Origin of the sequence: Acidovorax sacchari (assembly GCF_042847045.1) — a bacterium.
GTDB classification, from domain to species: Bacteria; Pseudomonadota; Gammaproteobacteria; order Burkholderiales; family Burkholderiaceae_C; genus Paracidovorax; species Paracidovorax sacchari.
On the sequence record NZ_AP035783.1, the window covers coordinates 1,117,701 to 1,229,426 of the forward strand.

Here is a 111,726-nt window from a genome sequence, read left to right on the forward strand (position 1 = left end):
TCTTCTACTGGCTGGGCATGTTCGCCCGCGGCGAGCGCGGCACGCTCTCCCTGCTGGGCTCGCGCATCGCCTGGGTGGCCATCGCCATGGCGCTGATCGGCACGCTGGTGCGCTGGTACGAGAGCTACCTCATCGGGCCGGACATCGGCCACATCCCCGTGAGCAACCTCTACGAGGTCTTCGTGCTCTTCTGCTGGATGACGGCCGCGTTCTACCTCTACTACGAGGAGCAGTACGCCACGCGCGCGCTCGGCGGCTTCGTCATGCTGGTGGTGAGTGCCGCCGTGGGCTTCCTGCTCTGGTACACCGTCGTGCGGGAGGCCCACGAGATCCAGCCCCTGGTGCCGGCCTTGAAGAGCTGGTGGATGAAGCTGCACGTGCCCGCCAACTTCATCGGCTACGGTACCTTCGCGCTGGCCGCCATGGTGGCCTTCGCCTACCTCATCAAGCAGCAGGCTGGCGAAACGCGCTGGTGGAAGCTCGCGCCGCTGTGGATGCTCGGCGTGGTGCTGTGCTTCGAGCCCATCGTGTTCCGCCAGGGCGCGGCCGAGAACGGCGGCAGCTACTGGATGGTGTATTTCGGCATTTCCGCGCTCATCGTCGCCGGCATCCTCCTGGGCCGCCGGCGCATCGCCGAGAGGCTGCCGTCCTTCGAGGTGCTCGACGACGTGATGTACAAGGCCATCGCCGTCGGCTTCGCCTTCTTCACCATCGCGACCGTGCTGGGCGCCCTCTGGGCGGCCGAGGCCTGGGGCGGCTACTGGAGCTGGGACCCGAAGGAGACCTGGGCGCTCATCGTGTGGCTGAACTACGCGGCCTGGCTGCACATGCGGCTGATGAAAGGGCTGCGCGGCACGGTGTCGGCCTGGTGGGCGCTGGTGGGCCTCGGGGTCACCACCTTCGCATTTCTGGGCGTCAACATGTGGCTTTCCGGGCTGCACAGTTATGGAACGTTGTAACGCGGGATGAATCTCTCGGAGGGTTCGGCGCGTATAACCAGGGTCTTTCCCCCAGGGCGCCCCACCGAGGACCATCCATGCTCATCCGCACCCACGACGACGGCTTTCTCCACCCCGCCGGCAGCGAGATCACACCCCGCGCGGTCTACGAGGGTCGCCGCGACCTCATGAAGCTGATGGCCGCGGGCGCCGCCGGCGCGGCCCTGGCCACCTGGGCCGGCCGCGAAGCCCTGGCCCAGACGGCCCGCCCGGGAAAGCTGGCGCCCCTGCCGTCGGTCCCCAGCAAGGTGGCGGGTGCCACCACCATCGAGAAGCTGACCGACTACAAGGACGCCAGTACCTACAACAACTTCTACGAATTCGGCGTGGACAAGAGCGATCCCGCGCGCAACGCCCACACCTTGAAGACCACGCCGTGGACGGTGGAGGTCGAGGGCCTCGTCAACAAGCCCGGCAAGTTCGCCATCGAGGACCTGCTCAAGCTCAGCCCGCAGGAAGAGCGCATCTACCGGCTGCGCTGTGTCGAGGGCTGGTCGATGGTCATTCCCTGGGTGGGGTATTCGCTTGCCGAACTCATCAAGCGCGTCGAGCCCCAGGGCAGCGCCAAGTACGTCGAGTTCGTGACCCTGGCCGACAAGAAGACCATGCCCTACGTGGACCGGCCCGTGCTCGACTGGCCCTACACGGAGGGCCTGCGCATGGACGAGGCCATGCATCCCCTGACGCTGCTCGCCTTCGGCATGTACGGCGAAGTCCTGCCCAACCAGAACGGCGCGCCCGTGCGCCTCGTGGTGCCCTGGAAGTACGGTTTCAAGAGCGCCAAGAGCCTGGTCAAGATCCGCTTCGTCGAAAAGGAGCCCGGCACGGCCTGGAACAAGGCCGCGAAGCAGGAGTACGGCTTCTATTCCAACGTGAACCCCAATGTGGACCACCCACGCTGGAGCCAGGCGACGGAACGCCGCATCGGCGAGGACGGCCTGTTCGCCAAGAAACGCAAGACGCTGATGTTCAACGGCTACGAAGCGCAGGTCGGCCAGCTCTACGCAGGCATGGATCTCAAGAAGTTCTACTGAGCCGCTGCGGCAGCCGCTGTCGCCGGCTCGCTGCTTCCTGCCACCTTTCATGAAGAAACTGTTGCTGCATCCCGCCGCCAAGTCGGTGGTCTTCGCGATCTGCCTGCTGCCTTTCGCCTGGCTGGTATATGGCGTGGTCGCCGATCGCCTGGGGCCCAACCCCGCCGAGGCGCTCATCCGTGCGTCGGGCGACTGGGCCCTGCGCGGACTGTGGATCGCGCTGGCGGTGACGCCGCTGCGCCTGCTCACCGGCGTGCCGGCACTGGCGCGGTTCCGCCGCATGCTCGGGCTGTTCGCGTTCTTCTACGCGCTCCTGCACCTGCTGTGCTACGCCTGGCTGGACATGGGATTCGACATTCCGGAGATCGTGCGCGACATCGCCAAGCGGCCCTTCATCCTCGTGGGCATGCTCGCCTTCGCGCTGCTGCTGGTGCTCGCGGCCACCTCGTTCAACCGGGCCATCCGCTGGCTCGGCGGCAAGCGCTGGCAGGCCCTGCACCGCGCCGTGTACGTGGCCTCCGTTCTTGCGCTGCTGCATTTCTTCTGGATGCGGGCGGGAAAGAACTTCTTCGGCGAAGTCGCCATTTACGCGGCCATCCTGGCCGTGCTGCTGGGATGGCGCATTGCGAAGGCGCTGCGCGGTGCGCGTGCTGCCAGGGCGGTGGCTTCGTGATCCCGGGCCGGCCGGGGAAGGCCGTCGCCAGCCCCCAGGCCCTCAGGCCCGTACCGCCTGCAGCGCCGGCCGCACCTGCCGCGTGGCCGGGTCGATGAGCGCTGTCGGCAACTGGTAGGCGCGGTCGTCGAACAGGTCGATGCCGCACTGCAGGTTCTCGATCCAGTCGAAGAAGTCCGCGATGGCCTGGCGGCCCATGATGGGGGCGCCGTGCTGAGGCACCAGCATGGCGATGTCGAGCTGGCGCGCCATGCGCGTCCACAGGCGCAGGATCTTGTTGGAGACCATGTAGCGCCGATGGAAGCCCTCCATGCGCGGGATGTGCGGGCGCAGGTCGGTGACCGGCTCGCGCGCTTCGGCGCCGGAAGTCATCGATACGCCCAGGTCCCCGGTGAAGAGGATCCTGCTCACCGGGTCGTAGAAATGGAAGTTGCCCTCCGAGTGCATGAAGTGCGCGGGCAGCAGCACCAGTTCATGCCGGCCCAGGGGCAGGTGGCCGCCGGCGTCGGGCACGCCGATCACGCGGTTCTCGGTCTTGCCCACCTTCGTGAAATGCGGTGCGAACCGTTCCCAGATGCGCGAGATCACCAGCGTGGCTTTGGTGCTGGTCATCCACCGGTCGAGCGAGGCGATGATGTCCGGGTCGGCGTGCGAGGCGATGAGATAGGAGAGCTTGTGCGGGGCAAAGTGCTTGCTCATGCCCATGAACAGCTCGTTGAAGGCCAGGTTGCCGCCCGGATCGATGATCGCCCCGGTGTCCCCGTCCACGATGAGGAACTGGTTGGCCTGCACCGCCTGCCCGTCCTCCTCGATGAGGTCGGAGAACATCAGGCACGCATGGTGCTTGTCTCGATACAGTTCCAGAGGTTCCGATGCCATGGCGTCCCGTCCGTCGTGAAACGGCCAATGTACGGACATCGGCCCGGCGGGAGCTTGATGCGCATCAAGCGAACGTTCAGCCGGGCAGTTTCTCGTGGCGGAACGTGTCTTCCAGCGGCTCGCGCGCGCGGATCAGGTGGGCCCGGGCGCCGTCCACCAGTACTTCGGCGGGCCGTGCGCGGGTGTTGTAGTTGCTGCCCATGGAGCTGCAATAGGCCCCCGCGGACAGCACGGCCAGCCGGTCGCCGGCACGCACGGCCAGCGCGCGGTCACGGCCGATCCAGTCGCCGCTCTCGCACACCGGGCCGACCACGTCGTACACCGCGGTGGCCGTGTCCGTGGCAGGCGCGGCCACCGGCACGATGCCGTGGAACGCCTGGTACATGGCGGGGCGGGGCAGGTCGTTCATCGCGGCATCGACGATGCAGAAGTTCTTCTGCTCGCCCGGCTTCACGTAGAGCACCTCGGTCAGGCAGACGCCCGCATTGCCCACGAGGGAGCGTCCGGGCTCGATCATGAACTGCCGGTCGCCGTAGCCGCGCGCGTCGAGGCGCGCGAGCAGCTGTTTCCACAGCGCATCCGCCGCGGGCGGCGTGTCGCCGTTGTAGTCGATGCCCAGGCCGCCGCCGAAGTCGATGTGGTGGATGGGAATGCCGGCCGACTCGATCTGCGCGATCAGGTCGAGCATGCGGTCCACGGCGTCGAGGTAGGGCGTGGCCTCGGTGATCTGCGAGCCGATGTGGCAGTCGATGCCCACCACCTGCAGGCCCGGCAGGGACGCGGCGCGCTGGTAGGTGGCCACCGTGCGCTCGTGGGCCACGCCGAACTTGTTGCCCTTCAGGCCGGTCGAGATGTAGGGATGGGTCTTGGGATCGACGTTGGGATTCACGCGGATGCTCACGGGCGCGCGCCGGCCGCACGCCACCGCGACCTCGCTCAGCACCTCGAGTTCAGGCTCGCTCTCGACATTGAAGCAGCCGATGCCGGCTTCGAGGGCCTCGCGCATCTCCTGGCGCGTCTTGCCCACGCCCGAGAAGATCACCTTGCCTGCCTCGCCCCCCGCCGCCAGCACGCGCCGGAGTTCGCCCGCGGAAACGATGTCGAAGCCGCAGCCTGCCCGCGCGAACAGCTGCAGCACGGCCAGGGAGGAGTTGGCCTTCATGGCATAGCAGATCTGCACCTTGCGGCCCGCGAAGCCCCGCTGGTAGGCCTCCAGGGCCGAGAGCATGGACGCCCTGGAATAGACGTAGAGCGGCGTGCCGTGCTCCTGCGCCAGGTCGGCGGCACGCACGGATTCGATGAAAAGGTCGTCGCCCCGGTAGGCGATGTGGGGGTGCCCGGGCAGTGCGGTCAGCGTCATGGAGCGGTGGGGGCGGAGGCAGGAGAGGACGTCGGGGAGGGCGCGGGCGATGCGGCAGATGCTGCGGAAGACGAAGGAGCGGACGGTGCCGAGGCCGGCATGGCCGGCCCTGCGGGCGCCAGGGACGGCGCCGGGATCGGCGAGGGCGTCGGCGCGTCGCGCATGGGATCGAGCGTCTGCGGCAGCGTGGCACGCTGGCTGGCCGCGGGGTCGCCCGGCAGGTAGAGCGGGCCGCGCTGCCCGCAGCCGGTCAGCGCGGCAACCGTACCGGCAGCAAGGACGGACACGCTGACTAGAATTTGGGAAGCTCTCAACATCCGCAAATTGTAGAAGTAATGACCGACCAAGAATTCCTGGACCACGCCGAGAAACTGCTGCTGGCGGTCGAGCAGGGCTGCGACCGCATCAACGACGCGACCGACGCCGACCTGGACGCCCAGCGCTCGGGCGGCATGGTGACCATCACCTTCCCCAACCGCAGCCAGATCGTCATCAACCTGCAAAAGCCGTTGCACGAGATCTGGATGGCGGCCCAGTCGGGCGGCTACCACTACCGTTTCGAGGACGGCGCCTGGCAGGACACCAAGGGCGCCGGCGAGTTCTTTGCCGCCCTGAGCCGGGACGCGTCCCGCCAGGCGGGCATGCCGCTGTCGTTCTCCGCGGCCTGAGCGCCGGGCCGTTTCCTGGCAGGTTTCTCCAGGAAAAAAGGCACCGCGGCCGAAGCCGGGGTGCCTCCGTCGCCGCCTCGCGCTGCGCGCGAGGGGATCAGTTCCTGAACAGGTCCAGGATGCGGTTGCGCTCTTCCGCCGGGGGCGGTGCCTGCGGCGGCGCGCCCGGCACCGCGGCGGCGGGATGGTCTTCCATGCCCACGCTCGCCACGCCGGCATTGCGGGCGAATTCCTCGTAGAACCATTCGCCCCCGACGTTCACCACGCCCGGCGGCACCGTCGGTTCGGCCACGGGCACCCCCTTCAGGGCGCGTTCCATGAAGCTGATCCAGACCGGCAGGCTCAGGCCGCCGCCGGTTTCGCGGCTGCCCAGGTTGCGCGGGGTGTCGTAGCCGATCCAGGTGACCGCCGCGATGGTGGGCTGGAAGCCCGCGAACCATGCATCCATGGCATCGTTGGTGGTGCCGGTTTTGCCGTAGATGTCCGGGCGCTTGAGCGTCGCCTGCGCGCGGGCGGCCGTGCCCGACCGCGTCACTTCCTGCAGCAGGCTGTCCATCACGAACGCGTTGCGTGCCTCGATGGCGCGTGGGTTGTCGGTGGTCGCCGGCGGCTCGAAGTTGGACAGGATGCGGCCCTTGTGGTCCGTCACCCGGGTGATGAGGTAGGGGTTCACGCGGTAGCCGCCATTGGCGAAGACCGAGTACGCGGACACCATCTGCATCGGCGTCACGGAGCCGGCACCCAGCGCCATCGTGAGGTAGGCGGGATGCTTGTCCGCGTCAAAGCCGAAGCGCGTGATCCAGTCCTGCGCGGTTTTCGGGCCGACGGCCTGGAGGATGCGGATGGACACGACGTTCTTGGACTTGGCCAGCGCGGTGCGCAGGGTCATGGGGCCGTCGTACTTGCCGTCGTAGTTCTTGGGCTCCCAGGGCTGGCCGCCCGTGGTGCCGGCACTGAAGAACAGCGGCGCATCGTTCACCACCGTCGCGGGCGTGAAACCCTTCTCGAGCGCGGCCGAGTAGATGAAGGGCTTGAAGCTGGAGCCCGGCTGGCGCCATGCCTGGGTGACGTGGTTGAACTTGTTCTTGTCGAAGTCGAAGCCGCCCACGAGCGCCTTGATCGCGCCGTTGCGGGGATCGACGGCGACGAAGGCGCCCTCGACCTCGGGCAGCTGCGTGATGTCCCAGGTCTTCTTCGGCGTCTGGATGATGCGGATCACCGCGCCGCGGCGGATGCGGATATTGGGCGGCGCCTTGTCGCTGAGCCCGGACTGCGCGGGCTTGAGCCCGTCGCCGGTGATCTCGATGGGCTCGCCGTTGGCGCGCGCCGCCACGATCTTCTTCGGGGAAGCCTCCAGCACCACGGCCGACAGCACGTCGCCATTGTCCGGATGGCTCGCGAGCGTGTCGTCGATGACGTCCTCGGCCTCCTGGGCATCGGTGGGCAGGGCGACGAATTTCTCCGGCCCGCGGTAATGCTGGCGGCGCTCGTAGTCCATGATGCCCTTGCGCAGGGCCTGGTACGCGGATTCCTGGTCGCCTGCCGTGAGGGTGGTATAGACATTCAGGCCGCGCGTATAGGCTTCGGCGCCATACTGCGCGAAGATGAGCTGGCGTGCCATCTCGGCCACGTATTCGGCATGGATGCGGGTATTGTCCGGGCCGCCGGGGCGGATCTTCAGGTCTTCCTGCTTGGCGGCCGCGCCCTCTTCGGCCGTGATGAAGCCGTTCTCCACCATGCGATCGATGATGTAGAGCTGGCGCACGCGGGCGCGCTTGGGATTGCTGATGGGGTTGTAGGCGGACGGTGCCTTGGGCAGGCCCGCCAGCATCGCCGCCTCGGCAATGCTGATGGACTTCAGCGGTTTTCCGAAATACGCTTCGGACGCCGCGGCGAAACCGTATGCCCTGTTGCCCAGATAAATCTGGTTCATGTAAATCTCGAGAATCTGATTTTTGGTCAGCAGGTGCTCGAGTTTGAATGTTAGTAATATTTCGTAAATTTTGCGTGTGATTGTTTTCTCTGATGAGAGATAAACATTGCGCGCCACCTGCATGGTGATGGTGGAGGCGCCCTGGCTCTTCACCCGGCCGAGGTTGGCCAGGCCTGCGCGGACCATGCCCTTGTAGTCCACGCCGCCATGCTGGAAGAAGCGGGCGTCCTCGATGGCCAGCACCGCGTTGGTCATGACCTTCGGGATGTCCTGGATGGGCGTGAGGTTGCGGCGCTCTTCGCCGAACTCGCCGAGCAGCGCCCCTTCGGCGGAATAGACGCGCAAGGGCAGCTTGGGCCGGTAGTCGGCGAGGTCGGAGATGTCCGGCAGGTTGGGGTAGGCCACCGCCAGCGCCACGGCAATCAGCAGGGCCAGGCCCAGTGCGCCCGCGGCCGCGATCCCGAAGAGCCAGGCCAGGCTCCTGAGCAGCCAGCGGAGCCAGGTGGGACGGGCGGAAGCGCTCTCGCGAGCGGTCTTGTCGGTCGGGGGAGGCGGCATATCTGTCCAGTGCAAATCAACCGGGCATTATAAAAAATCGGGCGTTGCATCAACGTTTTTTCCGTGCCGGCCGCCGCCGCCCCTCCCGACGCGGCAGCGCTTGCGGCCGCGTGCATTTAACGCCCGGCAACGGTCGGAAAACCGTCTGCTTTTGACAACGTAACGGCGGCTTCGGCGGCGGGAAACGCTTTGCCGCCCCGCAACCTTACTGCTAGCATTCATGTGAAGTGTTAAGTTTTGTTGCGTCAATAAGGCGAGTTACAGGGGGCCAATCTTGATCTCTTTGGGATCTTTGTTCAGTCGCCAGGCTGCGCCGCTGCTGGGCATCGACATCAGCTCTTCCAGCGTCAAGCTGGTCGAGCTCGGGCGCGACAAGGCAGGGGGGCTGGTACTGGAACGTTGTGCGATCGAGCCCCTGGAGCGGGGCTGGATCAGCGACGGCAATATCGAGAAATTCGACGAAGTCGCCGAGGCCCTGCGCCGCCTGGTGAAGAAGAGCGGCACGCGCACCCGCAACGTGGCGCTCGCGCTGCCGCCTTCGGCCGTCATCACCAAGCGCATCACCCTGCCGGGCGGCATGACGGAGCAGGAACTCGAGGTCCAGGTAGAGTCCGAGGCCAACCAGTACATTCCGTTCTCCCTCGACGAGGTGAGCCTCGATTTCTGCGTCATCGGTCCCAACAAGAGCGCGCCGGGGGATGTGGACGTGCTGATCGCAGCCTCGCGGCGCGAGAAGGTGCAGGACCGGCAGGGGCTGGCCGAGGCGGCCGGGCTGAAGCCGGTCATCGTCGATATCGAATCCCACGCATCCCGGCTCGCCGCGGGCCGGCTCATCGAGGCCCTGCCGCAGCAGGGCAAGGACGCGCTGGTGGCGCTGTTCGAGGTGGGCGCACTCACGACGAGCATGCAGGTCATTCGCAATGAAGAGGTCCTCTACGACAGGGACCAGGCCTTTGGCGGCGCGCAGCTGACCCAGCTCATCGTGCGGCAGTACGGTTTTTCCGCCGAGGAAGCGGAGAGCAAGAAGCGCAGCGGCGACCTGCCGGAAGACTATGCTTCCGCGGTCCTTCGCCCGTTCGTGGAAAGCATGGCTCAGGAAATCGGCCGTGCATTGCAGTTCTTCTTCACCAGTACGCCCTACAACCGGGTGGATCACATCATGCTGGCCGGCGGTTCCGCGCCGCTGCCCGGCCTGACGGAAGCCGTCACGCAGCACTCGGGCTGCGCCTGCACGGCCATCAATCCCTTTGAGGGCATGGAGATCGGAAGTTCCGTCCGTCTCAAGAAGATGGTGCGCGAGGCGCCTTCCTACCTGACTTCGTGCGGGCTCGCCATGCGGAGGTTCCTCCAGTGATTCTCATCAACCTGCTGCCCCACCGCGAGGCAGCCCGGAAGCGCCGCAAGGAAGCCTTCCAGGTGGCGATGTTCGCGTCGTTCCTGGCGGGCCTCGCGATCGCCGCCATCGTCTATTGGTGGTTCCAGATGATGATCGGGGAGCAGCAGGGGCGCAATGCCTTCCTGCAGTCCGAGATCCAGGTCCTCGAGGGCCAGATCAAGGAGATCGCCACCATCGAGGAAGAAATCGCCGCATTGCGCGCGCGCCAGAAGGCGGTGGAGGATCTCCAGTCCGACCGCAACCTGCCCGTCCACCTGCTCTCGGAGCTGGTGCGGCAGTTGCCTGACGGTGTCTACATCACGAGCCTGAAGCAGGCGGACCAGGTCATCACCATGCAGGGCATGGCGCAATCGAACGAGCGGGTCTCGGAAATGCTGCGCAACCTGGCGGACAACACGCCGTGGTTCTCCAAGCCCGAACTGGTGGAGATCGTGGCCACGACCGTGGCCCTGACTCCCCGGGACCAGCGCCGGGTGGCTTCGTTCAACGTGCGTTTCCGGCTCATGCGGACCAGCGAGGCGCAGAAGGCCATGGATGGCGCGAGCGCGCCGCGCGCGGCGGGGGGATGAGGATGGCGACAAGAAAAAAAGCATCGGTGGATTTCAGCGCGCTGCAGGACAGCCTGCAGCGGCAGTTCCGGAACCTGGATCCGAAGGACCCTTCCCTCTGGCCGCCCCTGCCCCGGCTGCTGCTGTGCGTCTTCATCGCCGTGGCCGTGGCTGCGTTCCTGTGGTTCTTCAAGATCAACGAATACCAGGACGAGCTCGAAGCCGAGCGTGCGAAGGAAGTCAGCCTGCGGGAGGACTACCAGCGCAAGCTCGTCAAGGCGGTGAGCCTGGACGCCCTGAAGAAGCAGCGCGAGCAGGTGCAGCAGTACGTGATCCAGCTGGAGAAGCAGCTGCCCAGCAAGGCCGAGATGGCCGCGCTGCTGTCGGACATCAACCAGGCCGGCCTGGGGCGCAGCCTGCAGTTCGAACTGTTCCGTCCGGGGCAGGTGGTGGTGCGCGACTATTACGCGGAGCTGCCCATCGCCATCAGGGTCACGGGCAAGTACCACGACATCGGTGCCTTCGCGGCGGACATCGCCAATCTTTCCCGCATCGTCACGCTGAACAACATCACCCTGTCGCCCGCGAACACGAAGGACGCGCCGGCCGGCACGCTGTCGATGGAGGCCACGGCGCGCACGTTCCGCTACCTGGACCCTGACGAGATCCAGGCCCAGCGCAAGGCTGCCGGAGGAAAGAAATGAAGCGGCATCTTCCGTACGCGCTGGCCGCGTTCGCGGTGGCAGCGTTGCAGGGCTGCGGCTCCTCCAACGAGGACGAACTGCGCGAGTGGATGGCGCAGTTGCGCGCCACGACCCGCCCGCACGTCACGCCCCTGAGCGAGCCCAAGCGGTTCCAGCCCGAGAACTATGTCGTCGATGGAGCCGCCGACCCGTTCAACCAGGCCAAGCTGACGCAGGCACTGCGCCGGGATTCCGCGCAGGTGGCCTCCAACGCGACGCTGATCGCGCCCGAGATGGCCCGCCGCAAGGAGCCCCTGGAGGCCTATCCGCTGGACGCCATGTCCATGGTCGGCAGCCTGAACAAGAACGGGGTTCCCACGGCCCTCCTGAAGGTGGACAACCTGATCTACCAGGTGCGCGTGGGCAACTACCTGGGGCAGAACTACGGAAAAATCACCCGGATCACCGAGACGGCCATTCAGCTGCGTGAAATAGTCCAGGACGCCACGGGCGACTGGATAGAGCGTCCTGCGACGCTGGATCTCCAAGAGGGGAAGAAATGATTCGAACGAAATGGTTTGGTTTTCGCTGCCGGGCGGCCTTGCTGGCTGCCGCGGCCACGTTGTGCAGCACCTGGGTCCATGCGCAGGCTGCGATCGAGTCGGTCAAGGGCGTGATGCAGGGTGGCACGGAAATGGTCCGCATCGAGCTGTCGCAGCCGCTCGGCGCCGTGCCGTCGGGCTTCGCGATCCAGGCTCCCGCTCGCATCGCGCTGGACTTTCCCAACACCACCAACGGGACGGGCAAGTCGCTGGTCGAGGTGAACCAGGGCAACCTGAAGTCGGTGAACATCGTCCAGGCGGGCGACCGTTCGCGGGTGGTCCTCAATCTGAAGCAACCCACGTCCTACAAGGCGGAAGTGCAGGGTTCCGCCCTCATGGTGTCGCTGGAGCCCGTGTCCGGCGGGGCCGTGGCCAATGCGGCTGCCCCCGCCGTGTTCGCTGAAAACCGCAATACCGACGTGCTTCCGCTGCGCGACGTGGATTTCCGCCGCGGCACCGATGGCGCCGGCCGGGTCATCGTCGGCCTGGCCAACAACCAGGTGGGCGTGGATCTGCGCAAGCAGGGCAACAACCTCGTGGTGGAATTCCTCAAGTCCTCGCTGCCCGAGGGGCTGCGCAGGCGCCTCGACGTCACGGACTTCGGCACGCCCGTGCGCACCGTGACCACCACCACCCAGGGCGAGCGCGTGCGCATGACGATCGAGCCCATCGGTGAATGGGAGCACAGCGCCTACCAGAGCGACAACCAGTTCGTGGTCGAGGTCCGGCAGAAGAAGGTCGATCTGAACAAGCTGAGCCAGGGACCGGGCTTCAGCGGCGAGAAGCTGTCGCTCAACTTCCAGAACATCGAAGTGCGCTCCCTGCTGCAGGTGATCGCGGACTTCACCAATTTCAACATCGTCACGTCCGACACGGTGACCGGCGCCCTCACGCTCCGGCTCAAGGATGTCCCCTGGGACCAGGCGCTGCAGATCATCATGGATGCCAAGGGCCTGGGCATGCGCAAGTCCGGCACCGTCCTGTGGATCGCCCCGAAGGACGAGATCGATGCGCGCACGAAGAAGGACTATGAAGCGGCGCTGGCCATCCAGAAGCTCGAACCGCTGCGCACGCAGGCCTTCCAGTTGAACTACGCCAAGGCGGCCGACATGGTGGCCCAGCTGGCCAACAACAGCACCGGCACCACCGGCACGTCCACCCGCTTCCTGTCCGAGCGTGGCAGCGCGATCGCCGAGCCCCGCACCAACCAGCTCTTCGTCACCGACACCCCCGCCAAGCTGGAAGAGGTGCGCCAGTTGCTCAGCACGCTGGACGTGGCCGTGCGCCAGGTGATGATCGAGGCGCGCATCGTCGAGGCGCGCGACACCTTCGGCCGTTCCCTGGGCGTGCGCCTGGGCGGCGCCGACCTGCGGGCCAACCGCGGGGGCGACGGCGGCTACAGCGTGGGCGGCAACAACCGCCTCGCGATCGGCACCAGCTACAACAATGCCGTCGCATCGAGCGGCGCGGGCGGAACGGTGGCGACGGGTTCGGATGCCGCCGGCTCCACCTTCGTGAACCTGCCGGCCGCGCTCTCGTCGGGCGCGAGTTTCGGCAACTTCGCGCTGACGCTCTTCAATTCCGCCGCGAACCGCTTCCTGACCCTGGAGCTGTCCGCCATGGAGGCCGACGGCCAGGGCAAGGTGGTGTCGAGCCCGCGCCTCATCACGGCAGACCAGACCAAGGCCCTCATCGAGCAGGGTACCGAATACCCGTATTCGGTGACGGCCCCGAACGGCGCGACCACCATCGCCTTCAAGAAGGCGGTGCTGAAGCTGGAGGTCACGCCCCAGATCACGCCCGAAGGCAACATCATCCTCGACCTGGATGTGAACAAGGACAGCAAGGGAGAGACGACCACGCAGGGCGTCGCCATCGACACGAACCACGTCAAGACGCAGGTTCTGGTGGAGAACGGCGGTACCGTGGTGATCGGCGGGATCTTCCGGTTGGAGGAAACCAACCAGGAAAACAAGATCCCCCTGCTGGGAGACGTGCCGGTCGTCGGCAACCTCTTCAAGAACAGGACCCGTGAGTCCACCAAGCGCGAGATGCTGGTGTTCATCACGCCGAAGGTGATTTCGGACAAAGGTCCGGTCCGTTAAAAGCAAACGAAGGTGAACGAATGAAAGCATTGATGAGAGCCATCGCGGTGACGCTGGCTGCCACGCTTGCAGCGTGTGGAGGAGGTGGTGGGAGCGGTGGAAGCAGCGGCGGCGGAAGCGGCGGCGGCACCACGACGCCGAACGTGGCATCCATCGAGGTCCTGACCTCGGCGACGACGCTGGCATCCGCCGACACCACGGGCGTGACGGTCACGGCCGTGCTGAAGGACGCCTCCAACAACGCCATCGCGTCCAAGCCGGTGACCTTCAGCGCGAGCAGCGGCACGCTGGCCAGCGTGGCGGCCTCCACCGGCACGGACGGCCGCGCCACGGCCATCCTCACCGCCGGCACGGACCGTTCCAACCGCGACATCGTGGTGACGGTGGCATCGGGCTCCATCACGCAGAAGGCCACCATCCCGGTCTCGGGCACTACGCTGACGGCATCGGGTGCCACGTCCATGCTGACGGGTGCCTCCGCCAACTTCGCCGTGTCGCTGCGCGACAGCGGCGGAGCCGCCATTGCAGGCGCCGCGGTGACCGCGTCGTCGTCGCTGGGCAACGCCGTCACCGCCAGCAGCGCCACCACGGACGCGAACGGCTCGGTGACGCTGGCCTATGCGGCTACCCGCAGCGGCACGGACACGCTGACCATCCAGGGGGCAGGCGCGTCGCAGGCGCTCACCATCAGCGTCAGCAGCGTGAATTTCGCCTTCACGGCCCCCGCCGCCAACACGGAGGTGGAGATCAACAGCACGAGCACGGTCACGGTGCGCTACCTGTCGGGCAATGCCGGCGTGGCGGGCAAGACCGTTTCGTTCGGCACGACGCGTGGCACCGTGACGCCCACGCAGGCGGTCACCGACGCGACGGGCTCGGCCACGGTGCAGGTGACGTCTCCGTCGGTGGGCGTCGCCACGGTGAGCGCCCGCGTGGACGACAACGCCATCACGACCCTGCCGCTGAACTTCGTGGCTTCCACGCCGGCGACGCTGGTGCTGCAGACCTCTTCGGCAGCCCTGGCTCCCAACCCGGCCGGCAGCAGCGCCAGCCAGGTGCAGCTGCGCGCCACCGTGCGCGATGCCGCCGGCAATGCCGTCAAGGGCAAGACCGTGTTCTTCACCGTGGTGCAGGACCTGAGCGGCGGCGCCATCAAGACGGGCACGGCAGTGACCGATGCCAACGGCCTGGCGACCGACGTGTTCGTGGCCGGCGCCACCTCGACCGCTGCCAATGGCGTGCAGATCCGCGCCAACGTGGCCAACACCAACATCAGTGCTGTGTCGTCCCTGACGGTGAGCAGCCAGGCGCTCTTCATCTCCATCGCGGCCAACAACCAGATCGAGAAGCTGACGACCACGTACCGCAATACGTTCTCCGTGCAGGTCACGGATGCCACCGGTGCACCGGTGGCCAACCAGAATGTGGCACTGTCGTACTGGGCACCGCTGTACGGCAAGGGCATCCTGCTCTTCGACAAGACCAACAGTGTCTGGACCTACAGGGACAATCCCCCGGCCTTCTGCCTCAATGAAGATGCCAATCGCAACGGTATCCTCGATCCGGGCGAGGACCGGGACGGCAACGGCCGCCTGAGCCCGGGGCTGCCGGCCGCCATCGCACCGGCTTCCGTGACCACGGACGCCACCGGCAGCGCCACCTTCACGCTGACCTTCGGGCAGCAATATGCCAACTGGCTCCAGATCGAGCTGGCTGCCAGGGCCATCGTCGCGGGCACGGAATCCAGCACGTTCTTCAGCTTCTTCACGGGGGCCCCGTCTTCGGACATGACGAACGCGCAGGTGCCTCCAGCCTCTCAGGTCAGTCCTTTCGGCTCCATCAACAATTGCACCGACCCCAACTGAGCATCCACCTCATCGGCCTTCCGGGCTCGGGTAAATCCACCGTCGGGCGGCATCTCGCCCGGCGGCTGGGCCTGCCCTTCATCGATTCGGACCACGTGATCGAGCAGCGCATCGGCGGCTCGATCCGTGGTTTTTTCGATCGTGAAGGCGAAGCCGCCTTCCGGGACCTGGAGGAGGAGGTCATCCACGAACTGACCCGCCCGGAGGTCCGGCCACAGGTGCTGGCCACGGGCGGCGGGGTCGTGATACGTCCCGGCAACCGCGCGCGCCTGCGCGAGCGGGGCACGGTCGTGTATCTGAACGCTTCGCCGGAGGAAATCTTCCGGCACATCCGCCACGACCAGACGCGGCCCCTGCTGCAGGTGGATTCGCCGCTGGACCGGCTTCGCGAACTTCAGCGCGAGAGGGACCCGCTCTACCGGGACGCAGCCCATTTCGTCATCTCGCCGGAGCGCGGCAAGAACGTGGCGGCCCTGGTCCAGCACATCGCCATGCAACTGGAGCTGGCAGGCATCCATCCGCCCTCCCCGTGAAGGCCTGGCGGAAGCCGATAGACTCCACGGCATGACTGCCGAAGCATTTTCCGCTCGAGACACCGACCGGTCCCTCCCGTCCTCCCATGCCGTCACCGCCGTGGCGGACCGCGTGGTCCCGCCCGTGGCACCCGCTGCCATGCAGGCGCATGCCGGCCGCGTGGAGATCGCGCTGGGCGACCGGAGCTACGGGATCGAGATCGGCGCGGGCCTGCTGGGCGATGCCCGGACCTATGGCGCACTGCCCAGGGCCGCCTGCGCGCTGGTCGTGACCAACGAGACTGTCGCGCCGCTCTACGCCGAAACCCTGCGCGCAGCGCTGTCCGCGCACTATGCCGAGGTCGTCCTGGCCGTGCTGCCCGACGGTGAAGAGCACAAGGACTGGCCGACGCTGAACCGCATTTTCGATACGCTGCTGTCGCACGGCTGCGACCGCAAGACCGTGCTGTTCGCGCTGGGCGGCGGTGTGGTGGGCGACATGACCGGCTTCGCGGCCGCGAGCTACATGCGTGGCGTGCCCTTCGTGCAGGTGCCGACGACCCTGCTTGCGCAGGTGGATTCTTCGGTGGGCGGCAAGACGGCCATCAACCACCCGCTGGGCAAGAACATGATCGGGGCGTTCTACCAGCCGCAGCTGGTGGTGTGCGACCTCGCCACCCTGGCGACGCTGCCCGCGCGCGAGCTGAGCGCGGGCCTGGCCGAGGTCATCAAGTACGGCCCGATCGCGGACATGGAGTTCCTGGCCTGGCTCGAGGACCACGTCGAGGCCCTGCGCGCGGGCGACCACGCGGCCCTGGCCCACGCCGTGCGCCGCAGCTGCGAAATCAAGGCCTGGGTGGTGGGGCAGGACGAGCGTGAGGCCGGCCTGCGTGCCATCCTGAACTTCGGCCATACCTTCGGGCACGCGATCGAGGCGGGCATGGGCTATGGCGTGTGGCTGCACGGCGAGGGCGTGGGGGCGGGCATGGTGATGGCCGCCGAGCTGTCGCGCCGGCTGGGCATGGTGGACGCGGCGTTCACCGCCCGACTGCGCCGCCTCGTCGAACGTGCCGGCCTTCCCGTGCGGGGGGCCGTGCTCGACCCCGCCGACAATGCCGGCCGCTACCTGGAACTCATGCGCCTGGACAAGAAGTCGGAAGGGGGCGAGATCCGTTTCGTCGTCATCGACGGACCGGGCCGCGCCGCCGTGCGTCCCGCGCCCGACGCGCTGGTGCGCGAGGTCATCGACGCCTGTTGCGCGTGAGCTGACCATGCGGGAACGCCCGATGGCGGACATGCATTCCCCCGGCGCAGTCGGGCAGTCCGGCGCGAGCGCGGTGGAGGAGGCCGCGGGCCGGTTCACCGGCCCGCTCGCGCCCTATGCCAGCGACCCCGCCCGGACGCGCGGCCGCCGCCATCCGCAGGCGCCCGCGCCCACGCGCACCGAATACCAGCGCGACCGCGACCGTATCGTGCATTCGACCGCGTTCCGCCGGCTGGTGTACAAGACCCAGGTGTTCCTCAACCACGAGGGCGACCTGTTCCGCACCCGGCTCACGCATTCGCTCGAAGTCGCGCAACTGGGGCGCTCCATCGCGCGCTCGCTGCGCATCAACGAGGACCTGGTCGAGGCGATCTCGCTGGCGCACGACCTGGGGCACACGCCCTTCGGGCACGCGGGCCAGGATGCGCTGAATGCCTGCATGGCCCCGTACGGCGGTTTCGAGCACAACCTGCAGAGCCTGCGCGTGGTGGATGCGCTGGAAGAGCGCTACCCGGACTATGACGGCCTGAACCTCACTTTCGAGACACGCGAGGGCATCCTCAAGCACTGCTCGCGCGCCCACGCCGAGTGGCTGGAGGCCTCGGAGCCCGGCGGCGTGGGCGCTCGGTTCCTGCGCCGGGAACAGCCCGGCCTGGAGGCGCAGCTCTGCAACCTGGCCGACGAGATCGCCTACAACGCCCATGACATCGACGATGGCGTGCGTTCCGGCCTGATCACGCTGGCCCAGCTGCGCGATGTGCCGCTGTTCGACCGGTTCCGGGCCGATGCCGAGCGGGAACACCCGCACCTCGCCGCGCCGCAGGCACGGCGCCGGCTGCTGCACGAGGCCATCCGCCGCATGCTGAGTGCCCAGGTGTACGACGTGATCGGCGCCACCGAGGCTGCGCTGGCGCAGGCCGCGCCGCGCACGGCGGACGATGTGCGCGGCATGCCGCCGCTGGTGGCTTTCAGTGCCGCCATGCGTGCGCAGTCCATCGAACTCAAGCGCTTCCTGTTCCAGAACCTCTACCGCCATCCGCAGGTGATGGAAACCACCGGCCATGCCCAGCAGGTGGTGCGCGACCTGTTCGGCATCTATGCGGAGAGGCCTTCGGAAATGAAGCACCGGTTCGCCGACCGCGCCGTGGCAGCGCGGGAGGAGGCTCCCGGTGCCGGCGGCATGCCCCACGCCCGCATCGTCGCCGACTTCATCGCCGGCATGACGGACCGCTTCGCGGTGCGCGAGCACGAGCGGCTCACGGGCCACCGCCTGCTGTCCTGAGCGTGGCTGCGGCGCCTGGGGGCGGCGGGCAGGGCCCCGTAAAATCGATCTCCTGCCGATACACGCGCCAGCCTTGCCGAAAGACCCCATGACCGAATCCTCCGCCGACGCGGTGCCGCCATCCGACGCCGCGAGCGCATCCGCCATGCACCAGACCGTGATCGACGACATGGTCCGCTGGCTGGAGCGCGCGGTGATCGGACTGAACCTCTGCCCCTTCGCCAAGTCCGTGCACGTCAAGGGCCAGATCCACTACGTGGTGAGCGAGGCCGAGGACGCCCGTGCCCTCATCGAAGACCTGCAGCGCGAGCTGGAGGCCCTGGCCGAGGCCTCCCCCGAGCAGCGCGACACCACGCTGCTGGTGGCGCCGCGCTGCATGGAGGATTTCCTCGATTTCAACGATTTCCTCGGCCTGGCCGACGAACTCGTCGAAGCCATGGACCTGGGCGGCATCCTGCAGGTGGCGTCGTTCCATCCGCGCTTCCAGTTCGCAGGCACGGACGTGGACGACGTGGGCAACGCCACCAACCGGGCGCCGTATCCCACGCTGCACCTGCTGCGCGAAGAGAGCATCGACCGGGCCGTGGAGGCTTTCCCCGAGGCAGAAGCGATCTTCGAACGCAACATCGAGGTGCTCGAGGAACTGGGCGCGGACGGCTGGGCGGCGCTCGACGTCGGGCCGCGCTGCCCGGTGGCGCACGGTGGCGCCCGGAGCGGGGCATGAAGAAGACCGCACGGATGGCCGCGCAGGCACCGAAGGCCCCGGCGGCACGCGGCGGTGCAGGCGTGGGTGCGGACGCCCAGGTGCTGCAGGAGCTGCGCCCCGGCCAGTCCGTGGAACTGCTCAAGGAACTGCACATCCTCACGCGCGAAGGCCGGCTCAACCAGGATTCGCGCCGCAAGCTCAAGCAGGTGTACCACCTGTTCCAGTTCATCGAACCCCTGCTGCGCGAGTTCGCGCAGGACGGGCAGGCCCCCACGCTGGCGGACCACGGCGCGGGCAAGTCGTACCTGGGCTTCATCCTCTACGACCTGTTCTTTCGCGAACTGGGCCGGGGCCACATCTACGGCATCGAGACGCGTGCCGAGCTGGTGGAGCGCTCGCAGGCGCTGGCGCAGCGCCTGGGCTTCGACCGCATGTCGTTCCTGGCCCTGAGCGTGGCCGACTCCATGCAGGCCGATGCACTGCCTGCGCGCTTCGACGTGGTGACGGCGCTGCACGCCTGCGATACCGCCACGGATGACGCGATCGCCTTCGGGCTGGCCAAGCAGGCGCGCGCCATGGTGCTGGTGCCGTGCTGCCAGGCCGAGGTTGCGGCGTGCCTGCGGCAGAACAAGGCCCTGGCCCTGGCGCGTACACCCCTGGCCGAGCTGTGGCGCCATCCGCTGCACACGCGCGAGCTGGGCAGCCAGTTGACCAATGTGCTGCGCTGCCTGTACCTGGAAGCCAGTGGCTACCAGGTCACGGTGACGGAGCTGGTGGGCTGGGAGCACAGCATGAAGAACGAGCTGATCGTGGCGCGGCATACCGGCCAGCGCAAGCGCAGCGCGGCCGAGCGGCTGCGTGCGATCCTCGCCGAGTTCGGGCTGGAGCGGGACCTTGGGCCGCGGTTCGGCCTGGCGGCCGACGAAGGCGCCAACGTGGACGAGGGCAGGGCGGCTGCCCAGGACGTCTCGTCCTGAGCCGGGGCAACAGTCCGGAACGTTTTCCGGACGCGTTGTCCCGGATTCCTGTGCCCTGCGTGGGCCTGGTGCGGTCTCGACGCGGTACTGTGCCGCCCGTGGGCACTCCTCCCACGCTGCCGCGACAGGGCGGCCGTCCGCGGCGGGTCTAATATCGCGGCCCGACTGCTCCATCCGCGCCCGACCATGGCCCGCCTTCCCCGCCTGACCCTTCCAGGCTACCCGCACCACGTCATTCACCGGGGCAACAACCGGCAGACGGTCTTCGTGGACCGGCAGGACCGCGAGATGCTGCTCGAATCGCTCGCCGACCAGGCGCGTGCCTTCGACGTGGCGGTCCACGCCTACGTGCTCATGGACAACCACTTCCATCTGCTGGCCACGCCACGCACGGCCGAGGGCCTGCCGCTGCTGATGCAGGCCGTGGGCCGCCGCTACGTGCGCGCCTTCAACCAGCGCCACGGGCGCACGGGAACGCTGTGGGAAGGGCGCTACCGCTCCACCGTGCTCGATCCTGCGCGCTACCTGCTGGCCTGCATGGCCTATATCGACCTGAACCCGGTGCGCGCCGGCCTGGTGGCCGATCCCGCGGAGTACCCCTGGTCCAGCCATGCGCATGCTCTGGGCCTGCGGCCCGACCGGCTGGTGACGCCGCACGCGCTCTACTGGGCCTTGGGGAACACCCCTTTCGCGCGCGAGGCTGCCTATGGCGCGCTGGTGCACGCCGGACTCTCCGCGCAGGACTGCAAGCGCATTACCGATGCGACGCTGTCGGGATGGGCGCTCGGCGATGCGGAATTCGCCGCAGCGCTGCAGTCCCAGACGGCGCGCCGGGTGACAAAGGCGCAGGCAGGGCGCCCGCGCAAGCGCCTTCTGCCTCCCGAGGGCTGACCGCAGGCATGTGTATACCCCGTTTGCGAACTCTGATGTGTCCCTTATTAAATGTTGATGAATCGCATGGAAAGAATATTGCGTATCTGACCCTAATTTAAAATGCTTGCTCCGCATAACGTCATGCAATACGCTCGGGCTCCCCGCGATTTTTCTTGAGGAGTGCGCCATGACGACGGCCGCCGAAATCCAGCACCTGCAACAGCACGGTTTGTATGCATCCGCCAACGAGCACGATGCGTGCGGCCTCGGCTTCGTGGCCCACATCAAGGGCGAGAAGCGCCACGACATCGTCACCCAGGCGCTGAAGATCCTCGAGAACATCGACCACCGCGGCGCCGTGGGTGCCGACAAGCTGATGGGCGACGGTGCCGGCATCCTGATCCAGATCCCGGACGCGCTCTACCGCGAAGAGATGGCCCGCCAGGGCGTCACCCTGCCGCCCGCCGGCGAATACGGCGTGGGCATGATCTTCCTGCCCAAGGAGCACGCATCGCGCCTGGCCTGCGAGCAGGAGATGGAGCGCGCCATCAAGGCCGAGGGCCAGGTGCTGCTGGGCTGGCGCGACGTGCCGGTGAACGTCGAGATGCCGATGTCGCCCACCGTGCGCACCAAGGAGCCCATCCTGCGCCAGGTGTTCATCGGCCGCGGCAACGACGTGATCGTGCAGGATGCCCTGGAACGCAAGCTCTACGTGATCCGCAAGACGGCCAGCGCCGCCATCCAGAGCCTGAAGCTCAAGCACAGCAAGGAATACTACGTTCCCAGCATGTCCAGCCGCACCGTGGTCTACAAGGGCCTGCTGCTGGCCGACCAGGTGGGCACCTACTACCTCGACCTGCAGGACCCGCGCTGCGTCTCGGCCATCGGCCTCGTGCACCAGCGCTTCTCCACCAACACCTTCCCCGAGTGGCCGCTCGCCCACCCGTACCGCTACGTGGCGCACAACGGCGAGATCAACACCGTCAAGGGCAACTACAACTGGATGCGCGCCCGCGAAGGCGTGATGGCCTCGCCCGTGCTGGGCCCGGACCTGAAGAAGCTCTACCCGATCAGCTTCGCGGACCAGTCCGACACCGCCACGTTCGACAACTGCCTCGAACTGCTGACCATGGCCGGCTACCCGATCAGCCAGGCCGTGATGATGATGATCCCCGAGCCGTGGGAGCAGCACGCCACCATGGATGGCCGGCGCCGCGCCTTCTATGAATACCACGCCGCGATGATGGAGCCCTGGGACGGCCCGGCCTCCATCGTGTTCACCGACGGCCGCCAGATCGGCGCCACGCTGGACCGCAACGGCCTGCGCCCCTCGCGCTACTGCGTGACCGACGACGACATCGTGATCCTGGCCTCCGAGTCCGGCGTGCTGCCCGTGCCCGAGAACAAGATCGTGCGCAAGTGGCGCCTGCAGCCCGGCAAGATGCTCCTGATCGACCTGGAGCAGGGTCGCATGATCGACGACGACGAGCTCAAGGCCAACATCGTCAACACCAAGCCCTACAAGCAGTGGATCGAGAACCTGCGCATCAAGCTCGACAGCGTCGGCAGCGACGTGCCGGTCGCGCCGCTGCCGGCCGAGCTGCCGCTGCTGGACCGCCAGCAGGCCTTCGGCTACACGCAGGAGGACATCAAGTTCCTGATGGCCCCGATGGCGAAGAACGGGGAGGAGGGCATCGGCTCCATGGGCAACGACAGCCCGCTGGCCGTGCTCTCGGGCAAGAACAAGCCGCTCTACAACTACTTCAAGCAGCTCTTCGCGCAGGTGACCAACCCGCCGATCGACCCGATCCGCGAGGCGATCGTGATGTCGCTCGTGAGCTTCATCGGGCCGAAGCCCAACCTGCTGGACATCAACCAGGTCAACCCGCCGATGCGCCTCGAAGTGGGCCAGCCGGTGCTGGACTTCGCCGGCATGGCCAAGCTGCGCGACATCGAGCAGCACACGCAGGGCAAGTTCAAGAGCGCGGTGATCGACATCACCTACCCGCTGGCCTGGGGCCGCGAGGGCGTGGAGGCCAAGCTGGCCTCGCTGTGCGCGCAGGCCGTGGACGCGATCAAGGGCGGCGCCAACATCCTCATCATCAGCGACCGCGCCGTGAGCGCGACGCAGGTGGCGATCCCCGCGCTGCTGGCGCTGTCGGCCATCCACCAGCACCTGGTGCGCGAGGGCCTGCGCACCACGGCGGGCCTGGTGGTGGAAACCGGCACGGCGCGCGAGGTGCACCACTTCGCCGTGCTCGCGGGCTACGGCGCCGAGGCCGTGCACCCCTACCTGGCCATGGAGACGCTGGCCGACATGCACAAGGACATGTCCGGCGACCTGTCGCCGGAGAAGGCCATCTACAACTACGTGAAGGCGATCGGCAAGGGCCTGTCGAAGATCATGTCCAAGATGGGCGTGTCCACGTACATGAGCTACTGCGGCGCGCAGCTGTTCGAGGCCATCGGCCTGAACACCGACACCATCGCCAAGTACTTCACCGGCACGGCCAGCCGCGTGGAGGGCATCGGCGTGTTCGAGATCGCCGAAGAGGCCATCCGCATGCACAAGGCCGCGTTCGGCGACGACCCGGTGCTGGAAACCATGCTGGACGCGGGCGGCGAGTACGCCTGGCGTGCGCGCGGCGAGGAGCACATGTGGAGCCCTGACGCCATTGCCAAGCTGCAGCATTCCACGCGTGCCAACAACTGGAACACGTACAAGGAATACGCGCAGATCATCAACGACCAGAGCCGCCGCCACATGACGCTGCGCGGCCTGTTCGAGTTCAAGTTCGACCCGGCCAAGGCCATCCCCGTGGAGCAGGTCGAGCCGGCCAAGGAGATCGTCAAGCGCTTCGCCACCGGCGCGATGTCGCTGGGCTCCATCTCCACCGAGGCGCACGCCACGCTGGCCGTGGCGATGAACCGCATCGGCGGCAAGAGCAACACGGGCGAGGGCGGCGAGGATGCCGCGCGCTACCGGCAGGAGCTCAAGGGCATCCCGATCAGGCAGGGCGACACGCTCAAGACCGTGATCGGCGCCGCCAACGTCGAGGTGGACCTGCCGCTGCAGGACGGCGATTCGCTGCGCTCGCGCATCAAGCAGGTGGCTTCGGGCCGCTTCGGCGTCACGGCCGAATACCTGTCGTCGGCCGACCAGATCCAGATCAAGATGGCCCAGGGCGCCAAGCCCGGCGAGGGCGGCCAGCTGCCCGGCGGCAAGGTATCCGACTACATCGGCAAGCTGCGCCACAGCGTGCCGGGCGTGGGCCTGATCTCTCCGCCGCCGCACCATGACATCTACTCGATCGAAGACTTGGCGCAGCTGATCCACGACCTGAAGAACGTGGCGCCGCATGCCGACATCTCGGTCAAGCTGGTCTCCGAAGTGGGCGTGGGCACGATCGCGGCCGGCGTGGCCAAGTGCAAGAGCGACCACGTGGTGATCGCCGGCCATGACGGCGGCACGGGCGCCTCGCCGTGGTCGTCCATCAAGCACGCGGGCTCGCCCTGGGAGATCGGCCTGGCCGAGACCCAGCAGACCCTGGTGCTCAACCGGCTGCGCGGCCGCATCCGCGTGCAGGCCGACGGCCAGATGAAGACGGGCCGCGACGTCGCCATCGGCGCGCTGCTGGGCGCCGACGAGTTCGGCTTCGCCACCGCCCCGCTGGTGGTCGAGGGCTGCATCATGATGCGCAAGTGCCACCTGAACACCTGCCCGGTGGGCGTGGCCACGCAGGACCCGGTGCTGCGCCAGAAATTCTCGGGCAAGCCCGAGCACGTGGTCAACTACTTCTTCTTCGTCGCCGAGGAAGTGCGCCAGATCATGGCGCAGCTGGGCATCGCCAGGTTCGACGACCTGATCGGCCGCACCGACCTGCTCGACATGCGCGCCGGCATCGCGCACTGGAAGGCGCGCGGCCTCGATTTCGGCCGCCTGTTCGCCCAGCCGCAGGTGCCCGCCGACGTGCCGCGCTTCCACGTGGACACGCAGGACCACAACATCGGCAACACGCTGGACCGCAAGCTCATCGAGCGCAGCCGGCCCGCGATCGAGAAGGGCGAGCGCGTGCAGTTCATCGAGGTGGCGCGCAACGTGAACCGTTCCGTGGGCGCGATGCTCTCGGGCGCGGTGACGCGCGAGCACCCGGAAGGCCTGCCCGACGACACCATCCGCATCCAGCTCGAAGGCACGGGCGGCCAGTCGTTCGGCGCCTTCCTCACGCGCGGCATCACGCTCTACCTGATCGGCGACGCCAACGACTACACCGGCAAGGGCCTCTCGGGCGGCCGCGTGATCGTGCGCCCGAGCATCGACTTCCGCGGCGACACCACGCGCAACACCATCGTGGGCAACACGGTGATGTACGGTGCCACGACCGGCGAAGCCTTCTTCGGCGGCGTGGCGGGCGAGCGCTTCGCGGTGCGCCTTTCGGGCGCCTCCGCGGTGGTGGAGGGCACGGGCGACCACGGCTGCGAATACATGACGGGCGGCACGGTGGTGGTGCTCGGCAAGACGGGCCGCAACTTCGCGGCCGGCATGAGCGGCGGCGTGGCGTACGTCTATGACGAGGACGGCCTGTTCCACACGCGCTGCAACCTGTCGATGGTCACGCTGGACCGCATCCTGCCCTCCGACGAGCAGATGGCGACCACCCACGCCGGCATCTGGCACCGCGGCCAGACCGACGAGGCGCAGCTCAAGAAGATGCTGGAGGACCACAACCGCTGGACCGGCAGCAAGCGTGCGCGCGAGCTGCTCGACAACTGGGCGGCCTCGCGGGCGAAGTTCGTGAAGGTGTTCCCCACGGAGTACAAGCGCGCGCTGTCCGAGATCCACGAACGCAAGGCGCTGCAGGAGCCGCCCACCCCGCCGGTGGCCGCCCCCGAGCAGGAGAAGGCGCGCGCCGCGGTGCCGGCCAAGTAAGGCCGCACGCACCGACGACGCACTGCTTCGCACCCCACAACGACAGGACACGCAATCATGGGAAAGACCACCGGCTTCATGGAATACGAGCGCATCGAGGAGGGCTACAAGCCCGTCGCCGAGCGCCTGAAGCACTACAAGGAATTCGTCATCGGCCTCGACGAAGCGCAGGCCAAGCTGCAGGGCGCGCGCTGCATGGACTGCGGCACGCCGTTCTGCAACAACGGCTGCCCGGTCAACAACATCATTCCGGACTTCAACGATCTGGTCTACCAGCAGGACTGGAAGAGCGCCTGGGCCGTGCTGGACTCGACCAACAACTTCCCCGAGTTCACCGGCCGCATCTGCCCCGCGCCCTGCGAGGCCGCCTGCGTGCTGAACGTGAATGACGACCCGGTGGGCATCAAGTCCATCGAGCACGCCATCATCGACCGCGCCTGGGCCGAAGGCTGGGTGCAGCCGCGCCCGGCCAGGCACAAGACCGGCAAGAAGGTGGCCGTGGTGGGCTCCGGCCCCGCGGGCATGGCGGCCGCCCAGCAGCTCGCGCGTGCCGGCCACGACGTGACGCTCTTCGAGAAGAACGACCGCATCGGCGGCCTGCTGCGCTACGGCATTCCCGACTTCAAGATGGAGAAGTCGCACATCGACCGCCGCGCCGAGCAGATGAAGGCCGAAGGCGTGCAGATCCGTACCGGTGTCCTCGTCGGCGCGGCCAAGGACGGCCTGGGCAAGGGCTCCAAGGTCACCAACTGGGCCAAGGAAACGGTGACGCCCGAGCAACTGCAGCAGGAGTTCGATGCCGTGCTGCTGGCTGGCGGCGCAGAGCAGAGCCGCGACCTGCCCGTGCCGGGCCGCGAACTGGATGGCGTGCATTTCGCGATGGAATTCCTGCCCCAGCAGAACAAGGTGAACGCGGGCGACAAGCTCAAGGGCCAGCTGCGCGCCGACGGCAAGCACGTCATCGTGATCGGCGGCGGCGACACGGGCAGCGACTGCGTGGGCACGAGCAACCGCCACGGCGCCGCGAGCGTGACGCAGTTCGAGCTGATGCCCCAGCCGCCCGAGGTCGAGAACAGGCCCCTCACCTGGCCCTACTGGCCCTACAAGCTGCGCACCAGCTCCAGCCACGAAGAGGGCTGCGAGCGCGAGTTCGCCATCGCCACGAAGGAATTCATCGGCGAGAAGGGCAAGGTCACGGGCCTGAAGACCGTGCGCGTGGAGTGGAAGGACGGCAAGATGGTCGAGGTGGCCGGGTCCGAGCAGACGCTCAAGGCCGACCTCGTGCTGCTGGCCATGGGCTTCGTGAGCCCCGTGTCGCCGGTGCTGGAGGCCTTCGGCGTCGAGAAGGACGCGCGCGGCAACGCCCGCGCCACGACAGAGTTCACCGGTGGCTATGCGACCAACGTGCCCAAGGTGTTCGCGGCCGGCGACATGCGCCGCGGCCAGTCCCTGGTGGTGTGGGCCATCCGCGAAGGCCGCCAGGCCGCGCGGGCGGTGGACGAGTTCCTGATGGGTTACTCCGACCTGCCGCGCTGACGCGCAGCACCCGTGCCGGGCACCCGCCAATGGGCCGCCCGGCATGCCGACGGCGCCCCCGGGCGCCGTTTTTCATGGGGGAATGCGCGGGGTTTTGCTATCTTCTTGATGGCAATTCAAGCAGGTCCATCCGGGGCGTGTGCGCTTTTGTCCGCGCACACGGCAGCACAGGTTGCGCGCCGTGCAGGAGCCGATGCGAGCGATCGGGGACAATACGGGCTGGTTCCGTGCCGCCACGCGTGCCCGCCTGCCGTTCCGGTGCAGGCCCCGTGCGCTGTTGCCGGCCTGCCTTTCCCTTCACCCTTTTTCGCTCCATGCCGGCCTGCGGGCCGGCTTTTCGTTGCCATTGCCATGAAGAAGATCGCCGCCATCGCCCTGGTGTCCCTCGGTGCCCTGCTTGCCGCCTGCGGCAAGAACGACAGCGCCCAGCCGGTCGCCTCCACCCCCGCCACGCCCCCCGCCGCCGTCACGAAGATCGTGATCGGCCTGGACGACAACTTCCCGCCGATGGGCTTCCGCGACGACAAGAACCAGCTCGTGGGCTTCGACATCGACATGGCCCGCGAGGCCGCCAAGCGCATGGGCGTGGAGGTGGAGTTCAAGCCGATCGACTGGAGCGCCAAGGAGGCCGAACTGTCGGGCAAGCGCGTGGACGCGCTCTGGAACGGCCTCACGATCACCGAAGAGCGCAAGCAGAACATCGCCTTCACCGCGCCCTACATGGAGAACCACCAGATCGTCGTCGTGGCCGCCAGCTCCCCGATCAAGACCAAGGCCGACCTCGCCGGCAAGGTCGTCGGCGCGCAGGAGGGCAGCAGTGCCGTGGATGCGGTCAAGAAGGACGAAGCCGTCTTCAAGTCGTTCAAGGAATTCAAGACCTTCGGCGACAACGTGACCGCGCTCATGGACCTCTCCACCGGCCGCCTGGAAGCCGTGGTGGTGGACGAGGTGGTGGGCCGCTACTACGTCGCCAAGAAGCCGCAGGACTACGCCGTGCTGGACGAGCATTTCGGTACCGAGGAATACGGCGTGGGCGTGCGCAAGGACGACACCGCGCTGCAGGGCCGCCTCGACAAGGCGCTGGCCGACATGAAGCAGGACGGTGCCGCGGCCACGATCGCCACGCAGTGGTTTGGCAAGAACATCATTAAATAACGGCGTTCATCCCCCTGAGGCGCTGCGCGCCTTCCCCCTTCTCTCGCATCGCTGCGCGATGCGGGAAGGGGGACGCAGCCGGCGCGGCGGGGCGGCCCTTGCGCGGCTGCTGCTGGTATCGGGCCGCGCCGGTTGCATGCGCCTTGGGCGGTGCCGGACGCTGCACTGCCGACAACAGATTCCGTAGCAGATAGATGGATTACGTTCTTTCACTTCTGGGGCCGCTGGCGCAGGGCGCGACGGTCACGCTGAAGCTTTTCGCGATCACGCTGGTGCTGGCGGTGCCGCTGGGGCTGGCGCTGGCGCTGGCGCGGGTGTCGCGCTGGGGGCTGCTGTCGGGGCTGGTCAACGGCTACATCTGGCTGATGCGCGGCACGCCGCTGATGCTGCAGATGCTGTTCATCTATTTCGCGCTGCCGTTCGTGCCGGTGATCGGCGTGCGGCTGCCGGATTTCCCCGCGGCGGTGGTGGCGTTCGCGCTGAACTACGCGGCGTATTTCGCGGAGATCTTCCGCGCCGGCATCCAGTCGATCGACCGCGGCCAGTACGAGGCCGCCAAGGTGCTGGGCATGACGTACGGGCAGACCATGCGGCGCATCGTGCTGCCGCAGATGGTGCGCCGCATCCTGCCACCCATGAGCAACGAGACCATCACGCTGGTCAAGGACACCTCGCTCATCTACGTGCTGGCCCTGAACGACCTGCTGCGCGCCGCGCGCGGCATCGTGCAGCGCGATTTCACGACCACGCCCTTCCTCGTGGCCGCCGCCTTCTATCTCGTGATGACCCTGGTGCTGACCTGGGGCTTCCAGCGCCTGGAGCGACGCTATGCCCGCCATGACGCCTGATCTCTCTGCCGCCGTGCCCATGATCGAGGCGCGGGGCCTGCACAAGGCCTTCGGCGGCCTGCCGGTGCTGCGGGACGTGTCGCTCACGCTCGGCCGCGGCGAGACCGTGGCCGTGATCGGCCCCTCGGGCTCGGGCAAGAGCACCTTCCTGCGCTGCCTGAACCACCTGGAGACCATCGACCGCGGCCACATCGCCATCGAAGGCGACACGCTCGCGACCACCGATGCCGCCGGCCACTGCCGCTACGTGCCCGATGCCGAGGTGCGCCGCATCGGCCGCCGCATGGGCATGGTGTTCCAGTCGTTCAACCTGTTCCCGCACCTCACCGTGCTGGAGAACGTCATCGAGGCGCCCATGGTGGTCAAGGGCGTGGCCCGGCAGGCCGCCGTGCCGCCCGCGCAGGCGCTGCTGGCCAAGGTCGGGCTGCTGGAGAAGCAGGACAGCTATCCCGGCCGGCTCTCGGGCGGGCAGAAGCAGCGCGTGGCCATCGCCCGCGCGCTGGCCATGGAGCCGGACATCCTGCTGTTCGACGAGCCCACCTCGGCGCTCGATCCGGAACTGACCGGCGAGGTGCTGCGCACCATGCGCGCGCTGGCCCAGGAGCGCATGACCATGCTGGTGGTCACGCACGAGATGGGGTTCGCGCGCGAGGTGGCCCACCGCGTGGTCTTCATGGACCAGGGAGAGATCATCGAAGCCGCGCCGTCGGCGGAGTTCTTTGCGAATCCGCGACATGCGCGAACCCAGGCATTCCTTCGCAGCATGCTGTGAAAGGGCTTGCCGGCGGCGGGAGAATATGGCTTCGTGGCGCTTTTTTTGCTCGTCACATATGAAAAGTATGCTTCGAAAAAAGTAGCAGAGAACTGACGGACGTTTCAGCAAACATGCATGCATGTATGTTTGCGTTACCATCGCTCGCATCGCCCACGTCCGCAGCCGCGACAATTACGTCCCCAACCGATACTTCCAACGCCCTCCGCATGTCCGAAACCCCCCTGGTCGAACTGCGCAACGTCACGTTCTCGTATGGCGAGCGCCCGATCCTGCGCGATGTCTCGCTGCGCATTCCGCGCGGCAAGGTGACCGCGCTCATGGGCGCCTCCGGCGGGGGCAAGACCACGGTGCTGCGCCTCATCGGCGGCCAGCATCTCGCGCAGCAGGGCGAGGTCCTGGTGAACGGCCAGGACGTGGCGCGCATGGATGCCCAGCAGCTCTACGCCGCGCGCCGCCGCATGGGCATGCTGTTCCAGTTCGGGGCGCTCTTCACCGACATGAGCGTGTTCGAGAACGTGGCCTTCCCGCTGCGCGAGCACACCGACCTGTCCGAGGCGCTGGTGCGCGACATCGTGCTCATGAAACTGCAGGCCGTGGGCCTGCGGGGCGCACGCGATCTCATGCCCAGCCAGATCTCGGGCGGCATGGCACGGCGCGTGGCGCTGGCGCGGGCCGTCGCGCTCGACCCGGAACTGATCCTCTACGACGAACCCTTCGCCGGGCTCGATCCCATCTCGCTCGGCACGGCCGCCCAACTGATCCGGCAGCTCAACGACGCCATGGGCCTGACCACGCTGGTCGTGTCCCACGACGTGGAGGAGACCTTCCGCGTGGCCGACCACGTGGTCATCCTCGGGCCGGGCGTGGTCGCCGCGCAGGGCTCGCCCGACGAGGTGCGCGCCAGCACCGATCCGCTGGTGCACCAGTTCGTGCATGCACTGCCCACCGGGCCGGTGCCGTTCCATTACCCCGGTCCTTCCGTGGCCGACGATTTCGGGCCGCTGGCCGGCCCGGGCGGAGGCGAGCGATGAGCTGGTGGAAACCTTCCGACGTCGGCTTCGCCACGCGCAGCCTGCTGGCGGACATGGGCCGCGCGGCGCGGCTGTTCGTGCGCTTGGCCGGCCTGATCGGCCCGACGCTGCAGCGCTTCGGGCTGGTGCGCGACCAGTTGCACTTCCTGGGCAACTATTCGCTGTCCATCATTTCCGTATCGGGCCTGTTCGTGGGCTTCGTGCTGGGCCTGCAGGGCTACTACACGCTGCAGCGCTACGGCTCCGCGCAGGCGCTGGGGCTGCTCGTGGCGCTGTCGCTGGTGCGCGAGCTCGGCCCCGTCGTCTCCGCGCTGCTGTTCGCGGGCCGCGCGGGTACCTCGCTCACGGCGGAGATCGGCCTGATGCGCGCGGGCGAGCAGCTCTCGGCCATGGAAATGATGGCCGTGGACCCGGTGCGCCGTATCCTGGCCCCGCGCTTCTGGGCCGGGGTGATCGCCATGCCGCTGCTGGCCGCGGTGTTCAGCGCGGTGGGCGTGATCGGCGGCTGGATCGTCGGCGTGGTCATGCTCGGCGTGGACAGCGGCGCCTTCTGGGGCCAGATGCAGAGCGGGGTGGACGTGTGGGCGGACGTGGGCAACGGCGTGCTCAAGAGCTTCGTCTTCGGCGTCACGGTCACCTTCATCGCGTTGCTGCAGGGCTACATCGCCAAGCCCACGCCCGAGGGCGTGTCCCGTGCCACCACCCGCACCGTGGTGATGGCCTCGCTCACGGTGCTGGGGCTGGATTTCCTGCTCACGGCCTGGATGTTCAGCATCTGACGCGGCCGGCGTCCAAGAACCCTTCAGAGAGAAAAACACCATGCAGCATTCCAAGAACGACGTCTGGGTCGGCCTCTTCGTCCTCCTCGGCGGTGCGGCCCTGCTCTTCCTCGCCCTGCAGTCGGCCAACCTGCTGCGCGTGCAGTGGCAGTCCGGCTACCACGTCACCGCGCTCTTCGACAACATCGGCGGGCTCAAGCCCCAGTCCGCGGTGCGCAGCGCCGGCGTGGTGGTGGGCCGGGTGAACTCCATCACCTTCGACGACAAGACGTTCCAGGCCCAGGTGACGCTGGAGATGGACAAGCGCTACGCCTTCCCCAAGGACAGCTCGCTCAAGATCCTCACCAGCGGCCTGCTGGGAGACCAGTACATCGGCATCCAGGCGGGTGCCGACGAAAAGAACCTCGCCGAGGGCGACCGCATCACGTCCACGCAGTCCGCCGTGGTGCTGGAAAACCTCATCGGCCAGTTCCTCTACGGCAAGGCCGAAGAGGGCGGCGGCGGGGCCTCCGCGGGCGGCTCCAAGAAATGACGACAACAATGATGACCACCAAATCCCAAGCTCTCCGGGTCCGGTCCCTGCGCGGCAGTGCCTGCGCGCTGGCCGTGGCCTGCCTGCTGGCCGGCTGCGCGACCGGACCCGACGCCAACCCGCGCGATCCGTTCGAGCCCTACAACCGCGGCATGACCCGGTTCAACGACAAGGTGGACGACGTGCTGCTGCGGCCCGTCGCCACCGCCTATACCGAGGTCACCCCGCGCCTGGTGCGCACCGGCGTGAGCAACTTCTTCGCCAACCTCGGCGACCTGTGGTCCTTCGTGAACAATGCGCTGCAGCTGCGCGGCGAAGGCGCGCTCAACAGCATCGCGCGCTTCAGCGCGAACACCGTGTTCGGCATCGGTGGCCTGTTCGACGTCGCCACCGAGATGCGCATCGAGCGCTCGAAGCAGGATTTCGGCCTCACGCTCGGCCGCTGGGGCGTGCCCACGGGGCCGTACCTCGTGCTGCCGTTCCTGGGCCCGTCCACCGTGCGCGACACGGTGGCCCTGCCGGTGGATGCCAAGGGCAACCTGATCACCTACGTCGATCCCGTGTCCGACCGCAACGCCCTCTATGCCCTGAGCGCGGTGAACACGCGGGCCAACCTGCTGCGTGCGAGCTCGGTGCTGGACAGCGCTGCGCTCGACAAGTACAGCTTCACCCGCGACGCCTACCTGCAGGTGCGCAACCAGGCAGTGCAGACGGACCGGCGCAGCGAGGAACGCTACGACCAGGATGCCGGCAAGCTGCCCGAAGAGCCGAAGCCCTGAGGGCCGAGGCGGAGCCCCCAGCGGCGTTGCAGTTGCTTGCATCCGTGCACCGGGCAGACGCATGGGGGGCCGCACCCCCGCCCACAATCGAACATGACATGGAGCGCCCCGCCGGGGACGCCCCTTCAGAAAGGAAACCGATATGACGATGAGCCGACGTACCCTGGGCCAGGCTGCCCTTTGCACTGCCGCCGTTCTGTGGATGGGCATGCCGGTGGCGGCCCTGGCTGCAGACGAAGCGCCCGACGAACTGGTCAAGCGCCTGTCCACCGACGTGCTGAACACGGTGCGCAGCGACAAGAGCATCAAGTCGGGCGACATCAACAAGATCACCGCGCTGGTGGACAAGGTCATCCTGCCGCACGTGAACTTCCGCCGCATGACGGCCGCCGCGGTGGGCCCGGCCTGGCGCCAGGCGACGCCGCAGCAGCAGGCGCGCCTGCAGGACGAATTCAAGTCGCTGCTCGTGCGCACCTACTCGGGTGCCCTCAGTCAGGTCAATGACCTGTCGATCCAGGTCAAGCCCCTGCGTGCCGGCCCCGACGACAAGGACGTGCTCGTGCGCTCCGAGATCCTGGGCCGTGGCGACCCGATCCAGCTCGACTACCGCCTGGAAAAGACCCCCGGGGATGGTGCCGGCTGGAAGATCTACAACCTGAACGTGATGGGCGTGTGGCTGGTCGAGACCTACCGCACGCAGTTCGCCCAGGAGATCAACGCCAAGGGCATCGATGGCCTCATCGAATCCCTGGCGGCACGCAACAAGGCCAACGCCGCCGGCTCCGGCAAGGCGGGCTGACGCATCCACGGGGCGTCCGCCATGCTGGTCCTACCCACCGAGCTGACGCACCGGCAGGCCGAGGCCTGCCTGCGCATGCTGCTGCAGGGGCTCAAGGCGCACCGCGACGAGATCCTCGTCGTGGACGCCGCGCCGCTCGCCACCTTCGACTCGTCGGCCCTGGCGGTCCTGCTCGAATGCCGCCGCGCCGCGCTGCTGGAGAACCGGCGCTTCGAAGTGAAAGACCTGCCCTCGGGCCTGGCCAAGCTGGCCGGGCTGTACGGGGTGGCGGAACTGCTGGCCAGCCCGGCGGTGGCCGCGGCGGCCGATTGAACTGAACGCGCGCCTCAGCGCGCGGCGTTCGAGCGCTCCTGCCACTGGCGCCAGAAGCTCTTCAGCCAGCCCGACAGGCTGAAGATGTCCTCCATCACGCTCGCCACGTCATCCTTTTTCCCGTGCTTGCGGAGCGCGGCCAGCCATTTCCGGGCGGCGGCGCGATCGACGTCGGTTCCGTGCCCGAACCACAGGGCCCTGATCAGGTAGCTGATCGCCAGCACATCGTCCTCGCATGCCGCGTTGTACAGATGCTCGAGCGCGGCGTTGAAATCCACGGGCCCTCCCTGGCCGCGGTACAGCAGGACGCCATAGACCGAGGTGGAGTCCACGCATTCCATGGCGGCGCCCTGGGCCGCATAGCGGCGAGCCTTGGCGAAGTCCCTGGGAATGCTGCCCTTTCCCTGCCAGTACGCCAGCACGGCATTCCAGATGGCAGCGCGGGAGCCCCATGCCAGCGCGCTTTCCCAGTAGGGCACGGCTGCCTCGGCATCCTTGGGCGTTCCCAGGCCGAGCGAGAAGTGGCAGCCGCGCTCGAACATCGCGTGTCCGCTGAATTGCTCCGCCCCCAGTTCGCACCAGCGCACCGCCTCGGCGGCCACGGCCGGGTCGCCCATGCGCGGCCGCATGCGGTTGGCTGCGGTGGCGGCGGCATCGCCGTCTCCCAGGAGCGCCGCCTGCGCATAGGCGGCATCCGCTTCCCCGTCACGGCCGAGCGCGGCCAGGCTCGTGGCCAGGCGTTCATAAAGGTCCGGAGCGGGCTTGTGCGCGATGACGGCTTGAAGCTGCCCGGCGGCTTCCGCATGCCGGCCCTGCTGCTGGAGGTATCGGCTGAGGCTTTGCAGAACCCGGGGAGACCGGGCATGCCGGCTCCCGGCCAGCAAGGCTTGCGCCTTGTCGGTCTCGCCCTCGCAGCAGAGGATGTCGGCCTGGTGGCCGTCGTAGGCCGCTTCGAGCACCGCGGCGGATTCTGCAGGCCAGTCCAGCGCATGGATGCGCTGGAAGAAGGCCTCCAGCGCTCCGTCCGCTCCGCCCCACTTGGGCTGCAGCGCCCACATGTGCGCGAGGCACACCTCCACGGATTGCTCGATATGCCTTTCCGACAACGCGAGGAAGCTGTGGGGCAGGTCCAGGCCACCCGCGGTTTCCAGGTGAATGCCGATGGCCAGTGCGCAATAGGGCCTGGGGCTCAGTTCGATGGCCCGGTAGAGGTGGGGCAGCGCTTTCTGGAAATAGGCATTCATCAGCGAAAACTGGTGTTCCGTGGTGAACTGCCGTGTCTGGATGCCGCGGGCCCGCCAGCCGATGCGGAGAAAGTAATTGCCCGCCGCGAACTGGGCGAAGTAGTCCTCCGGAAACTCGCTGGCCCAGGCCAGCATCGCGGGCTCTGCGCTGCGCCGCTCGACGGAGGCCGCTGCGGCCTGTCTCAGGTACTCCGGCTCGCCGATGCGGCCGTTCTCGAAGTCCTGCTGCAGGGCCTGGAAATGCCGTGCGGGTGTGCGGTAGTCGCCTTGCAGCAAGAGGGACTGGATGTCGTGCAGTTGCATGGAAGAGGGCAGGGACCGGGGGCGATGGGCGAGGCCGCCGAGGTGGCATCGACGAGGTCGGCAAGCATATCCGCGCCAGACCCGTAAAATGGCCGGCTCCCATGCCCGCAGTCTCCTTCCAGTCTGTCTCCAAGACCTACGACACGCCCAAAGGGCCCTTCCAGGCGCTCGACGGCGTGAGCCTCGACATCGAGGAGGGCGAGTTCTTCGGCCTGCTCGGGCCCAACGGCGCGGGCAAGACCACGCTCATCAGCATCCTGGCGGGACTGTCCCGGGCCTCCGGCGGGCGCGTGCTGGTGCAGGGCAGCGACGTGCTGTCCGACTATGCCGATGCACGCCGCAAGCTCGGCATCGTGCCGCAGGAGCTCGTCTTCGATCCGTTCTTCAACGTGCGCGAGGCGCTGCGCATCCAGTCCGGCTATTTCGGCGTGAAGAACAACGACGCCTGGATCGACGAACTGCTCGAGAACCTGGGCCTGGCCGACAAGGCGTCCGCCAACATGCGCCAGCTCTCGGGTGGCATGAAGCGCCGCGTGCTCGTCGCCCAGGCGCTGGTGCACAAGCCGCCCATCATCGTGCTGGACGAACCCACGGCCGGGGTCGATGTGGAACTGCGCCAGACCCTCTGGCACTTCGTCGCGCGGCTCAACAAGGCGGGCCACACGGTGCTGCTCACCACCCACTACCTGGAAGAGGCGGAGGCGCTCTGCCATCGGATCGCCATGCTCAAGCGCGGCCGGATGGTGGCGCTCTCGACCACGTCCGAACTGCTGCAGGCCGCCTCCACGAACGTGCTGCGCTTCAAGACCGACGACGCGCTGCCCCCGGCGCTCGCCGCCGCCGCGCGTGTCACCGGCCGCGTGGTGCAGCTGCCCGCGCAGGACGCGGCGGACATCGAGCGCATCCTCTCCGGCCTGCGTGCCGCGGGCGTCGGCGTGCACGATGTCGAGATCCGCAAGGCGGACCTGGAGGACGTGTTCCTCAGCCTCATGGCCGAAGGGCGCTACCCCGATCCCGCCCGCGAGCCCGCTCCGGCGGACGAGCCCGCGGAAACGCCCGAAGGCGGGGTGCGGCTATGACCGGCTGGCAGACCCTGTTCTACAAGGAGGTGCTGCGTTTCTGGAAGGTGAGCTTCCAGACCATCGCGGCGCCCGTGCTCACCGCCGTGCTCTACCTGCTGATCTTCGGCCATGTGCTGGAAGACCACGTGAAGGTCTATGACCGCCTGAGCTATACCGCCTTCCTGGTGCCCGGCCTCGTGATGATGAGCGTGCTGCAGAACGCGTTCGCGAACAGCTCGTCGAGCCTCATCCAGAGCAAGATCATGGGCAACCTGGTGTTCGTGCTGCTCACGCCGCTGTCGCACTGGTCCTGGTTCTTCGCCTACGTGGGCTCTTCGGTGGTGCGCGGCCTGGCCGTGGGGCTGGGCGTGTTCATCGCCACGCTCGGCTTCGCGCGGCCGGAATTCGCCGCGCCGCTGTGGATCGCCGCGTTCGCGCTCCTGGGGGCCGCGCTGCTGGCCACGCTGGGCCTGATCGCCGGGCTCTGGGCCGACAAGTTCGACCAGATGGCGGCGTTCCAGAACTTCATCATCGTGCCGATGACCTTCCTCTCGGGCGTGTTCTATTCCATCCAGTCGCTGCCGCCTTTCTGGCAGACGGTGAGCCACCTGAATCCGTTCTTCTACATGATCGACGGGTTCCGGTACGGCTTCTTCGGGCAGAGCGATGCGTCGCCCTGGCTGAGCCTGGCCATCGTGGGCAGCGCCTGGCTGGCCGTGAGCGCGCTGGCCGTCCACCTGCTGCGCACGGGCTACAAGATCAGGAACTGATGACCACCCTCACGGGCGCGCGCACGCCAGGCGCCGCATGTGCGGCCGGGTGCCCGTCCTCCCACATGAACCACTGACATGACCGCCGACCAACTCAAAGACCTGATCCGGGCGGGGCTGCCCTGCGAGCACCTCACGCTGGAAGGTGATGGCCGCCACTGGTACGCGACCATCGTCTCCGCGGAGTTCGAGGGCAAGCGTGCGATCCAGCGCCACCAGCGGGTGTACGCGACGCTGGGCAGCCGCATGCACACCGACGAGGTGCATGCGCTGTCCATGAAGACCTTCACGCCTGCCGAATGGGCCGCGCAGCCGCGCGGCGAGTGAGCGCAGGTTCCTTCCCGCTGCGCCATCCGCCGCAACGGCCCCTCCCGTCCTCCAGACCCCAGAACAACAAGCCATGGACCAACTCCAGATTCGCGGCGGCCGTGCCCTGAGCGGCGACGTGCCGATCTCCGGCGCCAAGAACGCCGCCTTGCCCGAGCTGTGCGCCGCGCTGCTCACGGCCGAGCCCGTCACCCTCCTGAACGTGCCACGCCTGCAGGACGTGGCGACCATGCTGCAGCTCATCCGCAACATGGGGGTGGCGGCCGAGCATTCCCAGGGCGATGACCGGGCCAGCAGCGGCACGGTGCGCATCGATGCCGGCGCGCTGTCCACGCCCGAGGCGCCCTACGAACTGGTCAAGACCATGCGCGCGTCGGTGCTGGCGCTGGGGCCGCTGCTGGCGCGCTTCGGCGAGGCCACGGTGTCGCTGCCCGGTGGCTGCGCCATCGGCTCGCGCCCCGTGGACCAGCACATCAAGGGCCTGTCGGCCATGGGCGCGGAGATCGTGGTGGAGCACGGCTACATGATCGCGCGGCTGCCCGAGGGCCGTTCGCGGCTGCAGGGCGCCCGCATCACCACCGACATGGTGACGGTGACCGGCACCGAGAACCTGCTCATGGCGGCCACGCTGGCCGATGGCGAGACGGTGCTGGAGAACGCGGCCCAGGAGCCCGAGGTGGTGGACCTGGCCGAGATGCTCATCGCCATGGGCGCGCAGATCGAGGGCCACGGCACGAGCCGCATCCGGGTGCAGGGCGTGGAGCGCCTGCACGGCTGCACGCACCGCGTGGTGGCCGACCGCATCGAGGCCGGCACCTTCCTGTGCGCGGTGGCCGCCACGGGCGGCGAGGCGCTGCTGCGCCACGGCCGCGCGGACCACCTGGACGCCGTCATCGACAAGCTGCGCGACGCGGGCGTGACCGTGGAGTCCGTCGAGGGCGGCATCCGCGTGCGCAGCCCGGGGGCGGGCCAGTTGCGGGCACAGAGCTTCCGCACCACCGAATATCCGGGGTTTCCCACCGACATGCAGGCGCAGTTCATGGCGCTCAACGTGGTGGCCCAGGGCGCCTCGCGCGTGACCGAGACCATTTTCGAGAACCGCTTCATGCACGTCGATGAGCTGCTGCGCCTGGGCGCGCGCATCCAGGCCGACGGCAAGGTGGCGGTGATCGAGGGGCTGGGCGACACGGGCGCGTTGCTGTCGGGCGCCACCGTGATGGCCACCGACCTGCGCGCTTCCGCCAGCCTGGTGATCGCCGGCCTGGTGGCCACGGGCCAGACCACGGTGGACCGCATCTACCACCTCGATCGGGGCTACGACTGCATGGAAGGCAAGCTGCGCGCCCTGGGCGCCGATATCGAAAGAGTGAAGGCATGACGAACGCGGGCGACGTGATCACCCTGGCCCTGTCCAAGGGCCGCATCTTCGACGAGACCCTCCCGCTGCTGGCCGCCGCCGGCATCGAGGTGCTGGAAGACCCCGAGAAATCCCGCAAGCTCATCCTGCCCACCAACCGGCCGGACGTGCGCGTGGTGCTGGTGCGCGCCACCGATGTGCCCACCTACGTGCAGTACGGTGGCGCGGACCTGGGGGTCACGGGCAAGGACACGCTCATCGAGCACGGCGGCCAGGGGCTGTACCAGCCGCTGGACCTGCGCATCGCCAAGTGCCGCGTGAGCGTCGCGGTGCGCGAGGATTTCGACTACGCCCGCGCGGTGAAGCAGGGCGCGCGCCTCAACGTGGCCACCAAGTACACCACCATCGCCCGCGAGTTCTTCGCGGCCAAGGGCGTGCACGTGGACATGATCAAGCTCTACGGCAGCATGGAGCTCGCTCCGCTCACCGGGCTGGCCGATGCCATCGTGGACCTGGTCTCCACGGGCAGCACGCTGCGCGCCAACCACCTGGTGGAGGTGGAGCGCATCATGGACATCAGCTCGCACCTCGTGGTGAACCAGGCCGCCCTCAAGCTCAAGCGCGAGCCCTTGCGCCGCATCATCGATGCGTTCGCCGACGCGACCGGGCGAAAAGGCTGAAATCCACGGTACGGATGAGTTTTCCGAAAAATAAACGCCAAAATGCGAGTGCTGGGAAAATTGTTTCCTGATGCATCATTTGTTTCAAATCGGAGGGCTTGCCCCATGTTCCAAAAAATCCTGCTGCTCGGCGGCCTGGTCTTGAGCGGTGCCGCATTCGCGGCGGACGCGGATTTCACGCTGGTCAACCGCACGGGCTATGCGCTCAACGAGGTGTACATCTCCCCGACGAAAATGGACAACTGGGGCAAGGACCGGCTGGGCAGCAACCAGCTGGCCAACGGCGCCTCGCGGAAGTTCAAGTTCGGCGATACGAAGCACTGCGTCCAGGACATCAAGGTGGTGTTCGCGGACGATGGCTCGAACGTCGAGTGGGAGGGCTTCGACCTCTGCGAGCTCGACAAGATCACCCTCAAATACAACCGCAAGACGCGCGAAGTGTCGGCCGAAACCGAATGAGCGCGGTCCCACTCCGATCCGCCTGAGAGACTTATGAAAGCCACGCCTGCCCGCCTGCATACCGAGAGTGCCGATTTCGAAGCTGCCTTCCGGGAGCGGCTGCATTGGTCCGCCGAGACCGATGCGGCCATCGAGCAGCGCGTGGCCGACATCCTGGCGGACGTGCAGGCGCGCGGCGATGCGGCCGTGCTGGAGTACACGCAGCGCTTCGACGGGCTGCAGGCGGATTCCGTGGCGGCGCTGGAGCTGTCCCAGGCCGAACTGAAGGCCGCCTTCGAGGCGCTGCCGGCCGCGCAGCGCGAGGCGCTGGAGGCGGCGGCCCGCCGCGTGCGCAAATACCACGAGGCGCAGAAGAAGGCGAGCGGCGAGAGCTGGAGCTACCGCGACGAAGACGGCACGCTGCTCGGCCAGAAGGTCACGCCGCTGGACCGCGTGGGCATCTACGTGCCCGGCGGCAAGGCCGCATACCCGTCCAGCGTGCTGATGAATGCCATCCCGGCCCACGTGGCGGGCGTGCAGGACATCGTCATGGTGGTGCCCACGCCCCGCGGCGAGAAGAACCCGCTGGTGCTGGCGGCCGCCTACGTGGCGGGCGTGGGCCGCGCCTTCACCCTCGGCGGCGCGCAGGCCGTGGCCGCGCTGGCCTATGGCACGGCCACCGTGCCGAAGGTGGACAAGATCACCGGCCCCGGCAATGCCTACGTGGCCAGCGCCAAGAAGCGCGTGTTCGGCACGGTGGGCATCGACATGATCGCCGGCCCGAGCGAGATCCTGGTGCTGGCCGACGGCACCACGCCGCCCGACTGGGTGGCGATGGACCTGTTCAGCCAGGCCGAGCATGACGAACTGGCCCAGTCCATCCTGCTGTGCCCGGACGCCGCCTACATCGATGCCGTGCAGGCTGCCATCGATCGCCTGCTGCCCGAAATGCCGCGTGCCGAGATCATCGCCAAGAGCCTCACGGGCCGCGGCGCGCTGATCCTCACGAAGGACATGGAAGAGGCCTGCGCCATCAGCAACCGCATCGCGCCCGAGCACCTGGAGGTGTCGAGCCGCGACCCGCACCGCTGGGAGCCGCTGCTGCGCCATGCGGGCGCCATCTTCCTCGGGGCCTATACCAGCGAGAGCCTGGGCGACTACTGCGCGGGCCCGAACCACGTGCTGCCCACCAGCGGCACCGCGCGGTTCTCGTCACCGCTGGGGGTGTACGACTTCCAGAAGCGCAGCAGCCTGATCGAGGTGAGCGAGCAGGGCGCGCAGGCGCTGGGCCGCATCGCCAGCGTGCTGGCGCACGGCGAGGGGCTGCAGGCCCATGCGCGGGCTGCGGAGATGAGGCTGAAGTGACCCCCCTGAGGCGCTGCGCGCCTCAGGCCGCGGCACCCGCGGTGCCTGCCGTGCCGTCCTGCGGCGGCGCGGGTTCCACCACCCAGCGCAGCCGCAGGGGCGTGCTGCCTTCGGCGCTCACGTAGAGCCGACCCGGTCCCGGCAGGGCCAGTCGCTGGCCGGCCTCCAGGAACCAGTCGTCTCCATCACCGTGCTGCGTGACCCAGGCATGGCCTGCCAGCACCTGCAGGGTGGCCCGGCAGCCGGGAGCGCAGTCCAGCGGATGTACCGGATCGTCGGGCGCCAGCGTGGCCACGAGGGTCCGGGGTGCCGCTGCCGGACGCGAGGCCAGGCGGCGCAGGAGGGCGAGGGAGGCGGAGGCGGTTGCGGAGTTCATGCCGTTCACTGTGCCGGCGCCGGGCGGGATGCGACAGCCGCAGGCATGCGCCAGCTGGACCGGCACAGATGCCGGCCGCGCGGTGTCTGTATTGCCTGCATTGCCGGGTATCTGTATTGATGGTGGCGAGGTGCAGCGATACAGAATGGAAGCGATGTCCGATCTCGATTCCACCCCGCTGTACCTGCAGATCGCCTCGCAGATGGCCGAACTGATCCGCAACGGCACGCTCGCGCGTGGCGCGCGCATGCCGTCCGTGCGCGAGCTGTCCCGCCAGCGTGGCGTCGCCCAGAGCACCGTCGTGCAGGCCTACCACTGGCTGGAGGATGCGCGCCTGATCGCCGCCCGCCCGCGCTCGGGCTATTTCGTGGCGCCCCGGCCGGCCGTGCTGCCCGAACCGACGGTGGCCCGGGGACTGCGCCGTCCGCGCGATGTGTCCGTGGACTGGCTGGGCCAGCGCATCCTCGGCACGCCGCAGCCGGCCGACGTCGTGTCGTTCAGCAGCGGCACGCCGGGCCCGGACCTGCTCGATGTGGACCGCGTGCGGCGCGCGGTCGCCCGGTCGGTGCAGCGCCACCGCCACCTGCTGTGCATGTATCCCTCTTCCGAAGGGCACGAGGAGGCGCGGCGCGCCATCGCGCGCTACGCCGTGGGCATGGGCTGCAGCCTGGATCCGGAGCGCATCCTCGTCACCGGCGGCTGCATGGATGCCATCAGCCTGTGCCTGCGTGCGGTGACGCAGCCGGGCGATGTGGTGGCCCTGGAGTCGCCCACGCATTTTTCCTTCCTGGAGTTGCTGCAGGGGCTGCACCTGAAGGTGCTGGAGATTCCCACCCATCCACGGCACGGCATCTCGCTGGACGCCCTGCAGCTGGCGCTGGAAACACAGCCGGTGAAGGCCCTGATCGTGGTGCCCACGCTCAGCAATCCGCTCGGGGCCTGCATGCCGCAGGTGGAGCGGCGGCGGCTCGCGCAGCTCGCCGCGCGCCACGGGCTCGCGGTGATCGAGGACGCGGTGTACAACGATCTCGCGGAGCAGGAGGAGCACCGCCGCACCGTGAAATCGCACGACACCGCGGGCCACGTGATGCTGTGCAGTTCGTTTTCGAAGACGCTCGCGCCCGGGTTGCGCCTGGGCTGGCTGGAAGGCGGGCGCTGGACGGACGCGCTGCGCCAGATGAAGGACCTGCAGGCGGGCGGGCAGTCGCCGGTGCTGGAGCTGGCGCTGGCCGACCTGATGCTGCAGACCGGGCATGCCGCGGCGATGCGCCAGCTGCGCACGGCCGTGGCAGCGCGCATGGATTCCGTGCGGCACGCCATCGCGCAGTCGTTCCCGCCGGGCACGCGGGTGAGCGATCCGCCGGGAGGGCTCCTGCTGTGGGTGGAGCTGCCGCGCGGGCTGGACACCCTGCAACTGCACCAGGCCTGCCTGCAGGAGCGCATCCTCGTGCCGCCCGGCACCGTGTTCGGCACCGGCGGGCGCTTCCGCAACTGCCTGCGGATCGGGGTGGGGGGCGACTGGACGGAGCACCACGCGGCCACGCTGCGGCGGGTCGGGGCCATCGCCTGCGCGATGGGGTCGAGGGCGGGCCATCCTGAAAAAGCCCTGGCGTGAGAATGCACGAAGTTCGTGCGACACGAACTTCGTGTCATTTTTCGGCTAACATCGCTTCCATGAAAAACGTCACCGTCACCATGGATGACACCGTCGCCGAATGGGCCCGCGTCGAGGCGGCCCGGCGCGGCACGAGCGTGTCCCGCATGCTGGGTGAATGGCTGGCGGAAAAGATGCGGCAGGAGGACGCCTATGCGCAGGCCCAGCGCGAGGCGCTGGCCTTCGAAAGCTGGGGCGCCTCGTCCCGGCCGTACCTCACGAGACCCGAACTGCAGGAGCGCGAGGCCGCGCCATGAACGCCCCGCTGTTCGTCGATACCGGCGTGCTGCTCAGCAGCGTGGACGACCGCGATCCCGTCCGGCAGGCCCGGGCGCGCGAATGGCTCGCGCTGTGCTGGAACACACGCCGCGGGCGCATCAGTTCGCAGGTGCTCAACGAGCTCTACCACAACGCCGTGGCCTGCTTTCCCGGCCCGCAGACGCTGCACCTGGTGCGCGCGCAGGTGCGCCGCCTGCGCGTCTGGCAGCCGCCGCACCTTGACGCCTACGTGGTCGATGGCGCCTGGGACCTGCAGGACCGCTACGGCCTGAGCTACTGGAACGCGCTCATCGTCGCTTCCGCGCACCAGCAGGGCTGCCGCCATGTGCTGGGCGACGTGCTGCCGCACGGGCAGCGCTACGACGCGGTGCGCGCCGTGAACCCTTTTCTCCTGGCTCCCGACGAACTGGAATCGCTCGAATGACCGACACCCTTGCCGCCGCGCTCGGCCGCATCCGCCCCGACGTCCGCGCCATGCATGCCTACGCGGTGCAGCCTGCCACCGGCGTGCTCAAGATGGACGCGATGGAAAACCCTTTCCCGCTGCCGCCGGAGCTGCAGGAAGCGCTGGGCCGGCGCCTGGGCGCGCTGGCGCTGAACCGCTACCCCGGCGCGCGGCTGCACGATCTGAAGCAGGCGCTCGCCGCGCACATCGGCATGCCGGAGGGCTTCTCGATGGTGCTGGGCAATGGCTCCGACGAGATCATCACGCTGCTGGCGCTGGCCTGCGTGCGGCCCGGCACGGGCGAGCGCGCGACCATGCTCGCGCCCATGCCCGGCTTCGTGATGTACCCGATGAGTGCGCAGCTGCAGGGCCTGGACTTCGTGGGCGTGCCGCTCACGGCCGATTTCGAACTCGACGAGCCCGCCATGCTGGCCGCCATCGCGCAGCACCGCCCGGCGATCACCTACCTGGCCTACCCCAACAACCCCACGGCCACGCTGTGGGACGAGGGCGCCGTACAGCGCATCATCGACGCGGCGGGCGCGCAGGGCGGCATCGTGGTGATGGACGAGGCCTACCAGCCCTTCGCGAGCCGCACCTGGCTGGACCGCATGCGCGCCGAGCCCGCCCGCAACGCCCACGTGCTGCTCATGCGCACGCTCAGCAAGTTCGGCCTGGCGGGCGTGCGCCTGGGCTACCTCGCGGGCCCGGCGGCGCTCGTGGACGAAATCGAGAAGGTGCGCCCGCCCTACAACGTGAGCGTGCTCAACTGCGAAGCCGCCCTGTTCGCGCTGGAGCATGCGCAGGTGTTCGCCGCGCAGGCGGCCGAGCTGCGCGCCGCGCGCACCGGCCTGGTCGCGGCACTGCGCGCCATGAAGGGCATCGAGCGCGTGTGGGACAGCGAGGCCAACATGGTGCTCGTGCGCGTGCCCGACGCCGCGCGGGCCTTCGAGGGCATGAAAGCCCGCAAGGTTCTCGTCAAGAACGTTTCTACAATGCATCCCTTGCTGGCCCGCTGCCTGCGCCTCACGGTGGGCAGCGAGGCCGACAACGCCCAGATGCTCGACGCACTCCAGGCTTCCCTATGACTTCCTCCGCACTCGTTCCCTCCACCGCCTCCGAGGGCGACCGCATCGCCGAGGTCGCCCGCAACACCGCCGAGACCCGCATCCGCGTGCGTGTGAACCTCGACGGCACGGGCGCTGCGCGCCTGTCCTCGGGCATCGGCTTCTTCGACCACATGCTCGACCAGATCGCGCGGCACGGCCTGATCGACCTGGACATCGAGTGCGAGGGCGACCTGCACATCGACGGCCATCACACGGTGGAGGACGTGGGCATCACGCTGGGACAGGCGTTCGCGCGGGCCGTGGGCGACAAGAAGGGCATCCGCCGCTACGGCCATGCCTACGTGCCGCTCGACGAGGCGCTCTCGCGCGTGGTGGTCGATTTCTCGGGCCGGCCGGGCCTGTACATGGACGTGAAGTTCACGGCCGGCAGCATCGGCCAGCTCGATACCCAGCTGGTGTACGAGTTCTTCCAGGGCTTCGTGAACCATGCGGGCGTGACGCTGCACATCGACAACCTGAAGGGCTTCAATGCCCACCACCAGTGCGAGACCATCTTCAAGGCCTTCGCGCGTGCGCTGCGTTTCGCGCTGGAGCGCGACCCGCGCTCGGCCGGCGTCATTCCCTCCACCAAGGGCTCGCTCTAGGTTTTCGCCATGAATGTTGAAGCAAAGACCGTCGCCGTCGTGGACTACGGCATGGGCAACCTGCGCTCGGTGTCCCAGGCCGTGCAGGCGGCCGCCGAGGGCAGCGGCTGGACCGTGGTCGTGACCTCGCGGCCCGAGGACGTGCGTGCCGCGCAGCGCGTGGTGCTGCCGGGGCAGGGCGCGATGCCCGACTGCATGCGCGAGCTGCGCGAATCCGGCCTGCAGGAATCCGTGCTCGAGGCTGCGGCCTCCAAGCCGCTTTTCGGCGTTTGCGTGGGCATGCAGATGCTGCTGGACCACAGCGCCGAGGGCGACACCCCGGGCCTGGGGCTGATTCCCGGCGACGTGGTGCGCTTCGAACTGGCCGGCCGCCTGCAGCCCGACGGCAGCCGGTTCAAGGTGCCCCAGATGGGCTGGAACCGGGTGCGGCAGATGCCGCACGGCGGGGCCGTGCACCCCGTGTGGGCCGGCATTCCCGACGAAAGCTATTTTTATTTCGTGCACAGTTTCCATGCATTGCCGCGCGATGCGGCGCACACTGCAGGGGAAACCGATTACGGCGGGCGCTTTGCATCCGCCGTGGCTCGCGATAATATTTTTGCCACGCAATTCCATCCTGAGAAAAGTTCCGAGCACGGCCTGGCGCTCTACCGCAACTTCCTCCACTGGAATCCCTGAGCATCCCCTCGCTTCCTTCCCCCTCCTTCTTCCACCCCGGCCGGCACTGGCACGCTCTGCCACGGCATATCCCCACCTCGTCATTCCATCATGCTGCTCATCCCCGCCATCGACCTCAAGGACGGACACTGCGTACGCCTCAAGCAAGGTGACATGGATCAATCGACCACCTTCGGCGAAGACCCGGCAGCCATGGCGCGCAAGTGGGTGGATGCCGGTGCGCGGCGCCTGCACCTCGTGGACCTGAACGGCGCCTTCGCCGGCACGCCCAAGAACTACGCGGCGATCAAGGCCATCCTCAAGGAGGTGGGCGACGACCTGCCCGTGCAGCTGGGCGGCGGCATCCGCGACCTGGACACCATCGAGAAATACATCGACGGCGGGCTGCGCTACGTCATCATCGGCACGGCCGCAGTGAAGAACCCCGGCTTCCTCAAGGACGCCTGCAGCGCCTTCGGCGGCCACATCATCGTGGGCCTGGACGCCAAGGACGGCAAGGTCGCCACGGACGGCTGGAGCAAGCTCACCGGCCACGAGGTGGTCGATCTCGCGAAGAAGTTCGAGGACTGGGGCGTCGAGTCCATCGTCTATACCGACATCGGCCGCGACGGCATGCTGTCGGGCATCAACATCGATGCCACGGTGAAGCTGGCGCAGGCCCTCACCATCCCCGTGATCGCCTCCGGCGGCCTGGCGGGCATGGCCGACATCGAGCAGCTCTGCGCGGTCGAGGGCGAAGGCGTGGAAGGCGTCATCTGCGGCCGGGCGATCTACTCCGGCGACCTGGACTTCGCCGCGGCGCAGACGCGCGCGGACGAACTGAACGGCGCGGCCTGAGCCGGCACCTGCGCCGCAGGGCGCAGGCGGTGTTCCCGTCAGCAGCCGGGAGGCGTGCGCCCCTGGTTCACGGCCGCCACGGTCTGCAGCAGCGACGTCCAGTACGAGGGCAGCGATGCCCAGGGGTTGCCGATGTCGTTGACCGGGTCGTACTGCAGGTCCGTCATGTAGATGGGGCCGGCGTTGTAGAGCGCGGACGCGGCGGACTGCACGGCCTTCTGCATGTCCGCGCAGGTGGCGGTGTTGTGCACCAGCGAACTCTGGCGGCTGTTGGCCAGGGTGTAGAGCCACGGAGTGGTGCGCGGATCGTAGGTGGCGTAGCTGCTGTTGCGCGCCTCGAAGGTGACCAGCACGTCGGCCACCGAGGCGTAGTCGGCGGTATTCGGCACCATGCCCGGGTTGCCAATCACGCGCAGGCTGGAGTCCCTGGCCTTGATGTAGGCGTAGATCTCGCGGTATCCGCCCAGCATGGCCGCGTCGGAGGACATTTCGTCCAGGAAGATGCCGCTGATCGCGGTGCGCCCGTAGAGCGTGAAATACGCATCGATGTTGGCCTTCACGGTGGCCAGCGAGCGCTTCCCGTAGCCCGTGTACACATAGCCCACCACCTTGCCGCCGGCGCCGACGAACTGGTTGAGCGCGCTCACGTAGGCAGGGTCCGCCGCGTCGAACTCCCCGTTGTCGGGGTTCATGATGGCGGTGACCTGCACGCCGGGGTTGGCGGCGGCGCCGCCGGCCATGCGGCTCCATTCGGTGCCGGAAGAAGGCGAGAAATAGGCCGGCACCAGCACTTCCAGCGGCGCGGGCGCCGGGCGGAGGTAGATGACGCGCGTGGCTGTCGCGGTGGCGTTCGCCGGCGACGAGGCCACCGACACGGAGGCACTGAGCTGCTGCCGGCCCGGCGTGGCGCCGTTGAACGTGACCGTCGCCACGCCGGAGCGCGTGGTGCCGGTGGCGGAGAACGTGCCGGGGGAGACCGCGAAACTGACCGGCGTGCCGTCCGCGGCGGCCGCGCCGTTCACCGTGACCTGCGCGCTCAGCGACAGGGCGGCGCCTGCGGTGGATACCGTTTCCGCATCGGGCCCGGCAAAGGCGATGGCGACGGTGGTGGGGTTCGCCGGATTGGTCGGGGTCGTGCCGTTCGAAGAGCCGCCGCCTCCGCCGCCGCAGGCGGCGATCAGGGCGGCCAGCGACAGGCTGCACCAGCGGGCGAGGGAAGGCATACGGGCCATGGCGATTCCTGTCTGGATGAGAACGAAGCGGTCGGACGGCATTGTCTTTCGGCCCGGTCTGCGTAGTTTTGACGATTTCTGTGGTTCTTGTAAATTTTCGACACAATTTGGCGGAAATGCGCCGGAGAACGCTCAGCAGGTGCTCAGCAGGAGGGCAGGCTGGCTCCGCGGTTGACGGCATCGACCGTGCCGAGGAAGCGGAGCCAGTACCCCGGCAGGGTGTCCCAGGGGTTGCCTTCGCCGGTGTCGGGGTTGAACTGGTCGTCGGTCACGTACAGCATGCCGGCGTTGCTGCGCGGCGCGGCGGCCGTGCGCACGGCCTGCTGCATGGCGGCGCAGTCGGGCGCGTCATGCAGCAGCGCCGCCTGCCGGGTGTTGGCCACCTGGTAGAGCCAGCCGCCGTCGGCGCGCGGGTCGTAGCTGGCGAAGGCCGGAGAACGGTTCTCGAAGTTCACCAGGGTGTCGGCGGCCGCGAGGTATCCGCTGGTGGTCTGGGTGCCGGGGTTGCCCACCACGCGCAGGCCCGCATCGCGCCCCTTGATGTAGGTGTACAGGTCCAGGTAATAGGCGAGGCGCTTCGGCGACGTGGACATCTCGTCGATGAAGAACCCGCTGATGAGGCCCCGGCCGTAGAGCTGCAGGTAGCTGTCGATGTTGCGCTTCACCGTGCTGGCGGAGCGCGCGCCGTAGCGGGTATAGACGTAGCCGAGCAGCCGGCCGCCCGACTGCACGAAGGTGCCGGCCGCCGCCGTGAACTCGGGGTTCGCGCGCTTGAACACGCCGTTGTCGGGGTTGAGGATGGCGGTGACCGCCACGTCCGGGTAGGCGCGCGCGCCCGCGCTGAGGGCCTCCCAGGGCGAGCCTTCCGATGGATAGAAGTACGCAGGCACCAGCACCTCGAGCGGGGCCGGGGCAGGGCGTGCGTACAACGTGCGGGATGCGAATGACGGTGCGGTTGCGGCGCCGCTGGCCGAAGCCAGCGTGGCGGAGATCACCTGGGGGCCGGGAACGGACGCGGTGAAGCTGGCCGAGGCGGTGCCGGCGCGGACCGGGGCGGCCACCGGCAGGATGGCGGCCGTGCCCGCGGAGAACACCACGGTGGCGCCATCCTCCGCACCCGGGGCCTCCACGGCGACGCCGACGGCGGTGCCCACGTCGAACACGTCCGCGCCATCGCCGGGCGCGGTGAACGCGAGGGCTGCGACCGGCAGGGCGGAGGCCTTCGCGTCCTGCGTGGCCTGGGCGGTTGCGGCGGTGCCCGTGCCTTCGGCGGGGCCTCCCCCGCCGCCGCAGCCGCTCAGCCATCCGGCGGCGGCCAGGAGGCAGGCGGGCAGGGCCGCGCGTGCGTTCGGAAAGTTCGGCTGTGCCATCGGGCCCCCCTCTGCTGGTCTGGAGCACCGATTGTGGAATGCCGCCGGCTACTGCAGCATAAAAGTTTCGTATTCCAACCGGTTCAGCTGTCGAGACAATAAATACATGCCCGTGCACAGCGTGAGCAGGGTGGCGATGGCGAAGCCGTAGCCGTACAGCGCGGCGCCCGCATGCAGCGTGAAGCCGGTCAGCAGCATGTTGAGCAGCACGAACTGCACGCACAGCATCAGCACGATGCGGCGCTGGTCCAGGTAGAAGAACACGTTGAGGATGGCCATCAGCCCCACCTGCAGTCCCGCGCCGATCACCTGCACGTGCAGCAGCGGCAGGTAGAGGCGCGAAATGCCCAGGCCGCTCAGGATGGCCGGCCCGGCGACGAAGGTGATGAGCACGGCCAGCGTCTGGATCTTGCCGATCTCTCCCAGGCCCTGCTGGATGGAATAGACCATCTCGTCGCGCATGGCCTCGATGTACTCCAGCGAGCCGCCGCTGCGCACGGCGTCGTAGAACTTGTCGTAGTACTCCACGAAATCGGTCTCGATGCGCACGAGGAACACCGCCATGCCGGGAATGATGGACAGGTAGGCCAGGAACACGGGCAGGTCGTAGATCAGCGAGGCCCGCAGCGCCCCGATGATGGGCTCGGAGGTGGGCGGGAAGTACCAGAACATGAACTTGTCCACCCAGATCCCGAAGTTGTAGAGGAAGCCGATGGCGACCAGGGAAGGGTAGAGCAGCTTGCGGTCCGCGAAGTCGAAGGCGATGATGCGGCCGCGCGGGTTGAACTCGCGCACCACGAGCAGCCACATGCCCGCGAGCAGCAGGTAGTTGCCCAGCACGAAGCCCGCCAGCAATCCTTCCAGGCCCCAGGGCCGCATCAGCAGCGCGCTGACCACGATGACGGCGTACGACACGCCGAAGAGCGCCACGATCTCCTTGTAGCGCTTCATGCCCGACAGCAGCACGGTGAGCACCCACACGTCGCACATGAGGGTGAAGCCCGCGAGCATGAGCATGCGGTACACCAGCCCCAGGTGCGGCAGCACGGTGAAGAGCGCCAGCGTGCCCAGGGCCGCGGCGGCCAGCGTGGTCACCAGCAGCAGGCCGTGCAGGTTGGGCAGGATCGAATCCTTGCGCTTTTCGAAGAGGCGGTCGGACACGAAGCGCGTGAAGGCCAGCTGCACCAGGCCGGTGAGGATGAGGCTGCCCGCCACCATGTAGGTGACGGAGGTCTGGAACTGGGTGACGAGCACGCCCGGCACCACCACGCTCGCGCTGAAGATGCCGATGAGCAGGATGCCCACGATGGAGAACACCCAGGGGCCGGAGCCGATCACGCCCGCGTAGGCGTAGGCCTGCACGAGGCCGACCAGGGTGTTCTTGCGCAGCATGCGCCGCAGCTCGAATCCGATGCCAGCCATCAGCGGGGTCCCTCCGTCTGTTCGAACGCCCGTTCGTACACGCGGCGGTAGCGGTCGAACATCAGCGCGTCGGTGTAGTAGCGCTCCACGCGCGCCACGGCGGCGCGGCTGGCCGCGTGCCAGGCGGGCGCATCGTTGAGCAGCGACAGCGACGCGTCCGCGAGCTGCTGGGGGTCGGCGATGGGCACGACCTTGCCGGAGGCGCCGAGCGCGCGGTCTTCCTCGTCCAGTCCCTCGATGAGCTGGCGGCACGAGCCCACGTCGGTGGAGACGGCCGGCACGCCGGCCGCATAGCCTTCCAGCAGCACCAGGGGCAGCGCCTCGCTGATGGACGAGAGGATGATGAGCCCGATGCGCGGCATGAGGTCTTCCACCTTCTGGAAGCCCAGGAAGCGCACGTTGTTCTCCAGGCCCAGGCTGCGCACGAGGTTCTCGCATTCCTGTGCGTAGGCCGGGTCTTCCTCGGTCGGGCCGGCGATCCAGCCTTCGGCGTCGGGCCGCTGGTTCACCACGCGGCGCATCGCGCGGATGAAGGTCTTGATGTCCTTGATGGGGACCACCCGGCCGATGAGGCAGAGGATGGGCGGTACCTCGGCGGGGCGCTGGCCGCGCAGCGGCGCGAAGCGGCCGAGCTTGATGCCGTTGGGGATGTTGAAGGTGCGCGCGGGATCCGCGCCGTCGGCCACCTGCCGCAGCCGGTTGGCCTCGTAGAGCGCGATGATCGGGTCGGCCGCCGCGTAGCAGTAGTAGCCCAGCCACTCGAAGAACTGGATCCACATCTGGCGGAAGTACGACAGCTCGGTCGGGTCGCGCTGGAAGATGTTGCGGTTGTCGCGGATCCACTCGCTCTTGAACAGGTCGATCTTGCGTTCCTTGGTGTAGATGCCGTGCTCCGAGAGGATGAGCGGCACGCCGCGCATCTGCCGGACCAGGCCGCCCAGGTAGCCCGCATAGCCGGTGGAGGCGCTGTGCACCATGCGCACGCGCAGCATGCTGCGGGCGACGCGCGCGAGCATCCAGAGCGGCTGGTACATGATGCGCACGGTCCAGAAATAGTCCACGAAGGACGGGTCCGTGCAGTGCTCGCGGTAGCTCTGGCAGATGATTTCCCAGGCGCGCTCGCTGTAGAGGAAGTCTTCCAGCGGCAGGCGCCCGCCGGGCTGCATCTCCAGGCTGATGCGCTGGAAGGCCTCGATGGCCGCGGGGCTGCGGTCGCCGAGCCGGAACGAATCGACGAGCGTGCGCACCATCTCGAGCGCGGCGCGGTCGCCGCGGCGCCGAGCGGGCATGGAGCGCACGCCGAGGTGCTCGTAGAGGTAGTGCTCCTCGAAATGCACCACGTTGGGCGGCAGTTCGTACTTGAACCCGGAATAGTCCTCGCGCCGGCTGCCCAGGAAGATGATGGCGAACCGGTATTCGGGGTAGGCGCGGATGATCTGGTTGATCCAACTCGACACGCCCCCGCTCACGTAGGGGAAGGTGCCTTCGAGCAGCAGCGCGATGTCGGCTTCCTGGGCCTGGGGGCGGACGTCGCTCATCGGGCGTTCCAGTAATCGAGCACCGGGCGCAGGCGCGGCAGTGCGCGCCACTGGCCGAGCTCCTGCAGCAGCGCGCGCGCCTGCGCGTAGTCGCGCCGCTCGAAGCACAGCTCGGCCTGGTAGGGCAGCACGCGCGTGGCCGGCAGGCCCAGTTCCCGCGCGCGGGCATAGGCCTCGCCCGCCTCGTCGGTGCGGCCCTGCGCGTGCAGCAGGCGCCCGCGCCGCAGGTTGAGCTGCGCGTTGCCGGGGGACTGGGCCAGCACCATCTCGCAGTAGCGAAGGGATTCGTGGATGGCGTGGGTGCGCAGGTCGCCCTGCACCAGTTCCTGGTACACCAGCTCCCAGTAAAGATCGGAGAGCCGGTGGGCGGATTCCAGCATCAGCGGGCCGGGCGTGGTGCCTTCCTCGGCCTGGGCGCGGCGCATGGCGTCGAGTTCGCTGTCGATGGTGCGGTTGATGCGCTTTTCCAGCGTGTCCAGCATGCCGTAGGCGAGCAGCCGCAGGTCTTCGCTGGGATCGCTGAGGATGCTGCGCAGCAGGGGCGAGGCGATGCGGCCGGAGACGTGCTGCAGCGCCACCATGGCGCGCATGCGGGTCTGCATGGGGGCCTGGGCGTTGCCCAGGAAGGACCGCAGCCCGGCCTGCCGGAAGCTCGCCTGCATGCGCTGGTGCAGGTCGAATTCGGGCAACTGCAGGGATTCGAAGTCGTCCTGCCCGGTCGGCGAGCGGTACAGGCGCAGCACCACCACGCCCACCACCACGCCGACGAAGCCGGCGATGGGGATGGCGTAGCTGAAGGCGGCCATGAGCACCAGCACGGGCAGGCGGGGGCGGGCCTGCTCGCCCGAGAGCAGCGGCAGCAGGCACAGCGCGAGCATGGCGCAGGCCAGCGCGTGCACGATCAGGTAGCTCGCGAGCGCGGCGTCGGAGCGGCCCTGCAGCATCAGGGGGCCGCTCCAGGCGCCCAGTTCGAGCAGGAAGGCCGAGATGCCGAGCTTGAGGTTAAGCATGGGCGATCCTGTGCAGTTGCTCCAGCACCGCAAGCGGTTCGCCCTCCAGGGGCAGCACGTGCGGGAAGATGCCGGATTCGGCGAGCGGCTGGCCGCCCTTCTGCCGGGACCAGTTCTCGAGCCGGTTGATATAGCCCTCCGCCGTGGCCATATCGCCCAGCGGCATGAGCACCGCCAGCACCTGGCGCTCGGGGCCGGTGATCAGCCAGCTTTCGTCGAGCTCGCGCTTCAGGCGCTCGATCTGGGCCGGCAGGCCGCGCTCGACGGCGCGGGGCAGGAACTCGAGCGCCACGATGATGCTGGGCACGCTCGTGGTGTCGCGCATGTGGGACAGCCGCCGGGCCTCGAAGGCGAAATCCGCCGGGCAGTCGGGAATGCGCTCCATGATCGGGCGCGCCAGGGTCTGCATGGCTAGGCCGTCTGTGTAGTAGCCCAGCAGCAGGTTGATGGTCTGCAGGTTCTCGTCCTGCAGCGAGAAGAACGGCATGTCCTCGATCACCAGCAGGCCGTAGATCTCCCCGCCCAGGTCCAGCAGCGGCGCGACGGCGAGGTAGCGTGTCTGCTGCTTGTGCGTGAGCAGCTGGCTGATGTGGCAGAGCTTGCGGGTCTCCAGCGCCTGCTGCACCAGCGGGTCGTGCGTGTCCAGCGGCTCGGCGCCGCTGCCGATGCGGGCCACCGGTTCGGCTTCCACGCGGTCTTCGGTGGCCGCGTGCAGCGCGGCCGATTCGAGCTGGCAGTACTGCGCGAGCAGGCGCAGCAGGGTCTGCGCGCCCTGCGCGGCGTCCTCCGGCGCGCCCGTGTCCACGCTCTGCAGCGTGGAGAGCGCATCGCGCATCGACATGGGCCGGCCGATGAGCTCCTGCTCCAGCCGGTCGTGCGACAGGCGCAGCAGGTAGTACTGGCGCACGAGGTGCTCCAGGCGCTGGTCGAGGTAGAGCTGCACGTTCTCGGCGCGCCGGGTGCGGGCCTGCCAGAGGCTGGAGAACTCGCCCACGATCAGCACCAGGATGAGGCCGCCCAGGAAGAACAGCTGCGGAAAGCGGTCGTAGTGGCCGAGGTTGGTCAGCAGCCAGCCCGCGAGCAGCACCACGGCGCCGCCCAGGCCGGCGAGCGGCCCGTAGCGCAGCGCCACGATGACGGGCGCGAGCCATGCCCAGGGAAAATCGCCCTCGCTCCAGATCGGATCCTGCGGGTGCAGCAGCAGGCCCAGCGCGATCGCCAGGCCCGGCAGCAGCAGGGTCTCCAGCAGCATGATGGCCGGGCGCGTGTCGGTGGCGGCGAGCTTGCCCAGCAACTGCTGCGGCAGCGGGCGCAGGCCCGTGCGCCCCGAGGGGGGAATGGCACTGGCGGGCGCGGCGCCGACCGCGCGGCGGCGGCCAGGGGAGGGCGGGGGGGACTTCTCCGGCGGCATGGCGGGGTCAGCGCGCACCGGACAGGCCGGAATCCATCAGGCTGCGGATCAGCTTCTGCGCCACGCCCGAGAGGGATTCGCGGCTCCATCCGCTCTTGCCGCCCGTGCCGCTCCAGAGCGTGTCGCCGGTTGCGACGTCGATGATCTGCAGCGTCACGCCGGCCGCGGGCTCGCCGTCCACGCCGACCTTGTAGCGCCATTCGTCCACCGCGCCGGCCAGCGCGTACCTGGCCTGCTTCTCGCGGGCCCAGGCCTGCACCTCTTCCTGGCGCTTGGCGTCGCCCGCGTCGAACAGGGCTTCCTGTTGCGTGCCGCCGGGGTAGCGCTGCACGCGGCCCACGCCGCGTGCCTGCAGCAGGGCCAGGGCGATGGCTTCCGCGCGGTTGCCGGCCAGCGGCGTTTCCGTGTGGTTCGCGAACGGCAGGACCACCCAGCTGGCGTTGCGCTCCAGCGGCGGGGGCGTGCCGCGGTCGATGGTGGAGCACGCCGCGAGCATCACCAGGATCAGGCCGCCGGCGGCGCAGTGGCGCAGGCGTTGCAGCAGGGTGCGTGGATGTGGCATGGGATGGTCCTTTCTTCTTTGGAGAAACGCGTCAGAAATGCAGCCGGTAGCTGAAGAGCAGGCTGCGGTTGAGCCCCTGCTGCAGCTGCAGTCCGGATTTGCTCAGGCCCCAGGTCAGGCCCAGGTGGTCGCCGCCCAGCACGCTGCCGGCCATGCCCAGGCGCACCTCGTAGCCCGGCCCGAGCCGGCTGTGCCAGGTGCGGCTCGCGCTGGCGTAGGGCCGCAGCGTGCGGGAATACTCTTCCTCGTAGCGCATGTTGGTCGATACCTGCAGCCCGTAGTAGGTGAAGCTGTCGGGCAGGAAGTAGTCCGGCCCCGGCACGATGCCGGGCAGCAGGTAGCGCTGGAACTCGCGGTCGCGCGGGGCGAGCGAGAAGATGTCGGTGCGCGAGAAATCGTGGCGCGACCAGAAGGCGCCGAACTCCAGCAGCGGCGCTTCCTGCCGGTAGGTGTGGATGTAGCTCAGCGTGGTGTGCCGTCCGCTGCCCAGGTCGGCGCCGGTCTGCAGGCGGTAGCGTTCGTCCGCATATTCGAGCACGAAGCGGTCCAGGCGCGATGCCTGGTAGCGCAGGCTGGCACCCGCGCGGCGTTTCATGCCGGCGATGCGCAGCGCCAGGCTTTCCTGGCTGGGCAGCTGGAATCCGAGTTCCATGCGCAGCGACAGGCGGTTGTCGATGCGCTGCTCGTGCTCGATCTGCACGGGCGTATAGGCCTGGAAGCTCACGCGGCGGCCCGCGCGCAGCGTGGTCTCGCCGTCCGGATGGCGCCAGTGCAGGCGGGCGTCGAACACGCTTTCATCCGGCGGATTCACCACCACCAGCGGGTCGGTGGAGCGGCGCCGTATGCTGGCGAACTCCAGGTCCAGCGCCATGCGCGGATTGAAGGCGATGTGGAACCGGCTGCCGGCTTCGTCCTCGTCCAGGCCGCCCAGCTGCTGGATCTTGCCGTAGCCGCCGGCATGGTCGCTGAACGCCAGCAGGGTCTCGGTGAGCTGCAGCTGCAGGGGTTCGTCCTCCCGCTGCTCGCCCTGCGCGTCGAAGGCCGCGGTCTGCGCGAGCCGCACGTCGTCCACCGCCCGGGCGGCGTTGACGCGGTCGTAGCGGGGCAGGCGCTCGTCGAAACCTTCCAGCAACTGGCCGGTGGCGGCCTTGTCGTCCTCGGCCAGCGCCACCGTGATCTCGGCCCAGAGCGGCCGGTTGGTGCGCGTGCCGCGGGCGCGGGCGTACTGCTGCCAGAGGTAGCCGCGCTCGGCGGTGTACTCGCCGGCATCCTGCAACCAGCCGATGGCGGTCTCGGCCGCCGCGTTGGACATGCGGCCGCGGTCGTCCGTGTCCATGCGCAGCAGTTCGCGCAGCACGTCCAGGGCCGGATCGCCGGGACGCTGGGTGAGCATGAGGCGCGCGCGGGCCACGCGGCGCGTGGTGTCCAGCCCTTCCTCGGTGAGCCACCGGGCGCGGGCCTGCTGCGGCGTGAGCCGCTTGCCGCCTTCGCCAGCCTGCCGGGCCGCGCGCCATTCGCGCGAGAGCAGTTCGCGGCGCAGGCGCCAGGAGCGGTCGGTCTGCTGGTTCTGGTCCAGCGCGTCCGCGTAATTCATGAGCCACAGGAAATCGTCCTGGTGCTGCGCCACGCGCGGCGTGAGGTAGCGCTCCAGCGCCACCTGCGGCAGCGAGAGCGCCTGGTAGGCGGCGGCGAGCGCGTCGTGCACGTCCTCGTCGCGCGCCCAACTGCGCTCCTGCGTGGTCAGCAGGGTGCGCAGCGAGACCGCATCGTTGCTGTCGATGAACAGCCAGATCAGCGCCTGCCGCATCTCGGACGAATCGGGGCTGGCGCGCAGGCCGTCCTCGTAATAGCGCCGCGCGCGGGCGAGATCGCCCTGGGCCTGGTAGTAGCCGCCCGCCAGGCGCAGGAACTCGGGAATCTCGCGCAGTGCGGCGACCGCCTGCCGCGTCTCCTGCGATCCGGCTTCGAGCTTGCGCATCAGCGGGCCCATCGCGTCCCACTGGTTGCGGCTGGAATAGACCGACAGTGCATCCACGAGGTAGCGCGGGTCGCCGAATTTCTCCCAGGCGAGCGCCGACACCTTGGCGGCCTCGAGCGGCTGGTCGGCCATGAGCAGGCGGATCAGCGCGTCGTAGTCGGAGCGGTCGTGGTCCTTGGCACCGACCAGCGCGCGGTAGGCCTGCACGGCCAGGGCCTGCCGCTGCCGGCTCTCGGCCAGCTGGCCCGTCAGGCGCCAGAAGTCCATGGCGGCCGCTTCCGGCGGGGCCTGCCGCTGCTGTGCGGCTTCCAGCCAGCCCAGGCCTTCGTCGGGCCGGTCGTGGGTGAGCGCGAGCACGGCCGCACGCATGGCCCGCTCGGGGGTGAGCTGCTTCGGGTCCGCCAGCAGGCGGCGCCAGGTCTCCAGCGCCAGCGTGGGCTGCCCCGCGCGCTCGGCCAGCTGGGCCAGCAGTTCCACCGCCTCGGGTATCTTGCCGTGCTGGCGCAGGTAGTCGATGGCCGGCTGGGGCTCGCCGATGCGTTCGTAAGTGGCCACCAGCTGGCGGATCAGCGCGAAATCGTCGGGCCGCTGGCGCAGCTGGAAGCGGATGGCCTGCACCAGTGCCGTGTCGTCGAACTGTCCCGGCGCGATGCGCAGCACCGCCTGCCAGGCGGCTTCCTTCTGCGTGCGCTGCGCCACCACCAGCCAGTTCTGCAGCGCCACGCCGGGCCGCTGTGACCATTCCGACACCTGGGCGAGCCGCCCGCGCCAGGCCAGGTCGTCGGGCCGTGCCTGCACCGCGGCATGCGCGATCAGCCAGGCATCGTCGAGCTTGCGGTTTTCCAGGAAGACCTCGAACGCGATGCCGTAGATCTTCTCGTCGTAGGGCAGCAGGTGCGCGGGGATCGGCACGGGCGGGGCCGCGACCGCGGGAGCGGCGGGCGCGGGCGCCGGCGCGGGGCCCGCCGTGCGGCGGAATTCCCAGCCGTTCGCCGCGCCGGCGCCGGCCGCGGACGGCAGCGAGATCACGGGCGGGCGCAGCAGGTGGGCGCCGTCGTCGTAGCGCTGTGCCGGAGCCGGGGCCGGGGGAGGGGGCACGTGCCAGGCCATGGGGCGCAGCATCGCGCCGACGGGAGGCATTGCCGCGGCCAGCGCGGTGGCGTCGTCCTCCCATTGCCGCAGCCAGGACATGCGCAGCAGCTGCCGCACATACCGGTCCGCGACGGCGGGCTTGCCGGCCGCGCGCGCCAGCTGCGTGATCATCAGCAGCACCTGCGGATCCTTCGCCAGCGGGCCGATCTCGCGTTCGGCCATCTCCAGCGCTTCCACGGGGCGGTTGCCCGACTGCAGGGTGCGCACCGCGGCCATGTAGAAGGCCTTGGCCTGCTCCGCATCCGGCGTGGCACGGCGCGCCAGGAGGTACAGCTCCGCGGAGCCCGCGTAGTCCGACTGGCCCAGGGCCTCCTTCGCGGCACGCTCGTAGAGCAGGGCGGCTTCCCGCGGGTCGGTGGCCTCCTCGGCCATCCTGCGGGTCATCGCGGCCCCGAGCACGCGGTCCTGCAGTTCGGCGGCGCGGCGCGTCAGCAGCACGCGCCGTTCCAGCGGCCAGGGCTCGGCGGACAGCGCGCGCAGCTGCCGCAGCAGGTCCTCGCGCATGGCCTTGCGGTAGGTGGCCTCCCGCTCGGGCGTGCGCTGGTACTCGGCGTACGACAGCTCCCAGAGCGCCCAGAGCGCGTCGCGGTGGATCTGCGGGTCGGACGAGTCCAGCGCGGGCTGCAGCGTGGCGCGCGCGTCGCCCATCTGGCCGACGGCGATCTGCCGCTGCGCGAGCAGCAGCCGCAGGCGCGGGTTGTCCGGATCGCTGCGCAGCAGGTTGTGCAGGTAGGCGACCGAGAGCGCGGAGTTCTCGGTCTCGGCCAGCCGGCGCTCCAGATCCTGCCGCGGGTAGAGCAGCCACAGGCCGCCGCCCACCATGCCGGCGAGCAGCGTGATCAGCCAGGGCGGCGCTAGGACGGGCCGCTCAGCGGGCTGGGCACTGGAGCTGGATTTGCGCAGCAGCATGGGTCAGTCGGTAGGCGAGGACGTCGGGGCCGGCCGAGGCGGCCTGGCGTTCCGGGGCGATGGCGCGCTGGTCGGCGCGCACCTGGCAGCCGCGCGCGTTCGCGAGGCTGAAGACGATGGGTGCATGGCCCGCGAGCCGGAAATCGGTGCGCGTGCCGTCGGCCGCCACGCTCCAGTCCGCGAGCCGGGCGTTGGCTTCGAAAAGGTAGGGCGCGGGCCGCGCTGCCGCCATGGCTGCCGGGGCGGGCTCCGTGGGGCCGGCCGTGGTGCCGGGGGCCTGGTCCGTGCGCAGCCAGGCCGATCCGCCCGTGAGGTGCACGTACAGGCCTTCGGATCCGCCGCGGTAGCCCGCCACGCCCTGGCTGGCAGACAGCTGCGGCGTGCCGAGCGCGCCGGGCAGGCGCAGCGTGCGCAGTTCGCCGTCGCCGCGCACGCGCCAGCCGCCGCCGTCGCGCGCGATGGCGAAGGTGTGGAAGTCGCGCACCTTGCGGATGTATTCCGACGCGAACACCGGATGCAGCGGCTGCGCCATGGCCCAGTCGTACACCTTGCGCAGCGCGGTCAGGCCCGCGCGCTTGCTGGCGGAATACACGTGGTAGTAGATGTCCACCGGCTTGATGCGCCGGGGCTTGTCGGTCATCTCGAAGCTCTGGATCACCTGCTCGAAGCCGTAGTAGGGGCCCTTCCAGAGGTTGGTGTAGATGTTCTCGTTGGTGATGGGCGCGTACACCTGCAGGTAGCCGTTCTTCTGGATGCCGAAGGCGCCGATGGCCGTGAGCGACGGGTTGGTGCGCGTGATGGAGGTATCGCCGCCGTTCATGTTCAGCAGCCCCGCGCGCTCGGTGATCTCCAGCGCCTCCGCGTTGGGTGCGGTGTCGCCCGACCACAGCAGGATCTTCACGCGCTTGTCGGGCGGGGCGAGGCGGCTGTTGATGTAATCGGTGGAGCCCACGATCTCGCGGCGCAGGTCCATGGTGTAGCCCGGCACGTCCAGGCTCATGGCGGCTTCCGAGTTGTCGCTGAACAGGCCGTGGCGCACGCTGCGGTCCCAGAGGAACGGGTGCGAATACGTGTGGCTGGCGATCTCCACGTGCGGCAGGCGGAACATGCGCCGCGCGATGTCCTCCATCTCCGCGCTGGTGTCGGGATGCAGCCCGTGGGGCGCGACCTCGGCCTCGATGACCGACATGGTCTGCGGCACCTGGGTGTATTTCTCGAAAATTTCCTTGAGCAGCACGCCGCCCGCGTTGGGGCTTCCCGCCAGCTCCGCGCGCGAGGGGAAGCCGTCGCCGTCCACGTGCGAGAACAGCAGGCGCCGGCCGTTTTCGGTGGTGACATCCGGCACCGGCAAGGGCTGTAGCCGCAGCGCCTGTGTGAGGAAGGCGAAGGGATCGACCATCCAGCGGGCGTAATCGGTGCCGGGCACTTCCGTCACCACGAAGGGATCGACGACGAAGCCGCCCCACGGCAGGATGGCGCCGCCCAGGTACGAGCCGCCACGCGCGTCGCGGTGCTCGATCAGCGCGCGCGCGGGCTGCAGGGCCGGGGCGCCGTTGCGCATCACCCATTCGAAGCGCGAGCCGCTGGAAGGCTGCACGGCCAGCTCGAAACCCATCATCGGGTCCTGCACGGCCACCCGCTGCTCGCCGCGGGGCGGGCTCGCGTTGCCCTTGATGCCCAGCGCCTCGTTGAACTGCCGGTCCAGCGCGAAGCCGAAGTTGCCCATCACGGCGAGCGGCATGCGTTCCCCGAGCCGCGCGGACAGCCACTGGCTCACGGTGCGCACGCGGCCCTCGGGCAGGTAGCCCGAGAACCAGGTGACGATGCCCGCGTACCGGTCCTGCAGGATGCCTTCGGGCAGCGGGTTGCGCACGTCCGCGTAGTCCACCACATAGCCCATGTGGTTGAGCGGCATCTGCAGGAAGCGGTGGGGCGACGAATAGTTGAGCGACAGCGACTCGCCGCCGTAATAGACGACCAGTACCCGGCGTGGCACCAGCTCGACGCTGCCCACGCCCACGGTGCGCACCTGCCCGTCGGTCACCCAGGGGATGAAGCCCAGCTTCTGGATGCGCTCGGCCGTCGCGCGGGTGAGTTCCCGGTCGGCGGGCGGCACGTAGTCGATGGCCAGCACCGGCAGGCCGTCGCGCTCGTGGATGGTGCGCAACTGCCCCAGCAGCCATTCCCGGTCGGAGGCCTTCACTTCCTCGTAGCGGCGCGTATTGGCGTTCCATCCCTGGAAGAGCGACTCGGCGGCGACCATCTGCACCTTGTCCTTGACCCGGGGCACGATCTCGAAGCCCCGGTTCAGGATCAGCCGGATGCCGGGAAAGCGCTGGTGCAGCGTCTCGATCACCCGCACGAGGCCCTGCTGCTGCGCCGCCTCGTCGAACTGCCTGGCCAGGCGGTACGAATCCAGCGTGTCGAGGAAGAAGCCCCGATAGCCTTTCTCCCACAGGGGAGCGACCACCCGGGTGGCGAAGAATTCGGGCCACTCGGCGGGCGTCTGGTCGATCACCTCGGAGTTCCAGGCTCCGTTGCGGGCCATCTTCCAGGCGTCGGGGATGTCGCGGAAATACGCGCGCGAGGACTGCACCTCGGCCACGGAGACGTAGGCATAGAGGGCACTGCCCGTCTTCGCGAAGGCCTGCGGGTCGTAGCCGTGGTCCGGCTCGACCACCACGATGTCGAACACCTTCAGCTCGGACAGCGGGGCGGAGGGCCCGTAATGCAGTGCCACCGCCGGAGACGCGGCCCAGGCCGCTGCCGCGGAAAGCTGCGCGATCAAACAGAAAAACAACAGTCTCAGGCGTCTGGACACGGCTCGTTGGGCTTATGGGTGAGAAAACGTCTAAGGGTTTGCCCGCGGTTGGCGGGGCCCGCCGGAGCGCCTTGCCCTGTGGGTCTTGGGTCACTCCCTCCTATGGAATACATCGTGGCCCAAGCCGGACGCTGTGGTTAATCCCATAGAAAAAAACAATTTATTGTATTGTTTCAATAAGTATCAATTCTCGTGCACTCTTTGCTGCTTTCAGCAGATCCCCCTTCCGGCAGGGGCCTGGGCTTGCGCACTGACCGCATTCCGGAGTTGGCCTCCCGGTATTACGCAGGCCAGAATAGAGTGGATTCACTGGGAGCAGATCGCGTGATACTTGTAACGGGCGGGGCCGGATTCATCGGCTCGCATACCTGCGTGGCACTGGCCGAGGCCGGGTTGCCATTCCTCATCCTGGACAATTTCTGCAACAGCCGCCGCTCGGTGCTGGAGCGCGTGGGCCGCATCACCGGCCGCGTGCCCGACCTGGTCGAGGGCGACGTGCGGGACGAGGGCCTGCTCGCGCGGATCTTCGCGGAGCGTTCCATCGATGCGGTGATCCATTTCGCCGCGCTCAAATCGGTGGGCGAATCGGTGCGGGAGCCGCTGTCGTACTACGACAACAACGTGGCCGGCACGGTGGCGCTGCTGCGCGCGATGCGCAAGGCGGACGTCCGCACCCTGGTGTTCTCCTCGTCCGCCACCGTGTACGGCGAGCCGGCCTCCCTGCCCATCCGCGAGGATTTTCCCCTCTCCGCCACCAACCCGTACGGCCAGAGCAAACTCATGATGGAGCAGGTGCTGGCCGACGTGGACGCCTCCGAGCCGGGCCGCTGGCGCATCGCCCGGCTGCGCTACTTCAACCCCGTGGGCGCGCACGAGAGCGGCCTCATCGGCGAAGACCCGCAGGACGTTCCCAACAACCTGCTGCCCTACGTGGCCCAGGTGGCCGTGGGGCTGCGCGAGCGCCTGAGCGTGTACGGCGGCGACTACCCCACCCCCGACGGCACGGGCGTGCGCGACTACATCCACGTGTGCGACCTGGCCGATGGCCATGTGGCGGCGCTGCGCTACCTGCGCGCGCACCCCGGCCTGCTCACGGTGAACCTGGGCACGGGGCGGCCCGTGTCGGTGCTGGAGATGGTGCGCGGCTTCGAGGCCGCGAGCGGCCGGCCGGTGCCCTACCAGGTGGTGGCGCGGCGGCCCGGGGACGTGGCCGCCTGCTGGGCGGACCCGGGGCTGGCCGAACGGCTGCTGGGCTGGAAGGCCCGCCACGGCCTGGACCGGATGTGCGCCGATGCCTGGCGCTGGCAGGACGGCGTGGCCCGCACGCTGCAGGCGGGCTGAAAAAAAGCAAGGGGCCCGGCGCTGTCGCGGGGCCCCTTGCGGCGGGCGGGCGGTCAGGCCGCCGTGGCGGTGCCCGGAGTGCCTGGGGGGGCCTCGTCGGGCTGGGTGTCCAGCGTGGCGGCGTGCACGGCCGCATCCTCTTCCGACAGCAGGGCGTCTTCCCACTTCGCCACCACCGCCGCGGCGATGGAGTTGCCCACGGCGTTCGTCGCCGAGCGGCCCATGTCCAGGAAGGTGTCCACGCCCAGGATCAGCAGCAGGCCGGCCTCGGGGATGTGGAACTGGTTCAGCGTGGCGGCGATCACCACCAGCGAGGCGCGCGGCACGCCGGCCATGCCCTTGGAGGTGAGCATCAGGATCAGCAGCATGGTGATCTGCGTCTCGATCGGCAGGTGGATGCCATAGGCCTGCGCGATGAACAGCGTGGCGAACGTGCAGTAGATCATCGAGCCGTCGAGGTTGAACGAGTAGCCCAGCGGCATCACGAAGCTGGACACCCGGCGCTTCACGCCGAAGCGGTCGAGCGCGTCCAGCAGCTTGGGGTAGGCGGCTTCGGAACTGGCCGTGGCGAAGGACAGCAGGAAGGCCTCGCGGATGTTGCGCAGCAGCTTGAACACGCGGCCGCGCAGCGCGATGAAGCCCGCGGTGATCAGCAGCGCCCAGAGGATCACCAGGCCCATGTAGAACTGGCCCATGAACAGGGCGAACTTGGCCAGAATGCCCAGGCCGTTCACCGCCACCGTGGCGGCCATGGCGGCGAACACCGCCACGGGTGCGAACCGCATCACGTAACCGGTGATCTTGAGCATGGCGTGGGACAGTTCCTCCACGCAGCGCACCAGCGTGCGGGCCTTGTCGCCGAGGCTGGCGAGGGCGACGCCGAAGAACATCGAGAACACCACGATCTGCAGGATCTCGTTGTTGGCCATCGCCTCCGCGAACGACTTGGGCACGAGGTGGTTCACGAACTCCTTGAGCGTGAACTTGCCCGTGGCCAGCTGCGTCGCCTGGTGGGTGTCCGGCAGCGGCAGGCCGAGGTTGGCGCCGGGCTGGAGCACGTTGGCCAGGATGAGACCCAGGGCCAGCGAGACCAGCGAGGCGGTCAGGAACCACGCCATGGCCTTGAGGAACACGCGGCCCACGGCGGCGGCGTCACCCATGTGGGCGATGCCCACCACCAGGGTGGAGAAGACCAGCGGCGCGATCAGCATCTTGATCAGCCGCAGGAAGATGTCCGAGAGGATCGATACGTAACCCGCGACCGCCGCCTTGTCCGCGACGTGGGTGTTGATCAGGTATCCCGCGAGGATGCCGATGATCATCGCGATCAGGATGCTGACCGTTGGGGGAAGCTTTCTTTTGTTCTCTGGCATGGTGCAAGGCAGAAATGAGCAATGGATCCCCCGGCGCTCTCCTTGCGCCGTTGGCGGGGTGGCGCATTGTCGTTCAATACGCGGTGCGTACCCGGGCCGCAACGCGCCCGCCTTGCGGCCGCTCAAAGGCCGTCACTCCTACAATCCGAAATATGACAGCCACCGCTCCGGCCGTGCCCGCGGCCTCCCTCCCGCCGTTTCCGGACCTGCCCGCCATCCGCCTGCACAGCCCCCGGTCGGGCGCCGCCACCGTGGCTTTCCAGGGGGCGCAGGTGCTTTCCTGGACCACGGCGGACGGCGTCGAGCGCCTGTTCCTGAGCCCCCGATCGGCCCATGACGGACGCACCGCGATCCGCGGCGGCGTGCCGGTCTGCTGCCCCCAGTTCAACCAGCGCGGGGCTTTGCCCAAGCATGGCTTCATGCGAAATTTGCCTTGGAAATTGGTATCCGAGTCGTCAAACGGTCACGTGACGGGTGCCGTGATGGCGCTCGGGGACGACGAGGCCACCCGGGCGATCTGGCCCCATGCCTTCCAGGCGCTGCTGCACGTCGAATTGTCCGGGGATGCGCTGCGCGTGTCGCTTACGCTGCGCAACACCGGCGATGCGCCCTGGTCCTTCACCGGCGCGCTGCATACCTACCTGCGGATGGCGGACATCGCCCGGGCGCAGGTGGACGGGCTGCAGGGCTGCGCCCGCTGGGACGCGGTGGCCGACCGGCGTGGCGTGCAGGAGGGCGCGGTGCGCTTCGACGGTGAATACGACAGCGTGTTCGAGGCCCCCGGCGCGCCGCTGCGCGTGGACACGGGGCAGGGCGTGCTGTCCGCCACCCAGGGCGGCTGGGCCGAGAATGTCGTCTGGAACCCCGGCGCGGAGCGCTGCGCGGCGCTGCCGGACATGCCCGCAGACGGCTTCCGCCACATGCTGTGCGTGGAGGCCGCCTGCGTGCACCGGCCCGTCGACGTCGCGCCCGGTGCCGAATGGACCGGCTGGCAGCGGTTCGAAGTGCTGCGCTGACGGCTCCCCGGGGTTGCGCTCCTCTTTCTTCCCTTCTTCCTTCCTTTTCCTTTCTCTCTCGCAGGATCCGCCCATGCTGGCCAAACGCATCATTCCCTGTCTGGACGTCACCGGAGGCCGCGTCGTGAAGGGCGTGAACTTCCTGGAGCTGCGCGATGCCGGCGACCCGGTGGAGATCGCCGCACGCTACAACGGCCAGGGGGCCGATGAACTCACCTTCCTGGACATCACCGCCACCAGCGACGGGCGCGACCTGATCCTGCCCATCATCGAGGCCGTGGCCAGCCAGGTGTTCATCCCCCTCACGGTGGGCGGCGGCGTGCGCACCGTGGAGGACGTGCGGCGCCTGCTGAACGCGGGTGCGGACAAGACCAGCTTCAATTCCGCCGCCATCGCCAACCCGGAGGTGATCGACGCCGCTTCCGCGAAGTACGGCGCGCAGTGCATCGTGGTGGCCATCGACGCCAAGCGCCGCACCCCCGAGGAGGCCGCGCGCCCCGGCCCGGACGGCGCCCCCCGCGGCGACGGCTGGGACGTGTACAGCCACGGCGGGCGCAAGAACACCGGCCTGGACGCCGTGCAGTGGGCTACCGAGATGGCCCGCCGCGGCGCGGGCGAGATCCTGCTCACCAGCATGGACCGCGACGGCACCAAGTCCGGCTTCGACCTGGCCCTGACCCGCGCCGTGAGCGATGCGGTGAGCGTGCCGGTGATCGCCTCGGGCGGCGTGGGCGGCCTCGACGACCTGGCCGACGGCGTGCAGCAGGGCGGGGCGGACGCGGTCCTGGCCGCCAGCATCTTCCACTATGGCGAATACACGGTGGCGCAGGCCAAGGAACGCATGGCCGCGCGGGGCATTCCCGTGCGCCTCTAGAGGCATGGCCCGGTGGGCATCGGTGTCATGTTGCAGTGCAGCAAAAAAGTGGAGAATGGGGCGATGAACTGGCTCGATGAAGTGAAATGGGATGCGCAGGGCCTCGTGCCCGTGATCGCGCAGGAAGCAGGCACGGGCGACGTGCTCATGTTCGCCTGGATGAACCGCGAGGCGCTGGCGAAGACGGCCGAACTGGGCCGCGCGGTGTATTTCAGCCGCTCGCGCGGCAAGCTGTGGTTCAAGGGCGAGGAATCCGGCCACGTGCAGACCGTGCACGAGATCCGGCTCGATTGCGACAACGACGTGGTGCTGCTCAAGGTGACCCAGCTGGGCCACGAGCCCGGCATCGCCTGCCACACCGGCCGGCACAGCTGCTTCTTCAGCGTGCTGAAGGACGGCGCATGGCAGGCCGTCGATCCGGTCTTGAAAGACCCCGAATCCATCTACAAGTGACAGTGATGAACCACGATTCCCTTTCGCCCGTGGCCGTGCCGGCCGTGCATTCCGGCGACGCGCTCGCCCGGCTCGCCGCCGTGATCGAAAGCCGCAAGCCCGCCAACGGCGGCGACGCCGACAAGAGCTACGTGGCGCGCCTGCTGCACAAGGGCCCGGACGCCTTCCTCAAGAAGATCGGCGAGGAGGCCACCGAGGTGGTCATGGCCGCCAAGGACGTGGACCACGGCGCCGACGCCTCCAAGCTCGTCTACGAGGTGGCCGACCTCTGGTTCCACTCCATGATCGCCCTGGCGCACTACGGCCTGGCGCCCGCCGACGTGGTGGCCGAACTGGAGCGCCGCGAAGGCACCAGCGGCATCGAGGAAAAGGCGCTGCGCAAGTCGCTGCAGCGCGCCGCCGACGAATCCCAACCCTGAGGACCGCCGACATGAACCGCAACGACATCACCGACATCGACCTCGACGCGCGCGCCGACGGCCTGAAAACCATCGGCTGGGTGAGCTACATCCTGCACCTCATCGTTGCGGTGGGCGCCGTCATTCCGGGTGCGCAACCCGGTGCGGCGCTGCTCATCATCGCCCTCGTCATCGACCTGGTGAAGAAAAGCGATGCCGAAGGCACGTGGCAGGCCTCGCACTTCTCCTGGCGCATCCGCACCGTGATCTGGGCGGGCGTGCTCTACCTCGTCACGGCGCCGCTGTGGCTGCTGTTCGTCTTCCCCGGCTGGATCGCCTGGGGCCTGATCTCCATCTGGTTCCTCTACCGCATCGTGCGCGGCATGGTCGCCATGAACAAGGGCCAGGCCATCGATGTCTGAACAGGCTGCGCCGGCGCCGGGCTCGGTGCCCCTGAACCTCGCCCTGCAGGGCGGCGGATCGCATGGCGCGCTCACCTGGGGCGTGCTGGACGCGCTCCTGGAAGACGGCCGCTTCCACTTCGAGGGCATCAGCGGCACCAGCGCCGGCGCGATGAACGCGGTGACGCTGGCCCACGGCTTCGCCCAGGCCGCCCACCAGAACCCCGGACTGCGCGGCGAGGCGCTGCACGAGCGCGGCTGCGCCATGGCGCGCGAGGCCCTGACGCGGCTCTGGGAGGGCGTGGGCGCCATGGGCAGCCTGATGTGGGGCGTGCCGCTCGCCTCCACGCCCCTGATGGGCATGATGTCGCAGTGGCTGTCGCCCTACCAGACCAACCCGCTGGGCATCAACCCGCTGCGCCGGCTCCTGGAGCGCGAGGTCGATTTCGACGTATTGCGCGACGCGCCCGGGCCGCGCGTCTTCGTCTGCGCCACCAACGTGCGCACCGGCCGCGGCGTGATCTTCTCGGGCCAGCGCCTGAGCGCCGACGCGGTCATGGCCTCGGCCTGCCTGCCGCTGCTCTTCAAGGCGGTGCAGATCGAGGGCGAGCACTACTGGGACGGCGGCTACTCCGGCAACCCCGCGCTGCACCCGCTGATCTACAAGACGCGCTGCGCCGACATCCTGCTGGTGCAGATCAATCCCATCGAGCACACCGAACTGCCCGACAGCGCCGCGGACATCATGGAGCGCATGAACGAGGTCACCTTCAACGCCAGCCTGCTGGCCGAGATGCGCGCCATCGAGTTCGTGCGGCGCCTGCTGGCCGAGGGCAAGCTGGACGCGCAGCGCTACAAGAGCGTTCGCATGCACCGCATCGACGGCGGCTCCGTGCTGGCCGAGTTCGGCGCATCGAGCAAGCTGCGGGCCGACCTGCCGTTCGTGCGCCAGCTCTTCGCGCTCGGCCGCGCGGCCGGCCAGGCCTGGATCGAGCGCCACCACGGGGACGTCGGGGTGCGGCCCACGGTGAACATCGCCGACAATGCCTGACGCGTTTCCCGACCCGATTCCCTTTCCCACGCCATGCACGATCCCGACTGCCTTTTCTGCAAGATCATCGCCGGCCAGATTCCCTCGCGGAAGGTCTATGAGGACGACGAAGTCTTCGCCTTCCACGACATCCACCCCGGCGCGCCCGTCCACTTCCTCATGGTGCCAAAGCAGCACGTGCACTCCATGGCCGGCGTGACCGACGCCCATGCCGGCGTGCTCGGCCGCATGATGGTGCTGGCGCCCAAGCTGGCGCTGGAGCAGGGCTGCAATCCCTATCCGGACGGCGGATTCCGCATCGTGGTAAATACCGGCACCGAAGGCGGGCAGGAAGTGCACCACCTGCACCTCCACGTGATGGGTGGCCCCAGGCCCTGGCTCAAGGGCTGAAACCGCCCCCGGCGGCGGTCAGGGATATGCAACTTCCGTGACGTGCGCCGGGTCTAGAATGGGCCGTATTCGTTAGGAGATTTCCATGGGTTCCTTTTCCATCTGGCACTGGCTGATCGTGCTGCTCATCGTGGTGATGGTGTTCGGCACGAAGAAGCTCAAGAACATCGGTTCCGACCTCGGCGGTGCCGTGAAGGGCTTCAAGGACGGCATGAAGGACGGCAGCACGCCCGACGGCACGCCCGCCTCCACCACCGCCGCCACGCCCCCGGCAGGGCAGGTGACGAACCAGCAGGCCCACGCCGCCGACCCGGGCACGATCGACGTCGAGGCCAAGCACAAGGGCTGACCGCTCCTGTCCTGTCTCCTGTCCCCCCTGTTTCCCTGCTGAACCGCCCTCCCGCCTTCCATGATCGACATCGGCCTCTCCAAGATGGCGCTGATCGGCGCCGTGGCGCTCATCGTCATCGGCCCCGAGAAGCTGCCCCGCGTCGCGCGCACCGTCGGCACCCTCCTGGGCAAGGCGCAGCGCTACGTGGCCGACGTGAAGGCCGAGGTCAACCGCTCCATGGAGCTGGACGAGCTGCGCAAGATGAAGGACACGGTGGAGACCGCCGCACGCGACGTTCACCACAGCTTCCAGACCCACGCGAGCGAATTCCAGAAGGACTGGGAATCCGGCACCTCCGACGCGGCCGCAGCCGGCCACGACGGCACCCTGGATCCCGCCGCCCTCGAGGGGCCATCGTCCCGCATCGTCCCGACCTACAAGCACCCCGGCAAGAACTGGCGCCTCAAGCGCAGTGCCACCCCGCAGTGGTACAAGGCGCGCGCCGGCGTGCGCACCAAGGCCCAGTCGGGCGCGGCGCGCGTCGCGCGCTTCCGGCCCCGCAAGTTCCAGTGATGGCCCGCTGACGGCCGCGTCCGCGCGGCCCCGCGCGGGCCGCCCACCTCCACCATGTCCGAAAAACCCTCCCTCGAAGACGAGCTGGCCGGTACCGAGCAGCCCTTCGTCGCGCACCTCATGGAGCTGCGCGACCGCCTCATCAAGGCCGTCGTCGCCGTCGGCATCGTCGGGGTCGTGCTCTTCTTCTATCCCGGGCCGGGCCGGCTCTACGACCTGCTGGCCGCCCCCCTGGTGGCGCACCTGCCCGCGGGCGCGACGCTGATCGCCACCTCGGTGATCTCGCCCTTCATGGTGCCGATCAAGATCCTGCTGATGTCGGCCTTCCTGATCGCCCTGCCCGTGGTGCTCTACCAGGTCTGGGCCTTCGTGGCGCCGGGCCTGTACTCGCACGAGAAGAAGCTCGTGCTGCCCCTGGTCGTCTCCAGCACCGTGCTGTTCTTCGCCGGCGTGGCGTTCTGCTACTTCTTCGTGTTCGGGCAGGTGTTCAGCTTCATCCAGAGCTTCGCGCCCAAGAGCATCACCGCCGCGCCGGACATCGAGGCCTACCTGAGCTTCGTGCTCACCATGTTCCTGGCCTTCGGCCTGGCCTTCGAGGTGCCCGTGGTCGTCGTCGTGCTGGCGCGCATGGGCATCGTCGATGTGGCCAAGCTCAAGAGCTTCCGCGGCTACTTCATCGTCGTCGCCTTCATCATCGCCGCCGTCGTCACCCCGCCGGACGTGGTGTCCCAGCTCGCGCTGGCCGTGCCCATGTGCCTGCTGTACGAACTGGGCATCTGGGCGGCGCAGATCTTCATCCGGCACACGCAGGCGCCGGAGGATGCTGCGGAGCAGCGGGAGCCGTCGGCCTGAGGGTTGGGCACGTGCTTATCCCCGCAGGCCACGGCATCGCGGCGCTCAGGTAAAACCTGTTGCCTCTAGTCAAGTCAGCAGGTTTCTTGTTGGAAGATCTATGCAGGCACTAGCATAGGAAACGCCCTAAATCCGTATTGACGTGCCCAAATGCGTTGTCCGTTGGGCAAAGTCCGATAGGGCCGAAACACGATCTTCATACCAGCAGGAATGGGGAAGTCAAAACTCAGTTGCTTGCTCATGCTGTTTACCTCCTTTCTCAGACGAGCGTTGCCACGGGAGGGGTGAGCTAAAGTAGACTTGCGGTCGCCAAACACGCGTTGAAAATTTCAGCGCACAACCCTCAACACACGTCGTCTGTCGAGTGTCCGTAGGGAAAAAATGGGTCATGGGCTGAAGCTCATGGCCCATTTTTCTTGCAGGTGTCTCAGGCATACAGACGTCTAAGCCTCTTGCCAGAGTGAGCTAGCCAAACGCCGAACGCTCCTGCCATGATCAGGAGGGCAAAGCTGATCGCACTTTCGGGAATCCACCAAGTTGGAATTCCGGGCAAGACATCGCTGAGCGACACGTCCGTTGTATGCGTCTGTGAACCAAGCGCATGCACGATCGAAATGGCCTTCACAGGTACCTGCAATAGACATCCAGCCGTACAGCACATGAGGGCGCCACGAAAGATGAGGTGGCCCGTCGTGATAGCCACTTGAGGCTTGCTCAATAAGTTCGCTAGCAGGGTTTCCGATAGGCGATAGAGCATCACTTCCCCTCTCTGCGAACCCCTTTGAAGGGTTCCTTGCTGGAGGTTTTGACGTCCATGAATCGTCCTGTCTCTGCATCACGTTTTACATAGTGACCAGATGGTGTTTGTGTTTGGCTGCGTTGACGCACAGCACCGACTCTGTGGCCGTCCCCGACCGGAGGGTTCTTCGCCATGTAGGCTCCTTCTATAGCGCGATCAAAGCGATCGCATTGATGAATGTATGCGATCAAAAAGATCATGTCAACGCATCAAAGAGGTCGTGTGTGACCGCGCCTGCTATCATGTGTGCATGAATGAGCCTGAGCCTAGCTTTCCCGAGAACAAAAGCGAAGAAGCAGAGTTCACCCATGCATTACGGGAGCGTCTTGCATTCATTGACTTCCAGTTGTATTTCCTGGGTGAATTGCGCCGTAATGATTTGATTGCACGCTTCGGCATCTCCTCTGCAGTGGCTACCCGGGCCATAGCTCAGTACCTAGCAGTAGCGCCTGACAACGCCAAGCTTGATAAGCAGAAGGTCTACCGTCCGACGCCCCAGTTCGCTCCGTGGTATCACCATTCCGTAAGTCAAGCACTGGCTACGCTAGCTCAGGGTTTGACTTTGAGCATCGGCAGTCAGCCGCAAGCGATCACGCCATGCGAACTGCCTTTGGAGCTTGCTCTTCCTAAAGTTGAAATCCTTGCTGCAGTTGCGAGAGCAATCAAACAGGGTAAACCAATCAAGGTGAGATATGTTTCGATGACAAGCGGAGAGAACGAAAGAGAAATTGTTCCGTTCGCGCTTGTTACTAACAGGGTTCGTTGGCACGTTCGTGCTTACGACCGGAAGAACAGGACATTCCTTGACTTTGTTCTTCGGCGGATAGTCGAGGCTACCGTCTTGGAAGATGCTTCTGTAGAGCCCCATGAGCTCCCTAGCTCCGACGCACAGTGGAGCCGTGTCATTACGTTGGAACTGGTTCCTCATCCCGGCATCGCGCGTGCCGAGGTCGTGAACCTGGACTACGACATGCCTGATGGAGTGCTGCGAGTTAAGGTGCGGGCCGCAAACGTAGGTTACGTGACGAAATTATGGGGAATAGATTGCTCTCCTGATCACTCCCTTTCGCCTGACGTGTATCACCTTTGGCTTAAAGATCCCTTGTCAATATATGGTGCCAGCACTGCACTTGCCCCTGGCTACGTCCCGCCTTGAGACAGCTCCAACTCTAGAAATTTAGTTCTGCTTTGCCAGAGCGTGCTCCTGTTTGGCATAAATTAATATTAGTCAGAGTGGCTGTGAGCATGTGCTGGTGGTAGCGGCTCTGCCCTTTCACAACTCACCACCGCGCTCTATCCCTCACCGCCGCTGGCCTCTCTGCTGCGGCCGCGTCCCAGGCACCACATTCAACTCCAGCTGCGTATCCCCCCGCTGCAGCTGGAACGCCGCCGGCTCGCCCGGCTTCAGGGCCGCGACGGCGCTGAGCAGGGCCGAGACGTTGTCGGTGGGCTTGTCGCCCACGCGCACGATCACGTCGCCGGGCCGGATGCCGGCGCGGGCGGCGGGGCCGTCCTGCAGGACGCCGGTGATGATGACGCCCTCGGTGGCGCGCACGCCGAAGGTGGCGGCGAGTTCGGGCGAGAGTTCGTTGGGTTCCACGCCGATCCAGCCGCGGGTGACCTGGCCGTCCTTGACGATGCCGTCGAGCACGAGCTTGGCGGTGGAGACGGGGATGGCGAAGCCGATGCCCATGCTGCCGCCGGAGCGGGAGTAGATGGCGGTGTTGATGCCCATCAGGTTGCCGTTGATGTCCACCAGCGCGCCGCCGGAGTTGCCGGGGTTGATGGCGGCGTCGGTCTGGATGAAGTTCTCGAAGGTGTTGATGCCGAGCTGGCTGCGGCCCAGGGCGCTGACGATGCCGCTGGTGACGGTCTGGCCGACGCCGAAGGGGTTGCCGATGGCGAGGACCTGGTCGCCCACGGAGAGCTGGTCGGAGTTGCCCAGCACCATGGCGGGCAGCTTGTCGAGGTCCACCTTGAGGATGGCGAGGTCGGTGTCCGGGTCGGTGCCGATCACGGTGGCGCGGGTGCGGCGGCTGTCGGCCAGGGTGACCTCGATCTCGTCCGCGCCTTCCACCACGTGGTTGTTGGTGAGGATGTAGCCGTCCGGGCTCACGATCACGCCGCTGCCCAGGCCTGTCTGCGTCTGCTGCGCGCCCTGGTCGCCGAAGAAGAACTGGAACCAGGGGTCGTTGCTGCGCGGGTTGCGCACGGCCTTGCTGGTGTTGATGCTGACGACGGCCGGGGCCGCCTTGCGCACCGCCGCGCTGAAGCTGCCCGCCACGGGCTGGGAGGAGGGGGCGGGCGGGGCCTCGATGAGCGAGATGCCGGCGCCGCTGCGCGTGGCGCCGCGCCGGATCCAGTCCGGTTGCAGGGTGGCGACGACGAAGTAGGCGGCGACGAACACGGTCACGGCCTGGGAAAACAGCAGCCAGAAGCGCTTCATGGTGACAGGTGGGGCGGCAAAGGCCCACATTGTCGCCACTTTGCGCGGCCGTGGGCCGTGGGAGGGCATGCCGACTGCGCCCCGCGCGAGGAGGGGGCATTCCATCGCGTGCGCGGGCGCCGGAGGGAAAACCCTAAAATCGGGGCATGGCCGCTACCCGCGGCCTTTTGCTTTCGTTTTCCGTTTCTCGTTTTTCTTTCTTTTTTCTTCCAGCCCCGGCCCCGTGCCCCGGCCGCCCGCACTGCATCCCCGCGGCCGGCCTTGCAGCCCGCGCCACCCGCTACGCTCCGCTCCGGTCCGGCGGCCGCAAGAGAAAGCCCTGGCGCCGCCGCATGCGTGGCCGTGCCCGGGCCGCACCCGTGCATTTCCGGACCACGCCATGACTTCCTTCTCTTCCGCTGCCGCGAGCGCCGACGCCGCGCAGCCCCATCGACCGCTCACGCGCAGCGACTACAAGACCCTGGGCCTTTCCGCGCTGGGCGGCACGCTCGAGTTCTACGATTTCGTGATCTATGTGTTCTTCGCCACGGTGGTGAGCGGCCTGTTCTTCCCGGCCGACATGCCCGACTGGCTGCGGCAGCTGCAGACCTTCGGCATCTTCGCTGCGGGCTACCTGGCCCGGCCGATCGGCGGCATCGTGATCGCCCACTTTGGCGACAAGCTGGGCCGCAAGCGCATGTTCAGCCTGTCGATCTTCCTGATGGCCGTGCCCACGCTGGTGATCGGCCTGCTGCCCACCTACGCGAGCATCGGCGTGGCGGCGCCGCTGCTGCTGCTGGCGATGCGCGTGCTGCAGGGCGCGGCCATCGGCGGCGAGATGCCCGGCGCCTGGGTGTTCGTGGCCGAGCACGTGCCGAAGAACCGCTACGGCCTGGGCGTGGGCACGCTGACGGCCGGCATCACGGGCGGCATCCTGCTGGGCTCGCTGGTGGCGATCGCCATCAACCGCACGTACACGCCTGCCGAGGTGCAGGGCTTCGCCTGGCGCATTCCGTTCATCCTGGGCGGCGTGTTCGGCCTGGTGTCGGTGTACCTGCGCCGCTTCCTGCACGAGACGCCGGTGTTCCAGGAGCTGGCCGCGCGCCGCGCCGTGGCGCGCGAGCTGCCGCTCAAGACGATTTTCCGCGACCACAAGGGCGCGATGCTGCTGGTGGCGCTGATGACCTGGGTGCTGTCCACCGCGGTGGTGGTGGTGGTGCTGATCACGCCGTCGTACCTGCAGAAGGTGTTCCACCTGCCCGCCACGCTGGCGCTGGAGGCCAATGCCGTGGCCACGCTCACGCTGACCATCGGCTGCGTGGTGATGGGCTGGGCCACCGACCGCTTCGGCACCCGGGCGGTGATGCTGGTGGGCTGGGGCGGCCTGTTCCTGACCTCGTACCTGTTCTACCTGGGCCTGCCGGGCACGCCGGAGACGCTGGTGCGCAACTATGCGCTGGTGGGCTTTTTCGTGGGGTCGATCGCGCTGCTGCCGATCGTGGGCGTGCGCGCCTTCCCGCCGGAAGTGCGGTTCTCGGGGCTTTCTTTCTCCTACAACATGGCCTATGCGGTGTTCGGCGGCATCACGCCGGTGCTGCTGACGGTGTGGATGCAGCGCGACCCGATGGCGCCGGCGCACTACGTGGCGGCCATGGGGCTGCTGGGCTTCGTGCTGGGCTTCGTGCCCCTGGCCTCGCGCGGCTGGCAGCCGGCGCCTGCGCGGGCCTGAACGGGCCTTTTTTGAAGCGGCGGGCATCCCGCGGCGGATGCCCGCGCCGCGCTCAGGCCGTGGCGGGCCGCTGCCCGGACATGGCCGCCTTCCATTCCTCCTGGATCAGCCGCTTGAACTCCAGGTATTCCCAGTCCGAGTCGGGCAGGAAGTGCTCGATGGTCTGCTTCTTCTCGTCGATGTAGTCGAAGTACTCGTAGTGGACGATGTTGTCGTCCGCGTAGCGGTAGCACTGGATGGTCGCGCAGAACTGGCCGCCTTCGCGGGGCGACGGGTTCTTGAGCTGGTGGATCTGGTAGTAGTCGGGCGTGAGGAAGGTGACCTCGCCCGCGTGCGCGATGGTGCTGCCCCAGGGCTGCTCGATGTGGGGGCTGAGCGCGCTGAACCACGAGATCTGGATCTGCCCGTGCAGCACCTTGATGACGGCGCAGGCCTGGCCATGGTCGTGGATGGGCGAGCCGTTGCCCGCGGGCCAGATTTCCAGGACGTAGGGCTGGCCGGGGGAGTCGCCCTGGTTGGAGTCCAGCGTGACGCGCAGGTAGCCGAAGCTCGGGTCTTTTTCCTGGAGCTTGGTGTGGCAGAGCGCGCCGGGCGTGGCGATGGAGTACTGGATGGCCTGGGCGAATTCGGGGAAGTCCGGCGGCGAGAGGTTCATGCCCGGACCGGCGACGTTGTCGTAGAGGCGCTGACAGGCCAGGGGCAGGTCGCCCGCGACGCTGGCGCGGTTGGCGGCGATGCTTTCCATGGTCACCTCCGCCGGGGCGATGAGGTGGGGCGGCGGATCGAGGTTCACGGGGATCTGGAGCGTGGCGAGCTGCACGCCGGTGGCGCCGCGCACGCTGACATGGCGCAGTTGCCGGCACAGGGCGTCCATGCCGTCCGGGTCGTTCTTGTCCGGCCAGGTGAACTCGTAGAGCATCAGGGCGCGCAGCATTTCGCCCTTGCCGTAGCGGATGCGGCGGTTGTTGCTGTCCAGGCTCAGCCAGTAGGGCTGGTGGGTGCCCGGCGGGTCCAGGCGCAGTTCGGGGGCTTCGGCGTGCGCGATGGGGTGCCTCTTGCCGTGGCGCACGGCCCACAGGACGATGCCGGCGCGGCCGATGGTGAGGCCGCAGGCGTTGCCGGCGGGGGTGAAGGGCATGTCCTGGTGCAGGACGATGTCCAGCGCCTCGGGCACGTCGGCCGGCAGCACGGAGACGGTGCCCTGGCCCTTGACGGGAAAGGTGGTGTGGGACGCGGTCTGGGCGGCCTGGTAGAGCCGGACGCGGTTCACGGAAAGATGGCGGGATGCGTGGGGCATGGGGTGGCTTTCGGTGTCGGTGTGTGTGGGGCGCGACGGTGTGCCCGGACGGGCGGCGTTGGGCGCCCGCGGCGTGGTGCGGTGGTGGTCACATGGGATCCCTCCTTCTCGTGTGCCGGCGGGGTCATGGGCGGCATCCCTCCCTGGTGCGCGCCCTGCCACAATGCCGTGCATGACGGACTCAGTTGTACCCTCTCCCACGGATGACCTGGCCCCCGGGGTTTCCCGGCAGTCGCTGCTCGCGGCCTTCGACGATCTGCTGCAGCCGGCCCGCTTCAAGGACTACGGCCCGAACGGCCTGCAGGTGGAGGGCCGCGAGCGCATCCGCCGCATCGTGAGCGGCGTGACGGCGAGCCGCGCGCTGATCGACGCCGCCATCGCGGACGGGGCGGATGCGGTGTTCGTGCACCACGGCCTGTTCTGGCGCGGCCAGGACGGGCGGGTGACGGGCTGGATGAAGCAGCGCCTGCAGCGGCTGCTGGCCCACGACATCAACCTCTTCGCCTACCACCTGCCACTGGACGCGCATCCGGAGTTGGGCAACAACGCCCAGTTGGGCCGCGTGCTGGGCTTCGCGCCGGCCGATGTGCGCTTCGGCGAGCAGGACCTGGGTTTCTGCGCGCCGGCCGACATCGCGGATGCTGCCACGCTCGCCGCGCGGGTGGAGGCGGCGCTGGGCCGGCCGGTGACCCTGGTCGCACCGGGGGACGCCGGGCCGGGCCGGCCGGTCCGCCGCGTGGCCTGGTGCACGGGCGGCGCGCAGGGATTGTTCGAGGGGGCGATCGCGGCGGGGGCCGATGCCTTCATCACGGGCGAGATCTCCGAGCCGCAGGCGCACCTGGCGCGGGAGACGGGCGTGTCCTTCCTCGCGGCGGGCCACCATGCGACCGAGCGCTACGGCGCGCCCGCGGCGGCCGCGCACGTGGCGGCGGCGCTGGGCATCGAGCACCGCTTCATCGAGATCGACAACCCGGCGTGAGCCCGGGGGGACGGCGCGCTACAGCACCCGGCCGAACCACCACAGCGACAGCAGGCCCGCCAGCACCAGCAGGGCCGCGCCCGCGAGCGCCAGCAGGGCGGAGATTTCGGTTTCCTTCTTCTCCACGGTGAGGCGGGAGCTGAGGGTTTCGTACACCTTCTTCAGGTCGGCAGCGGTGGCCGCGTGGAAGTATTCGGCGTTGGTGCGCTGGGCCACGGCCTTGAGGGTGTCTTCGTCCAGGCGCACGCGCATGGACCAGCCCTCGAAGCCGATGGTCTCGCCGGCCACGGTGCCCACGCCCACGGTATAGACGCGCACGCCGCGGTCGGCCGCCCATTGCGCGGCCTCCATCGGATCGACGCCGGTGGTGCGCTGGCCGTCGGTGAGCATGATGATGGCGGCCGAGGTGTAGGAGCCCGGGGCCACGGGCGCGGGCCGGTCCGCGCCCTTGCCGGGGCTGCCGCGGTGCGGCGGGCGGCCGATTTCGTCCATGGACTGCGGGCGCAGCATGGCCTGCCGGCCGCCGAGGGCGGAGACGTCGATGCCGGTGTCGGGGAACAGGGTGGCGAGCGACAGCAGGATGCCGTTGCCCGTGGCCGTGCCGCGCTGCAGCTGGAAGCTGTCGATGGCCTTGAAGAGGTCTTCGTGGTTCTGCGTGGGCAGCTGGGCGAGCTGAGCGCTGCCCGCGAAGGCCACGATGCCCACGCGCACGTGGCGCGGCAGCTCGGCGATGAAGGCCTTGGCGGCGTCCTGGGCGGCGGTGAGGCGGTCGGGGTGCACGTCGGCGGCGCGCATGCTGCCCGACACGTCCATGGCCAGCATGATGGTCTGCTGCTGCGAGGGCAGGGTGAGCACCGCCAGCGGCCGCGCGGCGGCGACCAGCAGCGCCGCCAGCCCGAGCAGGAAGAGCAGCGGCGGCACATGGCGCCGCCAGCGGGTGCGTGCGCCCTGGGCTTCGCGCGCCAGGGCCAGGGCCGGGTAGTGCAGCACGGTGGAACGGCGGCGGCGCAGCAGCCAGACGTAAAGCACCACCAGCACGGGCAGCGCGAGCAGCAGCCAGAGAAGGTCGGGCCAGAGAAAAACCATGGGCGGCTCCTTCCTTGTCGTTCGTTGGGCCGGCGCGTCCGCCGCTCAGGCGCGCACCCGCCGGCGGGCCCGCACGGGCTGGCCGCGCAGTTCCATGAAGCGCACCAGCGCGTCGAGCAGGTCGTCGTCGGTGGCGAGTTCGAGCGTGTCCGCGCCCGCGCGCGCCAGGGCCGAGCGCAGCGCGGCTTCGCGCTCGGCGGCGAGGCGGGCGAAGCGCTGGCGGAAGGCGCGGTCGCGCGTGTCCACCGTCAGCTGCTCGCCGGTCTCGGGATCGCGCAGGTGTAGCACGCCCACGTCGGGCAGCGCCATTTCCAGCGGGTCGAGCAGCCGCACGGCGACCACGTCGTGGCGTTGCGCGAGCTGTGCGAGGGGCTTTTCCCAGCCGGGGGCACTGAGGAAATCGGACACCACGAACACCGTCGAGCGCCGCCGGAGCACGGGCGCGGCCGAATCCAGCAGCCGGTGCAGCTCGGTGGTGCCGGGCGGCGAGGATCCGGGCAGGCCGGCGGGCGCCAGCGCGTCGATGAGGCGCAGCACATGGGTGCGGCCGGTGCGCGGCGGCAACACGGTAGCGGTGGCGGTGGCACCGTGGCCGAAGAGCAGGGCGCCCACGCGGTTGCCGTGGCGCGTGAGCAGCCGCGCGAGCACGGCGACGAAGCCGGTGAGCCGGTCGCGCTTGGTCTCCCCCGGCGGCCCGAAGTCCACCGAAGGGCTGAGGTCGAGCAGGAACCAGGCGGCCATCTCGCGGTCTTCGGAGAAGACGCGCACATGGGGCGTGCCGAGCCGCGCGGTGACGTTCCAGTCGATGTGGCGCACGTCGTCGTGCGCCTGGTATTCGCGCAGGTCCGCCAGGTCCACGCCCGCGCCGTGCAGCAGCGTTCGGTAATCGCCCTGCAGCAGGCCGTCGAGGCGGCGCAGCACGGTCCATTCGAGCCGGCGCAGCAGGCGGTCCGCGGCGCCCGTGCCCAGGCCGGCGGCGGGCAGCGGCGCCGCGCGCGTTGCCGCGGTGTCAGGCCCGCTGCGCGGCGGCATGGAGCACCTCGTTCTGGGCATCGTGCGCGAGCGGGCGGGCCGGCGCCGGCAGCCGCGCTATGAGCTGGGCGATGAGGGCATCGGCATTGAGCCCGTCCGAGAGCGCCTCGTACGAGAGCGTGATGCGGTGGCGCAGCACGTCGGGCGCGAGGTCGGCCATGTCCTCGGGCAGCACGTAGCCGCGCCCGCGCAGCATGGCCAGGGCGCGGGCGCCCTCGGCCAGGTGGATGGTGGCGCGCGGGCTGGCGCCGCAGGCGATGCGTGGTTCGAGTTCGGGCAGGCCGTACTGCGCGGGTGCGCGCGTGGCGGCCACGAGGCGCACGGCGTACTGCAGCAGGGACGGATCGACGTACACGCGCCGGCATTCGGCCTGCAGCGCGGCGAGCTGCTCCGTGGTGGCCACGGAGGCCACCTGCACGGGCTCGGCGAGGGCACGCTGGGCGATGACGAACTCTTCCTCCTCGGTGGGGTAGCCGATGAGCACCTTCATCATGAAGCGGTCCACCTGGGCCTCCGGGAGCTGGTAGGTGCCCTCGGTCTCGATGGGGTTCTGCGTGGCCATGACGAGGAAGGGGCGTGGCAGGGTGTGCGTCTCGCCCGCGATGGTGACCTGCCGCTCCTGCATCACCTCCAGCAGCGCGCTCTGCACCTTGGCGGGCGCGCGGTTGATCTCGTCGGCCAGCAGCAGGTGGGTGAACACCGGCCCGAGCGTGGTGGCGAACTCGCCCGTGCGCTGGTGGTACATGCGCGTGCCGACGAGGTCGGCGGGCACGAGGTCGGGCGTGAACTGGATGCGCTTGAAGGTGCCGTGCACGGTGCCCGCGAGCGTCTTCACGGTGAGGGTCTTGGCCAGGCCCGGCACGCCTTCGACCAGCAGGTGGCCCTGCGCGAGCATGGCGACCATCACGCGCTCCAGGAAGCGGTCCTGGCCGACCACCACGCGCTTGACCTCGTAGAGGATCTGCTCCATCAGCGTGGCGGTGGCGGCGGCCGTCGGGGGCGGGGTGATGTCCATGGAGGCTCCTGGCGAAAGGTCAGAACGGCGGCGAGCCCGCGGCCTCGGCGGCGTTCTCGATGGGCACGGCGAAGCCGATGCCGATGAAGGTGCGCGCGGGCGTGGGGTTGAGGATGGCGGTGACGATGCCCACGACCTCGCCGTCGAGCGTGACGAGCGGGCCGCCGGAATTGCCGGGGTTGGCGGCGGCGTCGAACTGGATGAGGTTGCGCATCTCCTGCTTGCCCTGGGGCGAATCGAATTCGCGCTGCAGGCCCGAGATCACGCCGGCCGAGACCGAGGGCCCGATGCCGAAGGGAAAGCCGATGGCGACCACGCCGTCGCCGGGCTTGAGTCCCTGCGTGGAGCGCAGCGGCGCGGCCTGCAGGTCGTCCGGCACGCGGTGCGCCTGCAGCACGGCGAGGTCGTTCGCGGGCTGGGCGCCGGTCAGGGACGCGTCGCTTTCGGAGCCGTCGGCGAAGGTGACCTGGATGCGCGAAGCGCCCCGCACCACGTGCAGGTTGGTGAGGATCACGCCCTTGTCCACGATCACGATGCCGGTGCCCACGCCGCGCTCTTCTTCCTGCACCTTGCCCTTGCCTTTCTTGGTGTGGGCGAAGCCGGTGACGCGCACCACCGACGGGGCCACGGCCTCGGCGGCGCGCGCGGCGGCCGAGGGCAGGGGCTGGGTGGAGAGGGTGTGCAGCACGGCCGCGTCGATGTCCTGCTGGGTGATGCGCGGCGCCGGCGGCGGCATGCGCCAGGCCAGCCAGCCGAAGCCGGCGGCCACCAGCACGGCCGCCAGCGCACCGCCGAGCTGCTTGCGCCAGGGGCGCCGGGCCGCGGGCGCCGGCGTGCCGGCAGCGGCCGGGGCCGCCGGGGGCGGCGGGGCGTGCGGAGGCTGGGCACCGCCGGACCCGGCCGGGACAGGATGGGGTGCGGAGGCCGCGGCCGGCGCGCGGCGGGAGCTGCTGTAGCGGGCGGGCCTGGGCATGCGGTCACCTCGGGTCAGGGGGCCCGCGCGCGGCGTCGTGCGCCGGGCAGGCGGTTCCCGGCGACGGTAGCACGGAACCGCCCGCCGCGCATGTGTCCGCGTGTTTCAGGGCCGGGAGACAACCTGCGGATGCCGCCGGAGATGGCCGACGCGCACGCCGCCCCGGGTGCTGGCATGCTCGGGGGATGGATGCCTGGATCGATACCCACTGCCACCTCGACGAGTTCGAAGCCCATGCGGGCCGGGACTACCTGGACCGGGTGCGCGCGGACGCGGCGCGGGCCGGCGTCGCGCACTGCGTCCTGCCCGCGGTGGAGCGGGGGAACCTGGAGGCCGTCCGCACGCTGGCGCACCGCCACGGGGACAGCTATGCGCTGGGCATCCACCCGCTTTTCACGGGCCGGGCGGAGGATGGCGATCTCGGCGTGCTGGCGCGGGCGCTGGAGCAGCATGCGGCGGACCCGCGCCTCGTGGCCGTCGGCGAGATCGGGCTCGACTTCTTCGTGAAGGACCTGGACCCGGCGCGGCAGGAGCATTTCTTCCGCGAGCAACTGCGGCTCGCGCGGCGCAGCCGGCTGCCCGTGATCCTGCACACCCGGCGGTCGGTGGACAAGGTGCTCAAGGGCCTGCGCGACGTGGGTGCCGAAGGGGGCATCGCCCATGCGTTCAACGGCAGCCTGCAGCAGGCGCGCGCCTTCATCGACCTGGGGTTCAAGCTCGGCTTCGGCGGAGCGGTGACCTTCGACCGCGCGCTGCAGCTGCGCCGGCTGGCGGCGGAGCTGCCGCTGGAGGCGATCGTGCTGGAGACCGACGCGCCGGACATCCCGCCGCACTGGCTCTACGTGACGGCCGCCGAGCGGGCGGCGGGCGCCGCTCCGGCGCGCAACACGCCGGGCGAACTGCCGCGCATCGCGCAGGTGGTGGCGGAGCTGCGCGGCATGCCGGTGGAGGCGCTGGCCCGGGCCGCGCACGCGAATTCCCTGGCGGCGCTGCCGCGGCTGGCGGAGCTGCTGCCGGCGCCTGCGCAGGCCCGCCGCACGGCCACCGAATGGCTACCATAGGCACGCATGCCCCGTTCGTCCCAGTCGTCCCTTTCCCCCGATAGCCCCCCCGCCGACCCGCAGCCCGCCGCGCCCGCACGCCTGGCGGGGCTGGCGCCGGTCGTCTCGGAGCGCACGGTGGTGCTGGTGCTGGGCAGCTTCCCCGGCGTGGCGTCGCTGCGCGCGGAGCAGTACTACGGGCATCCGCAGAACCATTTCTGGCCCATCCTGCAGGCGCTGTGGCCGCAGCACCCGCTGCCCGGCCGCGACCGCTACGCCGAGCGCTGCGCCTGGCTGCTGGACCGCGGGCTGGGGCTGTGGGACGTGTATGCGGCCTGCGAGCGCGAGGGCAGCCTGGACACCAGCATCCGCAACGCTGCGGTGAACGATTTCGCGGCGCTGCGGCCGCGCTGCCCGCGCCTTTCGGCCATCGCCCACAATGGCGGGGAAAGCTTCAGGCACGCACGCGCCGTGCGCGCGGCCCTGGGCCTGCCGGCCGGGCTGCAGGAAGGCCCGGTGCCGTCGCTGCGCCTGCCCTCCACCAGCCCCGCGAACGCGTCCTGGAGCTTCGAGCGCAAGCGTGCCGCCTGGGCCGAGGCGCTGGCCCCCTTTGGATTGATGGATTGAATGACCACCCGCAAGAAAGCCGCAGCCGCCGAGCTGCCCGAAGTCAGCGTTTCCGATGACGGCGACGTGCGCCACCTGCACCTGGGCACGCCCTGGATCCAGGGCTCCATGCGCATCGACGATCCCTTCGACATCGAACTGGAGTACGTGCAGCGCATGATGGCGTGGCTGCTGTTCGTGGAGCCGGCGAGCGTGGGCAAGCGGCACGCGATGCAGCTGGGCCTGGGCGCGGGGGCGATCACCAAGTTCTGCCACAAGAAGCTGCGCATGTGCTGCACGGCGATCGAGCTCAACCCGCAGGTGCTGGCCGTGTGCCGCGCGTGGTTCAAGCTGCCGCCCGACGGGCCGAAGCTGCGCGTGGTGCTGGCCGATGCCGCGCAGGAGATCCGCAAGCCCGAGTGGCACGGCACGGTCGATGCGCTGGCCGTGGACCTGTACGATCACGAGGCCGCGGCGCCGGTGCTCGACAGCGCGGAGTTCTATGCGGACTGCCGCGCGCTGCTCACCGAGGACGGCGCGATGACGGTGAACCTCTTCGGCCGGTCCTCCAGCTACGAGCGCAGCCTCGGGCGCATGGCCGAGGCCTTCGGCGCCGACGCGCTCTGGGCCTTCAAGCCCACGCGCGAGGGCAACACGGTGGTGCTGGCCCAGCGCACGCCGTCGCGGCCGCGCCGTGCCGACCTGCTGGCCCGCGCCGATGCGGTGCAGGCGCGGTGGGACCTGCCCGCGGCGAAGTGGCCACGCGTGTTCAAGCCGGTGGAGTGACGCGCGATGAGCCGCAGCCTGCCTCCCCCTCATGACGCTGCCGGGCCTGCGGCGCCGGCCGGCTTCGCGGGCCCCCTCGACTGGCGCCGCATCGTCGAGTGGCTGCGCGCCGATGGCGTGATCTCGCAGGAGGAGGCCGCGCGCACCATCGCGCGCTGCTCGCAGGCCGAGAGCCGGCAGCATCCGCTGGTGCGGCTGGTCAGCGTGGCGATGGCGCGCGCGAGCGACGGCAGGCCGCTGGACCTGGAGAGCCTGACCGAATACCTGGCCGGCCGCAGCGGCCTGGCCTACCTGCGCATCGATCCGCTCAAGGTGGACGTGGGCCGCGTGGCCGACATGATGAGCGCGAGCTACGCGGAGCGGCACCGGGTGCTGCCCGTGCAGGTCTCGCCGCGCGAGATCGTGGTGGCTACCGCCGAGCCGTTCATGGACGACTGGGTGGCCGAGGTGGAGCGCCAGTCGCGCCGGACGGTGCGCCGCGTGGTCGCCAACCCGCAGGACATCCACCGCTACACGGCGGAATTCTTCGCGCTGGCCAAGTCGGTGAAGGCGGCGCAGAAAGCCGGCGGCGCGAGCGCGGGCAGCAGCTTCGAGCAACTGGTGGAACTGGGCCGCAGCAACAAGCAGCTGGACGCCAACGACCAGGGCGTGGTCAAGGTGGTGGACTGGCTCTGGCAGTACGCCTTCGACCAGCGCGCGAGCGACATCCACCTGGAGCCGCGGCGCGAGCAGGGCGTGATCCGCTTCCGCATCGACGGGGTGCTGCATCCGGTGTACCAGATGCCCATGGGCGTGCTGAACGCCATGGTGTCGCGCGTGAAGCTGCTGGGCCGCATGGACGTGGTCGAGAAGCGCCGCCCGCAGGACGGCCGCATCAAGACCCGCAACCCGCGCGGCGACGAGGTGGAAATGCGCCTCTCGACCCTGCCCACGGCCTTCGGCGAGAAGATGGTGATGCGGATCTTCGACCCGGACAACACGGTCAAGGATCTGGACGCGCTGGGCTTCTCGCCGCACGACGCGCAGCGCTGGGAGGCGCTGGTGCAGCGGCCGCACGGCATCATCCTGGTGACCGGGCCCACCGGCTCGGGCAAGACCACGACGCTCTACTCCACGCTCAAGCGCCTGGCCACCGAGGAGGTGAACGTGAGCACGGTGGAGGACCCGATCGAGATGATCGAGCCGAGCTTCAACCAGACGCAGGTGCAGCCGCAGCTCGATTTCAGCTTCGCGGAAGGCCTGCGCGCGCTCATGCGGCAGGACCCGGACATCCTGATGGTGGGCGAGATCCGCGACCTGGAGACGGCCGACATGGCCGTGCAGGCCGCGCTCACGGGCCACCTGGTGTTCTCCACGCTGCACACCAACGACGCCCCCTCGGCCATCAGCCGGCTGATGGAACTGGGGGTGCCGCCCTATCTCATCAACGCCACCCTGCTGGGCGTGCTCGCGCAGCGGCTGGTGCGCACGCTCTGCCGGCAGTGCCGCCAGCGCGACGAGGCGGCGGGCATCGAGCGCCTGGCCGAAGTGGTGCGGCCCTGGAAGATCACCGGCGGCTACCACCCCTACCGGCCGGTGGGCTGCGTGGACTGCCGCATGACGGGCTTCCACGGCCGCATGGGGCTCTACGAACTGCTCACCGTGAGCGAAGCGCTGAAGGAGCGCATCACCCAGTCGCCCTCCATCGACGCGCTGCGGCGGCAGGCATTGCAGGACGGCATGCGCCCGCTGCGGCTGGCGGGCGCGCTGCGCGTGGCCGAAGGCGTGACCACGCTGGAAGAGGTCATCGCCGCCACGCCGCCGCTCGAGTCACGTGACCGGGGCGCGCCGCCGCCTGCCGCTTGATCCTCCGTTCCGTACAGCGAAAATCCCGAAATCCGTCCCGGCCTCCGGGACGGCGTTCTCGCTGGGTGCGTTGCGGTTTTCCCTAGGTGCCGGATAGGTGGTATCCACATCGATGTGGCAGGGGGGGTGATTGCACAATCGCCCGTCAACTTCGTGTAAGGAGTCGTTTCGTGAAAATAAAGAGCCAGAAAGATTTCTTCTCAGGCCTCATGTTCATGGGGGTCGGGGTCGCTTTCGCGGTCGGTGCCACCAACTACAGCGTCGGCAACGGCGCGCGCATGGGTCCGGGGTATTTCCCCCTGATCCTGGGGATCCTGCTCGCCATCCTGGGTGCGGCCATCACGTTCTACGCCACCGTGGTGGAGAGCGCCGATGGCGACAAGATCGGCAAGTGGGCCTGGAAGCCGCTGTTCTTCATCCTCGCTTCCAACTTCGCGTTCGGCGTGCTGCTCGCCGGCCTGCCGAGCTTCGGCGTGCCGGCCATGGGCCTGATCGTCGCCATCTACGCGCTCGTGTTCATCGCGAGCCTGGCGGGCGAGACCTTCAACGCCAAGGAAGTGTTCATCCTCGCCACCATCCTCGCGGTGGGCAGCTACGTGGCTTTCGTGTGGGCGCTGAAACTGCAGTTCCCCGTGTGGCCCAGTTTCATTTCGGGTTGAGCGGGAGCATCGAAAACCATGGAATTGTTTGACAACCTGGCGACCGGCTTCGGCGTCGCCTTCACCTTCCAGAACCTCATCTACTGCCTGATCGGCTGTATCCTGGGGACGCTGATCGGCGTGCTGCCCGGCATCGGGCCCGTGGCCACCATCGCCATGCTGCTGCCCGCCACCTACGCGCTGCCGCCCGTGGCCGCGCTCATCATGCTGGCCGGCATTTACTACGGCGCGCAGTACGGGGGCTCGACCACCGCGATTCTCGTGAACCTGCCGGGCGAGTCATCCTCGGTGGTGACCGTGATCGACGGCTACCAGATGGCGCGCAAGGGCCGCGCGGGCCCGGCGCTCGCCGCCGCCGGCCTGGGCTCGTTCTTCGCGGGCTGCGTGGGCACGCTGATCCTGGCCGCCTTCGCGCCGCCGCTGACCGAAGTCGCCTTCAAGTTCGGCCCTGCCGAATACTTCTCGCTGATGGTGCTGGGCCTGATCGGCGCCGTGGTGCTGGCCTCGGGCTCGCTGCTCAAGGCCGTGGCCATGATCGTGCTGGGCCTGCTGCTCGGCCTCGTGGGTACCGACGTGAACTCGGGCGTGGCCCGCTACAGCTTCGACATTCCCGAACTGACCGACGGCATCAACTTCGTCGTGATCGCCATGGGTGTGTTCGGCTACGGTGAAATCATCGCCAACCTCTCCAAGCCCGAGGACGACCGCGAGGTGTTCACGGCCAAGGTGCAGGGCCTGTTCCCCACCAAGGAAGACTTCAAGCGCATGATCCCCGCCGTGCTGCGCGGCACTTCCCTGGGCGCGGCCCTGGGCATCCTGCCCGGCGGCGGCGCGCTGCTGGCGGCCTTCGCGGCCTACACCATCGAGAAGAAGACCAAGCTGAAGCCGGGCGAAGTGCCCTTCGGCAAGGGCAACATCCGCGGCGTGGCGGCTCCCGAGTCGGCCAACAACGCCGGCGCGCAGACCTCCTTCATCCCGCTGCTGACGCTGGGCATCCCGCCCAACGCCGTGATGGCGCTGATGGTGGGTGCCATGACCATCCACAACATCCAGCCCGGCCCGCAGGTGATGACCAGCAACCCCGAGCTGTTCTGGGGCCTGATCGCCTCGATGTGGCTCGGCAACGCGATGCTGATCATCCTGAACCTGCCGCTGATCGGCATGTGGATCAAGCTGCTCACCGTGCCCTACCGCTGGCTGTTCCCCTCCATCGTGCTGTTCTGCGCGGTGGGCGTGTACGGCACGAACAACAACACGTTCGACGTGTGGCTGGTCGGCATCTTCGGCTTCATCGGCTATATCTTCCACAAGCTGGGTACCGAGCCGGCGCCCCTGCTGCTGGGCTTCATCCTCGGCCCGATGATGGAAGAGAACCTGCGCCGCGCGCTGCTGCTGTCGCGCGGCGACTGGAGCGTGTTCGTCACGCGCCCGATCTCCGCCGGCCTGCTCGCCGCCGCCGTGCTGCTGCTCATCATCGTGCTGCTGCCGGCCGTGAGCAAGAAGCGCGAGGAAGCCTTCGTCGAGGACTGACCCGCCCAGGGCACTTCCTCTTCCACGATTGGGAAAGACGGCACCTTCGGGTGCCGTTTTTCTTGGGCGGGAGGGTCCTCAGGGCATGACGGCGGAATCGGGCAGGGGCGGGCAGCCGGTGCATTCGGGAGGGATGTTTTCGAAGACGACGTCGCGGCCGATGCGCACGACGTTGAGCGGAGGATCGATCCACCAATTGATATCCCCATTCAACCAGAGATCGACGACGTCGCTTTCGCCCAACAAGGTTTCTGGTTCGACGCGGTACAAGCGGATCACATGGGGATATTTCATATCCCAGTGCATGAGCCGCTGTTGCCATGAGGCTTCGTAGTAATCGAGCCGATAGACGCGCCGGGGGCTGTAGTGGCTTCTTTGGTATTCAGGGGTGGCGAGACTGCGGAGGGTGATCCCGAGCACTGCAATGCCGAGGAGCAGGGCAGCTACCTTGAATCGACGGGTGGTGGTCATGGGTGCGGAAGTGCTGGTGCCAGAGGGTGAGGCCCGTTTCATATCCAGGGCGTGCGTTGCCTTGGAGGGTGAATGTGATGGGCAAGACCTCCCCTGGACAGTTCAGGGCATCACTGCTGAGTCGGGCAGCGGTGGGCAGCCGGTGCATTCCGACGGAACATTCTCGAAAACGACGTCGCGGCCCACGCGGACCTTGTTCATGGGGTCTTCCGTGTACCAATAGAGCTCTCCATTCATCCAGAGATCGACCACCTTGCTTTCGCCGATCAAGGCCTTCGGCTGGATGCGGCACAGCCTCACGAATGCAGGTATCTTGAAATCGCGATGCAATAGTCCTTGCAGGAAAGAGGCTTCGTAGTATTCGATCCGATAGGCCTTGTAGGGGCTGACGGCGGTGTGGAACAGGTGGGGGCGGGTGCCCTGCCATAGGCCGGTAACCATCGTTGCCGCCAGCAGCAGGCAGATGGAATTTTTGAGGCGGCTACCGTATATCAAGGCATCAATACCGAGTTCGGCAAGGGTGGACAATCCGGGCATTCCGGGGGGATGTGTTCGAAATCCACGTCCCTTCCTACCCGAACAACATTCAGCGGGGCATCGAACCACCAGTAAAGTTCCCCGTTGAGCCAGAGATTCACCACGGCACTTTCGCCCAGCAGGGTTTCTGGTTGAATACGATACAAGCGTATGATGAAAGGGGTCTTCATTTCATGGTGGAAGATCCTTCCAGAGCATGAGTGTTGACTTATAAGTCCGGTGCAATAAATCTTCAAAAACCCAGACTCTGTCAGGGCATGATTTCGGAGTCTTTCAGCGGCGGACATTGCGTGCATTCGGGCGGAATATTTTCGAAGACCACATCTCTGCCTACGCGTACTTTATTCATGGGAGGGTTGAGGTACCAGTACAACTGGCCATTGATCCAGAGATCCAACACGCCACTCTCTCCGAGTAGTTTTTTTGGGTTGATTCGATATAGACGAACTATGGACGGAGCCTTCATTTGATAATTAATGATACGCTGCATTGGTGAGGCATCGTAATACTCAACTCGATAGGCGCTTCTGGGGCTGTTGTAAAATCCCTTGAGGTTGGGATTGAATATATACCAGCTTAAGGAACCCAATAAAATGGTAACTACGCATGCCTTGATGCGATGGCGAAGTATGAGAGGCCTGGTCATCGCGTAGTGATGGAAGTGGAAAGGCGTGCCTGCTCTTTCACCCACTCAAGACTCTTGCCCTGCACGCACCACGCCGAATCGCGTACCCAGTCGTTGAACCAGAGAGAAGGCTGACCCTTCAATTCCTGGCACTTGGCATAACCCAATCTGGGGAGGTAGTGGTTTTGTAGCACCGTGGAAGCGAATGCCACCAGCAGCAATGCAGCTAAATTAACCACAACCAGGATGTTGACCAAGCGGGCTCCCTTGGCAACCAGCTGCTCTCCCAGGGGGACTGCCTTCATGGGGAGGATGATCAGCGTCAGAAGTGCCAGCGGCAGCATGGCAGGAGCCAGCATGACCCCGGGCCAGATGCGAACGACAGGAGCGGGCTGGCTCAGATCCCCAAAAAGCTCAGGAATGGACCAGAACGTGAAGTAGCTACTTACACCGAGCAGCATCAACATGACAGGGATGCCGAAAGGCAAGATCTTCCTGATATGGGCAAGCTCTGAATTGTTGGTTTTCATGTCAATACCTGGGGCAGATGGGGCAAAGCCATTCTTTGAAGCCTTGGCCAAGAAAACGATTCGCTTGATCGGCTTTCTGGTCAATGGATTTTCTCAATTCTTCATGCCAGGAAGCTGTATCAGTTTTGATTTGGTAGAAGCCATGCTCAAGTGTATTGGGTATCGCCTTCAATGCGGCAACCACCTTGCTCTTAATCTCGTATTTTTGATCGATCTGGTTTAAGCCTGTGCCGAATAATACGGCAGCCACTGCCATGATGCCAATTGGTGCTATTGCAATCGTCGTGATCGAACCGATGGTCATCGCTGATGCATAGGCCAGCAAAGCGCCAAGGCCACCCTTGACCGCCTCCACACCGATTCCGCCGACCAAGTCATTCATGGTCTTTTCGCTGTTGAACATGAAGTCCATCAACTCTATGCCTGCGGACACCACCACACCCAGGACGAACCCACCTTTGGCGATGCCCGCCAGGCTTTTCACTCCCAAGCCGAACTGGAGCATCTTGGGGTGGGTCGCAAGGTAGCGAGTCCCTTGAAGCGCGCTGCTGCGCTGGGCCGAGTAGCCTTTGATGATGATGTAGGTGCCAGTGGCGGTGGTTTTCACATAGCTTGTGATCCCCGCCATGCCGATAGCGTTCAGTGTGCGGGTGATGGCGATGGCATCATTGGCACCTTGTGCTACCGGACCAACCCAGGGTTCACTGGCATTGGGACTGAAGGTTTTCTGCCAGTATTGGCCGAAAGTTGAACTGGCGAGGATCTTGCGCAAATTGAACTCAAGTGCTGGTTTATTCCTTGCCTTGTCTTGCAAAATGCTCATGTATTGACCAGGAGTCAGCACTAAAACATCTACCTGGTTCTTGTCCATGGACTGTTCCACGGACTGCGCGTACCCCATGTTGAAAAATGTAGCTGCAAGCTCTGCACTCATCGGTTCGATTCTCCCTTGGTAATTTCAAATATTTTTAGTTCAGGTGTTGGTCGGGGAATACTTCATCCCTCTGCTAACCCTATCTTTACTGGTCACGCCAACCCGTGCCTAGCAGCCGGGGAGCCGGGTACATTAATCCGCTCGAGGGTGGATTGCAGCGCCTAATGCGGCGCTGTCAGTGGATTCAGCATCTTTCTTTCCTTTCATCTCGAACTGCACCTGCGTGACGCAATGCTCGGCGCGGATTATGCGGAGGCATACGGCTAAAAATATCCCAGAGTACCGTGCAAATAGGTCGCTAGACGTAACGGTTCCATCCGCCGAAACGCATGCCGTTACCGCTTGACTGCCCCGTGCTACCCATGCCAGCGCCGGCTTTCCCGCCCATCGCGTCCCACGCTGCCAGCCTTGCGCAAAGCCGCGGGCCGCGCGCCGCGGCGCATGCCACACTGCGGCTTTCCCCGCCTTCGCGCCTGCGCGCCCGTCCCGTGCCCTCCGATACCGCTGTTGCTCCTCCCCCCGCCAAAACCGCCACCGGGCTCGTCCTCGCCCTCGTGGGCGCCATCGCCTTCAGCGGCAAGGCCATCATCGTCAAGCTCGCCTACCGCTACGGGGTGGATGCGGTCACGCTGCTGATGTACCGCATGCTGTTCGCGCTGCCGATCTTCGCGGTGATGGCGTGGTGGGCGAGCCGTGGCAAGCCGCCGCTGTCGCGGCGCGACTGGGCGGGCATCGTGGGCCTGGGTGTCACGGGGTACTACCTCGCGAGCTTTCTCGACTTCGCCGGGCTGGCCTACATCACGGCGAGCCTGGAGCGGCTCATCCTGTACCTCAACCCCACGCTGGTGGTGGTGCTGGGCTGGCTGCTGTACGGGCGCGGCATCCGCCGCGGGCAGGTGCTGGGCATGGCGATCAGCTATTGCGGCGTGGTGCTGGTGTTCGGCCACGAAGCGAGCCTGCAGGGCCAGGATGTGGCCTGGGGCGTGCTGCTGGTCTTTCTCTCGGCCGTGAGCTATGCGGTCTATCTGGTGTACAGCGGCGAGATGGTCCGCCGCATCGGCTCGCTGCGGCTGGTGGGCCTGGCCACCACGGTGGCGTGCGTGTGCTGCATCGCGCAGTTCGCGGCGCTGCGCCCGCTCTCGGCGGCCGTGGTGGCGCCCGAGGTGCTGTGGCTGTCGGTGTGCAACGCGGTGCTGTGCACGGCCGTGCCGGTGCTGCTGGTGATGATGGCGATCGAGCGCATCGGCGCGGGCGCGGCAGCGCAGGCCGGCATGATCGGGCCGCTGTCCACGATCCTGATGGGCGTGTGGCTGCTGGGCGAGCCGTTCACGCTCTGGGTGGCGGCCGGCACGGTGCTGGTGATGGCGGGCATCTTCGTGTTCACGCGAATGCGGGCCTGAAGGGCAGGCGCCACCCGCTATTCCCCGGCACCCCACGCGGATGCCGGGCTTCCGTACCATCGCGGTTCCGGCGCCGTGCGCGCCACCCACCACCACTGCGTTGCCGCACCGCGCGGAACGAAAGGACAAGCACTATGGATCTGGGTATCACGGGCAAATGGGCACTGGTCTGCGGCGCGAGCAAGGGCCTGGGCTACGGCTGCGCCGAGGCGCTGGTGCGCGAGGGCGTGAACGTGGTGATCAACGCGCGCAATCCCGAGGACCTGCGACTGGCGGCCGCGCGGCTGGTTTCCGCAGGCGCGGAGATCACGGCGGCCGCGGGGCAGAAGGGGCCGCCGCCGCAGGTGGTGGCCGTGCCCGCCGACATCACCACGCCGGAGGGGCGCGAGGCGGCATTCACCGCGCCCGGCGGGCCGGGGCGCGATTTCGACATCGTGGTGACGAACGCGGGCGGCCCGCCGCCCGGCGATTTCCGCGAGTGGGACCGCGAGGCCTGGATCCGCGCAGTGGATGCCAACATGCTCACGCCCATCGAACTGATCAAGGCGACGGTGGACGGCATGGCCGCGCGCGGCTTCGGCCGCATCGTGAACATCACGTCGAGCGCGGTGAAGGCGCCGATCGACATCCTGGGCCTGTCCAACGGCGCGCGCAGCGGCCTCACGGGGTTCGTGGCCGGTGCCGCGCGCAGCGGTATCGCCGCGAAGGGCGTGACCATCAACAACCTGCTGCCCGGCAAGTTCGATACCGACCGGCTGGCAGCCACCATCCAGGCCGCGGTGAAGAAGTCGGGCAGGAGCGAGGACGATGTGCGCCGGGCCCAGCAGGCGGCGATTCCGGCGGGCCGCTACGGCACGCCGGAGGAGTTCGGCGCGATCTGCGCCTTCCTCTGCAGCGTGCAGGCGGCCTACCTGACCGGGCAGAACGTGCTGGCGGACGGCGGCGCCTACCCCGGAGCGTTCTGAGCAGGACCGGCTGGACCGCCGGGCGACGCGGTGGCCCGCGTCACATGCTCCAGATGCGGGGCAGCCGGGCCGGCAGGCCCCAGAGCTGCTCGCGCCAAGCCCCCCAGGCCTGCCGCAGCAGTTCCATGGCCGGTTCCACCACGGGCGCCAGCACGCGCACCACCACCACCTGCGGGTGGGGGCTGGTCGCGCCCGCGGTCTCCCGCAGCGCATGCGCATCGATCATGGCGCGGGCCGCGTCCAGGGCCGCCTCCCGGCGTTCCCGCGGCAGCGCCTCGCCGGCCACGAAAAATACCGATGCCAGGCAGCGGTGCCCGGCCAGCCCGAGGCGGCCATCCATGAGCAGCGCGTCGGCGGCGTCGATGGTGCCGCGTTCCAGCCAGATGCCGGGCACTTCGATGTGCTGCGTGAAGCGTCCTTCGGCGAAGGGCTGGCCGGAGTGCGGCAGGCCCAGGGCGGTCACGTCCCAGGCGATGCATTCGGCGCCCGGCGCGAGCGAGAGGATGAGCCGGTTCTCGGCCTGGCAGGCGCTGTAGCACAGGGCCTCCAGCGGCAGCCATTCGAGGCGTGCGCCGGCGGCCAGCGTGGCCTGCGTGCGCTGCAGCGCGGGAGCACCGGTGGAGCGGTAGAAGCGCGTGGCGCCCGGCGTGGTCACGAGGCCGTGGGCCCCCGCCGCGACCGTGGCTGCGATGTCCAGCGTGTCCCCGCCCACGAGCCCGCCCGGCGGATGCACGAGCACGTTGTGGCAGATGCCGTCGCCTTCGGGGTAGAGGCTCTGCAGGATGCGCAGCGGTCCGTCGTGGAGGAAGCGGGCCACGGTGCGCGGGCCTTCCCGCCGGTAGTCCAGTTGCAGGCGGGCGTGCCAGGTCATCGGTCGTGGGTGTCTTGCGGTCGTTGCGTGGGGTGGAGCGAGCGCCGCATGATAGCCGCGGTCCGCGGGCCGGACGGCAGGTACGCGCGTCAGGCCTTCCAGGCGCCTTCGTGCGATGCGGAGGCTTCGGCGACCAGGGCCGGGCCGATGCATTCGATCGGGTGCGGCGAGGCATCGAAGACGTCGCGGCAGGAGAGTTCCGCATCGCGCTGGTCCTGCCGCTCGCCGCGGAAGCCGCGCAGGCGCACTGCGTCGATGCCGTACACCACGCGGCCGATGTTGGCCCAGAAAATCGCGCCCGCGCACATCACGCAGGGCTCGCCCGACGAGTACAGCGTGGCACGCGCCAGGACCTCGCGCGCATGCTGCGGGCTCGCCACGCGGATGGCGGAGGTTTCCGCGTGCGCCGTGCAGTCGCCGGTCTCCCCGTTGGCGTTCCAGGCCTCCGCGAGCACCGTGCCGTCGTCGCCGACGATCACCGCTCCGAACGGCCGGTTGCCGCGCGCGCGGGCCTTGTCCGCCAGGGCGATGGCCTGCCGCAGGTAGCGGCCGTCGCGCTCGTCCAGCGGCGTCTCCTCTGGCAGCGGCATGGCACTCATGCGGCGCCTTTCGGGCCCGCGGGCAGGAAGCCGGGGTTGAACACCCGCTCGGGCGCGGGCTTCGCGGCCAGCTGGAACACGGTGGCCACCTCGTCGATCTGGCGCCCCAGCACGTCGGGCTGCACACTGCCCAGGGACTGGGCCGGCAGGTCGGGCGGCGCCAGGTACTGCCGCGTGATGGACCAGCGCTCGCGCTCCACATCCATGTTGAGGATGGGCTCGCGCGCCTTGACGGCGGCCAGTGCCGCATCGGGGTTGGCGAGGGTTTCGCGCAGCGCCCGCTGGCTGGCGCGCAGGAAGCCGCGTGCCGCCTCGGGTTTTTCCTGCAGCAGCCGGCCCGCCAGCAGGGCGTTGCCGTACAGGTGCAGCCCGGCCTTGCCGTACTCGAGCACGGCGAGATCCCGGGGGGGCATGCGCGCGAACAGCGATACGGCGGAGTCGTGGAAATACGTGGCGGCATCGACATCGCCGCGCACCATCACGTTGTCACGGGCGCTGAAGTCGGTCGTCACCCACTCGAAGAGGTCGGGGCCGGTCTTGAGCGCGCGCGCCACCATGGGCCAGCAGCGGCGCGTGGATTCCACCGCCGCCGCGGCCACGCGCTTGCCCTTGAGCGAGAGGAAGTCGGTGGTGATGCCGCGGTCCTTGCGGCCGATGATGACGAAGGGGGCGCGCTGGTAGTACTGGTAGATGGCCTGCACGGGCGTGCCGGGGTTCTGGGCCTGGAACTCGACCAGGGAGCTGAGGTCGCCCAGGCCCAGGTCGTAGGCGCCGCTGGCCACGCGCGTGATGGACGCCACGGAGCCCGAGCCCACGTCGATGCTCACGTCCAGTCCCTCTTCCTTGTAGTAGCCCTTGGCGAGCGCGAGGAAGAAGGGCGAAGTCTGGCTGGTGACGCGGAAGTCGAGCGTGAACTTCAGCGGAATGGGCGTTCCCTGCGCATGGACGAAGGGCGCGAACGGCGCGCCCAGTGCGGCGGTGGTGGCGAGGGAGCGTGAGAGAAACTGGCGTCGTTGCATGGCCGTGCCTCGGTGGTCATTGCGAAAGAGGCCGGTGCGCCGCCCGCCGTGCACCGCGCGCGAAGGCACGGCGCACCGCCGGGCAGGACCGGTGCGGATCGAGCAATTTCCGGGCGGCGGCGGGGTGGCTCCGCCGTGCTGAACGCTTCTACTCGCCGGCGTCAATGCATGAAGCGTGCCCATGGTGACGCCGCCCGCACGGCGTGCGCGATGCCGGAGGTGGGCGATGCCCCCTGGTGCACCGGCGGTGCGCGGCATGCCCGCATTCCTCGTTCTGGTGCACGCTGTCACCGCCGCGGGGCAGGCGTCGCCCCCGTGCGGCGGGTCACTGCAGCGGCTTTGCCTGGCCCGCGGATTGCATCCGGCTGCGGCGAGAGTAGAAGCGTTCAGCACGGCCGCTCCCCCCTGGTGCGGGGCCGGCGGCCGGCGGGTCATTGCTCTTGAAGCCGGCGGCGGCCCTGGTGCCCGGCACGGGGCCGCCGCCTTTTCCCACTTCAAGGGCCCGCGCCGCGCGCGCTATCGCCATGGACGGTGACCATGGCCGCGCCTTCACGGCCCTTGCATGCTGCAACGACAAGGAAACCACCATGACTTCTGCCACCATCCCCGGCACCGCGACCGACCACTCCGGCGTCCAGGAGGAACTCTCCCGCGAGGCCCGCATGGGCGGCCTGGGCGAGGAGACGCGCGAGCGCGAGGTGCGCTGCATCGACATCTCGGATTTCGACCGCCGCAAGGAAGAGATCGCCGAACAGCTCTGGAGCGCGTCCGTCGATATCGGCTTCTTCCAGGTGTCCCACCACGGCATTCCCATCGAGGACATCCGCGCGGCCTTCGCGCGGGCCGAGGCCTTCTTCGCGCTGCCGCGCGAGACCAAGGCGCAGTGGCCGCTCGCGCGCAACGCGGGCTGGGAGCACAAGGCGCAGATCCGCCCCTCCACCCGCACGCCGGACCAGAAGGAGTCCTACCAGGTCACGCGCCCGCGCATGGAGGGCCTCTGGCCGACGGAGGAGGAACTGCCGGGCTTCCGCGCGGCGACGCTGGCCTTCGAGCGCCAGTGCTGGGAGGTGGGCATGCGCCTGCTCTCGTGCTTCGCGTGGAAGCTGGGATTCGACGATGCGTTCTTCACCCGCGCGCACGATCCGTCCGTGCCCGCCTACCAGAGCACGCTGCGCATGCTGCATTACTTCGCGGTGGATCCGGCGCTGAAGGATGAGCTGGGGCTCTGGCGCGCGGGCGCGCACACCGATTTCGACTGCCTGACGCTGCTGTTCCAGCGCCCGGGGCAGGGCGGGCTGCAGGTGCTGCCCGGCAAGGAGATGGAGGGCCGCCGCTGGACGCCCGTGGAACCCGCGGAGGGCGTGATCACCTGCAACATCGGCGACATGCTCACGCGCTGGAGCGACGACGTGCTGCCCAGCAACTTCCACCGGGTGCGCAACCCGCTGCCGCACGAGTACCAGGGCGCGCGCTACAGCCTCGCGTTCTTCTGCCAGGCCAACGAGGATGCGGTGATCGCGGGCCCGGCGGGCACGCACCCGCCGATCACGGCGGGCGAGTACCTGAAGCAGCGCATCAGCGCGAACTTCTCCAACCGCTACTGACGGCGGCGGGGGCGGTCAGCGCGCGCCCCGCTGGGGAGCGCGCGGGCCGCGGCCTTCGATGTGCCGGAAGGTGAGCCGGCCCTTGTTGAGGTCATAGGGGGACAGTTCCAGCGACACGCGGTCGCCGGCGAGCACGCGGATGCGGTGCTTGCGCATCTTGCCGCCCGCATAGGCGATGAGCTGGTGCCCGTTGTCCAGGGTCACGCGGAAGCGGGAGTCGGGCAGGACTTCCTCCACTTTGCCTTGCATTTCGATCAGGTCTTCTTTGGACACGGAACTCCTTCGGATGGTGGGAAAGAAAGGGATGGATGGGCGCGGGGGCGCGGGTCAGGCGGCGCCGTGCAGGGCGATGTGCCGGCCCTGGTCGAGGGCGTAGAGCGAGGCCAGGGCATCGCTGTCGAAATGCGGCAGGAAGCGGAAGACGCGGTCGTGCATGCCGCGGCGGACGGAGACGGAAGCGGTGTAGCGGCCCGATTCGATGCGCCGGATCAGCGGCGTGACGAGGTAGCGGCCCACTGCCAGGGCGACTGGTGTGTGCATGTCGGAAAGAAAAAGAAGCAGCGTGCGGCGCGCGCACGCGGGGAAACACAGGACGCCGGTGGAGGCCGGGCGCGGCCGGATGGGAGGCCGGCGGCGTGGAAGCAGGTGGCGGAAGCCGCCAGGGGCGACGCGGGCCGGGAGTCCGGAACGGAGCGCGTCGTGAAAAAAGGAAGGAGCTTGCCGGAAGGAAGGCGGGCCGAGGTACGGGCCCGGTGCGGCGGGGCATGCGGGACGATGCGTGCGCCGTAGGCCCCGGCAAGGCAGGCATGTCGCCAGGGCGGGGCACAGTGTAGCGCATGCGCGCCGGCCCGTCCGCAGCAATGGCCATGTGTTGCTTGCTGGCAATGGGCCATCGCGCGTGCATGCTGCCGTGCTAGCCTGTATCTTGATTTTTCAACCGAAGGTACGTTGCATGGCTACCGCGTCCACTTCCACCGCCCGGCTGGGCGAACTGCGCGAGGCATTGCCCCGCATCGACCGGTTGCTGCGCAGCAACCAGGCGGGTGAAATCGGCGAGGACGTGATCGACGAACTCGTCCAGTGCGCATGGATGGAATGGAACGCGGGGGCGCTGCGCCTGACCGCCACGGGCCAGAACATCTGCCGCCAGATGCAGGCCCGCTGACCGCGGCGCGCGCAAACGTTTTCGCGCCGCTTCTGCGCCATTGCAGCGCCACCCGGCGCCACGGGCCGCCATCACTCCGGCAGCGCCGCGCGCCAGGGCGCCATCCACTCCAGACCCGCGCCGGTGCCACCCGGCTCCGAACCGCGCGCAGGCCGGTATTCGCAGCCGATCCAGCCGGCATATCCCAGCGCATCCACGAGCCGGAAAAGATAGGGGTAGTGCACCTCGCCCACGTCGGGCTCGTGGCGCTCCGGCACGCCGGCGATCTGCAGGTGGCCCACGCGGCCCGTGGGCAGGTAGCGGCGCAGTTTCGTGGCCACGTCGCCTTCGGCCACCTGGCAGTGGTAGAGGTCCATCTGCACCTGCACGTGCGGGCTGCCCAGTTCTTCGACCCAGGCGTGCGCTGCTTCCTGCCGCTGCAGGAAATAGCCGGGCATGTCGCGGCCGTTGATGGGTTCGATCATCAGCGCGATGCCGTGCGGGGCCGCCAGGGCCGCCGCACCGCGCAGGTTGGCAGCGTAGGTGGCCTGCAGCGCCGCGGGGTCTGCGCCTTCGGGCGCGATGCCGGCCATCACGTGGATGCGCGGGCAGGCCAGGACCCGGGCGTAGGCGACGGCCTGGGCGATGCCTTCGCGGAACTCCGCCTCCCGGCCCGGCAGGCAGGCCAGGCCGCGTTCGCCGGCCTCCCAGTCGCCCGGCGGGGCGTTGAACAGCACCTGCTGCAGTCCATGGCGATGCAGCAGGGCGGCCAGCCGGTCGGCCGGATGGGCATAGGGGAACAGGTACTCGACCCCCCGGAAGCCATCGCGGGCCGCGGCGGCGAAGCGGTCGGTGAACTCCATCTCCGGATAGAGCATGGAGAGGTTGGCGGCGAAGCGGGGCATGGCGGCGGGGCTGGACGGCGGTGCGCCATTGTGCCGGGCCGCCTCCATCCCATTGCCCGGTGCTGCTGACCGGGTGGTATGGCTCGGTGCTATTGCTCGGCGTAGTGGTAGGTCAGGCCGCCGTCCACGAAGTGGGTGCCGCCCGTGATGTAGCGCGCCTCGTCTCCCGCCAGGAAGGCCACCAGGCCGGCCACGTCCTCGGGCTGGCCCATGCGGCCCAGGGGGATCTGCGCATTGAGCGCGCGCATCTGCTCCGGGTTGTCCATGAGCTGCGCATTGATCGGGGTGGCGATGGCGCCGGGCGCGACGTTGTTGATGCGGATACCCAGCGGAGCGAGTTCGCTCGCGAGGTTGCGCGCCAGCATGCGCAGCGCGCCCTTGCTCGCGCAGTACGAGGCGAAATGCGGGAAGGCGATCTCCTCGTGCACCGAGCTGATGTTGACGATGGCGCCCCCGTCCTTGCGCGAGCGCAGGCGCCGCACGAAGGCCTGCGTGGCGAAGAACAGGCCCTTCACGTTGGTGTCCATCACGAGGTCGTAGTCTTCCTCGGTCACGTCCCAGAAGTCGGCGCGGCGCTCCACGCCCGCGTTGTTCACCAGGATGTCCAGCCCGCCGAGCGCCTGCGCGGCCTCGTCCACCAGCCGGCCCGCCCCGGCCGCGCCGTGGCTCAGGTCCGCGGCCACGTACACCGCGCGGCGCCCGAGCGCGGCGATGCACTCGATGAGCCCGCCGGGCGCGCCATCGGGATTGCGGCCGTTGAGAACGACGTCGGCACCGTCCTGGGCGAGCCGCAGCGCGATGGCGGCGCCGATGCCCTGTGTGCTGCCGGTGACGAGGGCCTTGCGGCCTGCGAGGCGTCCTTGGACCATGGGATTGCCTTTCCTGAAGAGCCGGTGGAAATCCCGCCACTGTAGGGATGGCGGGAGGGCCTCCGCGTAGTCCGGCGCCCCGGCCCCGCGTGCGCCGGCAATGCCTGATGCCCTGCGCGCACGGCGAAGTCGGGTTTCTGCGGATTGCTTCGCGCACCCGGTGGGCATGGCGGCGGCGGGTCGGCAGGATGGTGCCATGTCCCTGCTCGGCAAACTGACCCGCTGCTTCGGTATCTCCCGGATCGCCTTCGATACGCCGGCGGGACAGGCGCAGCAGATGCCGCCGCTGGCCAGCACCGCCGTGCGGCCTCTGGATGCGCCGGCCCGCCGGCCGCTGCGCCGGCCGCAGGCGGACTCTGCCCGGCCTCCGCGCGGCGCCCTGCCGGCCGCCGCCGCACAGGGCGGCACGGCGGGCGTGCCGGGCGGGACGGGACGCGCCGGCAGTGCGGGCAGCATGGCGTCCCATGTCCTGCCCGATGCGATGGAGCAGGCGCAGCCCGACATGTCCCGGTGTGTCCGCTCGCTGTTCAGCCGCACGGCCCATCGCTTCGGCGCGGCGGCGGACCTGGCCGGCGCCCTGTCGCAGCTGGATGTCTCGCGCATGGCGCCGGTCCCGGGCCTGCCCGGAGCGCCGCGCGTGCTGCTGGCCCAGGCGATCGCCGCGGCCACCGGAGGGGATGCCGCCATGGCCCTGGACGCACTCGCCGTGCTGCAGGAGATGGACCCGGCCCGCGAGGTGGCGGCGGCCTGGCGGCAGCGGCAGGCCGCTGCGTCCGGGGGCGATGCCGGATCGGTGTACGGAACGCCCGCGCAGTCCCCGGAGGGCAGCGAAGATGGCTCGGAATACGGGACGGCCCGGCACTCCCTGGAGGCCGATGGACCGGACCCCTCCACGCCGCGGCGCTCGTCCGCCAGCGCGGAAGCGGACGGGGCGGCCCGCGCCGCTGCGGCCAGGCAGGCGGCGTGGCGCACGGCCGCCGCGCTGGCCGCCACGCCCATGGGACAGGACGTGCTGCAGGCCGTGGTCGCCGTTCCGGTGGAGGCTGCGTCGCGCCAGGATTTCGCGCTGTTGCTGAAGGCCGCAGCCGCCTTGCCGCAGACCGCCGAGGGGCTGGCCGGGGGAGTGGACCCCGCCGCGCTGCTGGCGCGAGCCGGGGCACGGGAGGGCCTGCCGGACAGGGCGATCGCCTGCGCTGCCGCCCGGATGGCCGGCGATGTGCAGGCTGCCCAGCCCCACCGGTGGGCGCTGGCGGCCGTGCGCAACGACCTGTTCGACACCGGACCCGGATCGGACTTTGCCGCGATCGACGCGCGCCTCGTGAAAACCGGGCGCTGGATCGAGCGGGCCGCGCCGCAGCGGGGCAGGCTGCTGCGCAACCCCCTGGTCGGCAAGACACCTTTCACGGCCTTGCGGCACGGCACGCAGGGTGTGGAGCGAGGGCCTGCCATCGCGCGCCACCGCCGGGCCCGCGAAGCCGCGCTGCGCGAGGCCGCCGAGGGCCTGCGGGCGCACCTGGCCGATGCGGCCCTGCGCATGCGCACGCCCGGCCCCGGGCAGGTGCCCGAGGCGCTGCTGCGGGCCGCGGTCCTGGCGCACTGCCTGCAGACTCCGGCACCGGAGCCGCTCGAACGGGAGGGCTTCGACGCGGAGGCCCGTGGCCATATCGCCGGGCGCCTGGCCGGCATGCTCTCGCCGGGCCTGGACGCTGCGGGGCGGGCCGGCCTGGCCCACCGCCTGGCCGCTGCGCCCGCGCTGCAGGCGCTGGCCGTGCTGCGCTTCGACGCCCGGACCATGGAGCAGTGGCTCGACGAGGCCCGTGCGGTGGCGGGCACCGCCGCGCCGGCAGCCCGGGACGGGCCGGTGGACCTGCATGCCGCGTCCGCGGCGCTGGCGCGGGCGCGCGAGGAGGTCGCGGGACGCGACACCAGCGTGCCGGTGATCGACCGCGAAACCGTGCGCACGGCGCTCAAGGAGATCATCGCCCGCCTCGAAGGATCGAGCCGCCTGCGGCTGAGCAGCGGGGGCCTGGTGGGCGTGGGGCTGCGGCAGATCACGTCGTCGGTCAGTGCCGTCGCGAGCGCCTTCTTCCTGCGTGGCCGGATCGACGGCAGGGTGCAGCGCGGCCGGCAGGCCGTCTTCGAGATCGCGATGCCGCCCTACGACATGGAGATCGTGCTCGGCACCCAGCGCCAGGCGGCCCGGCAGGTGGGCGTCGGTGCCTTCGTGGGGCCGGACATCGGCCTGGCCAAGGCAGGCGTCAACGTGGACACCGTGCTCTATGGCCGCGAGCGCGCCGAGGTGAACGGCATTTCGCTGCGCCTGCCGCGCGTCGGACGGCCCGTACCGGAGCTGCGGGCCGAGTTCTCTGCCCTGGTGGACGCGCTGCTCGACGGATGCCACGGCGGCATGCAGCCAGGCGATGGAACGCCCCTGCTGCAGCGCCTGCTGCAGGCGTTTCCCGAACTCACGGTGAACCGCATCGGCCGGGCCGGCGACGGCCGGCGGCGCCATGCGCTGGGCGTGGACGCCGCGGCCTCGGCTGGCTACTGGGGGGCCAAGCTCAGCGGCAGCGTCGGCGGATTCGTCGAGGCCCAGCGCAACGTCACGAAGCACTACGCCGACGCGACGGGCCATATGCGTGTCGAGCGCTCGATCGAAGGGCACCTCGACAAGGCCGGGGTGGCTGCCAGGGTGTCCGCCGGCTTCGGCACGACGCTCGCGTCGGGCACCGCCGCGTCCGGCGGCGTGGACCTCTCGCTCGCGGCGCTCCAGGCCGGTGCGGCCGTGGAGCATGTCTTCTCCGGCCTGTCGCGCCGCAGGGAGGCCGTCTATGAAGCAGGGCGCCTGCATCCGCTCTCGTTCGTGGAAACCGAATACCAGAACGTGGATGCGTTCCTCGAGGCGATGGAGCCGCAGGCCGCGGACTGGGTCGATGCCGGCATCGAGCAGCCCCGGCTGGACGCGCTGCTGCAGGCCGTCCGGCAGCATGCGGCGCCGATCCACAGCTTCGCGGCGCGCTCCACGGTGACGCCCGCCATGCGCCAGCGGGACGATGCCTACCGCTCGGCACTGCAGCTCTGCGCGCAGCATCCAGGCGGCCCGCCGGGCGCGGCGCAGGCGCTGGCCGCCCGGATCGAATCCCAGTGGGCGGACCCGGCCGCGGTGCAACCCTATTCGCTGCGCTCCTACGAGCGCCACATGGTCCAGCAGACGCGCGGCATCGATCTGGTGGTGCAGTGGGCCGGCCTGGAAGCGGCCGAGGCGTCCCACATCGACAACCGGATCGACGTGCCGGCCCGGCGGCCGGCGCCGGCGCCTATCCGTCCGGAGGGTCCGCCAGCAATTGCTCCAGGCGCCGCGGGTAGTGGTTGAGGAAGTCCCGCGTCACCTCGAAATGCTCGGTGTCCTCGAAGGCCACTTCACTCACGCCCGTGCCGTCGAACAGGATGATCTTCGCGTGCGGGTACGACAGCAGGATCGGCGAGTGCGTGGCGATGACGAGTTGCGAATGGTCCTCGACCAGCTGGTGGATGGCGCACAGCGCCGGGCCAGCGCTTCCAGCACGGTGGATTTGCCCGCGCCGTTCTCTCCGACGAAGAAGGTGACGTTGGGATGGAAGTCGATCTGGTCTATTTGCGCGACGGCCGGGATGCTGTAGGGGTAGGTGCTCTCGTCGATGTCGGCGTCGGGCCGGAAGCTGGCGCGCAGCAGGTGGGGCCGGGTGCGGCGGGGCATGTGCGTTCCCTAGGCCTGGGCGCCCAGCGGCTTGACCAGGAACAGCGAGCGGACCTCATAGCCCAGCTCTTCATACACATGCAGCGCATGGGTGTTGAACGCCCAGACGTTCAGGCGCACTTCGACGCCTCCCCGCTGCGCCACCCAGTCCTGGGCCCGCTGCATCAATTCCCTGCCGATGCCCCGGCCCCGCTGGCTGGCGGTGATGCCGACGCTGCCCACGCGGCCGAAGCGCATGGGCTTCAGCAGCGAGTGGGATTCCGAGACGATGCTGACGGTGACGAAGCCGACCAGCCCGTCCCGGGACTCGGCGACGAAGGTCGTGGCGTCTTCCCGGCCGATGCTGCTGCGCCAGTGCGCTGCGTCCCGGTCCGGGTCGCCCGGGCCTGCGAAGATGCCGGGAAAGGCCTCGTGGTGGACCGCGTTCACTTCCTCGCCGAGCGCGCAGATCGCGTGGAGGTCGGTTTCGGTGGCTTCGCGGTAGGTGGGCATGCGGAAATTGTAGGGTTGCGCCATGGCGCCGGGCCCGGGCCCGCGCGCCCTCACTCCCCCTGCGATCCCCGCCGTGCCCAGCCGGTGGTGTGCTTTTCCAGCACGCTGAAAAGCTCGTACATCACCATCGCCATCGCGCCCACCACCATCAGGCCCGCGAAGGCCAGGCCCATCTGCATGGACGAGCCCGCGGAGATCAGCAGGTAGCCGATGCCTTCGTTGGCGGCGGTCATCTCGCTCACCGTGGTGCCCACGAAGGCCAGCGTGATGGCGACCTTGAGCGAACCGTAGAAGTAGGGCAGGGAGCGCGGCAGGCCCACCTTGGTGAGCACGTCCCAGCGGCGCGCGCCCAGCACGCGCAGCACGTCCTCCAGCTCCGGCTCCAGGGTGGCCAGGCCCGTGGCGATGTTCACCATGATCGGGAAGAAGCTGATCAGGAAGGCCGTGAGGATGGCCGGCCCCGCGCCGATGCCGAACCACACCACGAGGATGGGCACGAACGCGGCCTTGGGCAGCGCGTTGAAGGCGGTCATGAGCGGGTAGATGGCTGCATAGGCCAGGCGCGAGGAGCCGATCACGAAGCCCAGCAGCACGCCCACCACGATGGCGATGCCGAAGCCCGCCATGGTGACCCAGAAGGTGCGCCATGCGTGGCCCGCGATGATCCACTTGAACTCCACCAGCTGGTTCCAGATGGCCAGCGGGCTGGGGAAGATGAACTCCGAAACGCCCAGGCCCGAGCAGATGACCTGCCAGAGCACGATCACCGTGAAGAGCAGGACCCAGGGCGACCAGCGCTCGACGCGCTTGCGGTGCTGTGCGTTCATTGCGTGATCTCCCCGCCGGTCTTGCGCAGCGCCCCGATGTGGCCGCGCAGCTCCAGCACGATGTCGGTGAATTCCTTGGTGTAGGTGAGCTCCAGGTCGCGCGGCCGGGGCAGTTCGATGTCGCGGCGCACGACGAAGCGGCCCGGGCTCTTGCTCATCACATAGACCGTGTCGGCCAGGAACACGCTCTCGCGCAGGTCGTGCGTGACCAGGATGACGTTGAATTGCTGCTCTGCCTGCAGGTCGCGCAGGATGCACCAGAGTTCCTCGCGCGTGAACGCGTCGAGCGCGCCGAAAGGCTCGTCGAGCAGCAGCATCTGCGGCTCGTGGATGAGCGCGCGGCAGATGCTGGCGCGCTGCTGCATGCCGCCCGAGAGCTGCCAGGGGTACTTGTCCTCGTAGCCGGCCAGGCCGACCTTCTGCAGCAGGGCGCGGGCACGGGCCTCGTATTCCTTGCGGCGGGCCTTGAACTGCGAGCGGTGCGGCTCGACGATCTCCAGCGGCAGCAGCACGTTGGCGACCGTGGTGCGCCAGGGCAGCAGCGAAGGCGCCTGGAAGGCCATGCCCGAGATCTTCAGCGGCCCGGTCACGGGCTCGCCGGCGATGCGGATCTTGCCCATGGAGGGCATGCGCAGGCCGGTGGCCAGCTTCATGAAAGTGGACTTGCCGCAGCCGGACGGCCCGACGATCGCGATGAATTCGCCGCGCCGCACCTGCAGGTCGATGGCTTCCACCGCGAAGTGGTTGGCGCGCAGCAGCTCTTCGTTGTAGGCGAGCCAGACGTCGCGGAAGTCCACGAAATAGGTTTCGGTGGCCTGCATGGGAGAAATCCTGGAATGGGGAGGGGCCGCAGTCCGGCGGCGGAGGGCGCCGGCGGGCACGGCCCCTCCACGCGGTCGCGTGAACGGGCCGGATTGCCGGGCCGGGCGGGGAAGGCCTACTTTTTCGGCAGGATGTTCAGCTCGGCGGCCGCAGGCAGGAAGCTGCCGTTCCACACGGTGGCGGGATCGACGCGCGTCTTGGTGTTGTAGGCGTCCGAGACCTGCGAAGCCATCAGGGCGAGCCGCTGGGGCTTCACCTGGCCGAAGCCCTCGGCGCGTGCATCCGGGCTGTTGATCACCGTGTCGATGGCCAGCTGCAGCCGGCGCGTTTCCAGCGCAGTGTTCACGATGCCGTCGCGCTCCTTCACGTAGGCGATGGCGGCGCCGGGGTTGGCGATCACCTCCTTCGCGCCGCGGGTGAAGGCCTTCAGGAAGGCCTTCACCGCCTCGGGGTTCTCCTTGAGGATCTTCGGGCTCGCGATGATGGCGTTGCCGTAGAGCTTCACGCCGTAATCGGCGTAGGGCAGCACGACCACGTCCGATGCCTTGGCGCCACGCGCCTCCAGGTTCAGCAGGGAGGTGAAGGTGAAGCCGGTGATGGCGTCCACGTCGCCGCGCACGAGCATGGTTTCACGCAGCGGCGGGTCCATGGCGGTCCATTGCACGCCGGCGATCTGGTTGGCCTTGGCGAAGATCGGGAAGCCGCGGCGCCCGGCGTCGAACACCGGCGCGCCGAGCTTCTTGCCGTTCAGGTCGGCGGGCTTGGTGATGCCGCTCTTCTTCAGCGCCATGACCGAGGCGGGCGTGTTGTTGTAGACCATCATCACGGCCACGGGCTTGTTCTGCGCGTCGGGGTTGTTGCCGTGGAATTCCATCACCGCGGCCAGGTCGGCGAAGCCGATGTCGTAGGAGCCCGAGGCCACGCGCTGCACGGCGCCGCCCGAGCCGTTGCCGGCGTCCACCGTCACGTTCAGGCCCGCTTCCTTGAAGTAACCCTTGGCCGTGGGCAGCAGGAAGAAGGCCGCGGGCCCCTCGAAGCGCCAGTCGAGCTGGAACTTGATGGGGGTCGGCGCGCCGGCCTGGGCCTGCGCGGCGGGTGCCAGCAGGCCCGATGCGGCGAACAGCAGGGCGGACTGCAGGAAGGAACGCTTGGTCATGGGGTCTCCATTCGTGTCGATCGATACCGGGAGTATCAGCAAGATCGATGCCTGTCCGCCGCCGGGTGCAGGGCCCGGTATGCAGGGATTGCACCGGTATGGTGCATGAATTCGTGCCTGCCTGGGGCTCAGCGGTGTTCCCAGAAGCCGCGGTGCGCGGCGACCAACACATCGCGCAGTTCCGCGACGGGGCCGGTCACCTCCACCGGGCGCTGTCCGCGTGCGAACACCTCGCGGCAGGGCAGGTCCAGCGTGGGGTTCTCGGGGTGGTCACCCGTGAGGGCGCGCAGCGCCGTCTCCTCGGCGCCGTACAGCACGCGCCCGATGCCGGCCCAGTAGATGGTGCCGGCGCACATGGCGCAGGGCTCGAAGGTGGTGACGAGTGTGCAGCCGCGCAGGATGTCGGCGGGCCAGCGCGCGGCGGCCTCGCGCGCGAGCGTGGATTCGGCGTGGTTCACCGTGTCGATGTTGCCCTGCTCGGCCAGCACGGTATCGCCGTCCGGCGCGACCAGCAGCGCGCCGAAGGGATGGCGCCCGGCGTCCATCGCGCGGCGCGCCACCGCATCCGCCCGCAGGAGGTGGCGGGCAATGCGCTCGGGCGTCAGCGGGGCCGGGGCAGCGGAAAGGGAAGGGGGGGCGGTATCGGGCATGGCGCAGGCCGCATGCAAGCCGCGTACCGGTGGCCGGCCCGCTGCCCGGGTGCCGGGCAGCGGGCCCGGCGCTTCAGCGCTGGGCCCTGGAGGCCACGGCGTTGGCGGCGGCCAGTGCCGTCATGTTCACCACGCGGCGCACGGTGGAGGAGGGCGTGAGCACGTGGGCCGAGGCGGCGGCACCCAGCAGGATCGGGCCGATGGTCGTGCCGTGGCTGCCGGTGGTCTTGAGCACGTTGAACAGGATGTTCGCGGCGTCCAGGTTCGGGCAGATCAGCACGTTGGCCGAGCCGGTGAGCGTGCTGTCCTCCAGCGCGTTCTGGCGGATCTTCTCCGACAGGGCCGCGTCGCCGTGCAGTTCGCCGTCGCTCTCGATGTGGGGCGCGGCCTTTGCGAACAGGTCGCGCGCCGCGCGCATCTTGCGGGCCGAGGGGCGCGTGGACGAGCCGTAGTTGGAGTGCGAGAGGAATGCGACCTTGGGCGGCAGGCCGAAGCGCTGCACTTCCTCGGCCGCCATCTGCGCGATGTGCGCGAGCTGCTCGGCGCTCGGGTCCTCGTGGATGTAGGTGTCGGCGATGAACAGCGTGTGCTGGTCCAGCGTGAGGGCGTTCACCGTCGCGAGGCCGGCGGCGCCGTCTTTGAGGCCGATCACCGTGCGCACGTGCTCCAGGTGGTGGTCGAAGCGGCCGACCAGGCCGCACAGCAGCGCGTCCGCATCGCCCAGGCGCACCATCAGCGCGCCGATGAGCGTGTTGGAGCGGCGCACGGCGGCCTTGGCGGCTTCGGGCGTGATGCCGTCGCGGCCCATCAGGCGGTGGTAGGCCTCCCAGTACTGGCGGAAGCGCGGGTCGTCCTCGGGGTTGCAGACCTCCACGTCCTTGCCGAGCTGGATGCGCAGGCCGGCCTTCTTGATGCGCATCTCGATCACGGCGGGGCGGCCGATCAGGATGGGCTTGGCCAGGCCGTCATCGACCGCGACCTGCGCGGCGCGCAGGACGCGCTCGTCCTCGCCCTCGGCATAGGCCACGCGCTGCAGGCTGGCCTTGGCGGCGGCGAAGACCGGGCGCATGAACATGCTGGTCTGGTAGACGAAGCGCGTGAGGCTGTCGCGGTAGGCGTCGTAGTCCTGGATCGGGCGGGTGGCCACGCCCGAGGCCTCGGCCGCGCGCGCCACGGCGGGCGCGATGCGCAGGATCAGGCGCACGTCGAACGGGGTGGGGATGAGGTAGTCCGGACCGAAGGAGAGCTCCTGGCCCGCGTAGGCGGCGGCCACCTCGTCGCTCATCTCGGCCTTGGCGAGGTCGGCGATCTCGCGCACGCATGCGAGCTTCATCTCCTGCGTGATCTTCGTGGCGCCGCAATCGAGCGCGCCGCGGAAGATGTAGGGGAAG

Annotated in this window: 105 protein-coding genes and 1 pseudogene (2 of these 106 running past the window's edge); 66 read left to right on the top strand and 40 right to left on the bottom strand. The window is 68.6% G+C overall.

Annotated features, from left to right (window positions below):
• The 3 genes from ccsB to ACGHC0_RS05015 all read left to right on the top strand — a co-directional run.
• Positions 1–959 carry the 3' portion of a c-type cytochrome biogenesis protein CcsB gene (gene ccsB / locus ACGHC0_RS05005; RefSeq protein ID WP_415267591.1) on the top strand. The gene continues 376 nt to the left of window position 1, outside the view, so the window shows 959 of its 1,335 coding nt (coding positions 377–1,335); the start codon falls outside the window, past its left edge; the stop codon is at positions 957–959.
• Positions 960–1,036: 77 nt separating this feature from the next.
• Complete coding sequence (gene msrP / locus ACGHC0_RS05010; RefSeq protein ID WP_415267592.1) at positions 1,037–2,032, top strand: protein-methionine-sulfoxide reductase catalytic subunit MsrP; 996 nt, start codon at positions 1,037–1,039, stop codon at positions 2,030–2,032.
• Between the two features lie 49 nt (positions 2,033–2,081).
• Positions 2,082–2,705: a sulfite oxidase heme-binding subunit YedZ gene (locus tag ACGHC0_RS05015; RefSeq protein WP_415267593.1), complete on the top strand. Its 624-nt coding sequence runs from the start codon at positions 2,082–2,084 to the stop codon at positions 2,703–2,705.
• Positions 2,706–2,747: 42 nt separating this feature from the next.
• Here the strand turns inward: ACGHC0_RS05015 and ACGHC0_RS05020 are convergent, their stop codons facing one another.
• The 3 genes from ACGHC0_RS05020 to lptM form a co-directional block, all read right to left on the bottom strand.
• A complete protein-coding gene (locus ACGHC0_RS05020; RefSeq protein ID WP_026432706.1) occupies positions 2,748–3,584 on the bottom strand; it encodes an MBL fold metallo-hydrolase in 837 nt (278 codons plus the stop codon).
• Positions 3,585–3,660: 76 nt separating this feature from the next.
• Positions 3,661–4,944 carry a diaminopimelate decarboxylase gene (gene lysA / locus ACGHC0_RS05025; protein ID WP_415267594.1) on the bottom strand — a complete coding sequence of 428 codons (1,284 nt, stop codon included), beginning with the start codon at positions 4,942–4,944 and terminating at the stop codon, positions 3,661–3,663.
• Positions 4,941–5,231, bottom strand: coding sequence for an LPS translocon maturation chaperone LptM (lptM, locus tag ACGHC0_RS05030; RefSeq protein WP_415267595.1), 291 nt, complete (start codon positions 5,229–5,231; stop codon positions 4,941–4,943). Before lptM ends, lysA begins: the two co-directional genes overlap by 4 nt.
• Before the next feature lie 48 nt (positions 5,232–5,279).
• On the opposite strand from lptM, the gene cyaY reads away from it, so the two are divergent.
• Complete coding sequence (gene cyaY, locus ACGHC0_RS05035) at positions 5,280–5,612, top strand: iron donor protein CyaY (RefSeq protein WP_368354263.1); 333 nt, start codon at positions 5,280–5,282, stop codon at positions 5,610–5,612.
• A gap of 97 nt (positions 5,613–5,709) precedes the next feature.
• On the opposite strand, the gene ACGHC0_RS05040 is transcribed toward cyaY, so the two are convergent.
• On the bottom strand, positions 5,710–8,103 hold the full coding sequence (locus tag ACGHC0_RS05040) for a penicillin-binding protein 1A (RefSeq protein WP_368354264.1): 2,394 nt from the start codon (positions 8,101–8,103) through the stop codon (positions 5,710–5,712).
• A 274-nt stretch (positions 8,104–8,377) separates the two neighbouring features.
• On the opposite strand from ACGHC0_RS05040, the gene ACGHC0_RS05045 reads away from it, so the two are divergent.
• From ACGHC0_RS05045 to ACGHC0_RS05155, 23 genes are all read left to right on the top strand, one after another.
• Positions 8,378–9,457, top strand: coding sequence for a pilus assembly protein PilM (locus ACGHC0_RS05045; RefSeq protein ID WP_011794152.1), 1,080 nt, complete (start codon positions 8,378–8,380; stop codon positions 9,455–9,457).
• Positions 9,454–10,068 carry a PilN domain-containing protein gene (locus ACGHC0_RS05050; protein WP_368354265.1) on the top strand — a complete coding sequence of 205 codons (615 nt, stop codon included), beginning with the start codon at positions 9,454–9,456 and terminating at the stop codon, positions 10,066–10,068. The genes ACGHC0_RS05045 and ACGHC0_RS05050 overlap by 4 nt, the downstream gene beginning before the upstream one ends.
• Positions 10,065–10,751, top strand: coding sequence for a type 4a pilus biogenesis protein PilO (locus tag ACGHC0_RS05055; protein ID WP_405045323.1), 687 nt, complete (start codon positions 10,065–10,067; stop codon positions 10,749–10,751). The genes ACGHC0_RS05050 and ACGHC0_RS05055 overlap by 4 nt, the downstream gene beginning before the upstream one ends.
• On the top strand, positions 10,748–11,293 hold the full coding sequence (locus tag ACGHC0_RS05060) for a pilus assembly protein PilP (RefSeq protein ID WP_368354267.1): 546 nt from the start codon (positions 10,748–10,750) through the stop codon (positions 11,291–11,293). The genes ACGHC0_RS05055 and ACGHC0_RS05060 overlap by 4 nt, the downstream gene beginning before the upstream one ends.
• Positions 11,290–13,437, top strand: coding sequence for a type IV pilus secretin PilQ (gene pilQ, locus ACGHC0_RS05065; RefSeq protein WP_368354268.1), 2,148 nt, complete (start codon positions 11,290–11,292; stop codon positions 13,435–13,437). Before ACGHC0_RS05060 ends, pilQ begins: the two co-directional genes overlap by 4 nt.
• 143 nt (positions 13,438–13,580) lie before the next feature.
• A complete protein-coding gene (locus tag ACGHC0_RS05070) occupies positions 13,581–15,302 on the top strand; it encodes an Ig-like domain-containing protein (RefSeq protein WP_368354269.1) in 1,722 nt (573 codons plus the stop codon).
• Complete coding sequence (locus ACGHC0_RS05075) at positions 15,284–15,835, top strand: shikimate kinase (protein WP_415267596.1); 552 nt, start codon at positions 15,284–15,286, stop codon at positions 15,833–15,835. Before ACGHC0_RS05070 ends, ACGHC0_RS05075 begins: the two co-directional genes overlap by 19 nt.
• Before the next feature lie 139 nt (positions 15,836–15,974).
• Positions 15,975–17,078 carry a 3-dehydroquinate synthase gene (aroB, locus tag ACGHC0_RS05080; protein WP_415268382.1) on the top strand — a complete coding sequence of 368 codons (1,104 nt, stop codon included), beginning with the start codon at positions 15,975–15,977 and terminating at the stop codon, positions 17,076–17,078.
• 22 nt (positions 17,079–17,100) lie between these two features.
• Positions 17,101–18,360, top strand: a complete 1,260-nt coding sequence (locus ACGHC0_RS05085) for a deoxyguanosinetriphosphate triphosphohydrolase (protein ID WP_415267597.1) — start codon at positions 17,101–17,103, stop codon at positions 18,358–18,360.
• Between the two features lie 145 nt (positions 18,361–18,505).
• Positions 18,506–19,084 (top strand): DUF1415 domain-containing protein, encoded by a 579-nt coding sequence (locus ACGHC0_RS05090; protein ID WP_368355582.1) that lies wholly within the window; start codon positions 18,506–18,508, stop codon positions 19,082–19,084.
• Positions 19,081–20,043: a class I SAM-dependent methyltransferase gene (locus ACGHC0_RS05095; RefSeq protein ID WP_368354272.1), complete on the top strand. Its 963-nt coding sequence runs from the start codon at positions 19,081–19,083 to the stop codon at positions 20,041–20,043. The genes ACGHC0_RS05090 and ACGHC0_RS05095 overlap by 4 nt, the downstream gene beginning before the upstream one ends.
• Before the next feature lie 186 nt (positions 20,044–20,229).
• Positions 20,230–20,934, top strand: coding sequence for a transposase (locus ACGHC0_RS05100; protein WP_415267598.1), 705 nt, complete (start codon positions 20,230–20,232; stop codon positions 20,932–20,934).
• A gap of 169 nt (positions 20,935–21,103) precedes the next feature.
• Entirely contained in the window at positions 21,104–25,846 is a 4,743-nt protein-coding gene (locus ACGHC0_RS05105; protein WP_415267599.1) for a glutamate synthase-related protein, read from the top strand.
• A 57-nt stretch (positions 25,847–25,903) separates the two neighbouring features.
• Complete coding sequence (locus ACGHC0_RS05110; RefSeq protein WP_368354275.1) at positions 25,904–27,382, top strand: glutamate synthase subunit beta; 1,479 nt, start codon at positions 25,904–25,906, stop codon at positions 27,380–27,382.
• A 351-nt stretch (positions 27,383–27,733) separates the two neighbouring features.
• Positions 27,734–28,537: an amino acid ABC transporter substrate-binding protein gene (locus ACGHC0_RS05115; protein ID WP_415267600.1), complete on the top strand. Its 804-nt coding sequence runs from the start codon at positions 27,734–27,736 to the stop codon at positions 28,535–28,537.
• Between the two features lie 194 nt (positions 28,538–28,731).
• Positions 28,732–29,385: an amino acid ABC transporter permease gene (locus ACGHC0_RS05120; RefSeq protein WP_013593447.1), complete on the top strand. Its 654-nt coding sequence runs from the start codon at positions 28,732–28,734 to the stop codon at positions 29,383–29,385.
• On the top strand, positions 29,366–30,157 hold the full coding sequence (locus ACGHC0_RS05125) for an amino acid ABC transporter ATP-binding protein (protein ID WP_368354277.1): 792 nt from the start codon (positions 29,366–29,368) through the stop codon (positions 30,155–30,157). The genes ACGHC0_RS05120 and ACGHC0_RS05125 overlap by 20 nt, the downstream gene beginning before the upstream one ends.
• Before the next feature lie 209 nt (positions 30,158–30,366).
• The gene (locus ACGHC0_RS05130) at positions 30,367–31,191 is read left to right on the top strand and encodes an ABC transporter ATP-binding protein (protein ID WP_415267601.1); all 825 of its coding nucleotides are present in this window, start codon (positions 30,367–30,369) and stop codon (positions 31,189–31,191) included.
• Entirely contained in the window at positions 31,188–31,970 is a 783-nt protein-coding gene (mlaE, locus tag ACGHC0_RS05135; RefSeq protein WP_368354279.1) for a lipid asymmetry maintenance ABC transporter permease subunit MlaE, read from the top strand. The genes ACGHC0_RS05130 and mlaE overlap by 4 nt, the downstream gene beginning before the upstream one ends.
• 40 nt (positions 31,971–32,010) lie before the next feature.
• The gene (mlaD, locus tag ACGHC0_RS05140) at positions 32,011–32,502 is read left to right on the top strand and encodes an outer membrane lipid asymmetry maintenance protein MlaD (protein ID WP_011794171.1); all 492 of its coding nucleotides are present in this window, start codon (positions 32,011–32,013) and stop codon (positions 32,500–32,502) included.
• Positions 32,499–33,281, top strand: coding sequence for a VacJ family lipoprotein (locus tag ACGHC0_RS05145; protein ID WP_415267602.1), 783 nt, complete (start codon positions 32,499–32,501; stop codon positions 33,279–33,281). Before mlaD ends, ACGHC0_RS05145 begins: the two co-directional genes overlap by 4 nt.
• A gap of 142 nt (positions 33,282–33,423) precedes the next feature.
• On the top strand, positions 33,424–34,080 hold the full coding sequence (locus tag ACGHC0_RS05150) for an MlaC/ttg2D family ABC transporter substrate-binding protein (protein ID WP_368354281.1): 657 nt from the start codon (positions 33,424–33,426) through the stop codon (positions 34,078–34,080).
• A gap of 21 nt (positions 34,081–34,101) precedes the next feature.
• Positions 34,102–34,392, top strand: coding sequence for an STAS domain-containing protein (locus tag ACGHC0_RS05155; protein ID WP_415267603.1), 291 nt, complete (start codon positions 34,102–34,104; stop codon positions 34,390–34,392).
• A 14-nt stretch (positions 34,393–34,406) separates the two neighbouring features.
• On the opposite strand, the gene ACGHC0_RS05160 is transcribed toward ACGHC0_RS05155, so the two are convergent.
• Positions 34,407–35,939: a DUF4034 domain-containing protein gene (locus ACGHC0_RS05160; protein ID WP_415267604.1), complete on the bottom strand. Its 1,533-nt coding sequence runs from the start codon at positions 35,937–35,939 to the stop codon at positions 34,407–34,409.
• Positions 35,940–36,040: 101 nt separating this feature from the next.
• Between ACGHC0_RS05160 and ACGHC0_RS05165 the strand changes: the two genes are divergently transcribed.
• From ACGHC0_RS05165 to hisD, 7 genes are all read left to right on the top strand, one after another.
• The gene (locus ACGHC0_RS05165) at positions 36,041–37,018 is read left to right on the top strand and encodes an ABC transporter ATP-binding protein (RefSeq protein WP_368354284.1); all 978 of its coding nucleotides are present in this window, start codon (positions 36,041–36,043) and stop codon (positions 37,016–37,018) included.
• Positions 37,015–37,770, top strand: a complete 756-nt coding sequence (locus tag ACGHC0_RS05170; protein ID WP_011794176.1) for an ABC transporter permease — start codon at positions 37,015–37,017, stop codon at positions 37,768–37,770. Before ACGHC0_RS05165 ends, ACGHC0_RS05170 begins: the two co-directional genes overlap by 4 nt.
• Positions 37,771–37,848: 78 nt before the next feature.
• Positions 37,849–38,097 (top strand): BolA family protein, encoded by a 249-nt coding sequence (locus tag ACGHC0_RS05175; protein WP_011794177.1) that lies wholly within the window; start codon positions 37,849–37,851, stop codon positions 38,095–38,097.
• A gap of 73 nt (positions 38,098–38,170) precedes the next feature.
• Positions 38,171–39,475, top strand: coding sequence for a UDP-N-acetylglucosamine 1-carboxyvinyltransferase (gene murA / locus ACGHC0_RS05180; RefSeq protein WP_013593456.1), 1,305 nt, complete (start codon positions 38,171–38,173; stop codon positions 39,473–39,475).
• A complete protein-coding gene (gene hisG, locus ACGHC0_RS05185; RefSeq protein ID WP_368354285.1) occupies positions 39,472–40,134 on the top strand; it encodes an ATP phosphoribosyltransferase in 663 nt (220 codons plus the stop codon). The genes murA and hisG overlap by 4 nt, the downstream gene beginning before the upstream one ends.
• 105 nt (positions 40,135–40,239) lie before the next feature.
• Positions 40,240–40,593: a hypothetical protein gene (locus ACGHC0_RS05190; protein WP_288475785.1), complete on the top strand. Its 354-nt coding sequence runs from the start codon at positions 40,240–40,242 to the stop codon at positions 40,591–40,593.
• Between the two features lie 33 nt (positions 40,594–40,626).
• Positions 40,627–41,937 (top strand): histidinol dehydrogenase, encoded by a 1,311-nt coding sequence (gene hisD, locus ACGHC0_RS05195; protein ID WP_415267605.1) that lies wholly within the window; start codon positions 40,627–40,629, stop codon positions 41,935–41,937.
• 22 nt (positions 41,938–41,959) lie between these two features.
• On the opposite strand, the gene ACGHC0_RS05200 is transcribed toward hisD, so the two are convergent.
• Positions 41,960–42,313 carry a DUF2917 domain-containing protein gene (locus tag ACGHC0_RS05200; protein ID WP_415267606.1) on the bottom strand — a complete coding sequence of 118 codons (354 nt, stop codon included), beginning with the start codon at positions 42,311–42,313 and terminating at the stop codon, positions 41,960–41,962.
• A 145-nt stretch (positions 42,314–42,458) separates the two neighbouring features.
• Between ACGHC0_RS05200 and ACGHC0_RS05205 the strand changes: the two genes are divergently transcribed.
• From ACGHC0_RS05205 to hisA, 7 genes are all read left to right on the top strand, one after another.
• Positions 42,459–43,928: a PLP-dependent aminotransferase family protein gene (locus ACGHC0_RS05205; RefSeq protein ID WP_415267607.1), complete on the top strand. Its 1,470-nt coding sequence runs from the start codon at positions 42,459–42,461 to the stop codon at positions 43,926–43,928.
• A gap of 59 nt (positions 43,929–43,987) precedes the next feature.
• Positions 43,988–44,224, top strand: a complete 237-nt coding sequence (locus tag ACGHC0_RS05210) for a hypothetical protein (RefSeq protein WP_041827807.1) — start codon at positions 43,988–43,990, stop codon at positions 44,222–44,224.
• Positions 44,221–44,670 (top strand): PIN domain-containing protein, encoded by a 450-nt coding sequence (locus ACGHC0_RS05215; protein WP_092835942.1) that lies wholly within the window; start codon positions 44,221–44,223, stop codon positions 44,668–44,670. Before ACGHC0_RS05210 ends, ACGHC0_RS05215 begins: the two co-directional genes overlap by 4 nt.
• Complete coding sequence (hisC, locus tag ACGHC0_RS05220) at positions 44,667–45,779, top strand: histidinol-phosphate transaminase (protein ID WP_415267608.1); 1,113 nt, start codon at positions 44,667–44,669, stop codon at positions 45,777–45,779. Before ACGHC0_RS05215 ends, hisC begins: the two co-directional genes overlap by 4 nt.
• Entirely contained in the window at positions 45,776–46,405 is a 630-nt protein-coding gene (gene hisB, locus ACGHC0_RS05225; protein ID WP_415267609.1) for an imidazoleglycerol-phosphate dehydratase HisB, read from the top strand. The genes hisC and hisB overlap by 4 nt, the downstream gene beginning before the upstream one ends.
• A gap of 9 nt (positions 46,406–46,414) precedes the next feature.
• On the top strand, positions 46,415–47,083 hold the full coding sequence (gene hisH / locus ACGHC0_RS05230; protein ID WP_415267610.1) for an imidazole glycerol phosphate synthase subunit HisH: 669 nt from the start codon (positions 46,415–46,417) through the stop codon (positions 47,081–47,083).
• Between the two features lie 90 nt (positions 47,084–47,173).
• Positions 47,174–47,920, top strand: a complete 747-nt coding sequence (gene hisA, locus ACGHC0_RS05235) for a 1-(5-phosphoribosyl)-5-[(5-phosphoribosylamino)methylideneamino]imidazole-4-carboxamide isomerase (RefSeq protein ID WP_368354292.1) — start codon at positions 47,174–47,176, stop codon at positions 47,918–47,920.
• 38 nt (positions 47,921–47,958) lie between these two features.
• Here the strand turns inward: hisA and ACGHC0_RS05240 are convergent, their stop codons facing one another.
• The 9 genes from ACGHC0_RS05240 to ACGHC0_RS05280 all read right to left on the bottom strand — a co-directional run bounded on the left by ACGHC0_RS05240 (position 47,959) and on the right by ACGHC0_RS05280 (position 63,325).
• Entirely contained in the window at positions 47,959–49,152 is a 1,194-nt protein-coding gene (locus ACGHC0_RS05240; RefSeq protein WP_415267611.1) for a spherulation-specific family 4 protein, read from the bottom strand.
• Between the two features lie 143 nt (positions 49,153–49,295).
• Positions 49,296–50,522 carry a spherulation-specific family 4 protein gene (locus ACGHC0_RS05245; protein ID WP_415267612.1) on the bottom strand — a complete coding sequence of 409 codons (1,227 nt, stop codon included), beginning with the start codon at positions 50,520–50,522 and terminating at the stop codon, positions 49,296–49,298.
• Between the two features lie 48 nt (positions 50,523–50,570).
• Positions 50,571–51,944 carry an exopolysaccharide Pel transporter PelG gene (pelG, locus tag ACGHC0_RS05250; RefSeq protein WP_368354295.1) on the bottom strand — a complete coding sequence of 458 codons (1,374 nt, stop codon included), beginning with the start codon at positions 51,942–51,944 and terminating at the stop codon, positions 50,571–50,573.
• Positions 51,944–53,482, bottom strand: a complete 1,539-nt coding sequence (pelF, locus tag ACGHC0_RS05255; RefSeq protein WP_415267613.1) for a GT4 family glycosyltransferase PelF — start codon at positions 53,480–53,482, stop codon at positions 51,944–51,946. Before pelF ends, pelG begins: the two co-directional genes overlap by 1 nt.
• On the bottom strand, positions 53,479–54,492 hold the full coding sequence (locus ACGHC0_RS05260; RefSeq protein ID WP_368354297.1) for a hypothetical protein: 1,014 nt from the start codon (positions 54,490–54,492) through the stop codon (positions 53,479–53,481). Before ACGHC0_RS05260 ends, pelF begins: the two co-directional genes overlap by 4 nt.
• The gene (locus ACGHC0_RS05265; protein WP_415267614.1) at positions 54,485–55,903 is read right to left on the bottom strand and encodes a PelD GGDEF domain-containing protein; all 1,419 of its coding nucleotides are present in this window, start codon (positions 55,901–55,903) and stop codon (positions 54,485–54,487) included. Before ACGHC0_RS05265 ends, ACGHC0_RS05260 begins: the two co-directional genes overlap by 8 nt.
• Before the next feature lie 7 nt (positions 55,904–55,910).
• Positions 55,911–56,465 (bottom strand): penicillin-binding protein activator LpoB, encoded by a 555-nt coding sequence (locus tag ACGHC0_RS05270; protein ID WP_415267615.1) that lies wholly within the window; start codon positions 56,463–56,465, stop codon positions 55,911–55,913.
• Between the two features lie 31 nt (positions 56,466–56,496).
• Positions 56,497–60,504: a tetratricopeptide repeat protein gene (locus ACGHC0_RS05275; RefSeq protein ID WP_415267616.1), complete on the bottom strand. Its 4,008-nt coding sequence runs from the start codon at positions 60,502–60,504 to the stop codon at positions 56,497–56,499.
• The gene (locus ACGHC0_RS05280) at positions 60,464–63,325 is read right to left on the bottom strand and encodes a bifunctional glycoside hydrolase 114/ polysaccharide deacetylase family protein (protein WP_415267617.1); all 2,862 of its coding nucleotides are present in this window, start codon (positions 63,323–63,325) and stop codon (positions 60,464–60,466) included. The genes ACGHC0_RS05275 and ACGHC0_RS05280 overlap by 41 nt, the downstream gene beginning before the upstream one ends.
• A gap of 324 nt (positions 63,326–63,649) precedes the next feature.
• On the opposite strand from ACGHC0_RS05280, the gene galE reads away from it, so the two are divergent.
• A complete protein-coding gene (gene galE / locus ACGHC0_RS05285; RefSeq protein ID WP_415267618.1) occupies positions 63,650–64,666 on the top strand; it encodes a UDP-glucose 4-epimerase GalE in 1,017 nt (338 codons plus the stop codon).
• 53 nt (positions 64,667–64,719) lie between these two features.
• On the opposite strand, the gene ACGHC0_RS05290 is transcribed toward galE, so the two are convergent.
• Positions 64,720–66,039: a dicarboxylate/amino acid:cation symporter gene (locus ACGHC0_RS05290; RefSeq protein ID WP_368354303.1), complete on the bottom strand. Its 1,320-nt coding sequence runs from the start codon at positions 66,037–66,039 to the stop codon at positions 64,720–64,722.
• Between the two features lie 152 nt (positions 66,040–66,191).
• Here ACGHC0_RS05290 and ACGHC0_RS05295 point away from each other — a divergent pair, with 152 nt between their 5' ends.
• From ACGHC0_RS05295 to ACGHC0_RS05345, 11 genes are all read left to right on the top strand, one after another.
• Positions 66,192–67,055: a D-hexose-6-phosphate mutarotase gene (locus ACGHC0_RS05295; RefSeq protein WP_415267619.1), complete on the top strand. Its 864-nt coding sequence runs from the start codon at positions 66,192–66,194 to the stop codon at positions 67,053–67,055.
• Between the two features lie 73 nt (positions 67,056–67,128).
• Complete coding sequence (gene hisF, locus ACGHC0_RS05300; protein WP_368354305.1) at positions 67,129–67,929, top strand: imidazole glycerol phosphate synthase subunit HisF; 801 nt, start codon at positions 67,129–67,131, stop codon at positions 67,927–67,929.
• A 63-nt stretch (positions 67,930–67,992) separates the two neighbouring features.
• A complete protein-coding gene (gene hisI, locus ACGHC0_RS05305; protein WP_107158791.1) occupies positions 67,993–68,382 on the top strand; it encodes a phosphoribosyl-AMP cyclohydrolase in 390 nt (129 codons plus the stop codon).
• A 5-nt stretch (positions 68,383–68,387) separates the two neighbouring features.
• Complete coding sequence (locus ACGHC0_RS05310; protein ID WP_415267620.1) at positions 68,388–68,801, top strand: phosphoribosyl-ATP diphosphatase; 414 nt, start codon at positions 68,388–68,390, stop codon at positions 68,799–68,801.
• Positions 68,802–68,812: 11 nt separating this feature from the next.
• Entirely contained in the window at positions 68,813–69,202 is a 390-nt protein-coding gene (locus ACGHC0_RS05315) for a DUF4870 family protein (protein ID WP_368354307.1), read from the top strand.
• Positions 69,195–70,232, top strand: a complete 1,038-nt coding sequence (locus ACGHC0_RS05320; protein ID WP_415267621.1) for a patatin-like phospholipase family protein — start codon at positions 69,195–69,197, stop codon at positions 70,230–70,232. The genes ACGHC0_RS05315 and ACGHC0_RS05320 overlap by 8 nt, the downstream gene beginning before the upstream one ends.
• Positions 70,233–70,265: 33 nt before the next feature.
• Positions 70,266–70,622: a histidine triad nucleotide-binding protein gene (locus ACGHC0_RS05325; protein WP_013593485.1), complete on the top strand. Its 357-nt coding sequence runs from the start codon at positions 70,266–70,268 to the stop codon at positions 70,620–70,622.
• An 85-nt stretch (positions 70,623–70,707) separates the two neighbouring features.
• The gene (tatA, locus tag ACGHC0_RS05330) at positions 70,708–70,971 is read left to right on the top strand and encodes a Sec-independent protein translocase subunit TatA (protein WP_026432668.1); all 264 of its coding nucleotides are present in this window, start codon (positions 70,708–70,710) and stop codon (positions 70,969–70,971) included.
• A 60-nt stretch (positions 70,972–71,031) separates the two neighbouring features.
• Positions 71,032–71,526, top strand: coding sequence for a Sec-independent protein translocase protein TatB (gene tatB / locus ACGHC0_RS05335; protein ID WP_107128818.1), 495 nt, complete (start codon positions 71,032–71,034; stop codon positions 71,524–71,526).
• Positions 71,527–71,580: 54 nt separating this feature from the next.
• Positions 71,581–72,378 (top strand): twin-arginine translocase subunit TatC, encoded by a 798-nt coding sequence (gene tatC / locus ACGHC0_RS05340; RefSeq protein WP_074687200.1) that lies wholly within the window; start codon positions 71,581–71,583, stop codon positions 72,376–72,378.
• Positions 72,379–73,427: 1,049 nt separating this feature from the next.
• Positions 73,428–74,333 (top strand): WYL domain-containing protein, encoded by a 906-nt coding sequence (locus ACGHC0_RS05345; RefSeq protein WP_415267622.1) that lies wholly within the window; start codon positions 73,428–73,430, stop codon positions 74,331–74,333.
• A 144-nt stretch (positions 74,334–74,477) separates the two neighbouring features.
• On the opposite strand, the gene ACGHC0_RS05350 is transcribed toward ACGHC0_RS05345, so the two are convergent.
• Positions 74,478–75,623: a trypsin-like peptidase domain-containing protein gene (locus tag ACGHC0_RS05350; protein ID WP_415267623.1), complete on the bottom strand. Its 1,146-nt coding sequence runs from the start codon at positions 75,621–75,623 to the stop codon at positions 74,478–74,480.
• Between the two features lie 379 nt (positions 75,624–76,002).
• Between ACGHC0_RS05350 and ACGHC0_RS05355 the strand changes: the two genes are divergently transcribed.
• Positions 76,003–77,331 carry an MFS transporter gene (locus ACGHC0_RS05355; RefSeq protein WP_107128821.1) on the top strand — a complete coding sequence of 443 codons (1,329 nt, stop codon included), beginning with the start codon at positions 76,003–76,005 and terminating at the stop codon, positions 77,329–77,331.
• 52 nt (positions 77,332–77,383) lie between these two features.
• On the opposite strand, the gene ACGHC0_RS05360 is transcribed toward ACGHC0_RS05355, so the two are convergent.
• Entirely contained in the window at positions 77,384–78,628 is a 1,245-nt protein-coding gene (locus tag ACGHC0_RS05360; RefSeq protein WP_415267624.1) for a cysteine dioxygenase, read from the bottom strand.
• A gap of 172 nt (positions 78,629–78,800) precedes the next feature.
• Between ACGHC0_RS05360 and ACGHC0_RS05365 the strand changes: the two genes are divergently transcribed.
• On the top strand, positions 78,801–79,607 hold the full coding sequence (locus tag ACGHC0_RS05365; RefSeq protein ID WP_415267625.1) for a Nif3-like dinuclear metal center hexameric protein: 807 nt from the start codon (positions 78,801–78,803) through the stop codon (positions 79,605–79,607).
• Positions 79,608–79,625: 18 nt separating this feature from the next.
• Here the strand turns inward: ACGHC0_RS05365 and ACGHC0_RS05370 are convergent, their stop codons facing one another.
• The 4 genes from ACGHC0_RS05370 to ACGHC0_RS05385 are packed head-to-tail and all read right to left on the bottom strand — an operon-like array spanning position 79,626 to position 83,713.
• Complete coding sequence (locus ACGHC0_RS05370) at positions 79,626–80,693, bottom strand: VWA domain-containing protein (RefSeq protein ID WP_415267626.1); 1,068 nt, start codon at positions 80,691–80,693, stop codon at positions 79,626–79,628.
• Positions 80,694–80,738: 45 nt separating this feature from the next.
• The gene (locus ACGHC0_RS05375; protein ID WP_415267627.1) at positions 80,739–81,725 is read right to left on the bottom strand and encodes a DUF58 domain-containing protein; all 987 of its coding nucleotides are present in this window, start codon (positions 81,723–81,725) and stop codon (positions 80,739–80,741) included.
• A complete protein-coding gene (locus ACGHC0_RS05380; RefSeq protein WP_415267628.1) occupies positions 81,703–82,740 on the bottom strand; it encodes an AAA family ATPase in 1,038 nt (345 codons plus the stop codon). The genes ACGHC0_RS05375 and ACGHC0_RS05380 overlap by 23 nt, the downstream gene beginning before the upstream one ends.
• 19 nt (positions 82,741–82,759) lie before the next feature.
• A complete protein-coding gene (locus ACGHC0_RS05385; RefSeq protein WP_415267629.1) occupies positions 82,760–83,713 on the bottom strand; it encodes a S1C family serine protease in 954 nt (317 codons plus the stop codon).
• 185 nt (positions 83,714–83,898) lie between these two features.
• Here ACGHC0_RS05385 and ACGHC0_RS05390 point away from each other — a divergent pair, with 185 nt between their 5' ends.
• From ACGHC0_RS05390 to ACGHC0_RS05415, 6 genes are all read left to right on the top strand, one after another.
• On the top strand, positions 83,899–84,774 hold the full coding sequence (locus tag ACGHC0_RS05390) for a TatD family hydrolase (protein ID WP_415267630.1): 876 nt from the start codon (positions 83,899–83,901) through the stop codon (positions 84,772–84,774).
• A 6-nt stretch (positions 84,775–84,780) separates the two neighbouring features.
• Positions 84,781–85,380, top strand: a complete 600-nt coding sequence (locus ACGHC0_RS05395) for a DNA-deoxyinosine glycosylase (RefSeq protein ID WP_415267631.1) — start codon at positions 84,781–84,783, stop codon at positions 85,378–85,380.
• Positions 85,381–86,145, top strand: coding sequence for a spermidine synthase (locus ACGHC0_RS05400; RefSeq protein ID WP_026433304.1), 765 nt, complete (start codon positions 85,381–85,383; stop codon positions 86,143–86,145).
• A 6-nt stretch (positions 86,146–86,151) separates the two neighbouring features.
• Positions 86,152–87,990, top strand: coding sequence for a GspE/PulE family protein (locus ACGHC0_RS05405; RefSeq protein WP_415267632.1), 1,839 nt, complete (start codon positions 86,152–86,154; stop codon positions 87,988–87,990).
• Between the two features lie 170 nt (positions 87,991–88,160).
• On the top strand, positions 88,161–88,649 hold the full coding sequence (locus tag ACGHC0_RS05410) for a tripartite tricarboxylate transporter TctB family protein (RefSeq protein ID WP_368354322.1): 489 nt from the start codon (positions 88,161–88,163) through the stop codon (positions 88,647–88,649).
• Between the two features lie 18 nt (positions 88,650–88,667).
• Positions 88,668–90,179 (top strand): tripartite tricarboxylate transporter permease, encoded by a 1,512-nt coding sequence (locus ACGHC0_RS05415; RefSeq protein ID WP_368354323.1) that lies wholly within the window; start codon positions 88,668–88,670, stop codon positions 90,177–90,179.
• 78 nt (positions 90,180–90,257) lie between these two features.
• Here ACGHC0_RS05415 and ACGHC0_RS05420 read toward each other — a convergent pair whose 3' ends face one another.
• From ACGHC0_RS05420 to ACGHC0_RS05435, 4 genes are all read right to left on the bottom strand, one after another.
• Positions 90,258–90,650, bottom strand: coding sequence for a hypothetical protein (locus tag ACGHC0_RS05420; protein WP_415267633.1), 393 nt, complete (start codon positions 90,648–90,650; stop codon positions 90,258–90,260).
• A gap of 102 nt (positions 90,651–90,752) precedes the next feature.
• Positions 90,753–91,178: a hypothetical protein gene (locus ACGHC0_RS05425; RefSeq protein WP_415267634.1), complete on the bottom strand. Its 426-nt coding sequence runs from the start codon at positions 91,176–91,178 to the stop codon at positions 90,753–90,755.
• Between the two features lie 651 nt (positions 91,179–91,829).
• Complete coding sequence (locus ACGHC0_RS05430; protein WP_415267635.1) at positions 91,830–92,342, bottom strand: hypothetical protein; 513 nt, start codon at positions 92,340–92,342, stop codon at positions 91,830–91,832.
• 1 nt (position 92,343) lies between these two features.
• Positions 92,344–93,276 (bottom strand): hypothetical protein, encoded by a 933-nt coding sequence (locus tag ACGHC0_RS05435; protein WP_415267636.1) that lies wholly within the window; start codon positions 93,274–93,276, stop codon positions 92,344–92,346.
• 488 nt (positions 93,277–93,764) lie between these two features.
• Here ACGHC0_RS05435 and ACGHC0_RS05440 point away from each other — a divergent pair, with 488 nt between their 5' ends.
• Together ACGHC0_RS05440 and ACGHC0_RS05445 are read left to right on the top strand one after the other, a co-directional pair.
• Positions 93,765–94,676 carry a DMT family transporter gene (locus tag ACGHC0_RS05440; RefSeq protein WP_415267637.1) on the top strand — a complete coding sequence of 304 codons (912 nt, stop codon included), beginning with the start codon at positions 93,765–93,767 and terminating at the stop codon, positions 94,674–94,676.
• A gap of 134 nt (positions 94,677–94,810) precedes the next feature.
• Positions 94,811–95,641 (top strand): SDR family oxidoreductase, encoded by an 831-nt coding sequence (locus ACGHC0_RS05445; RefSeq protein WP_415267638.1) that lies wholly within the window; start codon positions 94,811–94,813, stop codon positions 95,639–95,641.
• Positions 95,642–95,681: 40 nt separating this feature from the next.
• On the opposite strand, the gene ACGHC0_RS05450 is transcribed toward ACGHC0_RS05445, so the two are convergent.
• The 3 genes from ACGHC0_RS05450 to ACGHC0_RS05460 form a co-directional block, all read right to left on the bottom strand.
• Positions 95,682–96,512: an urease accessory protein UreD gene (locus ACGHC0_RS05450; RefSeq protein WP_415267639.1), complete on the bottom strand. Its 831-nt coding sequence runs from the start codon at positions 96,510–96,512 to the stop codon at positions 95,682–95,684.
• 89 nt (positions 96,513–96,601) lie between these two features.
• Positions 96,602–97,111, bottom strand: coding sequence for a nucleoside deaminase (locus ACGHC0_RS05455; protein WP_368354332.1), 510 nt, complete (start codon positions 97,109–97,111; stop codon positions 96,602–96,604).
• Complete coding sequence (locus ACGHC0_RS05460) at positions 97,108–98,130, bottom strand: ABC transporter substrate-binding protein (RefSeq protein ID WP_368354333.1); 1,023 nt, start codon at positions 98,128–98,130, stop codon at positions 97,108–97,110. Before ACGHC0_RS05460 ends, ACGHC0_RS05455 begins: the two co-directional genes overlap by 4 nt.
• A gap of 587 nt (positions 98,131–98,717) precedes the next feature.
• Here ACGHC0_RS05460 and ACGHC0_RS05465 point away from each other — a divergent pair.
• Entirely contained in the window at positions 98,718–99,734 is a 1,017-nt protein-coding gene (locus ACGHC0_RS05465) for an isopenicillin N synthase family dioxygenase (protein ID WP_415267640.1), read from the top strand.
• Positions 99,735–99,749: 15 nt separating this feature from the next.
• On the opposite strand, the gene infA is transcribed toward ACGHC0_RS05465, so the two are convergent.
• Positions 99,750–100,007 carry a translation initiation factor IF-1 gene (gene infA, locus ACGHC0_RS05470; RefSeq protein WP_011794238.1) on the bottom strand — a complete coding sequence of 86 codons (258 nt, stop codon included), beginning with the start codon at positions 100,005–100,007 and terminating at the stop codon, positions 99,750–99,752.
• 54 nt (positions 100,008–100,061) lie between these two features.
• Complete coding sequence (locus ACGHC0_RS05475) at positions 100,062–100,274, bottom strand: hypothetical protein (protein ID WP_368354335.1); 213 nt, start codon at positions 100,272–100,274, stop codon at positions 100,062–100,064.
• 412 nt (positions 100,275–100,686) lie between these two features.
• On the opposite strand from ACGHC0_RS05475, the gene ACGHC0_RS05480 reads away from it, so the two are divergent.
• On the top strand, positions 100,687–100,899 hold the full coding sequence (locus ACGHC0_RS05480; RefSeq protein WP_368354336.1) for a hypothetical protein: 213 nt from the start codon (positions 100,687–100,689) through the stop codon (positions 100,897–100,899).
• A gap of 71 nt (positions 100,900–100,970) precedes the next feature.
• On the opposite strand, the gene otnI is transcribed toward ACGHC0_RS05480, so the two are convergent.
• Together otnI and ACGHC0_RS05490 are read right to left on the bottom strand one after the other, a co-directional pair.
• Complete coding sequence (otnI, locus tag ACGHC0_RS05485; protein WP_368354337.1) at positions 100,971–101,783, bottom strand: 2-oxo-tetronate isomerase; 813 nt, start codon at positions 101,781–101,783, stop codon at positions 100,971–100,973.
• Positions 101,784–101,872: 89 nt separating this feature from the next.
• Positions 101,873–102,652, bottom strand: coding sequence for an SDR family NAD(P)-dependent oxidoreductase (locus tag ACGHC0_RS05490; RefSeq protein ID WP_368354338.1), 780 nt, complete (start codon positions 102,650–102,652; stop codon positions 101,873–101,875).
• Between the two features lie 196 nt (positions 102,653–102,848).
• Here ACGHC0_RS05490 and ACGHC0_RS05495 point away from each other — a divergent pair, with 196 nt between their 5' ends.
• The gene (locus ACGHC0_RS05495) at positions 102,849–106,025 is read left to right on the top strand and encodes a hypothetical protein (RefSeq protein WP_415267641.1); all 3,177 of its coding nucleotides are present in this window, start codon (positions 102,849–102,851) and stop codon (positions 106,023–106,025) included.
• On the opposite strand, the pseudogene ACGHC0_RS05500 reads toward ACGHC0_RS05495, so the two are convergent.
• The 7 genes and pseudogenes from ACGHC0_RS05500 to ACGHC0_RS05530 form a co-directional block, all read right to left on the bottom strand.
• Positions 105,970–106,388, bottom strand: a pseudogene (locus ACGHC0_RS05500) (AAA family ATPase). The gene ACGHC0_RS05495 and the pseudogene ACGHC0_RS05500 sit on opposite strands and share 56 nt — an antisense overlap.
• Before the next feature lie 9 nt (positions 106,389–106,397).
• Positions 106,398–106,880: a GNAT family N-acetyltransferase gene (locus ACGHC0_RS05505; RefSeq protein ID WP_368354340.1), complete on the bottom strand. Its 483-nt coding sequence runs from the start codon at positions 106,878–106,880 to the stop codon at positions 106,398–106,400.
• 50 nt (positions 106,881–106,930) lie between these two features.
• The gene (locus tag ACGHC0_RS05510; protein WP_368354341.1) at positions 106,931–107,707 is read right to left on the bottom strand and encodes an ABC transporter permease; all 777 of its coding nucleotides are present in this window, start codon (positions 107,705–107,707) and stop codon (positions 106,931–106,933) included.
• Complete coding sequence (locus ACGHC0_RS05515) at positions 107,704–108,528, bottom strand: ABC transporter ATP-binding protein (protein ID WP_368354342.1); 825 nt, start codon at positions 108,526–108,528, stop codon at positions 107,704–107,706. The genes ACGHC0_RS05510 and ACGHC0_RS05515 overlap by 4 nt, the downstream gene beginning before the upstream one ends.
• Positions 108,529–108,644: 116 nt before the next feature.
• A complete protein-coding gene (locus ACGHC0_RS05520; RefSeq protein ID WP_368354343.1) occupies positions 108,645–109,685 on the bottom strand; it encodes an ABC transporter substrate-binding protein in 1,041 nt (346 codons plus the stop codon).
• Between the two features lie 128 nt (positions 109,686–109,813).
• Positions 109,814–110,335: a nucleoside deaminase gene (locus ACGHC0_RS05525; protein ID WP_415267642.1), complete on the bottom strand. Its 522-nt coding sequence runs from the start codon at positions 110,333–110,335 to the stop codon at positions 109,814–109,816.
• A 73-nt stretch (positions 110,336–110,408) separates the two neighbouring features.
• Positions 110,409–111,726, bottom strand: partial view of an NADP-dependent malic enzyme gene (locus ACGHC0_RS05530; RefSeq protein ID WP_415267643.1) — the 3' portion only. It continues 983 nt past the right edge of the window; 1,318 of the gene's 2,301 nt are visible here — the last part of the coding sequence; its start codon lies off the right edge, out of view; its stop codon occupies positions 110,409–110,411.

Bases quoted from the DNA above. Each gene is read 5' to 3' on its own strand.
- msrP (WP_415267592.1), top strand. From the start codon at position 1,037: ATGCTCATCCGCACCCACGACGACGGCTTTCTCCACCCCGCCGGCAGC.
- ACGHC0_RS05015 (WP_415267593.1), top strand. From the start codon at position 2,082: ATGAAGAAACTGTTGCTGCATCCCGCCGCCAAGTCGGTGGTCTTCGCG.
- ACGHC0_RS05020 (WP_026432706.1), bottom strand. From the start codon at position 3,584: ATGGCATCGGAACCTCTGGAACTGTATCGAGACAAGCACCATGCGTGC.
- lysA (WP_415267594.1), bottom strand. From the start codon at position 4,944: ATGACGCTGACCGCACTGCCCGGGCACCCCCACATCGCCTACCGGGGC.
- cyaY (WP_368354263.1), top strand. From the start codon at position 5,280: ATGACCGACCAAGAATTCCTGGACCACGCCGAGAAACTGCTGCTGGCG.
- ACGHC0_RS05040 (WP_368354264.1), bottom strand. From the start codon at position 8,103: ATGCCGCCTCCCCCGACCGACAAGACCGCTCGCGAGAGCGCTTCCGCC.
- ACGHC0_RS05055 (WP_405045323.1), top strand. From the start codon at position 10,065: ATGAGGATGGCGACAAGAAAAAAAGCATCGGTGGATTTCAGCGCGCTG.
- ACGHC0_RS05060 (WP_368354267.1), top strand. From the start codon at position 10,748: ATGAAGCGGCATCTTCCGTACGCGCTGGCCGCGTTCGCGGTGGCAGCG.
- pilQ (WP_368354268.1), top strand. From the start codon at position 11,290: ATGATTCGAACGAAATGGTTTGGTTTTCGCTGCCGGGCGGCCTTGCTG.
- aroB (WP_415268382.1), top strand. From the start codon at position 15,975: ATGCAGGCGCATGCCGGCCGCGTGGAGATCGCGCTGGGCGACCGGAGC.
- ACGHC0_RS05085 (WP_415267597.1), top strand. From the start codon at position 17,101: ATGGCGGACATGCATTCCCCCGGCGCAGTCGGGCAGTCCGGCGCGAGC.
- ACGHC0_RS05090 (WP_368355582.1), top strand. From the start codon at position 18,506: ATGCACCAGACCGTGATCGACGACATGGTCCGCTGGCTGGAGCGCGCG.
- ACGHC0_RS05095 (WP_368354272.1), top strand. From the start codon at position 19,081: ATGAAGAAGACCGCACGGATGGCCGCGCAGGCACCGAAGGCCCCGGCG.
- ACGHC0_RS05100 (WP_415267598.1), top strand. From the start codon at position 20,230: ATGGCCCGCCTTCCCCGCCTGACCCTTCCAGGCTACCCGCACCACGTC.
- ACGHC0_RS05105 (WP_415267599.1), top strand. From the start codon at position 21,104: ATGACGACGGCCGCCGAAATCCAGCACCTGCAACAGCACGGTTTGTAT.
- ACGHC0_RS05110 (WP_368354275.1), top strand. From the start codon at position 25,904: ATGGGAAAGACCACCGGCTTCATGGAATACGAGCGCATCGAGGAGGGC.
- ACGHC0_RS05115 (WP_415267600.1), top strand. From the start codon at position 27,734: ATGAAGAAGATCGCCGCCATCGCCCTGGTGTCCCTCGGTGCCCTGCTT.
- ACGHC0_RS05120 (WP_013593447.1), top strand. From the start codon at position 28,732: ATGGATTACGTTCTTTCACTTCTGGGGCCGCTGGCGCAGGGCGCGACG.
- ACGHC0_RS05125 (WP_368354277.1), top strand. From the start codon at position 29,366: ATGCCCGCCATGACGCCTGATCTCTCTGCCGCCGTGCCCATGATCGAG.
- ACGHC0_RS05130 (WP_415267601.1), top strand. From the start codon at position 30,367: ATGTCCGAAACCCCCCTGGTCGAACTGCGCAACGTCACGTTCTCGTAT.
- mlaE (WP_368354279.1), top strand. From the start codon at position 31,188: ATGAGCTGGTGGAAACCTTCCGACGTCGGCTTCGCCACGCGCAGCCTG.
- mlaD (WP_011794171.1), top strand. From the start codon at position 32,011: ATGCAGCATTCCAAGAACGACGTCTGGGTCGGCCTCTTCGTCCTCCTC.
- ACGHC0_RS05145 (WP_415267602.1), top strand. From the start codon at position 32,499: ATGACGACAACAATGATGACCACCAAATCCCAAGCTCTCCGGGTCCGG.
- ACGHC0_RS05150 (WP_368354281.1), top strand. From the start codon at position 33,424: ATGACGATGAGCCGACGTACCCTGGGCCAGGCTGCCCTTTGCACTGCC.
- ACGHC0_RS05155 (WP_415267603.1), top strand. From the start codon at position 34,102: ATGCTGGTCCTACCCACCGAGCTGACGCACCGGCAGGCCGAGGCCTGC.
- ACGHC0_RS05160 (WP_415267604.1), bottom strand. From the start codon at position 35,939: ATGCAACTGCACGACATCCAGTCCCTCTTGCTGCAAGGCGACTACCGC.
- ACGHC0_RS05165 (WP_368354284.1), top strand. From the start codon at position 36,041: ATGCCCGCAGTCTCCTTCCAGTCTGTCTCCAAGACCTACGACACGCCC.
- ACGHC0_RS05170 (WP_011794176.1), top strand. From the start codon at position 37,015: ATGACCGGCTGGCAGACCCTGTTCTACAAGGAGGTGCTGCGTTTCTGG.
- ACGHC0_RS05175 (WP_011794177.1), top strand. From the start codon at position 37,849: ATGACCGCCGACCAACTCAAAGACCTGATCCGGGCGGGGCTGCCCTGC.
- murA (WP_013593456.1), top strand. From the start codon at position 38,171: ATGGACCAACTCCAGATTCGCGGCGGCCGTGCCCTGAGCGGCGACGTG.
- hisG (WP_368354285.1), top strand. From the start codon at position 39,472: ATGACGAACGCGGGCGACGTGATCACCCTGGCCCTGTCCAAGGGCCGC.
- ACGHC0_RS05190 (WP_288475785.1), top strand. From the start codon at position 40,240: ATGTTCCAAAAAATCCTGCTGCTCGGCGGCCTGGTCTTGAGCGGTGCC.
- hisD (WP_415267605.1), top strand. From the start codon at position 40,627: ATGAAAGCCACGCCTGCCCGCCTGCATACCGAGAGTGCCGATTTCGAA.
- ACGHC0_RS05200 (WP_415267606.1), bottom strand. From the start codon at position 42,313: ATGAACTCCGCAACCGCCTCCGCCTCCCTCGCCCTCCTGCGCCGCCTG.
- ACGHC0_RS05205 (WP_415267607.1), top strand. From the start codon at position 42,459: ATGGAAGCGATGTCCGATCTCGATTCCACCCCGCTGTACCTGCAGATC.
- ACGHC0_RS05210 (WP_041827807.1), top strand. From the start codon at position 43,988: ATGAAAAACGTCACCGTCACCATGGATGACACCGTCGCCGAATGGGCC.
- ACGHC0_RS05215 (WP_092835942.1), top strand. From the start codon at position 44,221: ATGAACGCCCCGCTGTTCGTCGATACCGGCGTGCTGCTCAGCAGCGTG.
- hisC (WP_415267608.1), top strand. From the start codon at position 44,667: ATGACCGACACCCTTGCCGCCGCGCTCGGCCGCATCCGCCCCGACGTC.
- hisB (WP_415267609.1), top strand. From the start codon at position 45,776: ATGACTTCCTCCGCACTCGTTCCCTCCACCGCCTCCGAGGGCGACCGC.
- hisH (WP_415267610.1), top strand. From the start codon at position 46,415: ATGAATGTTGAAGCAAAGACCGTCGCCGTCGTGGACTACGGCATGGGC.
- hisA (WP_368354292.1), top strand. From the start codon at position 47,174: ATGCTGCTCATCCCCGCCATCGACCTCAAGGACGGACACTGCGTACGC.
- ACGHC0_RS05240 (WP_415267611.1), bottom strand. From the start codon at position 49,152: ATGGCCCGTATGCCTTCCCTCGCCCGCTGGTGCAGCCTGTCGCTGGCC.
- ACGHC0_RS05245 (WP_415267612.1), bottom strand. From the start codon at position 50,522: ATGGCACAGCCGAACTTTCCGAACGCACGCGCGGCCCTGCCCGCCTGC.
- pelG (WP_368354295.1), bottom strand. From the start codon at position 51,944: ATGGCTGGCATCGGATTCGAGCTGCGGCGCATGCTGCGCAAGAACACC.
- pelF (WP_415267613.1), bottom strand. From the start codon at position 53,482: ATGAGCGACGTCCGCCCCCAGGCCCAGGAAGCCGACATCGCGCTGCTG.
- ACGHC0_RS05260 (WP_368354297.1), bottom strand. From the start codon at position 54,492: ATGCTTAACCTCAAGCTCGGCATCTCGGCCTTCCTGCTCGAACTGGGC.
- ACGHC0_RS05265 (WP_415267614.1), bottom strand. From the start codon at position 55,903: ATGCCGCCGGAGAAGTCCCCCCCGCCCTCCCCTGGCCGCCGCCGCGCG.
- ACGHC0_RS05270 (WP_415267615.1), bottom strand. From the start codon at position 56,465: ATGCCACATCCACGCACCCTGCTGCAACGCCTGCGCCACTGCGCCGCC.
- ACGHC0_RS05275 (WP_415267616.1), bottom strand. From the start codon at position 60,504: ATGCTGCTGCGCAAATCCAGCTCCAGTGCCCAGCCCGCTGAGCGGCCC.
- ACGHC0_RS05290 (WP_368354303.1), bottom strand. From the start codon at position 66,039: ATGCCAGAGAACAAAAGAAAGCTTCCCCCAACGGTCAGCATCCTGATC.
- ACGHC0_RS05295 (WP_415267619.1), top strand. From the start codon at position 66,192: ATGACAGCCACCGCTCCGGCCGTGCCCGCGGCCTCCCTCCCGCCGTTT.
- hisF (WP_368354305.1), top strand. From the start codon at position 67,129: ATGCTGGCCAAACGCATCATTCCCTGTCTGGACGTCACCGGAGGCCGC.
- hisI (WP_107158791.1), top strand. From the start codon at position 67,993: ATGAACTGGCTCGATGAAGTGAAATGGGATGCGCAGGGCCTCGTGCCC.
- ACGHC0_RS05310 (WP_415267620.1), top strand. From the start codon at position 68,388: ATGAACCACGATTCCCTTTCGCCCGTGGCCGTGCCGGCCGTGCATTCC.
- ACGHC0_RS05315 (WP_368354307.1), top strand. From the start codon at position 68,813: ATGAACCGCAACGACATCACCGACATCGACCTCGACGCGCGCGCCGAC.
- ACGHC0_RS05320 (WP_415267621.1), top strand. From the start codon at position 69,195: ATGTCTGAACAGGCTGCGCCGGCGCCGGGCTCGGTGCCCCTGAACCTC.
- ACGHC0_RS05325 (WP_013593485.1), top strand. From the start codon at position 70,266: ATGCACGATCCCGACTGCCTTTTCTGCAAGATCATCGCCGGCCAGATT.
- tatA (WP_026432668.1), top strand. From the start codon at position 70,708: ATGGGTTCCTTTTCCATCTGGCACTGGCTGATCGTGCTGCTCATCGTG.
- tatB (WP_107128818.1), top strand. From the start codon at position 71,032: ATGATCGACATCGGCCTCTCCAAGATGGCGCTGATCGGCGCCGTGGCG.
- tatC (WP_074687200.1), top strand. From the start codon at position 71,581: ATGTCCGAAAAACCCTCCCTCGAAGACGAGCTGGCCGGTACCGAGCAG.
- ACGHC0_RS05345 (WP_415267622.1), top strand. From the start codon at position 73,428: ATGAATGAGCCTGAGCCTAGCTTTCCCGAGAACAAAAGCGAAGAAGCA.
- ACGHC0_RS05350 (WP_415267623.1), bottom strand. From the start codon at position 75,623: ATGAAGCGCTTCTGGCTGCTGTTTTCCCAGGCCGTGACCGTGTTCGTC.
- ACGHC0_RS05355 (WP_107128821.1), top strand. From the start codon at position 76,003: ATGACTTCCTTCTCTTCCGCTGCCGCGAGCGCCGACGCCGCGCAGCCC.
- ACGHC0_RS05360 (WP_415267624.1), bottom strand. From the start codon at position 78,628: ATGCCCCACGCATCCCGCCATCTTTCCGTGAACCGCGTCCGGCTCTAC.
- ACGHC0_RS05365 (WP_415267625.1), top strand. From the start codon at position 78,801: ATGACGGACTCAGTTGTACCCTCTCCCACGGATGACCTGGCCCCCGGG.
- ACGHC0_RS05370 (WP_415267626.1), bottom strand. From the start codon at position 80,693: ATGGTTTTTCTCTGGCCCGACCTTCTCTGGCTGCTGCTCGCGCTGCCC.
- ACGHC0_RS05375 (WP_415267627.1), bottom strand. From the start codon at position 81,725: ATGCCGCCGCGCAGCGGGCCTGACACCGCGGCAACGCGCGCGGCGCCG.
- ACGHC0_RS05380 (WP_415267628.1), bottom strand. From the start codon at position 82,740: ATGGACATCACCCCGCCCCCGACGGCCGCCGCCACCGCCACGCTGATG.
- ACGHC0_RS05385 (WP_415267629.1), bottom strand. From the start codon at position 83,713: ATGCCCAGGCCCGCCCGCTACAGCAGCTCCCGCCGCGCGCCGGCCGCG.
- ACGHC0_RS05390 (WP_415267630.1), top strand. From the start codon at position 83,899: ATGGATGCCTGGATCGATACCCACTGCCACCTCGACGAGTTCGAAGCC.
- ACGHC0_RS05395 (WP_415267631.1), top strand. From the start codon at position 84,781: ATGCCCCGTTCGTCCCAGTCGTCCCTTTCCCCCGATAGCCCCCCCGCC.
- ACGHC0_RS05400 (WP_026433304.1), top strand. From the start codon at position 85,381: ATGACCACCCGCAAGAAAGCCGCAGCCGCCGAGCTGCCCGAAGTCAGC.
- ACGHC0_RS05405 (WP_415267632.1), top strand. From the start codon at position 86,152: ATGAGCCGCAGCCTGCCTCCCCCTCATGACGCTGCCGGGCCTGCGGCG.
- ACGHC0_RS05415 (WP_368354323.1), top strand. From the start codon at position 88,668: ATGGAATTGTTTGACAACCTGGCGACCGGCTTCGGCGTCGCCTTCACC.
- ACGHC0_RS05420 (WP_415267633.1), bottom strand. From the start codon at position 90,650: ATGACCACCACCCGTCGATTCAAGGTAGCTGCCCTGCTCCTCGGCATT.
- ACGHC0_RS05430 (WP_415267635.1), bottom strand. From the start codon at position 92,342: ATGAAAACCAACAATTCAGAGCTTGCCCATATCAGGAAGATCTTGCCT.
- ACGHC0_RS05435 (WP_415267636.1), bottom strand. From the start codon at position 93,276: ATGAGTGCAGAGCTTGCAGCTACATTTTTCAACATGGGGTACGCGCAG.
- ACGHC0_RS05445 (WP_415267638.1), top strand. From the start codon at position 94,811: ATGGATCTGGGTATCACGGGCAAATGGGCACTGGTCTGCGGCGCGAGC.
- ACGHC0_RS05450 (WP_415267639.1), bottom strand. From the start codon at position 96,512: ATGACCTGGCACGCCCGCCTGCAACTGGACTACCGGCGGGAAGGCCCG.
- ACGHC0_RS05455 (WP_368354332.1), bottom strand. From the start codon at position 97,111: ATGAGTGCCATGCCGCTGCCAGAGGAGACGCCGCTGGACGAGCGCGAC.
- ACGHC0_RS05460 (WP_368354333.1), bottom strand. From the start codon at position 98,130: ATGCAACGACGCCAGTTTCTCTCACGCTCCCTCGCCACCACCGCCGCA.
- ACGHC0_RS05465 (WP_415267640.1), top strand. From the start codon at position 98,718: ATGACTTCTGCCACCATCCCCGGCACCGCGACCGACCACTCCGGCGTC.
- ACGHC0_RS05475 (WP_368354335.1), bottom strand. From the start codon at position 100,274: ATGCACACACCAGTCGCCCTGGCAGTGGGCCGCTACCTCGTCACGCCG.
- ACGHC0_RS05480 (WP_368354336.1), top strand. From the start codon at position 100,687: ATGGCTACCGCGTCCACTTCCACCGCCCGGCTGGGCGAACTGCGCGAG.
- otnI (WP_368354337.1), bottom strand. From the start codon at position 101,783: ATGCCCCGCTTCGCCGCCAACCTCTCCATGCTCTATCCGGAGATGGAG.
- ACGHC0_RS05490 (WP_368354338.1), bottom strand. From the start codon at position 102,652: ATGGTCCAAGGACGCCTCGCAGGCCGCAAGGCCCTCGTCACCGGCAGC.
- ACGHC0_RS05495 (WP_415267641.1), top strand. From the start codon at position 102,849: ATGTCCCTGCTCGGCAAACTGACCCGCTGCTTCGGTATCTCCCGGATC.
- ACGHC0_RS05505 (WP_368354340.1), bottom strand. From the start codon at position 106,880: ATGCCCACCTACCGCGAAGCCACCGAAACCGACCTCCACGCGATCTGC.
- ACGHC0_RS05510 (WP_368354341.1), bottom strand. From the start codon at position 107,707: ATGAACGCACAGCACCGCAAGCGCGTCGAGCGCTGGTCGCCCTGGGTC.
- ACGHC0_RS05515 (WP_368354342.1), bottom strand. From the start codon at position 108,528: ATGCAGGCCACCGAAACCTATTTCGTGGACTTCCGCGACGTCTGGCTC.
- ACGHC0_RS05520 (WP_368354343.1), bottom strand. From the start codon at position 109,685: ATGACCAAGCGTTCCTTCCTGCAGTCCGCCCTGCTGTTCGCCGCATCG.
- ACGHC0_RS05525 (WP_415267642.1), bottom strand. From the start codon at position 110,335: ATGCCCGATACCGCCCCCCCTTCCCTTTCCGCTGCCCCGGCCCCGCTG.